Raw genomic sequence first — 115,343 nt, 5'->3', positions numbered from 1 at the left:
GAGACGAGGCTGTTGAAGAGGTAGCGGGAGAACGGCACGCCCGTCTGCGAGGCGACCGTGAAGAGGTTGGCGAAGTTGTCGAGCGTGAGCCGCGAGGCGAAGATCCGCGGCGGGTAGGCGTAGAGTTCGTCGAGCGGCTTGAAGGCGTGCGAGACGATGAAGATGAGCGGCAGGATCGTGACCGCGAGCATCGGCACCAGGATCAGGAGGAACTTGATCTGGCTCTTGTGGAAGCGGGTCGGGTTGATCATCGTGCCAAGGAAGCGGGCGCGGCGGTTCTTCTTCATCCGCTTGAAGCGGCGGATCGCCTTCTCGGTCCTGGTGAGGGGCTTCTTCTCCTTCACGGTCAGTCCCTCCTCTCGCCGAACAGCCTCGTGGCCACGCGGTTGAAGACGAGCACGACCAGGAGGAGGACGACCGAGATCGCCGAGGCGTAGCCCATCTCGAAGCGGGCGAAGCCGTAGTCGTTCATGTGGTCGACGATCAGCCAGCCGGCGTACTGCGGCGGCGGCGTCGACCCCGACAGCGCCGAGGCGAGGCCCGAGGCGTTGAACGTGCCGACGAGCGCCATCACCGCGCCGAAGAGCATCTGCGGCTTCATCGACGGGATCGTGATGTAGAAGACCTCCTGCCAGCGCGACTTCATGCCGTCGACGTAGGCGGCCTCGTAGAGCTCGCGGTTGACGTTCAGGATGCCGGAGAGCATCGCCAGGAAGCCGACCGACATCGACGACCAGATGCCGACGAAGAGCATGATCCCGAAGATGAACGAGGAGTCCTGGAGCCACTGCATCGGTTCGTTGATGAAGCCGAGCGAGAGCAGCCAGTAGTTCAGGTAGCCGCGCGCGTCGCCGGAGAACACGACCTTCCAGATCACCGACATGAGGATGCCGTTGGTGAGCGACGGCGAATACAGGATGATCGCGATCACGGTGCGCACCCTGTGGGTGAGCTGCGCGAGCACCCATGCCATGAAGAACGAGAGCGCATAGCCGCCGGGACCGATGACGAGGGCGTACTTGATCGTCGTCGGGAAGGCGTACTGCATGAAGTCGGCGTCCTGCGTGAACAGCGTCACGTAGTTCTGGAGCCCGACCCACGAGGGGAAGTTGATGGTGTCGTAGTAGGTGAGGGAGAGGGCCGCGGAGATCGCGATCAGGACCACCACGAAGGTGAAGAAGACCGCATAGTACGGCGCGACGAAGAGATAGGCGGTGTTGAACCGCTTCTTCTTTTTCAGGGCGAGTTCAGCGCTCATCGCCAAGATACCCCCCTTCGATCCAGCGCGCGATGTTCGATTCCATCGCGACCAGGTACTCCCTGCCGTCCGGGTTGGTCGAGGTCCGGTACCCGAACTCCTCGAACTTGCGGTTCAGCTCGCGCGTGATCCGCGGGATCGAGGCGTTGATCGCGACCGAGACGTTCTCGAGGTCGATCACGATCTTGTTCCAGATCGAGGAGAGCTCGCGCTCGACGACGTACGATCCGGGGGTGATCGCGGGAATCCGCGACCACTGCGCCTGCCGGATCATCGGCCCCTTGACGTCCTCGTCCCACACCGACGCTTCGAGCGCCGGCATGTTCGCGGACATCTGGAGGAACTTCTCCCCGAGTCCGGTCTTGATCTTCTGCATGAAGTCGATCTGGGTCGCGGTCGAATTCCACCAGCGGATCAGTTCCCAGCCTTCGTCCTTCATCGGCGAGTTGGAGAACAGGATCGAGGCCTTTCCGTAGGTCGTGCCGTAGCGTTCGACGCTGCCGTCGCCATCCGCGTCCATGCCCGGCATCACCGTCACGCCCCACTGCCCGGAGAGCTCCGGGGCGGCGTACTTGAGCGAGAGGTACATGTCGGCGCCGGCGATCCCGATCGGCATGTCGCCGGATCGGAAGTGCTCGAAGAACGAGGACACCTGCAGGGGCATGTCGTAGATCGTGAAGAGATCGGTCATGAAGCGGATCGCCTCGACCGTAGTCGGGTCCTTGAGGGTCGTCTCGATCCCGTCTTCGGTGAAGATCTCGCCGCCCATCTGGTAGATGATCGGCGTCGTGTAGCCGTAGCCCTTGAATGCGTCCGCGCCGCCGAGGGGATGGAAGAAGTTCATCCGGTGGCTCTGCAGGATCGGCAGGATGTCGAGGACGTCCTGCCACGTGTCGGGCACCTCGAGGTCGAGGTAGTCGAGGATGTCGGCGCGGTAATAGAGGAGAAACACCGACTGCGTCTCCGGGATCCCGTAGACGCCGTCCTCGAAGATCATCGGCGTGAAGTTGTTCCTGACGTAGGCCGCGGCCGTCTCGTCGAACCCGGGATACGTCGAAAGGTCCTCGATCATTCCCCGGAGCGCGTACGAGTACGGCGTCCAGTCGTCGATCGAGAGGACGACGTCGGGATTGTCGTTCGTGGCGTTGGAGAGGACGATCTTCGATCCGCTCGCGAGCACCGAGCACTTGACCTCGATGCCGGTGTCGGCGGAAAACTGGGTGTCGATCATCGACTGGATGATGTCGAGGTAGAGCGTCGACTGCCCGACCCACACCTCGAGCGTCCCTTCCGGGGCGCCCGTGTCGTTGTAGCGCGCATCGAAGAACGAATAGACGAACGAGAGGATCCCGTGCCAGAGCCGCGTGAAGAACGATCCGGTCGGCTTCGGGAGGTCGGCCCCGTCGAAGAGATAGAGGCGGTCGACCGAAAGCGGCTGCGAAAGCAGGGCCGCGACGGCGGCGCCGACCAGCTGGTAGGCGGAGCCGCTGCCCTCGCTGAACTGGGCGAGCTTCGAGCCGATCTTGTTGGGCGTCCGCGCCACCCGCCGGAGCTGCTTGGCGGCGACGTTCAAGGTCGAGATTTCGGGCGCCGACCGCATCGCGTCGAAGGCGTCGAGTTCGTCGTAGAGGGCTTCGAGCTCGTCCGCCTGCGACAGGAGGGTCGCCTCGAGGTCGGGGATGTACTTGAGGATGTTCCAGTCGACCGCGTCGTCGGGATTCCCGCCCGTGATCGTCTGGACCGTGAGGCTGATCGCGGAGATCGAGTCCATGATCGCGGTCAGCCGGTCGATCGCGTCCGCGTAGGCCGAGGCGGTCGATTCGAGCGTGAGGGTGTGTTCGCCCGCGGTCAGGTAGAGTTCGTAGGGATCGTCGCCCCCGAGGACGACGTTCTCCCACCGGCGCGTCGTGTCGAAGGCGACCATGGAGAACTCCCGAAACGGCACCGCGCCGTCGAGGTAGATCGTCTTGACGGCGGCGACGCCGGCGTTGTCGCGCTTGTAGGCCTTGAGGCCGAGGGCGTAGAACCCCGGCTTGTCGACCGTGAAGCGGTAGGTGACCTTGGTGCCGCCGCGCGCCATCGAGCCGCCGTCGAGCTGGTTCAGGACGGTCGTCATGTAGGCGTACGGGGTCATCGCCGATTCCTTGTAGTAGCTCGGCTTGATCTCGAGGTCGTTCTTCAGCGCGAAGCCTTCGCCCTCGATCGTGATCATCGCCCCGTCGGATTCGTCCGGAAGGGCCGCCGCGGCGGCGCGGTAGTCGGCGTAGGAAACGGCGGCGGAGCGCCCGCGGATGCGGATTCCGCCGATCCGGACGGGAAGGTTCCCGGCCGTCACGGCGATCTCGTTGTCGCCTTCCACGAGGAGGAAGAGGCAGGGCCCGGCGGAGAGCCCGGCCGCATCGTCGATCCAGTAGGTCGACCAGCCGAGGACCCCCTCCGCGTCGGGAAGGAGCTCGTTGCCGTAGCGGTTGTACCGCACGTCTTCGGAAAGCGGGACGACCGTCCACGCGACGTCGAGTTCGAGCGAGTCGGCCTCGCTGTAGGGGCTGGAGCCGTTCACCGCCAGGGCGACCGTCGGGATCGTGTAGAACGCGTCGGTCATGGCGAAGTCGAGGGCGAGTTCATAGAGCCCCTCGGCCGGAACCGTCACCGTGACGGCGACGGTCTCGCCGGCCGCGAGGGATGCGACCTGTCCGCCGAATCCGTCGTCCGGGACGAAGGTTACACCCGGATTGTCCGCGACGGCGTCTTCCGCCGTCCACCGCGTCTCGGCGAAGGCCGGGGCGTCGTACTCCGACAGCCAGGCGCGGACCGTGCGGTAGTACGTCTCGTCGCGGAAGCTCGGAATCTCGAGGACGGCGTCGTCGGTCATGTCGGCGGCGGCCCCGTAGGCCGCCTCCAACGCCGAAACGCGGACCGTCGAGACGGTCGCGAGGCAGAGGAGGAAGGTCGTGATGAGGAGGAATCGTTTCATGGAATCACCCCGTGCGCGGCGCCGTGGCGGCGCCGGAATTCATGCTAGTTCCGGTATTCTGCGATGAGCGCGTCGAGCGCGGCGCGGGCGGCGTTCATCGCCTGCATCGCCTCGGTCTGGAAGGTTTCCTGGATCGCGGCGAAGGTCGTCTCGCCGGCCATCACCTGGTAGATGTAGGCGTAGCCGATCGCGTCCGCCTCGTCCCAGCCGATCGTTTCCTTGTTGACCCAGTAGGCGCCGTTGCGGAGCGCCTCCATGAATTCGGGGCTTTCGAAGCCGGGGGCGGTGATCCCGTAGGGGATCGCCTCCCAGACCTGGTTGACGCCGTAGCCGTCGATGCCGTAGTCGACGACCGGGTAGCCGTAGTTGTTGGCCGAGATCGTGACCTGTTCGGAATAGTCCTCGAACAGCTGGAAGCGCGTGAGCAGGCCTTCTTCGGAGTAGGACATCCACTTCAGGAGCTGGTAGGCCGCGGCCGGATGATCGCACGTCGTCGAGATCCCGGCGATGTCGGTGTTGCCGCCCATGGTGCCGTCCGGTCCGGGATAGACGTCCCAGTCGAAGAGCATCTCGGCGAAATGGTTCTTGACGCTCCAGGTCGCTTCTCGCCAGAGCGCGACCTTGCCGTTGTACTGCGGCGTGTAGGCCGGGTCGAGGTACCAGGCCTCGAGCGTCTCTGCGTCGAGCGACTGCGTGCACCAGCCGCCGGTGAGGGCGTCGGTGAGCTTCGTCATCGCCGAGAGGAAGACCGGGTCGTCGAAGTGGAAGCCGCTTCCGTCGTAGGTGTAGGCGTACCAGGACCGGGCGGCGGCGAGTTCGCCCTCGTTCGTCGCGGCCTCGACCTTGAGGATCTTCGGCAGTTCGCGGGTGTAGAACTCGCAGCCGTACATGCCGATCACGTGGGTGTTCTCGTTCGTGGTCGCGGCGGCGATCGCCTCGGCCTGCTCGTAGGTCCAGTCGTAGCCGGGGAAGGCGACGCCGGCGGCGTCGAGGATGTCCTTGTTGACGATCCAGACCTGCGGATAGATGAAGGTCGGGACGGCGTAGCGGACGCCCTTGTAGGTACCGAGGTCGGCGACCGACGGGAAGATGAAGTCGGTGTCCGGGTCGTTCTCGTAGTAGTCGGTGATGTCGGCGACGATGTTGTAGGGCAGCGAGTTCTTCAGCCGGTTGATCAGGAACACGTCCGGCAGCGTGCCCGATTCGGAGGCGATCATCATGTTCGCGTCCCACTCCTCGCCGGAGCCGATGATCTGCATCTCGACGGTGATGTTCGGGTACTTCTCGGTGAACGCCTGCACCATCAGCGACTCGATCGTGACGACGTCGAGCGAGGTGTGCTGCCAGGAGGCGTACTTGAGGGTGATCGTCTCCTCCTGCCAGTCGGGGATGCCGTTGGCGTCCTCGTCCCAGAACGAGTCGATCGTGGTGGTCGCGGTGCGACGCGTGGTGGTCGTCCCCGTCGACGTCTGCGTCGAGGGGGCGGTCGTGGCGGTGGTGGTCTGGTCGCAGGCGACGGCGGCGAACGCGACGCCGAGGGCGATGAGCGAGAGCAAAAGCTTCTTCATGGGAATCTCCTTATGTCAGTGTCATTCCGCCCGGCTCGCGATGAACGCGAGGTCCTGGGCGACGGTTCCGAGATTGAGGACGACGGTGCCGTCGGATGAGACGTCTTCCGTCGAGAGGATCGCGCCCGTGAGGGCGTCGACGAGTTCGATCCGCCAGGTCCCGGCGGCGAGGGAGAGCGCGACCTCGACGCCTTCGACGGCGGCGGGATCGGGATTCCAGGAACTCCAGGCGTCGTTGTAGACGTAGCCGTACACGGCGTCTTCGGTGCGGATTCCGAAGAGCTTCGCGCCGACGGTCGGAACGGTCGCCGAGCCGTCCTCCGCGAGGAGGGTGAAGGCGCGTCCGGAGAGGTCCATCCGCGCGGCGAAGGCGCCCGCGCCGGCGAAGCGGTCCCAGAGGTCGTAGCGCTGGATCCAGGAGTCCCACCACCAGTGCATCGCCGTGCCCGAGCCGCCGCCGAGCAGCCCGCCCCAGGCGGCCTGCCGGATCGTCGTCCCGTAGGGATCGAGTTCGTACGTGCCCGCCCCGGAGCGGTAGTCGATGCCGATCTCCCCGAAGAAGACCGGCTTGTGGTAGCGTCCCCAGAGGGTCGCCTGCTCGTCCTGGAGCTTGTCGTAGAAGTCGACGCCGCCATAGGCGTAGCTGTGGACGGCGACGAAGTCGATCGACGAAAGCGCGTAGGCCGGGGTGCCGAAGGTGTACTTGTAGCTGGTGGTGACGAGGTGGCCGTGGGCGTCGTTTTCGTGGATGAACTTCGCCATCTCGTCATGCCATGCGGTGACGGCGAAATCGGAATACCCGTCGATCCAGTCGACCTCGTTCATGAGTTCCCACGCGAACACGCTTTCGCTGTATCCGTAGCGGGCGAGGATGTAGAGGAGTTCGTTCTTGTAGGCGGCCTTCGCTTCCTTCTTGATGAAGAACTCGATCGGCAGGTCGCACATCCCGCCGTTGGCCGCGTTGTAGGCGTTCGCGCCCCATTCCGGGTTCACGGTGGAGGAGAACTGGCCGTGGTTGAGGAGCGTCCACATCACGCCGACGCCGGCCTCCTCCGCGAATTCGACCAGATGGTCGAGGCGGATCGCGACCGACTGGCGCGTGTCGAAGTCGTCGTAGGCGTCCTTGTGGAGCGAGAACGACCAGTTGGCGAGCCAGACGCGGGCGTAGTTCCCGCCGACCGCGGACAGCGACCTGAACCAGTTCCAGAAGTCGTGGGTGCCGAGGGCGCTGTTCCACCAGGCGAGGTTGGCGCCGACGGGAAGGTAGGTCCCGCCATCGGCGTAGACGAAGGAGCGGCCGTTCGTCGGGTCGATCCCGATGATGCCGCGGACCGGGGTCGCCGCTTCCGCGACCGTAAAGCCGGTCGCCAGCGTCTGGACGGTTTCGCCGCCGAGACGGACGGCGATTTCGCACGTCCATTCCCCCGCTTCGTCGGGATTGATGCGGATGCGGTAATGGCTGATTCCGCCGTCCTTCCAGCGGACCGTCTCCTGACCGGCGGTGAGGAAGCCTTCGGCGTCGTAGACGGCGCCGATCAGGCGCAGTTCGTCGTATTCCCGGTACCAGAAGGCAACTTGGCGGACGGTGTCCCCGGAAGGCTTCGCGAAGGTGGCCGTGACGGCGATCTCCTCGTAGTCGTAGGGGTTGTAGGCGTCGCGGATCGAAAGCGTCCCCTCGGGTTCGTAGAGGCCGAACTCGAGAAGCGATCCGACGGATGGGGTGGGGGTGATGAGGTCGATCCGGCCGATCAGGTCGGCCGGCGCGGTCGTCGCGGTCGTCATCGTCTTCTCCGTGGAGGCCGTCGTCGCGGTCGTCGCCGTCGTGGTGGAACCGCACGCAAAGAGCGTTGCGACCAGAAACGACGTCATTGCCGCAAGGAACCGCCGGCAGGCGGGGGATCGTCCCATGCGCCTACCGGCCGAGGTCGGCGTCGCGGCCGACGGACTCGTGATGGGCGATGACGTAGTCGACGACCAGGTCGACGGTCGTGAAGGCGAGCGCGACGTAGGAGTCGGCGGCGCCGTAGTAGATCGCGATCCGGCCCGTGTCGGGATCCTGCAGGGTCGCGCAGGGGAAGACGACGTTCGGGACGAAGCCGGTCTCCTCGTAGGGCATCTCCGGCGTCAGGAGGTAGTTCTTGCAGCGGTACTTTACCTTCGAGGGTTCCTCGAGGTCGAGGATCGCGGCGCCCATCGAGTACACGTAGCCGTTGCAGGTGTTGCAGACGCCGTGGTAGAATACGAGCCATCCCTCCGAAGTCTCGATCGGTGCGGGACCGCCGCCGATCTTGAGGCCCTGCCACCAGCCGTTGCCGCCGCGCTCCATCACGTGGCGGTGCTTCCCCCAGAAGACGAGGTCGGGACTCTCCGAGACGAAGATGTCGCCGAACGGGGTGTGGCCGTTGTCCGAGGCGCGCGAGAGGATCCGGTAGTTTCCGCCGATCTTGCGCGGGAACAGGACGCCGTTCCGGTTGAACGGGATGAACGGATTCTCGAGGCGGACGAACCGGACGAAGTCGCGCGTCTTCGCGAGTCCGATCGCCGGTCCGTAGGCCTCGGTGCACCAGATCACGAAGTAGTCCTCGCCGACCTTGACGACGCGCGGGTCGTAGGCGTAGTAGGGATTCCACGGTTTGCCGGTCTCGTCGACCATCTCGAGCTGGCGGTTCTCGAAGGTCCACGCGAAACCGTCGGCGCTCCGGCCGACGCGCAGGTGCGGCAGGGTCGCGACCGTCTCGGCGCGGAAGACGCCGATGAAGCCGCCGTTCTTCCACGGGACGATGGCGCTGTTGAAGATGCGGGCGATCCCCTCGACGGGGTTGCGCCGCACGATCGGGTTCTTGTCGTACCGCCAGACCGGGGCGTCGCACCCGGCCGGGCGGTCCTGCCAGGGGAGGTTCTTGATCGGGTCGCAGATCATTCGGTATTTCATTTCTTCTTCGCTCCTTCGAGGATCTTTTCGTTATGGTCCGCCAGATCGGCGCGCTGATGGGCGCAATCGAGCGAGCGGAAGCGTTCGGACGGGTTTTCGAACACGTAGTCGGCGAGGCGCGCGATCGTCGTTCCCGCGACATGCAGGCGCGTGTCCGAGGAGGCGTAGTAGAGATAGACGTCCGTTCCGTCGACGATCGCGCCGTTCGCGAAGAGGACGTTTGAGACGTCGCCGACGCGCTCCGCGCCGCGCGGCGCGAGCAGATATCCGGACGGCTTGGCGACCACGCGGGTCGGGTCGTCGAGCGCGGTCGCGAAGGCGTACAGGACGTAGCGGAGCCCGGCGGCGGTGTTCCGGACGCCGTGGGCGACGTGGATCCACCCCCGTTCCGTTTTGATCGGCGCCGGTCCGGCGCCGTTCTTGAGTTCATAGACGGTGTGGTACCGCTTCGCGTCGAGGATTTTCTCCTCGGCGACGACGGGACGGGTCATGTCGTCGACGAAGCCGAAGGCGATTCCGCCGCCGGCACCGGTCTCGATGAAGCCGTCCTGGGGGCGCGTGTAGAGGAGGTACTTCCCATGGACGAACTCCGGATGGAGGACGACGTTCCGCTGCTGCGGCGAGGGGGTCTCGAGATCGGGAAGCCGTTCGAAGTCGACCATGTTCCGGGTCCGGAAGAGTCCCGCCCGGGCGATCGCCGCCGAGGTGTCCCCGGCCGGCGCCGCCGGATCCTTTCGTTCGGCGCAGTAGATCCCGTAGATCCAGCCGTCCGCGTGCCGCACGAGGCGGACGTCGTAGACGTTGGTCTCCTCCGGATAGCGGTCCTCCCAGAGGACGGGGCGGCCGACGAAACGGAAGCCCGAGACCGGATCGAGGCTCTTCGCGAGTGCGAAGAACGACTTGCGGTCCTTGCCTTCGACGCGCGCCATCAGCCAGTACGCGCCGTCGAATGCGATCGCGCCGGCGTTGAACACGGCGTTCACGCCGAGCCGTTCGATGAAGTGCGGATTCGTTTCCCGGTCGAGGTCGTAGCGCCATTCGACGGGAACGTGGTCGGCCGTCAGGACGGGATCGACGTAGCGGTCGAAGACGCCGTCGTAGTAGGCCCGGTCGATCCGGTTCTTCCGCGCGACAAGGCGGTTCTCGGCATGTTTCAGTTTGGCGTAGCGGGGATGGATCATTTCACCTTGTCCAGCCTTTCCATGATTTCGACGAGCGCCCGGACGAGATGGTAGGGCGTCTTCCAGGGCTCGGCGATGCCGCGGTCGCGGTTCGGCCGGCCCTCGCGGTCGACGGACCAGAACCATTCGGCGCCCGGCCGCCGGTCATGCAAGTTCGCCAGGCAGAAGGAAAGCGTCGCTTCCGCGGCCGCGTGCGCCGCGGGGACGTGCGCCTTTTCGTCGAGGTCGAGGAATCCGACCATCGCTTCGGCCTGGACCCACCAGACCGCGGTCGGATCGATTCCGTCGTGGACCGGTCCGTAGGCGACGCGGCCGTCCGGCAGGATCGCTTCCGCGAGCACCCGTCCGGCGATCCCGAGGGTCGCCGCGGCGATCGTCGGGTCGTTCGCGTCGATCGTCTGGGCCGCCTCGGTGATCAGCCACGCGGCCTCGATCTCATGGCCGAACGAGCGTGGCGAGGCGATCGGGGAGAAGCGTTCGTCGAAGTACATCGAGAGCGTGCCGTCGGGTTGCAGGATCCGCTCGAGGAAGAGCCGGATCAGGGTGCGGACGCTCGCCACGACGTCCGGATGGGGGGCGGCCGCGGCGAGGTTGGCGTAGGCTTCGAGGAGATGCAGGAGGGTATTGGTCGAGTAGCGGGCGCCCTCGACGTCGTCCGTGAGGAGGTGCGGGACGAGCGGATGCCAGCGTTCGTCGAACTCCTCGACGTACCCGCCGGAGGGGGTCGTGGCGCGCCGCTCGATCAGCCGGAAGAGATCGGTGGCGCGGGCAAGCGCCTCCGGGGAGCGCGTCGCCTTGTAGTATTCGGCGAAGGCGTAGAGCGCGAACCCCTGGCCGTAGGTGACCTTGCGGGGATCGCGGACGGCGCCGTCGGCGGCGCTCATCCAGACGTAGCCGCCCTGGATCGGATCGCGCATGCGCTCGACGAGGAAGCGGTATCCCGCTTCGGCGTAGGGGAGGAAGCGTCCGTCCCGGTAATGGTTCTCGAGACGGGAGAATGCGTAGAGGTGGCGGGCCTGCTGCACGAGGCCCCTGTCGGCGTTTTTGTGGACGATCAGGTCGTAGTCGACGCGGCCGTAGAAACCGCCGCGCTCGCGATCGACGAGGCGCGTCCAGAACGGGACGACGACGTCGAGGAGATGCCGTTCGACGAGCGTTCTCACGATGTCACCCCGCGATCCGTTCGACGGCCACGGCGATGTCGGCCGCAAACGCCGGGAGGGTCGTCGCGAGCGTTCCGCCCGCGCCGACCTGAAGGGTCGCGGAGAGCATGATCGCGCCGGTTTCGGCGTCGTAGGCGCGGATCGCGTAGGAACCCGCGTCGAGGCCGGGGATGGTGAGGACGACGCCGTTCTTGTTCGCGACGACGGGGGTCGCGAGGTCGTAGGATCGGTCGTAGACGTAGGCGTAGGCGCGGTCCCCGAGATGATAGCCGAGGATGGCGCAGGCGGCGGAGGAGACCGACGCGCCGGCGGCGTCGAGGAACCCGTAGCGCGAACCGGCGAGGTCCATGTCGGCCGCAAATGCGGCCGCGCCGGCGAAGACGGGATAGGCGTCCGACGGATGGATCCAGGACTCCCACCACCAGTTCATGCCGGTGCCGGCGCCCCCGCCCATCATCCCGCCCCAGAGTTCCTGATGGAGGGTGACGTTCCCGGGATCGGCGGCCATCTGGGCGGCGCCGCCGTTTCCGGAATAGCCGACCTCGTCGTACAGGATCGGCTTCCCGAAGACGAGGAAGGCGTTCTTCTGCCGCACCGGGAGGGTCTCGACGTGGTCGTAGATGCCGTAGCTGTGCACGTTCACGTAGTCGATCGAGGCGAGCTTGAAGACGTTGAAGGTCGAGGACAGGAACGACTCGCCCTTGAGCGAGGTGGTGACGAGATGCCCGTACGGGTCGATCGCCTTGAGATGGTCCGCCATCTCGCCGTGCCAGGCGTTGCCGGCGACGGCGGAATACTGTTCGATCCAGTCGACCTCGTTGAAGAGCTCCCAGGCCATGATGTGGTCGCTGTAGCCCCAGCGGGCGACGATGTAGGCGAGCTGGTTCCTGAAGGTCGAGCGGCCGAGTTCCGACGTGAAGAACTCGCCGGGTTCGTCGAGGTATTCGGCGTACGGGTTGGCGCCGTACTTGTCGGTGTACCAGGAGTTCTCGTCGTTGGGCCACATCGGATTGACCGTCTCCGAGAACATCCCGTGGTGGAGGATGCAGAGCTGGACGTAGATGCCGTTCTCGGCGGCGAGGTCGAGGGTGGCGTCGAGGCTCTTCATCGCCGACTGGCGCGGTCCGTAGTCGTAGACGTCGCCCCAGTAGATCGAGAAGCCCCAGGCCGCCATCCAGACGCGGGCGTAGTTCATCCCGACGTCGCCCATCTTCCCGAACCAGCCGGCGTAGTCGTAGTAGCGGCGGTCCTTCGAGGTGTACCAGGCGACGTTCTGGCCGACGGGAACGTACGTTCCGCCTTCCGAGAAGGCGAAATGGCGTCCGTTCCCCTCGTCCACGATGATCGTGCCGCGGTAGTCCGAGGCGGGGTCGGCGGAAACGTCGAAGGTCTTCTCGAAGGTCTGGACGACGGCGCCGTCGACCTTGACGTAGACCTCGGCGGAAAACGCGCCGGTCTCGCCCGTGAGGTAGCGCAGGCGGTACTGGGGATCGTTCTCGGCGACGAAGCCGAGGACGATCGCGACGTCGTCGGGAAGCACCGTGACGGTGCCCTCGAGGTTGTTGTTGCGGTTGACGATCGTGCCGAGGGTGACCTCGCGGTAGTCCTGGAACCAGAACGCGGACACCTTCTTCACGTCCCCGCTCGGCGCCTCGACGTAGGCGTAGAGGTCGATCTCGGCGTAGTCGTAGACGTTGTCGACGGCGGAAAGGAGGGCGTCGACGTCCGCCTTCGTGAAGGCGAACTCGATCCGTTCTCCGGAGGTCGGTGCCTCGGTGAGGAGGATGAAGTCGTCGAAGCGGCATTCAGCCTGCTTCGCGGAGAGGACGAGGACGGGAAAGCCGATCTCGATGCCGGCGTAAGAAAGGACCACGATCTGTTCGCCGGCGGCGTCGGCGTCCCACGCGACGATCATCTCGGGATCGAGCAAAACGGTCTCGATCAGGGTTCCGTGGGCGTCGTAGACGGCGATCGAACCGCCGCGGAGCGAGAGTTCGTCGCCGAGCGAATAGATCGACTTCTTCGGCGCGGTGAGGACGTACGACCCGATCACGACGACCTCGCAGGTGTCGCTCGCGTCGCCGGAACGGACGGTGATGGTCGCCGATCCCGGCGCGACGCCGGTCACGAGCCCTTCGGCGGTGACGGCGGCGACGGTCTCGTCGGAGGAGACGAAGGTCACGGCCGCGGTCGCCGGTGCGACCGTCCAGCCGAGGCGGACGGCGCCGCCGCGCGCCAAGGTGACGGAATTGACGTCGAGGACGACCTCCGCCGGAACGGCTGCGGTCGTCTGGGTCGTCGTCGTTCCGCAGGCGGCGGCCGCAAACAGGATCATGATCGTCGCCGCGAGGGCCGCGATGCGTCTGGCAGTCATGGGTGCACCTTCGTTCCTGGTCATGGATTGGTTGAGACGACCGCCTGCGCGGAACGGCGGTCGATGATCGTGCCGGAGACCATCACGCGTCCGTAGACGCGTTCGGGGTCGCCGATCTTCTTGGTGATGATTCGCGCGCAGGTGCGCACCATCTCCTCGACGTTGTTGTCGACGGTGGTGATCTGCGGATCGGCGATCGTGGAGAAGATCGAGTTGTCGAAGCCGACGACGGACACGCGGCCGGGAACGTCGATGCCGACGGCCTTCAGCTGGTTGATGAGGGCGTGGGCGACGCGGTCGCAGTTGCAGACGAACGCCGAGGGCAGCGGATCGGGAAGCGCGAGCGGGATGAAGCGTCCCTGGTCGTCGCGGTCCTCGATCACATGCGCGGGAGGAAGCGCGATCTCGTTCTCGATGAGCGACTTGTAACAGCCGAGGAAGCGGTCCTGGATCGAGGAGGTCGAGCGGATCGAGCCGACGTAGGCGATCGACCGGTGCCCGAGCGCGACCAGGCGGTTGGTGAGCTGGTAGGCCGAGAAGAAGTTGTCGGAGACGACGCAGTCGGTCTTCGAGTGGTTCACGTAGAAGTCGAAGAACACGAGCGGAACGTCGACCGTCTCGATCTTCCGAAGGTAGTCGCCGTGCATCTGGCCGAGGACGATGATGCCGTCGACCTTGTTCTCGTTGTAGAGGCGGGGCAGCGCGCAGGCGTCCTCGCTCTGATAGGTGACGATCTCCATGATCCCCGAATACCCGAGTTCGTCGAGCCGGCGGATCATCTCGCCGCAGACGGTGAAGTAGTAGGCTTCCTTGTCGAGGATGAACTTCTCCGAGATCAGGATCCCGACGTTGAACTGACGGTCCGTGCGCAGGCTTCTGGCCGAATTGTTCAGCCGGTAACCCATCGCCTCGGCGGTCTCCTTGACCTTCGTGCGGAGCTCGTCGGAGACGCCCTCCTTGCCGTTCAGGGCCTTGGAGACGGAAACCTTCGAGATGCCGAGGGCGCGGGCGATGTCCTCCATGTTGATCTTGTCGTTCATCGGGATCGCTTCCTTTCTCAGTACGTGTCGTGAAGCGAGCGGACCCTGAGCTTCATCCGGAAGTCGGCGGGATCGCCGGCAGCCGGACAGCTCACGGTCTTCTTCTCGCCCGCAAGCAGGCAGAAATAGTTGTCGGAGAAGACGGGATCGGCGTCGGGAAGCGAGAGTTCGACGAACTTCGCGAACGCGGATGCCGTCAGGGTGACTTCGAACCGGTCGCGCTTCGCCCGGACGACGACGCGGATCGCCGGTTCCGTCAGGTTCAGATGCTTGTCGGGCGCGAACGAGACGAGGTTCTCGGCGACGATCGCGCCATCCTCGGAAAACGCAGCCGAAAGGACCGTCGCGAACCGCTCCTCCTTGGAGAGGTCGAAGGAAAGCCGGCCGACCTCGACCGCCGCCTGCGCCGGCGCCGCCGCGTCCCACGCGCCGTCCTCGAGGACGGTACCGTCGAAGCGGGAAAGCTTCCAGCGGACGGTTCCGCGGATCGGGGCGAGCCCGTCGTTGGTGAGGTGGACCGAGACGTTCGTCCCCTCCTCGCAGAGCGAGAGGAGGACCGGTGCGAAGAACTTCTTCGCGTGGTAGTGGAGCGCCTTCCAGCGGCTGAAATAGTCGATGCCGGACCAGCTGGCGACCGGCCAGCAGTCATTCAGCTGCCAGTAGAGCGCGCCCATGCAGCGGCCGTAGTTGCGCCGCCAGTGCTCGACGCCGTAGCGCACCCCTTCCGCCTGGATCAGCTGCGAGACGTAGAGGAGGCTCTCGAAGTCCTTCGGGTAGCGGAACATCTTGCCGACGTACGAGAGGATCTTGTCGTTGGCGGTCTTGTTCTTCTGGTGCTGCTCCATGACGTACGAGAAGATGTTCATGTCCTGCTCGCGGGCGAAGGTCGCGACCGTCTTGAGGGCGGGGAACGACTGGATCCCGAACTCGCTCATGAAGCGTGGATGGTATTTCCGGTACGAGGTGATCGGCTCGTTGCTGTGCCAGACGCCCCAGTAGTGCATGTCGCCCCGGCCGTCGGCGTTCGAACCGTCGAAGGGTTCGCCGCCCGAGGAGGGCGACGACGGCCACCAGGGGACGTCGGGAACCGTCTTCGCGACGATCGGCGCGATCGTCTCGAGATACTGCTTCACATAGTGCTTCTTCGACAGTTCGCGGCTCGGGACGTTCCAGTGCTCGATCGCGGTCTCGTTCTCGTTGTTGCCGCAGATCAGGGACAGCGAGGCGTGGTGGCGGATGCGGGCGAGGTTGTCCTCGATCTCCGCCACCATCGTCTGCACCCACGGCGCGTCGTCCATGTCGTAGACGGCGCAGGCGAACATCAGGTCCTGCCAGACGAGCAGGCCGAGCCGGTCGCAGCCGTCGAAGAACGAATCAGCCGGATAGATCCCGCCGCCCCAGACGCGGACCATGTTGTGGTTCGCGGCCTTCGCGGCGGACAAGAGCGCAAACGACCGCTCCGGGTTCATGCGGCCGAGGAGGTTGTCCTCGGGAATGTAGTCGGCGCCTTTCGCGAAGATCCGGACGCCGTTCACGGCGAAGGTGAAGGACTGTCCGAACGCATCGTCCTCGCGGATCACCGCGACGGTGCGCAGACCGACCGACAGGGTGCGCGAGTCCTCGATCGCATCGCCATGGCGGAGGAAGACGATCGCGGTGTAGAGCGGCTGTCCGCCATACCCGGCGGGCTGCCACTTGCGGGCGTTCTCGACGACCGTCGCGAAGGCGGCGGAACCATGCTCGAGAACCGCCTCTTCGACGCCGATGACGGCGTCGTCGGGATCCTTCAGGACGAATTCGACGGCGAGCTCGGGGGACGCCGCGAAGACTTCGGCGGAAACGTCGACGGTCAGTCCGACCGATCCGTCGGGACGATGGTCCTGACGGACGACGACGTCCGCAAGCCGCGCCGACGCGTACGACTCGATCCGGATGTCGCGCCAGATGCCGGCGTCCGGCAGCTGCGGACCCCAGTCCCAGCCGAACATCGAACTGCCCTTGCGCAGGTGGATGAAGCCCTTGACGGCGTCGCCCGCCTGATAGAAGTCGTGCGGACACGCCGCGTGCCGCTCGCGGATGTAGCGGAGGGACGAGCGCAGCGTGACCTCGATATGGTTCTTGCCGGCGGCGAGGACGCCGCGGAGCGGAAAGCGCCAGCGCCGATGCATGTTGTCGGTCGTGCCGACGAGGATGCCGTTCACGCGCAGCTCGCCGAGGGTGTCGATGCCGTCGCAGACGAGGAAGCTGAAGCGCGGAAGCAGGGCGGCGGGGATGTCGAAGTCCCGTTCGTAGACGTAGTCGTGGACCATCAGCTCGCGGGCTTCGTACTCGTTGTCCTGATCGAAGGGATCCTTCATCAGGCCCGCCGCGAGCAGGTCGCCGTAGACGGAACCCGGGACGGTTCCGCGGACATGGTCGGCCGGACCCCCGGACAGGATCCAGGTGCCGTTCAGATCGATCCTCATGGAGGAGTTCCTCGCCCGCTCAGTAGACGATGTCCTCGCGGACCACTTCGCGGCCCGTCAGGGCGGAGATGTGGTCGGCGAGCTGGCCGGCGGCCTTGATGTAGGTGTCGACGTTCGGATGCCAGTTGGCGCCGAGCGGCGCGCCGTCGGAACCGGCGCCGGCGACTTTCAATGACGAGATCCGGTCGAACTCGAGCGCGGCCCTCGCGGCGGCGTCGATCGAGACGTTCTGGACGTACTGCGCCTCGGACATGAGACCGTAGACGAGGACGATGTAGGTGTCGGGGTGATAGGCGCGGAGGGTCGTGACGAAGGCGACGAGCGCATCCGTCACGGCTTCGCGGAAGAGCGCCTGCTGGTCGGCGGAGAGGCTCGCGTAGTTCGAACTGGAGAAGTCGTTGCCGCCGAGGGCGATCACGATCACGTCAGGATCGTAGTCGCTGTGGTCCCACTGGCCGGCAGCCGTGAAGACGACGTTCTGCGAATTGGTGGCGAAATATTCGTAGGCCGCCGGGATCGTCTGCGTCGCGGACGCCTGTCCGCCGGTGTTCCAGCCGCGGGTCAGGCCCCAGCCGGAGGAGGCGAAGATCGACGTCTCGGCGTCGAGCAGGTAGGAGGTGAGGTAGGTGAAGCAGAGCAGGCCGTCGGAGTTTTCCGTATTCTTGACGGCCGACGACGGACCGAGGTCGCCGTAGCCGACCGAGGTCGAGGCGCCGATGTACTGGATCTTGAAGTCCTTGACCGGATCGGGGGTCGCGAACGACCCGTCGGTGACGACGCGGACGACGGCGGTGTCGGAATCCTGCGCCTCGCTCCGCTTCAGGACCTTGACGGTATGGAGACCGTCCTCGAGTCCCTCGGCGAGGACGCATTCCGTCTGCATCTGATCGAGGACGATGGTCGTGCCCTTGGTCGGGTCCTCCTCGCCGTCGAGGAGGACGACGAGATGGGCGCGGCGGGAGACGACGCCCGAATCGGAGGCGAGGAACGTGGCCTTCAGTTCGGTGCCGCGGAAAGTGACGGTAAAGCCGCTCGCGGTATTCCAGAAATAGCGGCGGCTTGTGAGCGCGTCGTACCAGGTCCGGCCGATCCAGCGGATCATCGTGAAGTCGTTCAAGGTCTCCCCCTCCAGGACGTCGGTCGCGTTCGGATCGACGAGTTCGACGGCGATCTTCTCGCCAAAGGGCGAATCGGCGAAGCCGGTGCCGGCGACCGCCTTGATCTGCAGGTCGTAGGCGCCGTAGTCCGCCAGAAGCGACAGGTCGAAGCCGCTCGCGACGAACCATTCGCCGACGATCGTTTCGCCCTGCGACAGCCGGATCCGGTAGCGGCTCGCGCCGTCGACGGGATCGAAGGTGACCGCATTGTCGGACACCGCCAGGTTGGCGGGGACGGACAGCGCCTCGAGGGTCGTGGTCGTCGCGGCCGTCGTCGGGACGGTGGTGGCGGTGGTGGCCGCCGTGGTCGTGACGCCGCAGGACGCGAACGCGAGCGTGGTCAGGAGGATGGTGAGTGTCGCAAGGAATCGTCTCATGGGGAACCTCTTCTATGGTTGTAACTTAACCGATAACTTAATTATATTCCGAAGGAAGGCCGCTGTCAAGTAAGCGTTTTCCGGTTTTCACCTCGAAAACGCATGAAAAAAGGATCGGCTCGAACGAGTCGATCCCGCCTGAAGACGATCGCGGCGCGGGCGTCGGTCGCGAGGACCGAAAGCCCGAAGCGTCTCCCCAGAAGCGCGAGCGCGACGGGGGTGTAGAAGCAGAGATGGGTTTCGTCGCGTCGATACCACCAGCGCTCGAAGTCGGCCGGAACCATCCGCGTCGAGACGGCGAGCACGCCGCCCGGGGCGGGCAGCGACGCCATCTTCTCCCATTCGGCGAACGGGTCGCGGAAATGCTCGACCACCTCGGTCGCGGTCACAAGGCCGTACCGCCGCAGAAGCGGCGCCGGATCGGGAAAGAACAGCGGATCGTAGCCGACGGCCTCGTATCCCCGCTTCTCGAGCAGGCCGAGCAGCGCCCCGGTGCGGCCGCAGCCGTAGTCGAGGGCGGTCCCGGGTTTCACGTACGGGTCGACGTTTTCGGCGAGGAAGCCTTCGAGGATCCGGAGGAACCCCTCGTCCGCGACCGGACTGTGCATCTCGTGGCGGCGACGCTCGGCGGCGGCATCGGGATGGATCGAGGGATCCTTGACGATCATCCCGCAGCCGGGACAGACGCGGAAGCATCCGCCGTCGAGCCGAAGGAGGGTCCGCGGCGCGCCGCACGCCGGACATTCAGTCGATGAACTCGAACTCATACTCGCTGATCCGGACCGTGTCGCCCGTCTTCACCCCACGCTTGCGGAGGGCGTCGTCGACGCCTGCGCGGCGCAGCCGCCGCGCGAGCAGCTTGACGGATTCCTCGATCGCGAAGTTGGTGCGGGGAATCAGTCGTCCGACCAGCGGACCGACGACCTCCCAGACCTTATCGGACGGGCGTGCGATCTCGAAGTCGGGACCCGGCGCGACGTTTCCGGCGACGATGTCGAGGTCGTCGTAGACGTCGAAGAAGGGGGTCCGATCGAGCAGTTCGGCAATCTTCAGGAGGAGGTCCCTGACGCCGTCGCGGGTCAGGGCAGAGATCGGCACGATCTCGACGCCGGGGCCGACCTGGGTGCGGAACCGTTCCAGGTGCTCTACCGCCTCCGGCAGATCCATCTTGTTGGCGACGAGGATCTGCGGACGTTCGGAGAGCTTGAACTTGTAGGCGGCGAGCTCGCGGTTGATGACGAGCCAGTCCTGGTAGGGATCGCGCCCGTGGGACGCCGACATGTCGACGATGTGGACGATGACGCGGGTGCGCTCGATGTGCTTCAGGAACTGGAGTCCGAGGCCGACGCCCTGGGCGGCGCCCTCGATGATCCCGGGCATGTCCGCCATCACGAAGCTCTTGACGCCTTCGACGTTCACGACGCCGAGGTTGGGGACGAGGGTCGTGAACGGATAGTCGGCGATCTTCGGCTTCGATTCCGAAACGACGCTGATCAGCGTCGACTTGCCGACGGACGGAAAGCCGACGAGACCGACGTCGGCGAGCAGCTTGAGCTCGACGCGGAGGTCGAGGGTGAGACCGGGAGTGCCGTTCTCCTGGAATTCCGGCGCCTGGTTCTTCGGGGTCGCGAAGCGGGCGTTGCCGCGTCCGCCGCGTCCGCCGGGGGCGACCACGGCCCTCTCGCCGTGGGTCGTCAGGTCGCAGAGGACCCGGTTCGTCGGTTCCTCGTAGACGATCGTCCCGACCGGGACGGTCACGACGATGTCCTCGGCGTCGGCCCCATGGCAGTTCTTGGTCTTGCCGTTCTCGCCGTCGTCGGCCTTGATCACTTTCTTGTAGCGCAGGTCGAGGAGCGTCGAAAGGCCTTCGTCGGCCTGGAAGACGACGCTTCCGCCCCGGCCGCCGTCGCCGCCCGCGGGCCCGCCGTACTGGATGTATTTTTCCCGGCGCCAGGAGACGATCCCGTCGCCGCCCTTACCCGATTTGATCTTGATTCTCGCTTCGTCGATGAACATTCCGAACCACATCCCATCCGTTCCAATTATACCATATCGTCCCGTCCCGCCCAAGCAAAAGTCGGGCCGAAACCCGACTTTCGATCAGCGCAGGACGCGTTCGTATCCTTCCCGGTAGATCAGCGGCAGATGGCCGCGGTGGACGAAGCCGAACCGGAGGATCATCCGCTTCATCCGCGCATTGTCCGGATGCGTGTCGACCTTGACCGCATCCGCCCCCTCGCGCATCGCCTTCGCGATCGCGAAGGTGAAGAGCGCCGCCCCGATCCCGTGCCGGCGGGCGTCCGGATCGACCATCACGCGATGGAGCACGAGCGCGTTCCGGCCTTCCCAGCGGACGGCCGCGTAGGCGGGATCGTTCTCGGGAAGGATCGAGATCGAGCCGACGATCCGGCCCTCCTCCTCGGCGACGAAGAGCGCACCCTTCGCGGCGTCCGCGGTGAATTCGCGGATTCCGGGATAGACGGCGCTCCACTGGTCGACGCCGCTGGCGTGGAGCTCGTCGGCGACGCGCCGGGCGATGTCGTTCAGGATGACGGCGTCTTCGGCCTTACCCGTTCTGATCATCGGGAACCCCCCTGAGGCTGACGTCCGTGCCGTCGGTCTCGAGGGACCAGTCCGCATGGACGTAGTCCTTGTCGCCGTTGGAATAGAGAAGCGAGCCCCCGGAAAGACGGATCGCGACGATCGGCGCGTACAGTTCGCGCAGTTCGACGTCGGCACCCGCGCCCTCGACGTCGAGGCGCGCCGCCGCGGTCGAATACGCGAGCAGGCTCGTTCCCGCCTGAAGGTCGGCCTGCAGGGTTCCCTGGACCGTCCCCGCGGTGACGGTCGCCTGCGCTCCGTCCGAAAGGGTAAGCGAAAGCGAGTCGCAGCCGTCGGCCTTGACGGCGATCTCGCCGCCGCGGGAGACGAGCGTGACGTCGCCGACCGACACGTCGGCCGCGGTCAGGCCGATCCGGCCTGCGGCGACGTCGGCGGAAAGCGATTCGAAGCCGAGGTACTCGATCGTGAGGTTGCCGTAGGCGGCGAGGTTCACCGTCACGTCGGCGATCGGAAGCGTCTTCGGGACGTAGATCTCGACCGCGCCCGGAAGCGGGTCGGCGTAGCGGACGTAACCCGTTTCGCCATGCGCGAAGGCGACGTCGATCCGGTTCGACGCGGGGTCGACGGACCAGACGAGCGTGTCCTTCTGCGCGGCGGTGTCGTAGAGGAAATAGACCTTGATCTCGGTGGTGTCGGAGACGGCGTAGAGGTGGACGTTGCCGACGCCGGCGGTCACGACGACGTCGTAGGCGTCGCCGTTCGCGATGTCGTCCGTCACGTCGACGACGAGCTCGTCGCTTTCGAGGTTTTCGACGACGATCGAACGGTAGACGAGCGAATCGTTCCCCTCGAGGACCTTCTTCGCCACCCAGCCGGAGCCGAGGACGACGACGATCAGGGCGACGTAGGCGACGATCGACTTGGTCGGGGTGTTGATCCCGAGGGCGCGGATCGGGGTCGCGAGCGAGAGCTTCCGGACCGCGGCGACCAGCGGCGCCGGGTCGTTGCCGCGGACCGCGGCCACGCCGCGGACGATCAGCGTCCCGATCAGCCGGACGAGGAACAGCGACAGTTCGAGGAACAAGAGTCCGAGGACGAGCAGGTAGCCGGCGTCCGCGGCGAGGTAGATCCAGACCCAGAACTTCTCCCAGCCGTGGGCGAAGGCGACGATCGGCAGGATCGAGAAGCGTTCGGCGTTCACCTGGAAGAAGCTGACCGCGAACAGGACGATGAGACCGAGGAGGAGTGCGAGGACGACGGCGATCAGGAGGTTGCGGATCATCACGAGGGTGGTCTTGTTCATCGCGTCACCCGATCCGGCGGACGCCGTCGGACGGCTCCGCGACGTAAATTTCGGCCATCAGGCCGTAAGCCTTGTAGTAGCCTTCCGCGACTTCGTCGGAGAACGCCGGAATCGCGCCCTTCGGGACGATGTTCACGGTGCAGCCGCCGAAGCCGGCGCCGGTCATGCGGGCGCCGAGGGCGCCGTTCTTCCCGGCGAGATCGACGAGCAGGTCGAGTTCGGGGATCGAGACCTCGTAGTCGTCCCTGAGCGAGGCGTGCGAGGCGTCCATCGCCCGGCCGAAGCCGGCGACGTCGCCGCGTCGCAGCTGTTCGAGGGCGCCCCTGGTGCGGGCGTTCTCGGTCACGGCGTGCTTCGCGCGGCGGTAGAGGACGCCGTCCCCGAGGGCGGAAGCGTGTTTCCGGAAGGTCTTCTCGTCGAGGTCGCAGAGATGGTCGACGGCGACGCTTTCCTTCAGAATCGAAAGCGCCCGGTCGCATTCGCGCCGCCGCTCGTTGTACTTCGAGTCGACGAGGCCGCGCTTCACCTTCGAGTTCACGATCACGATCGAACATTCGCCGAGCGCGAGCGGAACGGGGGTGTACGCGAGCGTCGCGCAGTCGAGGAGCAGAGCGCAGTCCTTCCTGCCGTTCGCGATCACGAACTGGTCCATGATCCCGCAGTGGACGCCGATGTACTCGTTTTCGACCTTCCTGCAGAGGACGGCGAGGTCGGGACGGGTGTATCCGAGCCCGAAGGCGTCGTTCAGAAAGCAGGCGAAGAGCAGCTCGATCGAGGCCGACGAAGAGAGTCCGCTCGCCTGCGGCAGGTCGCCGTGGACGGCGGCGTCGAAGCCGCGGTCGATCGTCCCGCCGCGCATGGCCATTTCGCGTACGACGCCCTTGGCGTAGTTCGCCCAGGAGTCCTCGCGGCGGTAGGCGAGGTGGTCGAGGGTCGTCGCGACGATCCCGGCGCCCGCGAAGTTCTCGGAATAGAGGCGGATCGTGCGGTCGTCCCGCAGGCGGAACGCTCCTTCGTTGCCGAGCGACAGCGCCGTCGGGAGGACGAAGCCGCCGTTATAGTCGATGTGTTCGCCGATCAGGTTGACCCGGCCGGGCGAAAAGTAGACGAGGACGTCGTCGGACGGACCGAACTGGAGGTCGAAGAGCGCGCGGATGTCATGGATCATGGTGGTCACCCCTTCGTGAAGATTATACACTGACGGACCCCGATGCACAAGGCGATTCGGGAATGAAGAAGGGACGCGCGGGGCGTCCCTTCGGCGGTGGTTCAGGAGAGCGTGACGACGATCTCGTCGTACGCGCCGTCGCGGACCTGGAGGGCGTCCTCGCCCTCGAGGCGGCGGCCGACGATCGTCTTCACGGCGATGCCGTCGCGGCGCAGCTCGTAGCGCACCGGCTCGGTCTTCCAGCCGTCCTTGCCGGCGGGATTCAGGTAGACGACGTTCTGGCCGATGAAACGGGCCTCGATCCGTCCCTCGCGGAAGTATCCGGACGGGACGAGCGGCCGAAGCGCGAGCGTGAGCCGCCCGTTCTCGGCCTTGAACAGCTCCTTGCCGTGCATCGCGATCGACCAGATCGAAAGCATCTCGGCGGTCGATCCGGAGAGGCGGGAGACGAATCCCTGGCCGCGGACGGCCGGGTTCGGATTGTTCGAGGTGGCGACGAACGAGGAGTTCTCGGTGGTCGGTCGGCCGTAGGTCTCGGGATCCATGAAGCAGACGAGGTTCTTCTCCGCTTCGGCGAAGAAGCGTTCGTAGAGTCCCGCCTTGAGGATTCCGAGGAGATACTTGTAGGTCATGTGGAGGAAGTTGGACTCGCGTTCGAGCCAGCCCTTCGTGAAGGCGCGGATGCGGCCGATCTCGTGACCGCAGGCGTCGAGGTCGGAGGAGGTGCGGTACGTTCCGAGGGCCTCGTCGTAGAGGTCGGTGGACTTGATCCTGACCGCCATCGCGGCGGCCGCGTCCTTGTCCCTGGTCGTCTTGAGCCAGCGTGCCGGCGCCTCGAGGAAGTCCGGGAGGCGGTGTCTTTCAAACGCGGTCACCCGCGTCAGGGGCAGTCCGTAGGAACCGACGACGGGTTTTCCGGCACCGTCGACGACCGGCTCGTGGGCGGTCGCCTCGTAGTAGAAATAGGTCGGGATGATGCCCTCGCCGATCGCGATCGCGCGTTCGATCGCGCCCTCGCAGCCGGCGACGACGCGACCGACGAGGCCCGCGAAGGCGGCCGCGTCGACCTCTTCCGTCCGCGCCGATCCGAAGCGGATGCGCTCGCGGTATTCCTCGCGCAGGGTCGAGACCTCGTCCCAGCGGGCGAAGCCGGGGGCGGTTTCGACCGCCTCGAGGCGTTTCGCGAAGGCGAGAAACTCGACCGGCAGGACGACCTTGCCGGCGGGGGCGGCCTTCAGGAAGCGGGCCAGGCGCAACAGCTCGACGGTCTCGCTCATGCCGGATCCGAAGATGCCGGGGAGGCCGTTCATCGCGTCGTTCCAGCCGGGGCGGTTGGCCTCCATCTCGACGCCGAGGCCTTCGGGGTCGAGGGTGGCGAACTTGATCGCCGCCAGCATCAGGAGTTTCGCGTAGAGGCAGGTCGAGAACGTCCCGCCTTCGGCCTTGAACCAGTTGGTGCCGTGCTCGGCGAGGCCGAGACGCCGGATCTTCTCGCCGTCGGGGTGGCGGAGGGAGCCGTACTGGCGGACGTGACCGTCCTTGTCGACGCAGGTCTTCTCCGCGCGCGGTCGGACCGAGACGGGACTGTCGAAGGTCGTGTAGGAGCGGTCACCGAAGAGGAGCGTCTCGCGCCGGTCGGGGAAGATCTCGAGGTAGCGCTCGACGAGGTCGAGGATGTAGGTCCAGTGGTCGGTCCAGTAACCCTCGTTCCACGACGCCTCGACGTCCTGGCGGGCATGGGCGAAGATCGCGGCGAAGAGGGCGTCGTCGGACAGCGGCGTCGCGATCCCCTTCTGTTCCATGCCGTTCACGATCGAGCCGGGGGTGAACTTGCCGGATAGGAGCGGGACCATCGCCGCCGCCCCGTCGCCGAAACAGCGCGCCGCAAGATCCGGGATGACGGACTTGTCGTCGATCGCGAAGGTCGCGCCGTTGATCCCGAGCGGGTTGTAGCCGTCGGCCTGGACGAGCGAGGCGAACACCTTGATCGAGTAGTCGCCGGTCTCCGGATGGAAGAACACGTCGTTGCGCCGGTTCTGGCAGACGTCGCGGAAATTGCCGTTGCCCTGGGAGTAGAATTCCGGCGCGATCGAGAAGAAGTTGTAGTCGCGCTCGAGGTCGCCGTGCTTGCGGCTGTAGAGGTAGTAGACGAACTTCCGGTCGCCGGCGTCGATCGTCATCGGATATCCGCCGCGGAGGAGGTTGTCGAGGTAGTTCTGGCGGATCATCTCGTCGAAGACCGGATAGGCCGTCTTCGTCGTCACGTCCTCGAGGAGGGCGTCGACGACCGTCGCCGCGGCGCGCCTCTTTTCCTCGAACCAGGCGTGGCCGCGCCGTGCGAGGTCGAGCCGCTTGGCGGCGACGGCCTGGACGTCGTGGGTGTAGCCGACGAGGGTGTCGACCGTGACCGTCTCGCCCGGCCGGATCGTCGTCGCGAAGCCGGTGAAGCCGCAGGGGACCTTGTTCGCGGTCGCTTGGAAGGAATTCTTGAGTTCGAGCATCGTGTGCTTCGCGAAATGCGCCGGATGGTTCATCGCCGTGTCGTATCCGTAGACGAGATCCATGTCGGCGAACGGCGTGACCGGTTCGCCGTCGAGGAACGAGAGATAGAAGTTGCCGTCCTTGACGAGCGCCGTCTCGGAGGTGTCGCCGGTCGCGGAGCGAAGCCTGTAGAAGGCGAACCCCTCGTCGAGGCAGTCGACGTCCATCCAGCTGCGGAGGAGGTTGGACATCGCCTTGTAGCCGCCGTGGTCGATGCCGGCGGGGAGAATCTGGGAGATGCCGTCGAGGACCTCGACCGAAGTCGCGACATTCGTCGTGTTCGTGATCGAGACCATCCGGACGAGGGCCGCGAGCGGGTCCTCGGGCAGGCCGAAATAGGTGACGCGGACGGCGAGGCCGAGCCGTCGGTTCTCCTCGACGATCGTAAACGACGCCGGCTGGATCTCCATCCGCCGCTTCGGCTTCTCGTCCTCGGGCTTGAAGATCTCGTGCACGGTCCCGTCGACCTTGACGAAGGTGCGGAAGCCGATCTTCGAGGTGTACAGGTAGGCCAGGTTGCCGGGATGGAATTCGAGCATCTGGCCGTTCTTGTCGCGGAGGCCGAACGAGCAGATCCCCTGCCCGCGGTTCACGTAGAAGGCCCAGAGCGGAATGCCGCGCTTGCCGGCGAGACCGGGCAGGAAGCTCGCGAAGGTCTTCCGACGGTCGTAGTCGTCGATGATGAAGCTGTTGCGTTCGAAGCGATAGCTCTTCTCCATGGGGATGGCACCGTCCTGTCATATGTAACCTATTACACAATTGTATTATACCGCACGCGGCGCGGATTGGCAAGACGAATCAAAAGCCGCCCCCGACGATGGCGGGAACGGCTTCAGGCGGTGATTGCGAGGGCGTAGAGGATGAACGAGAAGGAGAGCGAGAGCAGCCGGACGAAGACGTCGACGACCGCCTTCCCGCGGTACGGACGGATCGCGCGGACGGCGATCAGTCCGATCCGGAGCACCGTCGCGAGGAAGAGCAGGTAGAACTCGACGGAGGCCCCCCCGCCGAAGGCGCCGCGGCCGTAGACGATCGCCAGCGTTCCGAGGACATCGGCGAAGAGCGCCGAGACGAGGGGAAGGACGCGCATCGCGCGGTCGCCGAACGGAATGCCTTCGCGGGCGGCGCGGACCTCCAGAAACGGCGAGGCGAGCGCCCAAAGGGCGGGAAGCGCGACCAGCAGGATCAGAAAGGCGACGTCGTCGCGAAACGAGAGGAAGTTCGCGATGACGAGGATCGGGAGCGTCGGCGCGATCCACCACTCGGCGAACAGCCAGGGGTTCTTCTTCCGGGCGGCGGAAAGCCATTCCGGCAGTGCCCGGATCCAGAGGTACAGGCGCGTGAACAAGGCGATCGCCTCCCTTCGCGAACCATTATACTACGGAACGCGAAAAAAAGGCAGGGGATCGTTCCCCTGCCGGTCATTCCTGCGGATAGACGGACGCCTGCTTGCGGTCCTTGCCGAGACGTTCGAACTTGACGATGCCGTCGACCATCGCGAACAGCGTGTCGTCCTTGCCCATGCCGACGTTCGTGCCGGGATGGATCTTCGAACCCCTTTGACGGTAGATGATCGATCCCGCGGTGCAGAACTGGCCGTCGGAGAGCTTCGCCCCGAGCCGTCTGCCGGCGGAATCGCGACCGTTCTTGGTCGAGCTGACTCCCTTTTTGGAAGCCATGAATTCCGATATGTTCAGATTCAAGATCATTGGTTACACCTCCAGTGTGATGTTGCTGCGCGTTACAGGGTGATTTCGGAAATCGTCAGCTTGGTATACGGTTGACGATGGCCGTTCTTCTTGTGGTAGTGTTTCTTGGGCTCGTATTTGAAAATGACGACTTTCGGGCCCTTGCCCTGCTTGTTGACGACGGCCTTGACCGCGGCGCCCTTGACATAGGGCTTGCCGATCTTGATCTTGTCGCCGCCGACGAGCAGCACCTTGTCGAACGTATAGACGGAATCGACTTCCGCCTCGAGTTTTTCAACCCAGATTTCCTGTCCGACTTCCACGCGCACTTGCTTTCCACCGGTTTCGATGACTGCGTACATTCCTGCACCTCCTCAAATTGGTAAGACGCGCCGTGATGGTCACGCCGAAGCGTGTTCAACCATTTCCGAGCGGTATGCATTTGACATACGGTGATATTATACTAAAACGACCCGGGCGAGTCAAGGAAAATCGTCTAGCGTTCGCCGGGATAGCGGAAATTCCACGAAGCCCGGATCGCATCCGTCTGACGAAGGATCTCGAGGGTCGCCTCGTGCGGGCAGACGGGGCTTTCGACGTCCTTCCGGCGGATGCAGCGGATCGCTTCGAAGATCTCGTATTCGAGGCCGTTGACGAGGTGCTTGACGGCGATCTCGCGGACGATCTTGTGGTCCTTGTTGTACACCGTGGCCACTTCCGTCGACCAGAAGGAGGGCAGGTGCACGTACCCCTTCGTGCCGTAGATGTAGGCTTCGCGACCGAGGTCGGAGACGATCGAGGCGTTCAGAACGGCGGTCGCGTGCGGATAGAAATAGGTGATCTTCTCGGCGACGTCGACGCCGGTCGGTCCCATCGTGACCTCCGCGTCGAAGCTGTCGGGGACGCCGAGGAAGAGGTTGGCGAGCGTGATCGGATAGATTCCCACGTCGAGGAGGGCGCCGCCGCCGAGCGCGGGATCGAAGAGCCGGTCCTCGGCGCCCGCGCCGCTTTCGAAGCAGAAATCGGCGTCGATCTCGATCACTTCGCCGATCTCGCCCTGGTCGACGAGCTTCTTCACTTCCTGGATCGCCGGCAGGAAGCGGGTCCACATGGCTTCCATCAGGAAGAGCCCCCTGGATCGGGCGAGGGAAACGAGCTCCTGCGCCTGACCGGCGTTCAGCGTGAACGCCTTCTCGCAGAGGACGTGCTTGCCGGCTTCGAGGCACATGCGGACGTGGTCGAAATGCAAACCGTGCGGCGTCGCCACATAGACGCAGCGGACCTCGGGGTCGGCGATGAGTTCCTCGTACGTGCCGTAGGCCTTCTGGAAGCCGTAGTTCGCGACGAATCGCGCCGCGCGCTCGAGGTCGCGCGATGCGACCGCGTAAAGCGTCTCGCCGATGCCGTTCATCGCCTGACAGAAACGGTGCGCGATCTTGCCGGCACCGAGAACACCGAACTTGACCATGATATCACCCGTCTTCCATTATACGCCTAAATCGTAAACGCGCCAACGAGAACGTGCGCCCGCGCGTTGGTAAAGGCGTTACATCTTTCGAATCGGGAGGGGGGATGCGGTTTCGCGCCGGGAGGATGGCGGAAACGCCGGGTCCGTGGTACAATGGATGCGGACGGTGATCATCATGCCCTGGTGGACGGTTCCATCGATCGTGCTGGCCGCGCTCGGCCTCTATCTGTTTCTCTCCCATCTCGTCTATCGCCGCTTCATCCGCGTCGGTTCGGCGAACGGAGGCGGTCTGGTCGACCAGACCGATCCGTTCTTCCGATCGTCCTGGGAGTGGTTCAAGACGGTCGCCCGCGACACCGTCGCGATCCGCGCGTTCGACGGCACCCGATTGTCGGCGGCCTACGTCGCTCCCGCCGTCGGTGATCCCGGCCGGACCGCGATCCTGGTCCACGGCTACCGTTCCGTCGGATCCGACCTCGCGATCCTCGCCCGCCTTTACAGCGACATGGGTTTCCGCGTCCTCGTCCCCGACCTGCGGGCGCACGGCCTTTCCGGCGGGAACTACACCTCGTTCGGTCATTTCGAACGGTACGACCTGCGGCGCTGGATCGACTTCGTCCTCCGTACCTACGGGGCGAACGAGAAGATCCTCGTCCACGGCGTCTCGCTCGGGGCGTCGACCGCTTTCCTCTACGCCGCCGGCGACGTCTCGCCGAACCTCCGTCTGATCGTCGCCGATTCGCCCTTCGCCTCCGTCTGGGGCGTCTTCGCGCGCACAGTGAGGCCCCGGGCGCTCGTCCTCTTCCTCCCCGGGATCGAGTTCTGGTGCCGCTACCTGCATCGCTTCCTGCTCTTCCGGATCGACGTCCCCAAGGCCGTGAAGGCGACCAGGACGCCCTTCCTGATCATCCACTCGGTCGGCGACCGGGTCACCCCGTACGCCGCCTCCGAACGGATGTCCGCGCTCTCCGAAGCCCCGCATGAGGTCCACGCCGTCCATTCCGACGTCCACGCCGAGGGGTACCGGACGGACAAGGCGGGAATCGACGCGAAGATCGCCGCATTCGTCGCCAAAACCTTCGAAGACAAGAAAAAATGACTTCCGCGGAAGTCATTTTTTTTATTTTCCCTCTTTCAGGAGGTCCTGCAGGAGCGCCTCGAAGTCGCAGGTCGCGACGCAGACGAACCGGTCGGCGGCGCCGTAGTAGACATAGAGGACGCCGTCCTTCACGACGTTGCCCGTCGGGAAGACGCAGCCGTTGTAGACGCCGGAGGTCTCGTAGTCGAATTCCGGCTCCATGATCGGCTCCTTCGTCCGCGCGAGGATCCGGGTCGGGTCGTCGAGGTCGAGCAAGACCGCGCCGACGCGGTAGGCATCGTCCTTCCTGGCGACGCCGTGGTAGATGACGAACCAGCCGTACGGGGTGCGGATCGGCGGACAGGAGCCGCCGATCTTCTTCGACTCCCACCAGGTCTCGCCCTGCATGAGGATGGTCGGCGCCGGCCATTCGAGCAGATCGTCGGAGAAGGAGATCCAGATCGCCGGATTTTCGTTTGGATATCCCGCGCCGCACTTGAACATCGGCCGCGACAGGCGGACGAACTTCCCGCCGACGCGTTCCGGGAAGACGTAGACGTCGCGGTCGTCTTCGCGCGAATCGGTCATGCGGCCGAGCTTCTTGTAGGTGCGGAAGTCCTGCGTGATCGCGAGGTAGGTCACGGAATTGTTCCAGGAGAGGAACGTCGGGCCGTCCTTGGGCGGGTTGAACCAGGGTTTGGGGGCGTTCAGCCAGTAGCGTCCCGGGGCGTACGGGCGGGCGGCGTAGGTGAGGAAGTACCAGTCGCCCATCTTCACCAGGCGCGGATCCTCGACGCAGCCGCCGTCGGCGCCGAAGTAATCGGGAGAAAGCACGGGCGCATCGCTCTCGCGGACGAAGTCGATTCCGTTCTCGGAGGTCGCGAGGCCGAGGTGGATGTAATGTTCGACGGTGTCGCCGGCGGCGCGGTAGAGCATCGTGAAGCGCTTCGTCGACTCGTCGTAAACGACGGCCGGGTTCAGCACGACGAGGTTCTCCCACTCGTGGGCGGGGACGGGACGGAGGATCGGGTTCTTCGGGGATTTGGTCAGTTTCATCATGTCGGACTCCTCTTCAGGTAGACTCTTGCCTCGAACGGTTCCAGGACGCCGTCCGCCGGCGCCTTGACGTTGCCGAGGATGAGCTCGTAGCCGTACAGGTTGATCCCGACCCGGAAGGGGACGGGCTTTCCGACGGCGTTGCAGACGACGACGAGCGAATCGCCGTCCAGGCGGCGCTCGTAGGCGTACAGGCGGGGATTGCGGAACGCGAGGTCTCGATAGTCGCCGTATACAATGATATCATACTTTTTCCGGAGGGAAAGGATTTTCTGATAGTACCGGAAGATCGAATCGGGATCGTTCTTCTCGGTCTCCGCGTTCACCGTCGCGTGGTTCGGGTTGACGCCGATCCACGGCGTCCCGGCGGTGAATCCGGCATGTTCCGAGGCGTCCCACTGCATTGGCGTGCGGGCGTTGTCGCGCGAGGAATGCGCGAGCATCCGCATCGCCTTCCTGTGCGAATAGAGGAACATCCGCCGCGCCATGCGGTAGATGTTCTTGCTCTCGACGTCGCGGTACTGGTCGAGTTCGGTGAAGCCGGCGTTCGTCATCCCGAGCTCCTGGCCCTGGTAGACGAAGGGCGTCCCCTGCTGGAAGTAGAGCATCGTCGCAAGCATCGTGGCCGACGCGTAACGCCGCTCCGGATCGGCGAAGCGGTCGATGCTCCGGGCCTGGTCGTGATTCTCGAGATAGAGCGTGTTCCAGCCCTTTCCGGAGAGTCCCCGCTGCCATTTCGAGAGCGGTTTCTTGAGGTTCGTCGGACGGAAGCGCTTGACGAACCACTTGATCCCGCCGTAGGAATCGGCACCCATGTGTTCGAACTGGAAGAGCATGTCGAGTTCGCGCCGGTCCTCGGCGACGTAGGAGAGCGCCGTCTTCGGATCGACGAACGCGGTCTCGCCGACGGTGAAGCAGTCGTGCTTCGAGAAGACCTCGTCGCGCAGCCAGCCGAGGTACTCGTGGATCTTCGGGCCGTTCATGTAATGTTCGCGGCCGCGCAGGATCAGCGCCGGCTTCCCGTTCGGCAGCCCCGGCGCCTTCGAAATCAGGTTGATGACGTCGCAGCGGAAGCCGTCGACGCCCTTGGCGAGCCAGAACTCGAGGATCCCCTTCACCTCCTCGCGGACGCGTGGGTTCTCCCAGTTGAGGTCCGGCTGCTTCTTCGTGAACAGATGCAGGTACCACTCCTTGCGTTCCTCGTGGTAGGTCCACGCCGGACCGCCGAAGAACGAGGTCCAGTTCTTCCGTTCCGGCGACCAGTGGTAGAAATCCTCCCATCCCGGTTCCTTTCGGACCGATCTTTGGAACCACGGGTGCTCGTCGGAGGTGTGGTTGACGACGAGGTCCATCACCAGGCGGATGCCGCGGGCGTGCAGCCTGGCGATCAGTTCGTCCATGTCGGCCATCGTTCCGAACTCGGGGTTGATCGCCCGGTAGTCGGAGATGTCGTAGCCGTTGTCGTCGTTGGGGGTGGCGTACACCGGCGAGAGCCAGACGATGTCGCAGCCGAGTTCGGCGATGTGCGGGATCTTCTCGACGATGCCCTTCAGGTCGCCGACGCCGTCGCCGTCCGCGTCCTTGAAGGAACGCGGATAGACCTGGTAGACGGCGCCCTCGCGATACCACGCGCGCTTCATCTCAGTCCCTCCCGAACAGACGCGAGACCGCTCTATCCGGACGCAGGTTCATGAGGTCGACGAGCGCGAGCGCGGTCCGCATCGGAAGCATCCCGCCGCTCATCACGGACATGCTGCGGAGCGGCGTCTCCATGAGCGAGCGCGTCACCATCCGCCGGTACGATTCGGTCTCGTGCGCGACGGCCTTGGTCACCGCGCCGCGGGCGAAGCGAACCAGCAGCTTCCCGAGGAGCGTACGGCTGACGTCCTCGAGCGTGTCGTCCATCGTGTAGGGACGGCGGCGCCGGACGGCGGTGGGTTCGAGTCTGCGGCCGATCAGGATCGCGAAGTCCTCGTCGGTCATGATCAGTCCCCTGGCGACGTCGTAGCTGGTCGCCCCGAGGATCGCGGGATCGGGTTCGGGGCAATCCGGGACGACGACCTCGAGCGGTATCGAAAGGATCGTCTCGGCGGCGTGTCTCATGATCGCGATCCGATAGGTTCCCGGGCGCGCGACGAACCGGTCGGCGCGCGGGTCGAAATAGGCGAAATCCGCTTCCCCGAGGCTGAACGAGACCGTCTTCCGCTCTCCCGGCGCAAGGCCGATCTTGGCGAAACGGCGCAATTCCCGGCGCGGCCGGAAGACCGGCCCGGGGGCGTTCTCGACATAGAGCTGGACGACCTCGCGGCCGAAGACGGAGCCGATGTTCTCGACCTCGACGGCCACTTCGACGTCGCCGGGGATCGTGATCGACGGCCGCGAAGTCCGCAGGTCGGAATAGGCGAAGGACGCGTACGAGAGGCCGTAACCGAACGGGAAGAGGACGGGGACGTTCTTCGTCTGGTAGTAACGGTAGCCGACGTAGACGCTCTCCTGGTAGTAGGCCTTGGCGTTGCCCGCGGCGTAGCGCGACGCGCAGGGGACGTCCTCGGCGCGGAGCGGCCACGTCTCGGGAAGTCTGCCGGACGGATTGACGGCTCCGTAGAGGACGTCGACGACCGCGCCGGCGCCCGCTTCTCCCGGCAGATAGGCGTTCACGACGCTCTGGACGTTCTTGATCCACGGCATCGCCACCGGCGATCCCGCGGTGAGGACGACGATCACCTTGTCGGCGATCTCGGCGACCTGGCGGATCAGTTCCTCGTGGCCGAACGGCAGGCCGAGGTCCGTGCGGTCGTAACCTTCCGACTCGTATTCGTCGGTCAAACCGGCGAAGATGACCACCTTGTCCTTTCCGCGACAGGCTTCCTTCGCGACGTCGAGCAGACCCTGGCTGTAGCCGTCGCCCGAAAGGGCATAGCCGGCGGCGTATTCGTACGACGCCCCCTGCGGCATCGTCTCGAGGATCGAATCCACCTTGTGGGGATTGACGTGCGAGGAACCGCCGCCCTGGATGCGCACCCGCTCGGCAAGGGCGCCGAGGACGGCGACGCGATCGGTCGTCTTCAGCGGGAGGACGTCACCGTCGTTCTTGAGCAGCACGACCGCGGCCGCGGCCGCCTGTCGCGCGAGTTCGTGGTTCCCGTCGAGGTCGACGTCGCGGACGGGAAGGTCCGCATGCGCGTCGACGAAACGGAGCACGCGTTCGACGCAGGCGTCGAGTTCGGCGTCCGTGACCCGTCCCTTGCGATAATCCTTGATCAGCTTGCGGACGGCGTAGGCATGTCCCGGCATTTCGAGGTCGAGGGTGGCGCGGACGGAGCGGGTCCGGTCCGAGACGGCCCCCCAGTCGGAGACGAGAAGCCCGTCGAAGCCGAAACGGCGCCGAAGCGTGGCGTCGAGCAGATGCGCGTTCTCGGCGGCGTAGACGCCGTCGACGCGATTGTACGAGCACATCACCATCGCCGGCCGTTCGCGGACGACGCGTTCGAAGGCGCGGGCGTAGATCTCGCGGAAGGCGCGCGGATCGGCGACGGAATCCGATGTCATCCGCCACGACTCCTGCGAATTGAGCGCATAGTGCTTGACGCATGCGCCGACGCCTTCCGACTGGACGCCGCGGACGAAGGCCGCTCCCAGTTCACCCGAGACGAGCGGATCCTCCGAATAGTATTCGAAATTGCGCCCGCAGAGCGGGCTGCGCTTGATGTTCACCCCCGGCGCGAGGATCGCCTGGACGTCCTTGGCGCGGCATTCCGAGGCGATCGCGCGTCCGACCCTCTCGGCGACGTCGACATCGAAGCTCGCGGCGACCGTCGCCGCGGGCGGGTAACAGACCGCATGGTAGGTCTCCGCCTCCTGGACGCCGGTGCGCGAGTCGAGCTGCTTCCGGAGTCCGGTGGGCCCGTCCGCCATCATCACGGACGGGATCTTGAGGCGCGGGATCGCGCGGGTGTGCCACATGTCGGCACCGACCAGAAGTCCGCATTTCTCCTCGAGGGTGAGTTCCTTAAGCAGTTTCGCGATGTCCATGGGCTGCCTCCGCGGCGCCGTAAACGGCGACCTTCTCGATTTGATTATATCATCGTTGACGGCTCCGCGCCACATGCGATCGCGCGAAACGAAAAAAACCGCCCCCCGAAGGGGACGGCGTGGTGTCCATGGCGACTCGAACAGGATTCGAACCTGCGACCGTTGGATCCGGAATCCAAACGGTCGTTTTTTTTATTTGATTCACACGCACATGTGCGAAAACGTGAATAGATGAGGAGTTTCAATACAAGTGAGAAAACTTCTGAAGAAGATTCAATGGGTGTTTTTCCGGAAAAGCTACTATCGCTCCCTTTCGAGCAGTCGCATGTTTCTTAAAACATCCAGGTGAAGGTCATGGCACATCAGTTCAGATCATATTCACCGGCTGAGAAGTTGCATTATTATGCCGGCAAGTTGAAATCGAAGGACCCGGGCGAACGGATCCTGGCTGAGATGCGAGTCGAAACTCTATCCAGGCAAGTGAAGCCGTTAGATTGGCAGAACTACCTGATCGGACATCCTGAAGCTCGAACGTTGAAGGGCCTGAAGGTGGGATCCTAATGGCCAAGAAGTCGAAATACGCCTGGAGATCTCGATCCGATGTCGCCGATCAATACGAATTCGCGAAGATCTCGGCAGAGATTTGCGAGCTGAAGCGTATGAAGGAGACATCGCCGATCGAGAAGATCGAACTGGCCGTCAAGGAAGAATATCATCGCGCACGCATGTCGAAGTTATCCGGGAACCCGGATTATCGATCCGTCTCCAACAAGCAACTATATCAAGTTGCGAACAACGTGGTCCGGAGGAATCCGAATCTGTATCTCTGAATATGGATCTGAGTTATCGAATCAAATGAGAATTGAACGAAGATCTTCGTTTAATTTATTACTTCAGAAAGGAGGATCACACCATGGCGAAGGGCAAGCGCATGACTCCGAACGAGTCCTACATGTATCACTCCCAGAAGTCGGCTTCGATCGCTCAGCAGCTGAAGTCGTTCGATGTGAAGGCCGAAAAGGACTTCGCGGAGCTTCAGCAGAAGAAACGATACCATGACCTGAAGGCCGCCAACGTTGCCGGCAAGCTCAACAAGAAGCTGCCGACATCGGCGATCGTCAAGGCCTCGAAGAACTACAAACCTTCGAAGCTCCTCGAAGCGCGGATCATCGATCTCAAGAACTAGATCCTCGCCGTTTTGCCTGGGCCTGATCCAACATGATCGGATCGGACCCAGTAAAAACTGCAAGGCATGACAGGAGGTGAGAGTGTGACGAAGAAGGACAAGACATTATACAGATCTCAGCAAGCTCATCTTGCGCTTGCGAACAAGGCTGAAGCCTCTGGCGATCTGAAGAAGGCCTACTATCATACGCTTTGTTACAATACCCAGGCGATAGATGGATCCATTCAGTCAAAGGAAGTCCGGAAAGCCAACTGGCGCTTCGCTCTGGACATGAAGACATTCGACAGAACGGATTTCAACAAGGCGGCGAAATGGAACTCGCCTTGGTGAATGCTAGACGCAAGGATATCCTTGCTTCTTCCAGGGTTCCTGATCTCACCCCCCGGAGATCCGGAATCCTGGAAGCCGCAAGGCTTAATAAAAGTCCCTAATGGGCATGTAACAAATGAAAGGTCAAAAAACAAATGGAAAGACCGTTCAAGAACACCCCAGACTTCACCGAAGCCGACTGGGAAGCGCTGAAGAAGGTCAAGGTTACCCTCGAAAAGCGCGTCAATCCGGAATCCGGATATGTCACCTGCTACGCGACGATCCATCTTCATCAGCTGCTTCAGCCGAAGATGAAACTGACTGAAGATCGTCTCAACCTGATCCGGATGCGGACAAACCGTCAAATCTTCGACAAGAACGGCTACGAGATCCTCAAGCACACCTTCATGGCTCCCTACCGCATGGTCACCGGCACGATCAAGGGAACTGACCGAAAATACAAGTCGGTCCAGGTGATCTTCGGGCAGCAGCTCACCGAAGTCCACTTCTTCAACGACTTCAATCAGTCCGCATGTCTCGCCGAACTGGAAAAGAATGTCGGGATCCAGGGCAAGGAGAAACTCGCTCTGGACATCGAATGGGAGACCGCTCCGGATCCCATCGACTCCGACAAGAACTTCAGCTTCGAAGCGGAATGATCGACCGCTGAATCGAGAAGTGCAGCCGGCTGTGGTTGCGAAGGCCATAGCCGGCAAGTCTTCGAATGAAAGGAGGAGATCACATGACACTTGAACAACTGCTGAAGAAGTTCCCTGGAGATCAGGTCGTCAACGTTCGGACGAAGAACGGTGAACTCTTCAAGGGCACAATCAACGACTTCTGGAAATCTTCGTCCATTTCCAGATCCGCGATTCTTCCGATTTCCGATCTCGATACCGACTTCACGGAGCTGACAGTGGATCGAAAGAAGGAAATCTTCCCCATGTTGGTGGTAGTCCTAGACTACGAAATCAACTTCTCCGCACCGGTTCAACCGGTGAAGGCGTGAGTCATGCTCTTCCAGGCATTTCTCATGTGGATCCTCCAAGGCTTGCTTCTCCTGGCCGGCGTTCTCAAGTGGATTTTCTGGACCGCCCCGCTCGGGTTGATCAAGAAGATTTTCAAATAAGAAAGAAAGGAGAAACGACATGCCCAAACTCATGAATCTCCCGGGCCTGGCCTCCGGCGTTCGCTTCGGCGCAACGTGGTCCGGCTTCTGGGAAAATCTGACCAACCACTGGTCGGAACTCTCCGGCCTCGCCCAGACGACCGTCAAGACGATCGCCGCTTGCGTCGGAGTCGGGTTGGTCTTCCTCATCGGCATCCTCGTCGCCGCCAAGGCGAAAAGAAGCCGTCGCGGCTTCCTGAAGTAACACGCATCATCACTGAGCCTTGCATCCAACCTGCAAGGCTTTATGATTACCCTTCGAGCATCAGCTCGTTCACATACAAAATCATATGCGCTCAGCGCAAAGGAGAAAGAATGAAGAAAATTATCTATGGATTTGTCCTTGTCATGTCGTTCTTCGCTGCCCTGGTCGGGCTGCAGCATCTGCCGGTAGTCAGTGCGGATCCGGTGGATCTGTTGGATCCTGCGAAGGTGGGACTCATGAAGAGCGGATCCAACACGCTCGGCATCCAGTATCACGACGATATCCTGATCGATGGCCGCTATCGCCTCGAGTTCGACGGAACCATGCCGCAAGAACCCTCCTTCCAGTATTCCATGTATGACACGAATGCGATCATGGAAGGCGGCTTCTCCTGGAACGTGATGGCCGCCGACGAACTGTTCGGATGGCCCTTCATCGCGAACCCTGTGTTCAGCGGAGGAACATCGGACTTCACGATCGATATCGTCGTCGCCCAGGGTTATTTCTACATCACCTTCATGAATCAATACGATGAGGTCATGTGGCCGATGATCGAACCGAGCATTTCCGGTATGCATCTGTATCTCCTGGATGTTCCGGACACCGTGGATCCGATGTTCACCTACGGATCCGCGACGATCGAAACCTCCTACGCTGATCCGATATCGGTCAATGAGGTGAAGGCGCTTCTGACGGTCACCGACAACATCGATGGCGATCTGACCTCGAGCATCGTCGTCGAAGCCGACGAATACACCTCGGTGTCTCCGAAAGTCGTCGGAACCTCGTATTCCATCCTGTTTTCGGCCGAGGATGCCGCCAGCAACAAGGCCTATCTCGAGATCCAGGTTGAGATCATCGACGATGTGAAGCCTTATTGGGAATACATGGGACAGATATATGAAGATGGGGAACATCTTTATATCGATTTCATGCTGTCCGATGTCATGGCCAATTGGGGAACCAATTCATACGCGCTATATGACTATCTCGAGTCATATTTGCATTATCTCGACGCGGTCCCTGAAACGGCCGTCAATGTGATTGGTGGATTTCCGCCTTTCGCAGATGATGAGTCGTTCGCGAATATTTATGCTGATTTCAATCAGTCATATACTTCGATCGGTTTCACTCTTACTGCATTTGATGAATACAATAATGAAGCCGATCTCCATGTCACGATCGAGATCATTGACGACATCGCGCCGGTGATGGAAGGACCTCAGATCTGCCACAAGGCAACGACGGCCACATTCCCTCTGAACGATGTGATCCAGGATTACATCGTGGGCAATGTGACTGACATCTACGTTCATGAGTTCGCTCCGGCGTATACCTCGGAACACACCTACACGGTGGTGAGCGATGGATACACCGGAAACGAATCGATTCCTGGAACGTATCCGATCGTCTTCAAGATCGAGGACGGCGAAGGCAACTTCTCATATACCATGATCGCTGTCAAGGTCATTGATTTGACGGTCCCGGTGTTCGTCTATGCCGATCCGGTGCTGACGGTCTCTGCTGCAGCTCCGATCAACAACGAGGATCTCCAGACGATGCTCGAATCCTTCGGACTCGAACAGCTCGCCGAGGATCTCGGGCCTCATGAGATCATCGAGATCATGCAGTTCGACGAATACGTGGCGAATTCGGATGTCCCCGGAGATTACGAGGTCCTGGTTCATGTGGTGTATGAGGACGGCAACGACGCTCATGTCCCGATCACGATCCGGGTCTCGAATGAGCTTTCCGAAGTCGAGACCCCGGATCCGATCTGGAACTTCTCGAGCTTTCTCTCGGTCACCGCATCTGCAGCGGTCGCCGGCTTCATCGTCTATCTGATCATCCGCAAGAAGAAACACTGAATCGAAAAGGGTGCAGCCGCCGCATGAGCGACGGCTTTGGCATCCGGAAGGAGAAAACATGAAGAAAATCATCCTCGTTATCCTTTCCTCCATTTTCGCGCTTCTGGCTGTCGGATCTGTCGAAGCAGCGGAATACACGATCGTCGAAGAAATCTATGAGTATCAGCCTGCAGATGAATCGTTCACGATCAACGGATCCAATCCGGATGCCGTGAACTACAGCTCTGTCGGGTATGTCTCCCTGCTCATGGGATATGGCAACAGCTTCACCTTCGAAATCGCAAGCCGACTCCAGGAACTGGAATACTTCCAGGATAACCTGGAGAACGTTTCGTCGATCTACCTCCAGATTCAAGTGGGAACCTACTACACTTCTGCCGCGAATGGTTACTGGAATACGTCGTCCACCGCGATCGACATCGATGGCGGCATCATCACCCACGCGATCGATCCTGAATACATCCCTCAGTCCGTTTCCTTCGTGATCTGGTGGGCGAACGAAGGCTACTCTGGCGGTGCGCCGTATTCTGATACCGGTGGTCTGCGCTACTATGAAGCGAACCTCGTCGTCGAGTATGAAACTCCGGTCGATACGATCATCGATGTCGATTCGGATTACACGCTTCTTCCGGATTGCTTCAGCATCGGATTGAACGGTCTGGCTGTCACCAGGTTTCATCAGATCGAATCCCTTCAGCTGTATGATGCGGCATCCAGATCCTACCATCTTTCGTTCTCGACGGTCAACCAGGAAGGTGAAGCAGAATCCTATCGCTTCGATGTCGCGTTCCCTGTAGATCTGGATCTCTCGGAAGTGATCATCGACGACTGGAACGTGAACATGTCCTATTCAACCTCTCCGGATGGCGATCGAATCCTCTACGTTCAACCGGACCCTGAGAAGCTGCCCTATCCGGATGTCTATGCCGCATCATCGGACTCGTATGAGGAATACAACATCGGCTTCACCGTGATCAATCTCACCCAGGGCGAGTATTCCAGGATCGAACCGCTGAGCCTCCAGGGGGTAGTGAACAAGGAATCCTCGAATCATGCATTCCTCTACTGCTTCTTCCCCCTGGTCATTGAGAACCTTCTGAAGATCACGGTTCGATATGACTACAACTATCAGTTTCTCTTCTTCAAGGGTGAAACCAGGACGGCGGTATCCACGTTCGCCCATGGGGATTCCTACGAAGCGGATGCTCCCGGATGGCTCTGGTGGATCCCGGTCGTCGGATGGGGTGTCGTGGCCGGATCTGCGATCAGGGGAAACGACATCTATGACATCGAGGACGTCGTCGAGCCGATCGAAGCCGAAGATGTTCCGGATACCGTCGCCGGCGACTTCATGGTGTCCCAGGAGTTGACCAACCTCAACCTTCAATCATATGAGCTTTACAAGGTTCACCTGGGACAGTTCCAGGAAGGCCTGAACACCTCATACGACATCCAACGCCTGGTGATCATCTACATCATGTATGAATACCAGGGCGTGATCTACGAAGCTGCATCCGAAGCGATCGAATCCGAGGTCGCAACTCCGGATCCGGAAGTCGGATGGACGATTCCGGAGATCCTCGATGGTCTTGATGATGCTCTTGAGTCCGGAAGAAGCTTCCTGATCGTCGTCTGCGTGAGCGGTGCCGTCGGTCTGTCGGCGGTTCTTGGAATCAAGCTTGTCAATCGCATCAAACGAAGCGGAAGAAAAAGAAAATTCTACAAGTGATTCGATTCTTCAAAAAATACTGGTGGATCCTCCTCGCATTCTTGATCGCCGCCGTTCTCTTCAATCTTGATGAATTCCTGGACCCGATCCTTTCGATCCCCGATCGATTTGAGGGCGGATCCTGGTTCCACCGCTTCTCATCCAATAATTCTCCGGCATACGATCAGATCGAGGATACCGTAGTCGATACGGTTGTCGATGCGATCGATAAGATCTCCCATTTCGACTTCACATCATTCATGATGGATCTGATCATCTGGATCATGAAGTCGATCAACTACTTCATCAGCTACGGATTCAACCTTTTGGTGGCAGTCCTGATCTGGATCACCGGATTCATCAGTAATGAGGTCTACAAGGTCCGAACGACGAAAGCTGCAGCTTGGTTCATACGTCTCCAGAACCGGCTGCAGCGCATCAGGAATCGCCTCAAGGCGCTTCTGTCGTGGGTGTGGCGCATGCGCGGTCGCATCCTCATCTTCTTCGCTGTGGTCGCCCTTTCCAGGGGCTTGTTGATCTCGATTCTCAGCGAGGTTCTGATCTCCGTCATTCACTACTTCATATCGGCTTTTTCTACAGAAACTCACATCTACTTGTTTGAAGTCTTCAAATCGGCGATCCTGGTTGTCGCGCTGTATGTTCCGCTGCCGGTCACGATCATGGGGATCGCTTGGTTCTTCATCACTGAGTCAATCAATCTGGCTACGAAGAAACTGGAGAAGAACTTGTATGACTTCCGAGCGTTTGTCAAGTTCGAAACTCACCAGTTCTGCATTATCGTCGGTCCTCCCTCTGTTGGAAAGACTCGACTCAATGTGCAGCTCTGTCTTGCGGCTGAAGAAAATTACATTGTCGAGCTAGAAGAGATCCTTCATGACATCGAAATGCAGGAACCGGAGATCAACTGGGGTGAGATCGAAAGATCGCCATACCAACACATGGAGCAGTTCCCGGAGCATTACTATTACATGTGCTTGATCCTCGATGGCGTATCGATGATCGCTTCAGCTCCGTTCGCGATCCTGGATCCATACGCGGATGGCTTCTCCATCATGCTGAAGAGCTGCTATCTGAAGCCGTTGGATCCTAAGTTTCAAGCCGCTCTCGAGGAATACAAGGTCTTCTCCTGGTCGGAGATCGACAAGGAGTATAACTCGCACTACACGAAGGAAGCTGTGGGTGAGGATGGCATGTATATCACCTTCGGAACCTTCTCTCATTGGACCAAACGCCATTCGAAGTTCTTCCTGGATTATCAGCAGGCAACCCAGGTTCCTCTGAATCTCCGGGGGTGCGCCGACAAGTTCCTGAAGGTCCGGGAATATACATACCGGTATCCCTTCCCATTGTCATTGGTCAAAGCTCCATTCGATTGGATCTTCAACCTGGTCGATCGATTGATCGTCAAGTATGAATCGGTCAAGAGCAGGATCTCAAAGAACACTCGCCGCCGTGGAGCTGCCGAACGGAAGAGATTCGATTATACGTTGATCTATTCCGTTCTGCGATATTGGCGCTGCAGCTTGGCGAAGATCCTTCTGTGGTTCTCGAAGTTCGACTATATCAAATTCAAGATCGACCTCCAGGACAAGGAAGATGTCAAGGTCGGTTCCGTCGCGCTAAGAGTCAACTGCCAGGACGAATCATGGCGCGGAAGCCGACTCTACGAATCGGTATTCCTCTCCGAAGGATACGAGGCAAAGAAACCTCAGGAACTCCGGTGGGAGACTCTGCAGCGTTATTCCTCGCTGAAGCCGACTCCGGAGGAACTGAAAGAACTCGATTTCAACTTCATCAACCAAAGCTTTTTCGAAGAACAACAACAAACCAATGTGTCAACGCCGGTTGGATCGTCGCCGGTTCCCGGAGACGATGCCGGCGCTGAGGAACCGCCGCTGCAGTTTCGATGATGAATGTAGCACTCCATTTCAACGATAGCTCGCGGCCTCCCAGGCGCATGCCGAGGCCGCGTGCTTGAAAGGACATACATGAATACAAAATGTAAGCGGGGGGGTAATAGCATCCCCGTAAGTGTCGGAAATGAGCAGAAACAACCAGGGGGAATCATTTCAGAGATCAAGCTTGACAAGCGGATCCTCTGGGACTGGGTTTCGTATACATTCGACACCCTGGAGTATCACGAGTCGTTCATTGCATCGGTTGGTAAGAAGTTCGTAACAATCGCGAAAACCGAAACGAACGACGAGATCCTGAACACGCTTCTGTTCGTCCTGGGGGTTCCGCCGCCTGTTGACTGGAGTTCGATCGAGCAGGACGAATACGCGATCAACAATTTCAAATTCAGCATCACCATCGGCGAATTCATCGAGATCAATTTCGCCGGGCCGCGATCGGCGAATGATCGCATGACGACTCAGATCCTGCTCCGTGGTCAAGCATGCCGGGAACTGGTCGAGTTCCGTCGAAGGGATTCGAAGTATCCGTTCGTCGAGCTGTTCGCGTTCTGTCGCGCCCTTGGCGGTCATTTCAAGAGAGCCGACCTTGCGATCGACGATTTCACCGGAAAAGAGATCGATATCTACGACCTGGAGGAGTTCGTAGACAACAAGTGGTTCACCGCAACCTATCAAGGCTGCATGAAGATCAAGGATCTGGACTATCGTGGCGGCATCTTCAGCAAAGGCTTTTCGCTGACCTTTGGATCCCCGAAATCGAATCAGCTTCAGATCTACGATAAGAACCTGGAGCGCAAGTCCCAGAATTTCGAAACGTTCGGAACCAATGTCTGGTATCGATATGAAATGCGCTTCGTGGACGACAAGGCGGATCAGATCGTCGAGGAATACATGAAGGTCATGACATCCGGTGACGAGGATCCTTTTCGGGTATCCAGGTTCGCGATGGAAGCACTGAACGGTTGCATCACCTTCAAGGATCCTGAGCAGTGTTCGAAGTTCAGAAAGAAGAATCCGAAATGGACGACCATCAAGGACAAGATCTCAGATGCGGTTCCTCTGCCGGAGTGGCTTGCTTTCACGGAAACGGTCAAGAAGACGGATCTGAGATCCCATGGGAAGGTCGAGAAGTCCATCGATCGCACTGAAAAGTGGATGAACAAGTCGCTCCTGCTGATCTTCGCAGAACTCTTCCTGACCTACCAGGAAGACTATCTATCAAAGCACCTTCTGGCTGCCCTGGTGGGACTGGAACGCATGGACGATCCCTCCCTGGAGGCCGTGAACAAGAAGCGCGAATCCCTGGGCAAGAAACGCATCACGATGCAGGATGTCCAGGAGAAGCACGACGAACTCATTGGAAAGATCACCAGGGGGAACATCCGGGTTGTCCTGGATGATTTGCCCTTCTAGCTTCAGAACAAACATATCAATAGACAAGGAGAAAATGATATGGCAAGTTTTGCGATTCACAAGGTCATTGTCCCGGAACTGATCAGCTGCATCAGGCTGCTCGAACAGGAAGGGATCGATTCGAAGAAAACCGTTCATGACAAGCTGATCGAGCTTGTCTCGGAGTATGAACCGGAGGCGATCATCGATGCGTGTATCGGCCAATGACATCGAGAAGATCCTCCGGAGGATCTACAGGATGAATTTCTCGACCTATCGTGAGATGTATGGCAAGAACGCCGGCCTCGAGTTCGTCGCCTTCAGGCATCATGATCTGGAGCTTGAGATCATGGTGAAGGACTACAATGTGATCGTCAAGGCGATCATCAATCCGGAATCGAGTTTTCCGAAATGCAAGGACTATCCGTTCGAAGAGATCCTCTACATGATCATGTTCATCGATCAGATCTTCAGGGAACTCAAGATTTATGATCCGGATCATCCGGTCAACAGGTGAGAGGGCATGCCGATCAAGCTGAAGAGGGGATACTTCGTCACGAATCGGGATCATATCCTTTGGATCGACTCCTGGATGCCTTGGGGTGTGGGCAAGCAGTATCTTCTTCCGGATAAGGAAACATGTTCGATCTACTATTCGGATGATATGAAGTCCGGACCATATAAGACGATCCGGGAAGCTTTTCAAGCCGAACGCTGCTGCATGTGTCCGCTTGATTCGGTGGATCCCGGGGGAGTCTGTCCCGGCATTGCAGGTACTGCACATCTCGTGTCTAGCCCATGTCGATTCAGGGTGATAGACCGTCATGCCTAAAAGACCAGGACGATGCTATGTGCCTGTGGATCGGAAGAACTTCAGGCTAGTCATAACTGGGTTCACATTAGGAGGAATGTCCGGTTTCGATTCTTATCACAACTACTACCTTACCGAGGATCCAGGGTTGCATTTTCGGTGGCATCATAGTCAATACAAGAAATCATATGCATTCGACTCGAAATGGATCCTGGATCATCTTTCGACGAATTATGAACGTGCAGCGCGTTTTTCTCGAGGACAGATCGGTCGGGTGAAGACATGTTGTCGCATGATGCTTGATGATCTCGGAATGGAGAAATCGAGCTTTGGTTATGATAAGCGAATTAGCATGGAAGAGATCGTCGAGCAGCAGCTTCATTTCTAGTCGGCCATTACATGCAAATGCTTCTGCAGGAGAATATCATGCGTTCGGCGATCGCCGGGAATTGCATGGTATGGCCATATCGTGCAAAACTCAGGAACAAAAACATCATGACGAGGTGGGAAAATGGCGTTCGATCCAAAGGAAAAGCAATACACGATAGGTGAGAAGATCAAGTTCTACCAAGCGAAGCTCATCCAGGCGAGGCAATATGGATCTGTTGCCGGCGAATTGTCGGCCAAGGCGAAACTGGCTGATCTGTATTCCCGGAGAAAACCGGATTCGGTGATCTATTTTACCGACAAGCCGAACATGCTTCCGAACTCGAACGCCCATGGGCATTGCTACCTGGTGACTGATCTCCTGGATAACAAGCTCGGAGTCAATCGGATCTCACACACCAAGAAGCATCAGAATGTGATGCCGCTCTACGGATATAACATGGCTGATTATGGTGTTTCGCTGCTGCAGCTTGAGACTGAGTATTTCGATCGGAAGGGGAATCCGATCGACTTCCGCGAAGGATATGTTCCTCTCGGCGGTGTCGATCTGATGCCGAAGATCCTGATTTCCCAGGCGAAGCCGAAGATCAAGCAGCTTGAGATCAACAAGCGGAGTCATGCGGAATGGCTCCGGAAAATAAAAAAATGAGCCGCTCAAGGCGACTCTGAACCCTCAGCTGGGCTCTGAACTTATTCTACATCATTGTTTCGAAGAAAGCAACATCAAATAGAAATTCAAAGGGGGCTTTGTTGTGGCAAGAGATGTTCGCATTGTTTCAGTTTTGGAATTGCAGGAAATCGAAAGACGCATTCAGCAAAGAGACTATCTACCTGAGTGGCAAGGAATGAATAAGTCCGTTGTCACCAGGGTGATTCAAGTTCATCAGAACATTGGAGAAAACGATAAATTTCAACTTCTCAAAGAATATTCAATTGAAATTCATATCGTCCCAAATACCGATATTCGATATGTTGCGAGTTTGTAGTAAATAAAAGAGGGCTGTACAGCCCTCTTTTCTAAGTGTCTATTGATTTATAGTATTATGCATTTACTGATTCATCGTCCGTTAATGATGTTAGATTGTTATGACCATTGATGACATATGATTTGATCTTTTTTTTGTCGTATAATCTCGAGTGAACACTAATGGAATCGTATAATTTGAAAAATACGTTTTCTTTAATGTGGAGATAATATTTCTTTAGTGTTCCGTTGATCACGTATCCTACAAACAACTTCTTATTTTTCTTTGTATTTACAATAAAATAATCTTTGATGAAAATCGGAGTATCTGATTTTTCGCCAATATCAAGTACGAATTCACCGTACTGCGTATCAAAATGAGTGTTCATGTGTTCGTTTATTTTAATCGTGTGAATCAATTTTTTTATATTTTCTTGGAATTGATTGGTATAAAAATGATTATTGATTATAATTCCTATTTTTTCAATGCTTAATTGCATTTCGCCAACATTATATAATGAGATGTTGAAAAACCCTTTTTGGTTAATCGAATTTATCGCAGAACTTGATATTTGGCATGTATAGTTCGCTTTGCGCTTTCTTAATGCTATATACAACGAAACAATTATAGCGAGAAGCGTTAAAAGTGAACTTAAACCGTTAAAAAATATTTCCCATCCAGACCAAGTGAGTATCATAGTGTATCATCCTCATTGTGTTATAGGTGTTTATTATGAACAACTATTTTCTCAATGCGTTCTAGTTTATCACTTAAGATCAACAGCCTTTCGAAGGCTTTGTCTATGCGAGTGTTCAAATCTTGATTGTTTTTTCTTGTTTCATGTTTTATGATTTCTAGATTTGCATTTACTTCTTCGAGTGAATTGGTTAATTCTATTATTGTGTAGTGGTCTTCTGTAGTATAGTCTTTGCGAAACGAATATTTTTTCTTGTTCATTTATCTATATTAGCTTTTTTTGTGATGCCATCTGCAATTCTATCAATTGAGTCGAGAAACGCAGCGATTATTAAAAAACCAAAACCTGTATTAAAAATCCATTCTACTGGTGGTGTGTTGCCAATTTCTATCAATACTTCGAAGAAATCATTGTTTGGATCCACCTTAATTACAAGGCCGCCGATGATTGCAACTAATAAAAACGACAATAGCACACTTCCGATAATTAGTAATGCTAACGAGATTCTTTTAGAAATCATAATATCTCCACCCCCTAATATATTATTATACATAAATTTATGGAATTCGAGTATAATTTTTATTGGAAATCCGGATTCCAAAAGGAGAGAGATGAGATTTGCAGATTGTTTTTTTCGATATTTGGATTATATCCGGATTTCGAAGTCCTTAGGAACATATCGATTTACTGCTGCGCATGGTGTTTTGATCTTGCGCGAATTTGGGATCCATTGTATTAGTTCGATTAGAAGCTTGAATGACTCATCAATTAAAAAAGTATATAGATCGTGGGAAAAATCGCTGTCAAGATCTACGATCGAAAAGAGATTGGGCATCATCAAGCGTGTTTTGAAATACAGTAATCTTGTGATAAAGGGAGTCACTGATTTCCCGGTTGTTAAATTCAAACAAAAAGGCTTCGAAGTTGTTCCTCGATGTGACCTCGTCAAACTCATGGCATATTTTAATGAAATGAATCTGACACCTAATGATTTGACTAGGTATCTGGTTTTCATGATACTGTTTTATACGGGTGTAAGATCCGGCGAGTTGTGTGCTATAAAAATTGCAAATATTGACCTCTATTCATGCTCCGTCATGTTGGATCACACGAAGAACGGCCGTCCTCGAGTAGTATTCTTTGACCGGGCGATTCTTGATCGGCTTCAGCTGTATATCGCTGTAGATCCTCACCGGAAATTCCTCTTTAAGGATTTTCGATATAATCATGAATTCTGTCCGGATATGGTGATGGCGATTCTTAGATATGCGACGAAGAAGCTGAAGATCGGACCGATTCATCCGCATATGCTACGGCATACGTTTGCGACAATGCTTGTTGAGAACGGATGTCCTCTAGTTCCGCTTCAGTATGTCCTGGGACATTCTGATCCGAAAACAACTGAGATTTATATGCATATGTCCACTGGGTATCTGAAGAAAAATTACGACATGTATTCACCGAAATTGTAAAAAATAAGGCCGGGGTTAGTCCCTGGCCTTTGATTTTCTAGTCCTCGGAGGCTTTGCAGTCGCAAGAGCTTCTTCCATCAATTGAGAAGCTTGTTCTGCAGAAAGACTAAGTGCAGTGATCAATTTTGCGTATTGCGTAAGTGATAGTTCACAAACGCCTGATTCAATTCGACCAATCTGTGCATTTGAAACGCCGATGATCTCTCCAAGTTCTCTTTGAGTTAAATTTTTTTCTTTTCTGATCGAAAGCAAGTCTTTCATCTCCTTCCCTCCTTCATAATATCATTTTTTATCGAAACTCAGTTGACTAATAACTAATTTGTTATAAAATGGATGTAGATTAACTAATTTGTTATCGGAATAGAATATGAAAAGCCGGGATGAACCGGCTATGGATTTCAATGGCGACTCGAACAGGATTCGAACCTGCGACCGTTGGATCCGGAATCCAATGCTCTATCCAGCTGAGCTATCGAGCCAGGCGAGTAATATTATATCACGCGAACCGTGCCATTACAACGGTTTTTCCCCGTCCCGCCAATGAAAAAAGCCGTTCCGGAGAACGGCTGGACGATCCTGGCGACCCGAACAGGATTCGAACCTGCGACCGACGGCTTAGGAAGCCGCTGCTCTGTCCAGCTGAGCTATCGGGCCAGCGATACCATTATATCACCGTTCCGATCCGTGAAAAACCCCCAATCGTCGAAATCAGAGGTCGACGGTCTCGCGCGTGCCCGTAAGAGAGCGTTCGTGGGTCAGGTCCTGGACGATCTCGATCGTGCCGCGGTAGGCGCCGCTGGCGTCGCGCAGCGCGCGATAGACGATGTGGACGAAGCGCCCCTTCAGCTCGATCCAGAGTTCGGCGGCGTCGCGCCGCCCCTCCTTGAACGATTGCAGCATCCCCCGCACGACGGGCACGCTCTTCTCCGGGTGGCAGTTGTACACCGGCCGGCCGAGGATCTGCGGCGTGCGCATGAAGATCTTCGTCTTCCCGCCGTTATAGTAGCGGGTGACGTCGTGTTCGTCGATGAAGGTGATCTCGAGCGGGAGCGCGTCGAGGACGAGCGCGAGCTGATCGAAGCCGAGCGTGCCGGTGCGGACCGAGAAGACGCCCGCCGGGATCGCGCCCGCGGTCGTCTCGACGACGGCCGGGTCCGCCCCGAAGGCAAAGCCGAAGCCGGCCGCTTCTTTCCCAATCCCGTACCATTCCGCAGGCGAAAGGAGCGTCGCGGCCGCCGGGTAGAGGATCAGTTCCTCCTTTTCCGTCAGGCCGACGACGTCGTAGTGGAACCTTCCGGCGAGCAGGGATAGGTTGGCCGGGTCCGGATCCGGAGCCGAAAGCGCGCTCGCAAGTTCCGCCCGAGCCGCGCGGATCTCGTCGTGCAGCATCCACATCACCTTGAGCGGCACCGGCGAGGGCAGATGGGCGTCGAGTGCCGGATGGAGGAGGAGTTCCGCCTTCCGGAACTTGCGTTCGAGTTCTTCGAAACGTCCGATCCACTCCGCGAGCGTCCGTCGCGACGCGGGATCGTCGAGTGCGGAGAACAATTGCGAAAGCGTGCGGATCGCCGCGAGGACGTCGTCGTTCTCCTGGCGGAGGGCGACGAGCGCAGGATGGACCTCGCGGTTCCACGGGTAGACCGAGAGGCCGTTCCTGAAGAGGTGGATCAGCTTGCCGGCCTCGCCGAGGATCGCCTCCGCGCCGCCGGATCCGACCGACGCGAAGCGGGTCATGCCGAGGACATCGAACGGCGTCGCGGCGTCGAACGCGGTACGGTGGCGGCGGGCGGCCGCGCTCTTGTCGGCGCCGGGATCGTCGAGGACGTCTGCGACCGCGCGGTCGAGGACGGCGCTGCGCCTGGGATCGAACAGGGGCGATGGGGTCATGGGGAACACCTCCGGGATGGGTCGACTCCATTATACCATTGAAAATGAAAACCGTCCCGGAGGACGGTCATTCGCGTTCGGAATCCCGGGGACGCTCGGAGAGCATCCGGTTGAGGGCGTCGGTCTCCTTCTTCGCCCGCGCCGAGACGACGAGGACGGCGGCGGCGTACGCGACCGCGGCGATCGCGAGAACGAGGTAGAGGACGAACGAGAAGCGGAACACGGCGAGCGAGAAGATCGGACGCAGGACCAGGACCCCGGGCAGGACGACGAGCAGGCCGAGGATCGCGTTTGCGACCGGGTTGCCCTTCCGCGCAAGCAGAATCCGGACGCCGAGGGCGACGAAGAGCGAGAACAGGATCGCGCCGATCTCGAAGGCCGCGTATCCGTAGGTGATGTTGAGCTTCGCCTTCACCGCCACGGCGACCAGCAGGAAGCCGAGGTTGGCGAAGAAGAACGTCTTCAAGTAGGTGCCGAGAAATCTTCTCATCGCCTGGTCCCTCCCAGCATCGCCTTGATGGCGCCGACATACGCCCGCGAAATCTCGACGGTCTCGCCGTTCTGAAGTCGTGCCTCCATCCGTCCGTTGAGCGCGGACTTGAAGCTCGCGATCTTCGCGGCGTCGACGATCGTGTTGCGGCCGACGCGTACGAAGGTCGAGCCGCGCAGCGTCGATTCAACCTCGTGGAGCCGCATCGCGGTCTCGAGGACCTCCTTCCGGAGGTTGACGAAGGTGCGGTCGTCGACGTTCTCGAAATAGAACACGTCCGCAAGCGGGACGCGGTAACTCCGGCCGTCCTTCTTCGCGACGACCGCCTCGTCGAGGAAGCCGAGCGCGTCGACGACGCGTTCGACCTCCCCGTCGCGGGCGCGGCAGCGGACCACGACTTCGGTCCCTTCGAGATCCGCGATCTCTTCGACGCGGACCTTCATCTCATTCCTCCGGAAGCGCGACCATCGCGGTCAGTTCCGCGAAGATCTCCTGGACGCGGGTCAGTCCCGCCAGTCTTCCGTCGAGGATTTCGAGCACGTCCTGATGGGCGGCGAGGATCTCGTCGAGGTGCGTGCGGTCGTACCGGCCGCGGAGCGCGTGCATCCGTTCGTAGCAGGAGCCGATCGAGTCGCGGAGCGCGGCCGTGATCGTCTTCAGTTCCTCCGTGCGGGCGGCGACGATCGCGCGCTCCTCCTCGGAAAGCGAACCGTCGGACGCGCGGAACGCGGCGACGTCGTCCCGAAGCGTCTGGAAGGCGGCGCGGACCGTCGCGCGGATCGTCACGATCGAGGCGTGGGCGAGCCGGATCTCGGCGCGGAGGCGGCGGATCTCGGCGACCTTCTCGGCGGGCGTCAGGGCGAGTTCGAGGGCGAGCGTTTCGAGCTCTGCGTCGACTTCGACGGACAGTTCGTCGAGCGCGGCGTCGGTGAGGTCGGCCTCGTCGACGTCGTCGAGCGACGCGGCGGTCTCGACGCCCCGCGACGCCGTAAGCAGAAACTGCGACAGGCCGTCGGCCGAACAGCCGACGAGGGCGACGCCGAGCGAGGCGAGCACGATGAGCGAGAGGATGGGGCGAAGGATGGTCTTCATGGGTGTGTCCTTTCCGCCCGGATCGTTTCGTCCGGACTTGACGGTTCCATTCTAGGCGAGACCGCGCGATCATGCAAGCGGACGGGGTTCGGAATGCACGATCGGGGGCCCGGAATGCAATGGCGATGAAAATGCAAAGCCCCCGGAAACGGGGGCGGAGGCGCGGATGGCGACCCGGAGGAGATTCGAACTCCTGACCGACGGCTTAGAAGGCCGTTGCTCTATCCAGCTGAGCTACCAGGTCGTGGCGCGATGCATCCATCATTATAATACGGATGCCCTCCTTTGTAAAGCGGAAACGGCCGCGGGAGCCTTCACGCGGCGGTGCCTACTTCTTGAAGCCGACGCGCGCCATCGCGCCCCAGCTGGCGTTGTCGCGGAACGCGGCGAAGAAACCGCGCACGCGGTACAGGCTCCAGAACTGGCGGCGTCCGAAGTTCTCGGCGACCGCGAGTCCGATCAGCCGCCACGTGTCCTTCGCGGAGAGGTAGACGAGGTGCTTCTCGGCGACGAGGAGCGCCGTCATCGAAAGGAACATCCCAAGCACGATCGTGACCGTGAACATGAGGAGCGCGATCTCGACTGCGAGGATTCCGAAGGCGAATCCGAAGACGAGCGCGAGGTACGTCTGGATCTCGAGGAGCGGCCCGATCGTCTCGAAGAAGAGGAAATAGGGCATCGCGGCCGTCCCTGCGGTCCGGTAGCGCGGATTCAGGATCATCCGGCGGTGGTAGCTCAGGATGTCGAGCAGGCCGCGCTGCCAGCGGTTGCGCTGCCGTAGAAGCGGCCCCATCCGTTCCGGCACCTCGGTGAAGCAGTCGGCGTTGTGCACGAAGCCGATGCGGTACGGAAGCTTCCGTTCGATCGCCCGGCGCGTGATGCGGACGACCAGCTCCATGTCCTCGCCGACGGTGTCCTTCCGGAAGGTCGCGACCGTCAGGTACCCGCCGACCTCCGTGAGGATGCGCCGTTCGAAGAGACCGAAGGCGCCGGAGATGATCAGAAGGCCGTTCAGTTCTCCCCAGCCGATGCGGCCGAGGGTGAAGGCGCGCAGGTACTCGATCGTCTGCGCGAGCGGGAGCCACTTCTTCGACAGCCCGGTCTTTTCGACGATCCCGCGGTCGACCTCGCAGCCGTTCGACGGGAAGATGTTCCCGCCGAGCGCGAAGGTGACCTCGTCGTGGTCGAGCGTCGTCGACATCACCTTGAGGAGCGCATCGGGTTCGAGGAGGCTGTCGGCGTCGATCCCGCAGACGTACTCGCGGGTCGCGAAGTTGATCCCGACGTTGAGCGCGTCGGCCTTCCCGCCGTTGGCCTTGTCGACGACGAGCAGGTTCGGGATCGAGCGGTTGGCGTAGACCGCGCGGATCGGACGGGTGGCGAGCGCCTCGCCGACGGGGACGTTCTTCCGTTCGAGCCGGAAGTATTCGATCAGACGCTCGAGCGTCCCGTCCTTGGACCCGTCGTTCACGACGACGACCTCGTAGTCGGGGTACTTGAGGTTGAGCAGGCTGTTGACCGACTCGACGATCGTGACCTCCTCGTTGTAGGCGGGGGCGATCACCGAGATCGAGGAGAGCATGCCGCGCTCGTAGAGCATCGCCTTGGGTTTGATGTCCCAGAGACGACGCTGCTTACTCGCGCCGGCGATCGACAATGCGGCGAGCGCGAGATAGACGAGGTTGGCCGTCAGGTAGTAGACGACGCTCGCCTTGTTCACGAACACGTCGTAGCGGACGGCGAGGGCGGCGATGCCGCCCGCGGTCAGGGCCTCGGGATCGAACAATAGAAACAAAAGCGGGAAGAACAGGATCGCGACCGCAAGGACCGCAAGAAGCCATCGTTTCTTCGCCGGATCCGGCTTCGCCGAGTCCTTGGCGGGGGCCTTTGTCTTCTGCCGCCGCAATCCGATCTTCCTGAGCAGCGGTTCGTCAAGGAATTCGGTCACGTCCGCGAGAAAACGGCCGGACGCGTCGCATTCGCGCTTCACGAGCGGAAGCAAGGCGGCTTCGACGGCGGCGTCGCGGTTCAGGTTGAGAAAACGGATCACGCTTGCGTCCAGACCGCATGCGGCGATCGTGCGCACGACGAGCGCAAGTTCCTCGGGGGCGTTCTTGGTGCGAAGCACGAAATAGTCGAACTTGTTGGCCAGAATGCGGGCGAGCACGCGGCGCGCATCCGCTTCGGAACGCTTCGTCACGAGTTCGACGAAGCGTTTCAGGTGCGTCGGGTCGGCATCGACGATCTTCCGGATCGCGGCGGCCAAGACGTCTTCGGGAATGCGGCCGTCGGCGAGGTCGAGGAGTCGTTCGATGCGTTCGAAGGTCGGCGTCGACGAAAGCGAAGCGACGGCGATCCTGACGATCTCGGGATCGGGATCGCGCAGGTACGAGGGCGTATCGAACTCGCGGCCGTAGAGGACGAGCGCGGCCAGCACGCGCCGGCGGATCCGGGAGAGCCGCGGCGGTGTCATCGACCGGTATGCGGGCGTGTCCACGCCCTCCTTCTGCCGTTCGATGGCGGCCAGTTCGGCCTCGAGCGCGGCCAGGAAATCCGGACGGCGAAGTCCTTCGGCGACTTCGACGAACAGTTCCTTGATCTCCGGGCTGTCGCTGTTGAAGAGGTCGGGGAGGCGCGTGCGGGAGGAGAGGATGTAGTTCTTGATGACCTGCGCCGCACGCGTCTGGTAGAAGCGCTTGGATCCGACGACGCTGCGGATGATGATCTCGAGGGTGAGCTGGTCCATCTGTCCCTTGAGCGCGTTGATCAGGTAGATCCGGACGTGGGCCAGGGGCTCGACGCGAAGGCGGTTGACGAGCGCGAACTTGGTCGGTGCGGCGGGAAACAGGCCGAGACGGGCGGCGGCCTCCTTGCGCCGGTTCGGAAACGGGCAGGATAGCCGCCGGATCCAGCGGGCGATCAGGCCGGAATCGGTGAAATCGCGAAACGCCCGCTCCAGGGAGGTGGCGGGCAGGACGATTTCGTTCAGGATCATCGCGTAGGCGCGGATCAGGGTCTCCGGGGGGAACTCCTTCGGCGCGGCGACGTCGCGCAGGTAACGGTCGAGCAGATATTCGCGGGCGCGGTCCGTCTCGAGTGCGCGGACTCTTGCCGCATGCTTGTTCCGGAAGACCTCGGCGACGATGACGACGCTCGCGAGGACGATCCCGAACATCACCCAGAGGATCAGCGCAACGGAAGCGGGAAGCGAAGTCATCGGCAGGGACCCGCCTTCCGGATGTTGCGGCGGATGAGGCCGGCGAGTTCCTCATAGACGATCGGCTTCTCGAGCACGAAGTCGATCTCCGAGAGGTTGGCGCGGATGACGGTTTCACGCGTCTTGGCGTAGGTCATGAGGAGGAACATCCGCGGTCCCGGCCCCGGTCCCGCATAGACCTCGTGGCGCAGGGCGAAACCGTCCAGCTTCGGGACGTTGCGCTCGCAGACAACGAAGTCGAAACCCTTCGTGTTCCAGGCGACGAGGCCGGCGGCGCCGTCGGCGGCGACGACGACCTCGTAGTTGTCCGCCCGGAGCAGTCCGGACAGAAGCGCAAGCGCCGTCGGATCGTCGTCGACGATGAGGATCCGGGCGGTCTTGCCGGATTCGAAGCGGACGTTTTCGTCGATGGTGGCGGACGGACCGCCGTCGAGGGCGAAGCGGATGCGCTCGTCGCCGACCGCAAGCAGCTTCTCGGCGAGGCGTTCGGCCGTGAGGTCGCGCGGCGTCTCCGTGAGCCGGACGAAGGCGGCGGAGACCGTCAGAGGTTCAATGAACGCCTCGGCGTCGCGCGTCCCCTCCCGGATCTTGCCCAGCGTTTCCTGGGCGGCGGGGATGCCGCCGCGTTCGATCGCGACGACGTAGACCGGTCCGCCGCGGCGGAAATGGAGGTCCTCCGGCAAGCGGATGCGGTCGATCAGGTAGCCAAGGTTCTTGATCGCCTCGTCGCCCGCATCCTTGGAGTAGCGGAGATTGAGACGGGCGACGTCGTCGAGGGCGACGTAGAGCAGGACCGGGTCGAAGTCCGCCTCGCGCCGTTCCGAGAATCCGGCCACGTACTGCCGGAGGAAGAGTTCGTTGTAGGCGCCGGATAGCGGGTCTCGTGTCAGCCGGTCGAGCGTCTCCGAAAGACGCGTCTCGAGCTGCCTGACGCGCTCCTCGAGTTCCTGCCGTTCGCGGTCGATCTGGGTGGCCTTGAGTTCGGTCGCCATCACGGCAGAGCCGTAGACCGACGGACGGGTGACGCCGTATAGCGTCACGAGCTTATCGACGAGCGGTTCGGCGACACCGAGCCAGGCCGGTCCGCGCTTTGCGTAGACGATGTCGAAGAGTCTTTGCCAGATGCGGTAGTCGTCCTCGCCCGATATCACGAAGGTCTTCTCCGCGATGCCGATCCCGCCCTCGGCGAAGGTCTCGAGGACGGCGTCGTCGCCATAGACGGAGGCGAGCTTGAAGAGCACCTGCGTGGCGAGCGTCTTATGCGAGAAGGCACGGCCGTCGCTCGGCTTGCCGGCGGCGCGGTGGGCGTGGAAGAATTCGGCCGTCGAAAGTCGCGCGACCAGCTGTCGGATCTCGTCGTGGCGGAAGACCATGCCCGTGCGGGTGACCGCGACGGCGACGTCGAGCTTGTCGACGGCGGCCAGGACGGGGCGGAGGAATTCGCTCGAGGGCGCATACATGCGGTGGTAGTCGAGCATCGCCGGAAGCGCTTCCTCGACCGACGACGGGATCGGACGATCCCAGCCGATCTCGAAGAGGCGGTTGGTAAAGAGGGTATGTGAGACGGCGTCGTACGCCATCAGTGCGGAAGGGGAGAAGACGAACGGACTCGGAACGAATCCGATCGGGCGGCCGGAGGGCATCGCGACGGTGTCCTGGGCGCTTGCGATCGAGAAGATCCGTTGCGGAATGTCGGCGAAGATCGCTTCGGCGACGCGGCGGTCGCCGACCACGACCGCTTCCGGCGCGACCGCGGCGTAGGCGTTCAGGACGTCGACGAGACGATCGTCCCATTCGAGGATCACGATCCGGCGCAGCACGGCCCCGGGCACGGCGATGCGGATCGTCTCGAGGACGACCGTCGGTTCGACGGGGGGAATCCCGATGACGGCGACGTCGGCGCCGTCGGCGATGAACGCAAGCGCGGAGGGACGACCGGCCTGTCGATCCCGGGTCGTGGACACGTAGGCGCCGCCGCCGAGCGGAACGGGCGCGAGGAATCGGGTTGGGTTGCTGGCACTGTACATGGAAATCACCGCCTGACGAACCCATTATATCGCAATGATCCGCGTTTTCCTATCGCCCGGGCGGAAATCGCGCGGCATTTCATCGACGCCATGTCGAAATTTCCGTGATATAATGGGAACATGCCATCCGAGGAGGGTCTCCATGTCCAAGTCCAAAACCGTCGGGGAGCTGTTCCTGACGTTCATGAAGATCGGTGCCTTCACCTTCGGCGGCGGCTACGCGATGATCCCGATCATGCAGCGCGAGGTCGTCGACGTCAAGCACTGGGTCACCGACGACGACGTCGTGAAGCTGCTCGTCATCTCCGAATCGACCCCCGGCGTCATCGCCGTCAACGCCGCCACCTACGTCGGCTACCACATCGCCGGCTTCTGGGGATCGCTCGCCGCGACCGTCGGCGTCGTCCTGCCGTCGTTCGCCGTGATCACCCTGATCACCTTCTTCTATGCCGAATTCAAGGCCCTCCTCTGGGTCGAATACGCCTTCCGCGGCCTCCGGGCGGCGGTCGCCGTGATCATCCTGAACGCCGTCTTCAAACTCTCGAAGAAATCCGACCGTAGCGTCTTCGCGGGTCTCGTCCTCGTCGGCGCGTTCGCGTTCTCGGTCTTCATGGACGTCTCCGCGATCTGGATCATCCTCCTGGCGGCGTCCGCCGGGATCCTCTACGGCGCCGCGCTGGCGCGCAAGACGGCGAAGGGAGGCGGACCCCGTGCCTGATCTCGGAACGCTCCTCTCGCTCTTCTGGATCTTCTTCAAGATCGGCCTCTTCACCTTCGGCGGCGGCTACGCGATGATCCCCCTGATCCGCAGCGAACTGGTCGGCGGCGGCTTCATCACCGAGGAGGCGCTCATCGACTTCATCGCCGTGAGCGAATCCACCCCCGGTCCGTTCGCCGTCAACGTCGCCACCTTCATCGGCACCGAGGCCGGGGGGATCGTCGGTGCCGTCGTCACGACCCTCGGCGTCGTCCTGCCGTCGTTCCTCGTCCTCCTCCTGATCGCCCGGTTCAGTTCCCGGGTGCTCGAGACGAAGACGTTCAAGGCCGCGTTCCTCGGCCTTCGTCCGGCCGTCGTCGGCCTCGTCTTCGGCGTCGCCTTCACGCTCGCCTTCGAACGTGTCTTCCCGTCCCTCCACATCCGCGACGCCGTCTTCGACTTCTCCGCCTTCGACGCCTACGCGCTCGTCATCATGACGGTCATCTTCGTGCTTTCGCGGAAGTTCCGGAAAGTCTCGCCGATCCTGCTTCTGCTGCTTGCCGCCGTCCTCGGCGTGGTCCTCTACGGCATCTTCTAGAAAGGAACGAATCCATCGTGAGAACGATCCGTCTTTCCATCCTTCTGATCCTGTCCTTCTTCCTGATCGCCTGCACCCCGGGCGAACGCATCATTCCCGAGTCCGCACCCGATGCGACCGGATGGGTCGAGATCGACGCCGACGCGCTGTCCGCCAAGATCGCGGCGGCGGACGACTTCATCCTCGTCGTCTCCTCGGAGACGTGTCTCTCCTGCGAGGCGTTCCGGCCGATCCTCGAGGACATGGTCTCGACCTACGGGATCGTCGTCTACAAGATCGAGGCGGGCGCCGCCTTCCCGGCCGACAATTCCGCGTTCGCCTATCGCTTCACGCCGACGGTCGCGGTCTTCCGCGACGGTGCGGCCGTCGCCCAGGTCGATCCCGACCGGCTGGAACGTCCCTTCGAGTCGGTCGAACGTCTCGTCGACTGGCTCGACGCGTATGTCGTCTTCCCCGTCCTCGACTGACCAGATGCCAAAAAACGACGCTCTGCGAAGAGCGCCGTTTTATTTTTTCTTCGATTCAAAGGGAGGACTGTCCGAGTTTCTTCCGGATCGCCTCGACGACCGCCTTCGGAACGAATGGCGAGACGTCGCCGTCGAAGGCCGCGAGTTCGCGCACCGAGGAGGATGAAAGGAAGGAATGCTGCCCCTCCGTCATCAGGAAGACGGTGTCGATTTCGTTGTCGAGCCGGCGGTTGAAGTTGGTGAGCTGGAACTCGTAGTCGTAGTCGGTGACGGCGCGCAGGCCGCGGAGGATGTGCGTGGCGCCGAGCTGCTTGCAGTGGCGGACGGTAAGGACGTCGGACTTGACGACCTCGACGTTCGGGAAATCCTTGACGGCGTCCTTGACGAGCGCGAGCCGCTCGTCGGCGGTAAACATCGTCTTCTTGTTCGGATTGTGCGAGATCGCCACGTAGAGCTTGTCGAAAAGCTTCGCGCCGCGATCGATGATGTCGAGGTGGCCGAAGGTGATCGGATCGAAGCTGCCGGGATAGAAGCCGATTTTCATGGACGTGCCTCCCAATGATAGAATGCGAATTTGGAATTGCCGGCCGGAATTTCGCGATAGAGCGCGATTCCGGCGATGTTTGCCGGATTCTCGAACGTCCGGTCCGTCTCGGCCACGAGAATTCCCTCGGGTCGAAGCATCTTCGCTTCCGCGATCGCCCGGATCGCCTCGGGGACGGCGCCCTGGGCGTACGGCGGATCGAGGAAGACGAGGTCGAAGCGCGTCTTTCCGTGGTCGCGGAGCCAGACGTCCGCGTCGGCGCGGACGGTAGTGCCGCGCTCTCGAGAGATCGTGAGCGTCCGCAGGTTGTCGTCGATCGTGCGGATCGCGACCGGGTCGCGATCGACGAAGACGCAGGTGGAGACGCCGCGCGAGAGCGCCTCGATCCCCATCGCGCCGGTTCCGGCGTAGAGGTCGAGCGCGGCGCCGCCGTCGAAATATTGGCCGAGGACGTTGAAGACCATCTCGCGGTTCTTGTCGGTGGTCGGGCGGGTGGTCGCGCCGTCGGCTTCCTTCAGAAGGCGGCGGCGGTACTCGCCGGCGATGACCCGCATGGCCTTCAGCGGTAGGTGATCTCGTCGACCGTCTTGCGGTCGAGGCGCTTCACCATCTCGACGACGAGCTTCACGGCGTTCTCGTAGTCGTCCGCATGGATGATCGAGGTGTGCGAGTGGATGTAGCGGCTGGCGAGACAGATCGCGATCGACGGACAGCCGACCTTCGAGACGTGCATCTTGCCGGCGTCGGTGCCGCCCTGGCGGAGGTAGGAGAGCTGGTAGGGGATGCCGAGTTCCTCGCAGATCGCGAGGGCGAACTGCCGGAGGTCGACGTGTCCGACCATCGAGGAGTCGTAGATCATCAGGCAAGGTCCCTTGCCGAGTTCGGTCTCCCGTGATCCGCCCGGATAGTCGTGGGCGATCGTGACGTCGAGGGCGATGCCGATGTCGGGTCCGATCCGGTAGCTCGCGGTGCCGGCGCCACGGGTGCCGACCTCTTCCTGGACGGTGCCGACGCCGTAGTAGACGTTCGGATGCGGAATGTCCTGGAGACGTTCGAGGACTTCGATCGCGAGCGCGATGCCGATGCGGTTGTCGAGCGCCTTGGCGAGGATGTATTTCGGATCGGCGAGGTCGCGCGATTCGATCGACGGAGTGATCATGTCGCCAATCCTGATGCCGAGCGCGAGCACGGCCTCCTTCGAGGCGACGCCGAGGTCGAGGTACACGTCCTTGAGGTCGACGACCTTGGTCTTCTCCTCGTCCTTCAGGATGTGCGGGGGCTTCGAACCGGTGACGCCGTGGATCGTCCTGTCGTCGGCGGTCGTGATCGTGAACAGCTGGCCGAGGACGACGTGCCCCCACCAGCCGCCCGCGGGGATGAACTTGACGTAGCCTTCCTTGGTGATCTCGGAGACGATGAAGCCGATTTCGTCCATGTGGCCGGCGACCATGATCCGCGGACCGTCGGCGATGCCGACCTTGGTCGCGATCACCGAGCCGAGGTTGTCGAACGAGACTTCCGCCTTTCCGCGGACCGCTTCTTCGAAGTACTTGCGGACACGGCGCTCGTTCGCCGGGATTCCGTTCAGCATCGTGAGTTCGTAGAGCAGTTTCTTCATCATGGTCCTCCTCGGGCGCCGGAGCGCGCCGTTCCGTCTGCATTCATTATACCATGTCCGCCCCGCGGCGACAACCGCGTAAAAAAATTAGGTAAGTGAAGTCAAGTCCTTGCTCTGTTTTTTTGACTCTGTCTTTTTTGTATGACAAAAACACTGAAGTGTATTCAGTTGAATTTCAAAATATGGTATACTACAATCGGTTAACGGAATTGAGTTCCCGTTACGCACACCCCATGAATGATTCGCAGTAATTTATGGGCGCAGGCAACGGACGCGGCTTTGGCACACAACGGGTGTGCCTGCCGCGTCTTTTTGTTGTAGAAATCCCTGATAACGTTCGTTGTCCGTTGTGCCAGGCCGCAACGGGCAGCCAGGTAGACGAGACAACGCAGACGCTTGTTCCCTTTCTTCGAAATACGGAGATGAAGTCCGTCCATTTGTCCGGACTGGTACACGATCGGATCGAGTCCCGCATAGGCGGCCAGTTGCTTGCTTCTGGCGAACCGTTTGATGTCCCCGACCTCCGCCATGATCCTGGCCGCAAGGTTCTCGCCGATGCCCGGGACGCTTGTCAGGAGACGGAACTCCGGAAGCGTCTTCGCTTGCTCGACGATCTGTTTCAGGACCTCGGCGATGCGTTTTTGATATGCTTCGACTTGCTCGAGTTCTCCCAGCAGAATATCGACATTGACGTCCGTCGCTTTGCACCCGGAGACGCACGACTGCGCATGCCGAATCGCTTGCTCCGCCTTTTCGAAGCACCACACCACACCGTGATCGCCCTGCTTTTCGAGGATCCGCGCGACCGTCTCCGGCTTTCTTCGTTCTAGCGTGGATGGATGCGGATATACCTTCAGAAGTGCGAACGAAGTCGCTGTGTACGGGTCATCGAATATGTCTCGATAGCCGGGATGCACCACGTCGAGCGCCTCCGTGAATCCGACCTTGCACTTTCGCAGATGATTGAGGAGATCCTCGTAATAACGGCTCAGTTGCCGCATCCGATAGTAGTTTTCATCCGCCGTCGTCGTGACCCTGAGTTCGGTCGTATAGTACACTTTGGCGAGGTTCTTGCAGTCGCGGACATCCGTCTTCTTCGTCCGCAACTCTTGTTTGCGACATTTCGCCGCTAGGAGCGGATTGACGATGTAATACGTCATCTTGATGCTTTCTAGATGACTTTGCAGTCCGCGATGGTAGATTCCCGTCGCCTCGAACACCGCTGCCGGCGGTCTTCCCACCCTCATGGTTAATTCCTTGCCTAATTCCTCCAGTCTTGTGAATCCCTCCTTGTCATGACCGATCGAGGCTGCGTCCCCGATCGGTTCTCCCAGGGTCATGTACCCCTGGATATGGCTTTCATCCTTCGACACGTCGATTGCGATGCACGGTCCTTCCATTCTTGTTTCTCCTTTCTTGTGACCTTTGTTCCCTTCCGCTTCCCTCTTCGCTTCTTTTCGTCCTTGATTCGGGATCTTCGTCCCCATTAGGCTTGATCAAGTTTTCGAGAGTGAGCGGAAGTCCGGCGTTTTTTTTGACGGGATCATGGTCCCAAAAAGCACCGCGCCCTTTCTTCCCCACCGTCTCCTTACTGCCGACCGGAGACGTAAAAGCCGGAAGCTTTGTCTGCTCCCGGCTAGGTGGTCTGTTTGGAAGGGATGAATCTCCGAAGGCGCTTGATGTGCGCAGAGATTTTTGCGAGGTCGAGCCTCAAGGTTTAAAACATCCCTTCAGCCCCATGATATCCACTCATCCCAAAAAAACAATAAAGCCAGAAGTTTTTGTCAATCACTTCTGACTTTAGTATACGAAAAGCACCCGGGCGGGTGGAAATCACTCGAGCAGACAAACATCCACCCTTCAAGTGGGCGCCTCTTGCGCTGCCTTCAGGATTCCCAACCGAATGGGCTTTCAACACCGGCAGAACCTTGGCTCCCCGAACAAACTTTAGTGCTTCGCAGTTGAGTGATTTCCACCTGCCCGGGTACGCCATCATTATAAATGATGGGACGAAGCGCTGTCAAGGGGGTCGGCGGATTCGGTCCAACAATGAAAACTAGATAAAGGAAGTCAAGCGTTTTTTGAAATCTTTCTTTGTCGCTTTGTTTGTATTCTTAAAAAACGGTAGACCAACCGGTGGAAACACAGTATGTTGCAATTGGGATGACGACACGAATCGTTTCCCACTCCTGTGCATCGAGAACAGCGTTCTGAGTAGCTTGTTCGCACATGCAATGACGGCGGCGCGATAGGCCATGGGACAGGCTTGCTGCCGTTTTTTGTTGTAGAAATCCAGGATCGGGTTCGCTTTCCCGTTCCGGATGTTCGATGTCACCGCCAGGTAGAGAAGCGTGCGGAGCGTTTTATTGCCTTTCTTCGTGATCGGTCCCGACTTATGCAGTAAAATAAGAAAAAAAACCGACATAATGGCTAATTGTAGCCATCATATCGGTTGTTGTATTGTTGTATTAAGAATTTCTTTTGATACGATTGAGTTGAGACCGAAGATATTCCAGTTTCATTCTCTTGTAATTGAGTTTCGCTTGATGCTTTTCCGCCAGTTCGTTGACGATCAGAAGCGGATCGGGAATCAAGTAGATGCTTCTGTCGAGAAGGACCGCTTCTGCACTGTTGAGCGCTTCTTTCAATTGATGGATCGGATACCGGTTGTCGAGTTTTATTTGAAGAAGACGGTAAAGAACCAGAGCGAGGTAGCACGTAAGAAAATGACCTTCGATGCGATCGCGCGTCCAGACATACACCGGCATTCCTTCCAGATCGCTCTTCGTCACCTTGAACGATTCTTCGATTTTCGATAATTGATGATAATGTTGAATGATCTCAAGCGGCGCAAGCGTCAGATCGTTCGTCACGATGCAGTAATAGCCATCGAGCGCGAGATCGCGTTCATACTTCGCCTGGTTGAAAACATATTGTTCCTTCGCTTTGAGAATCTCGCCGGTTTCTTGGTCTACGAGAACCTTTTTGAAATACTTTTTGATGCCGAAAGCGTTGCTGGCGTTGAGAAGGCTCGGGTTCTCGATGAATTCCGCGATCTTCTCGTCGAGAAATCCGCATTTCGCTCTTTGATAGTCCTGTTCGTTTCGAGACCAGAAACACAAGAGGTGTTCCGTGATCGTTCGGGTCGACAAATCACTACGCTTCACTACACGCTCTCTCTCGATCGATTTCGACTTGAACGTTCCGTCTTGGTTCCAGACATAGCCGTCTTCGTCCAGCACGACCGAGATGAGATCCTTCCCGGCCCCGCGGATCTTCTGACTGATGATGTAATGATCGTCCTCCCCGTCGATGTACGCGAGGTTCTCGCCGGTATTGTTTCCCTTGTCCGCGACGATCGTGATCTTTCCAAGGCCATATTCCTTCTTGCTTTTTTGAAGAATCGGTCTCATGGTCGCCATGTCGTTCGTGTTTTCCCGAAACAGCTCGTACGTGATCGGTATCCCGTCGTTGTCGATGAAGAGTCCCAGCTGCACGATGTCCGTCTCCTGGTTTTCCTTTGATACGCCCGTTTGCCTCAGCCCTTCTCCCCGCTCCGTCGTGAAATAGTAGTTCGTCACGTCGTAGAAGACCAAGGAACAGTCTCTTCCCCGCATCTCGGTGATCCGCCGATGCAGATGGAGCGTCAGTTTTTCTTTCATCGCCGCCAGATGCGACAGGCTGTGGTAGACGTCATCCAGCGTGAAGTCCGGCAGTTCGAAGAAATAATTCCCCTTTCCTTCGTACGTTCTCTTCTTCGAGCCCGGATTCAGGCACCTCGAGTAGACCAGCAGTTGAAGGATGTCGTCGAGCGGATAGGCGATCTGCGTCTTCGACAGGTATCCCGCGATGAACTCCGGAATCTTCAACGCCTGATAGATCGCCGCCAGAAACACATACCCGATGTTCACAAGCTGCTGCGTCCCGTCGTGCTCTTCGCCCAGATGGAAAAACACCATTTCATGTTTGCCTTGCTCACCTTTCGCCGTCTCTGCCCGCGCCCATGATCGCAATCTCTCAACCCCATCCGGATCGCCTGCCAGAAGTTCGCTCAATCGCCCATAGGCGTGCAGCGTTCGATGCTTCACAAGCCCATTTCGATCACGGTATCCTTCCACTAGGTACACCAGATGCTCTTCTTGCTTCGGGACTTTGACCAACTTGATGAACATCGTTACCACCGCCAAGTACATTATATATAGCATAATACAACTTAATACAACACAATTCGGCACTCTCTTTTGCGTCTGATCTGTATTATACTTCCGCTAATGAAAAGTCGGCTTCTGCCCCAGCTCTGGAGACGAAACCGACACGATCTTTTATAGTAAACTTGGCTTGTCTATCGTATTTCACTTCCCAAAACTGCAAAATTCAGGAGAAAGGAGCTGTATCGATTCGGATCATTTCAGATCCATTTCTTTATAGCCCCTATTGATATATGTATATTTACTGATATAACTAAACGCGACTTTGAATATTGGATCTAGTACTTTTATCGATCTATTCACTTCTAATTGTGGTCCTAAACAGACACATATGCGACGGTTTGTTTTTTTATTGCATACAATTTCGCGGTTCAACTCGTATGCTAGCGGATGCAAAATTCGATATGTTAACCTCTTTGTTCTTTTAACGTGTTTGAAATTTGGTGGAGAATTGCATACATAAGCATTTGGTTCGATGGGAATGTACCAATAATCGAACCAATATCTTGAACGTGATCCACAGCGTATCCAAAAATGATTAAGTCTGAATCAACATCTGCGGGATTAATAAAATCCTCCAATTGCTCGCTGTTTGAACTAGCATAGTTTACAATCATCAGGGTTACGCCCCTTACTTCATATAGTTGACGTATTTCCTCTTCCGACGCGAATTCAGATAGTACATATTTATTCATATCTATTACGAGGACATTCATCAACGAAAAATTGAGTATATCTAAATCCGACATGCTACTGATCCGTTTAAACAAAATATCATCATTAAAGTCAATTACGTCGCTATATACGAACAGATTTACGTCATACTTTTCGACCAAGTCTATTCGATCATAATAATCATTCGGGACTCCTTCGGGAACAGGGCGAAAATCAATTAACGAAATGACAAAGACAATGAGGGCAATAAGCGGGATTAGGAATAAATAATATCTGCTTTTATTGTCTTTCATACGTTGTTCACTTAATAATAGACAGTGACTGTGTTCAATGTTGTGATAATATATGTGGTCCCATAAATACCTCCATAGTTGGCCATAAACCTGGTATTTAAGGAGGTGGTGTTAACAAAAACACCGCAATTAGAAGAATTCGGGGTTGACATGTCAACGAGGAATGTGCCCTTATTATAGGTTAATGCATTCATGTAACTTACGTCAAAGAAATTAGGGCTATATACAAATTTCGCATGGAAAATATTGCTTGAGGACGAGTGATAAAACTCAAGATAAAGTTCATTATCCTCAAACACTACAGAGCCTGATGCCTTAACTTCTTCACCCACTTCAATCGATGCGGTGTATTCTACGGTGTCAGGTTCATCGCGAGGAGAGGGTTGTTCCATCAAGTAGTTCGTCGAAATAATGTATGCACCTGGATAGAAAGTTTTTGAAGATCCATCGATATTTGAATATATATCTTGATAAACTGTAGACGAGTTATATGGGCGCATGATATTGAAGATTCCGGTCGGAATATCAGTATCAAGAGGTTCGGCTGTGCTTTGAAGTATGACAAGGGCCCAATCGTCATCGGTAAGGTCTTGATATGCTGCAGACTTAATTTTTGAGTAGCCAATTGGGTAATTAACGCCATTTTTTACGACATACGTATACGCTCCTTGAAATGCGTAACATTCCTTTATGCCATATTGCTCTTCATCCACGGCGAACCCCATGCCAATTGCTGTCGAATCTGCGTTGATAATTCCCACACAACAGAACAGAATCAGATTGAGTAAAGCGATTATGATCCCCTTCTTCACAACACGACACCTCCTAATATTCGTTTTTTAATATAGTATAGATACGCAAAAAAAGAATGTCAATATGGTTTCTAGTATTTTTGCCAATATGAATTATGATCGTACGATAGTGACAAAAAAGGCCGATCGGGCGATCGGCCTTGTGAAAGCAATGGTGATCAGTTGCGCGGGTTCTTGATGTTCGCGTGGGCGGCCGCGAGCCGTGCGAGCGGAACGCGGAACGGCGAGCAGGACACATAGGTGAGGCCGATGCTGTGGCAGAATTCGACCGAGATCGGGTCGCCGCCGTGTTCGCCGCAGATGCCGAGCTTGAGTTCGGGACGGACCGACCGGCCGAGTTCGGCGGCCATCTTCATGAGTTTCCCGACGCCCTTGGTGTCGATGTGGGCGAACGGGTCGGACTCGAAGATCTTCTTCGCGTAGTAGTCGCCGAGGAACTTGCCGGCGTCGTCGCGGCTGAATCCGTAGGTCATCTGGGTGAGGTCGTTGGTACCGAAGCTGAAGAACTCGGCTTCCTTGGCGATCTCGTCGGCGAGGAGCGCGGCGCGCGGGATCTCGATCATCGTGCCGACATAGTAGTGCAGGTCGACGCCGGCCTTGGCGATGATCTCGTCGGCGGTCTTGACGACGATGTCCTTGACGTACTTGAGTTCCTTGGTGTCGCAGGTGATCGGGATCATGATCTCAGGGACGACCTTGCCGCCGCGGGCGTTGACGTCGATCGCGGCCTCGATGACGGCACGGGTCTGCATCACGGCGATCTCCGGGTAGGAGACGGCGAGACGGAGGCCGCGGTGACCCATCATCGGGTTGGTCTCGTGGAGGCCCTTGACGGTGTTGTTGAGCTGCTCGTAGGTGATGCCCATGGTCTTGGCGAGCTCTTCGATGTCTTCCTTCTCGGTCGGGAGGAACTCATGGAGCGGCGGATCGAGGTAACGGATCGTGACGGGGAAGCCGTGCATCTCCTCGTAGAGCCCGATGAAGTCCTTCTTCTGCATCGGCAGAAGCTTGGCAAGGGCGCGTTCGCGCTCCTCGACGGTGCTCGAGATGATCATCTCGCGGACGGCGGGGATGCGGTCCGGTTCGAAGAACATGTGTTCGGTGCGGCAGAGGCCGATGCCTTCGGCGCCGAACCGGTAGGCGACGCGGGCGTCGCGCGGATTGTCGGCGTTGGTGCGGACCTTGAGTGCTCTGTACTTGTCGGCCCAGGCCATCAGCGTGGCGAAGTCGCCCGAGACGGTGGCGTCGATGGTGGCGATCTTCTCGCCGTAGATCTTGCCGGTGGAACCGTCGAGCGAGATCCAGTCCCCTTCGACGTAGCGTTTTCCGCCGACCTCGAAGTACCGTTCCTCGACGTTGACCTTGACTTCGCCGGCGCCGGCGACGCAGCAGGTGCCCATGCCGCGGGCGACGACGGCCGCGTGCGAGGTCATGCCGCCGCGGGACGTGAGGACGCCCTTGGAGATGACCATGCCCTCGATGTCCTCGGGGGAGGTTTCCTGGCGGACCAGGATCAGCGGCCGGTTGTCGAGCTTCTTGAGCTCGGCGGCGCGCTCGGCGGTGAAGGCGATGCGGCCGGTCGCGGCGCCCGGGGAGGCGTTCAGACCAGTGGCGATGACCTGCGCCTTCTTGAGGGCGGCGGGGTCGAACTGCGGGTGCAGGAGGCTGTCGAGCTGGCTCGGTTCGACCTTGAGGAGGGCCTGCTTCTCGTCGAGCATCCCTTCCTTGACGAGGTCGATCGCGATCTTGAGGGCGGCCTGCGCGGTGCGCTTGCCGTTTCTCGTCTGGAGCATGAAGAGCTTGCCCCGCTCGATCGTGAACTCCATGTCCTGCATGTCCTTGTAGTGGTTCTCGAGTTTCTTCGCGATCGCGAAGAACTCGTCGTAGAGGCGCGGATTGTCCTTCTTCAGCTCGGAGATCGGCTTCGGGGTGCGGATGCCCGCGACCACGTCTTCGCCCTGGGCGTTGAAGAGGTATTCGCCGTAGAGGACGTTCTCGCCGTTCGCCGGGTTGCGGCTGAAGGCGACGCCGGTGCCGGAGTCGTCGCCCATGTTGCCGAAGACCATCGACTGGACGTTGACGGCGGTGCCCCACTCGTACGGGATGTTGTTGAGGCGGCGGTAGGTATTGGCGCGCGGGTTGTCCCACGAGCGGAACACGGCCTTGACGGCCTCGATCAGCTGGACCTTCGGATCCTGCGGGAAGGGTTCGCCCTTGATCGCGAGGTACTTCGCCTTATAGGCCTTGACGATCGCCTTGAGGTCCTCGGCGGTGAGCTCGGTGTCCTGCTTGACGTTCATCTCGTGTTTCTTCGCTTCGAGGATCGCGTCGAAGTGATGCTTCTCGACCTCCATGACGACGTCGGAGAACATCTGGATGAAGCGGCGGTAGGAGTCGTAGGCGAACCGCGGGTTGCCGGTCTGCTTGGCGAGGCCTTCGACGGCGACGTCGTTCAGACCGAGGTTGAGGATGGTGTCCATCATGCCGGGCATCGAGGCGCGGGCGCCCGAACGGACGGAGACGAGGAACGGGTTGGCGTTGTCGCCGAAGGTCTTGCCCGCCATCTTCTCGATCTTGTGGAGGTTGTCGTTGATTTCCTGCTCGATCTCCGGAACGATCGCGCGGCCATCCTGGTAGTACCGCGTGCAGGCTTCGGTCGTGACGGTGAAGCCGTACGGCACGGGCATGCCGAGGTTCGTCATTTCGGCGAGGTTCGCGCCCTTGCCGCCGAGAAGGTTGCGCATCGATGCCTGGCCTTCCTGGAACAAATAAACGTATTTTGTCATTGTCTATCCTTTCTTTAATCGATTTTTTCCATGGTGAATTATATCATTTTCTCGATGCAAACACAAATCATTCGGCGCATTTTGAAAAGGTTTCATCACGCGCTCACGCGTTGTAGCGAATGAAAAGGTTTTCCGCCAGGCGGAGCGCCCGCAGTCGGAGCGCATAGCCGATGCCGGCCGCGAGCAGGGCGACGACGACGACGGCGGCCTGCCACGGCATCACCCTGCCGAGACCGTAGATCGCGAAGCCAGCGGCGATCGCGACGCCGAAGCCGCCGAAGACGCCGATCAGTGCGCCGAGGCTCTGCTTGACGACCTCGACCTCGTGGTGGAACTGGAATTTCGGGAACCGCAGGTTGACGATCGACCCGATCGCGGAGGTGAGGAACGAGAACGCGAGGACGCCCGCGGCCATCGCTGCCGCATCGAGCGGCGGAATCGCGAAGGAGATCGCGAACAGGACGAGCGCGAAGACGCCGGGGATCGACCCGAGGAGGACGTTGAACCAGAGTTTCGCGTCGATGACAGTCGACGGCGAGACCGGCAGGCTCTTGACGATCCAGAGCCGCTTCCCCTCGATCGAGAGCGACACGGCCGAGGTGTACACCATCCCGACCGCGAATGCGATGAACCCGAAGATCATGAAGTTGGTCGGGATCACCGCGCCTTCGGTCATGTCGGTCAGAAACGCCATCACCTTGTCGGCGAAGAACAGCGAGGCGACGGAGGCGACGACGAGGATGACGGGACCGAAGCCGGCGTTGAAGACGTACATCTGGATGCCGACGAACGTCCGCCATTCCTTCGCGAGCATCGCCTTGAAGGCAGAACCGGAACGATACTCGAGGGCTTTCCGGCGCCGCGTCCCGAGGTCGTTCCGGGAACGGGCGTTGGTTTTCAGGATCGATCGGGAGAGCAGGACGACGAAGCCCGCGAAGGGGACCGCCCCGGTCGCGAACAGCAGCGCGAAGCCGGCGAGGCTGCCTTCGTGGACGGCGGCCGCGAACCATCCCATCGGCCAGAACCTGGCCCCCATCGCGGCGATCACCGCGCTCTGCGCGAGCAGCGGATTCTCCTCGCCCGCACCGGTGAAGGAGAACGACGACATCATGATGCCGAGGAAGAATGCGAACATCAGGATCGTGTTCAGGGTGCGGCTCTTGGGCAGCCGGTCGGTGACGGCGTGGATCCCGAGCGCGAGCAGCGCGGCCGCAACCGCGGGGAGGAGCGGCGCCGCGAGGAAGGACGGGAGGAAGAGGAGGATGCCCGCGATCCCCGGCGCGGCGAACGCGAAATAGCCGAAGGCGATCGGCGCCGTCGCGAGCAGGGCCGTCACGTAGACGTTCGCCATGATCACGGTCGTCTTCGCCGCCACGAGCGTCCGCGCCTTGATCGGCAGCGGTCCGAGGATCGAGAAGTCGGCGAAGCGGAACAGCATCGCGTCGGCGCGGAAGAAGACGATCATCACCGTCGTGCCGATTGCGTAGATGTAGACGTAGAACAAAAGGCTCTCGATCATCCCCGGAATGCCCGAAAGCGTCCGCGCAAGGTCGTAGAACAGGTAACCGAAGCCGCCCCAGTACGCGACGACGACGTACAGGATCGCGACGGCGATCAGGATCCGCTTTCCCTTCGAATCGGAATAGCTCGTGCCGAGGATCCGGCGCGGACTGAAGTTGATCCGAAAGAGCGTCTTCGTCAGGGTGCCGTACACGCTCATTTTTCGATCAGCTCCAGGAAGACTTCCTCGAGCGAACCGTCCTTCGTGATCTCCTGCGTCGGGCCGGAAGCGACGATCTGACCGCGGCGGATGATCGCGATCTTCGTGCACAGCTTCTCCGCGACTTCGAGGATGTGGGTCGAGAAGAAGATCAGGGCACCCTTCGCGCAGAGGTCGCGGAAGATCTCCTTGAGCTGGAAGGCGGCCTTCGGGTCGAGACCGACGAACGGTTCGTCGAGGATGAACACCTTCGGTTCGTGGACGAGTGCGGAGATGATCACGAGTTTCTGCTTCATCCCGTGCGAATAGGTCGCGATCGGGTCGTTCAGGACGCCGAGAATCTCGAACATCGCGGCATACCGCTCGATCCGCGGCTTGCGGTCGGCGGCGGGGATGCCGAAGATGTCGGATACGAAGTTCAGGTACTGCATGCCGGTGAGCGGCTCGTAGACGTCCGGATTGTCGGGGATGTACGCCAGCACGCGCTTGGCCGCAAGCGGGTCCTTTTTGATCGAGTGGCCGTCGACTTCGATCTCGCCGTCCTCGAAATCGAGGATGCCGGCGATCGACTTGAGGAGCGTCGTCTTGCCGGCGCCGTTGTGGCCGATGAAACCGTAGATTTCACCCGCCTCGATCGTGAGCGACACGTCGTCGCAGGCTTTCTTCTTGCCGTCGTAGCTTTTCGAGAAATGGCTGATCTTCAACATGGTTTTCTTCCTCCGATGTGCGTTATCGTCCCCATTGTACCACGTTCCCGCCGTTTGGGCATCCCCCGTTTCGCCTTCGCGCCGCCCCGTTCGGGGGAAAAGTTCTTTCGCGGTGGAAAACTGTTGCATTTTGACGGAACGTTCGATATAATAGAAAAGGCAAACGCTCCTATAGTTTAATGGCAAAACGCAGCCATGGTAAGGCTGAGATTCTAGTTCGATTCTAGGTAGGAGCACCATTTGGATATCACGGACCCGGCATTCGCGCCGGGTCCGTTTTTTCATGAAAAAACCGCCCGGAGGCGGTTGTCATTTCAAGGTGGATCCGGAGGGGACGATGCCGTCCTCCTGCTTCGTCAGGTCGGCGGAGGCGAAGATGCGGCAGTTGCGCCCGATCACCATGTTCTTCGGGACATGCAGGCGCTTCCCGAGGACGGTGATGCCGGAGGAAAGCAGCGCCGGGTTGTCCCGGTTCGGCGTCAGGTCGGTACCGAACCCGACCATCGCGTTCTCGCCGATGACCGTCTTCTTGTCGACGATGCAGTTCTCGACGATCGCGCCGGGCTTTACCTCGACGTTGTTGAGGAGGACCGAGTTCGTCACCTTGGCGAGCGGATGGACGATCACGCCCGGCGACAGGACGCTGCGCTCGACCGTGCCGGCGACGATCGCGCCGTTGGAGAGGAGCGCCTGGCGGATGACGGCCTTCGACCCGACCTTCACGGCCGGCAGGTCCTCCGACTTGGTGTAGATCTTCCAGTTCGGATCGTACATGTCGAGCGGGATCTTGTCGACGGTCTCAATCAGTTCGAGGTTCGCCTGCAGGTAGGAGTCGTAGGTTCCGACGTCCTTCCAGTAGTCGTAGTACTTGAAGGCGAAGACCTTGTCCCGGCCGATCATCGACGGGATGATGTGGGCGCCGAAGTCGAGGTCGGGGATGGTGCTCTCCTTGATCTTCTTCACGAGCACGTCGGTGTTGAAGACGTAGATGCCCATCGAGGCGAGGTCGGACTTCGGCTGCTTCGGCTTCTCGACGAAGGCGACGATCTCGTTCTTCGCGTCGGCCTCGAGGATCCCGAAGCGCGACGCCTCGCGGATGTCGACGACCTTGGCGGCGATCGTCAGGTCGGCCCCGGTTTCCTCGTGCTGGCGGATCAGCTTGCGGTAGTCCATCTTGTAGATGTGGTCTCCGGAGAGAATCAGGACGTACTTGGAGCCGCTCTTCTCGACATACTGGAGATTCTTCCGGACAGCGTCGGCGGTGCCGGCGTACCAGTCGCTATGCGGCTGCAAAAGCGTCACCTTCGAATCGCGGCGGTCGAGGTCCCAGGGCTTGCCGGAACCGATGTGGTCGTTCAGCGACAGCGGCAGGTACTGGGTCAGGATGGCGATGTTGTAGATGCCGGAGTTCGAACAGTTGGAGAGCGTGAAGTCGATGATGCGGAACTTGCCTGCAAACGGGACCGACGGCTTCACGCGGTCTTCCGAGAGGATGTCGAGCCGGGAACCGCGTCCGCCGGCGAGGATCAATGCCAATGTTTCCATCATTTCGCTCCTTTGTCCTTCATCAGTTCCCTGTAAAGTTGCTTGTAGGCGCGGGCGGATGCCTCCCAGCTGAAGTCGGCCGCCATCGCGCGTCTCACCATCGCGTTCCAGGCGCCGCGTTGTTCGCGGCGCACGCGGAAGGCGTAGCGCAGGACATGCATCATGTCGTGGGCGTTGTAGTGGGTGAACGAGAAGCCCGTTCCCGTCCCCTCGTATTCGTTGTAGGGTCTGACCGAGTCCACGAGCCCGCCGGTCTCGCGCACCAGCGGCAGGGTCCCGTAGCGCATCGCGATCAGCTGTCCGAGACCGCAGGGCTCGAACTTCGACGGCATCAGAAACAGGTCGGCGGCGGCGTAGATGCGGCGCGCGAGGGCGTCGTCGTAGCCGATCGTGACGCGCACCTTGTCGGGATGATCGGCGGCGACGCGGCGGAAGAACTCGTTGTACTTCTTCTCGCCGTCGCCGAGGACGACGAGGCGGAAGTCGTCGGTCGCAAGCATCTCCTCGAGGACGCGCTCGATGAGGTCGAACCCCTTCTGCGAAACGAGCCGCGAGACGATCCCGACGAGCGGTGCGTCGACGTCGAAGCCGGCGTCGAGACGGGCGTAGAGGTCCTTCTTGCAGGCTTGCTTGCCGGCGGGGAAGTCGTCCGGCCCGAAATGGACGGAAAGGGCCGGATCGGTCGACGGGTCGAAGTCGGCGGTCGCGATTCCGTTCATGATGCCGAGGAGCGTGTCCTGGCGCCAGGTAAGCAGTTTCTGCATCCCGTAGCCGTAGTAGTCGGTGAGGATCTCCTTCGCGTAGGTCGGCGAGACCGTCGTCACGCGGTCGGCCGCGACGATCCCGCACTTCAGGAAGTTGAGGTAGCCCTCGAACTCGAAGCGGTTGTCGTACTCGAGGTTGAAGAGGGTGTAGTCCTGGAGCGGGAAAATCCCCTGGTAGGCGAGGTTGTGGATCGTGAGGACGGTCCGAACGTTCGGGAAGGCGGCGGCGTAGGTCGTCCGGAGGAGCAGCGGCACCATCGCCGCGTGCCAGTCGTGGACATGGACGACGTCGGGGACGAAGTCCATGTACCGGACCGCTTCGAGGGCCGCTTTCTGGAAGAAGGCGAAGCGTTCCGACTCGTCGCCGTAGTCGTAGACCTTGTCGCGGAAGAACGAGAACTCGTTGTCGATGAAATAGTAGCGGACGGCGCCGAGCCGGAGGGTCTGGAGGCCGACGTAGACGCTCTTCTTCGTGCCGAGGCGGACCGAGAACGTCGCAAGCGACTCCATCTTCTTCCGGTATTGTTCGGGGATCGTCTTGTATTTCGGCAGGATGACGCGGACGTCGCAGTCGCGGAGTTTCTTGAGCGCCTGCGGCAGCGAACCGACGACATCCGCCAGTCCGCCGATCTTGACGAACGGCGTACATTCGGCGGCGATGAACAGGACCTTCACTTGCATCACTCCCGTCACGTGGATTGCCCCTATTATATCACGCGCCGCGCTTCGAAAAAAGCGCGGCGCGGATTCTTTTTCTGCGAAATATCAATGAGCGAAGACGCTTTTGCCGATGAACTCCCGAAGCAGCGAGTTGCATGGCACGACATAGTCGTCGATGCCCTTGAAGTACTTGAGGAACTTGATCAGGCGGTTGGCGGCGACGAAGTGCTCGGAATCGTTCGGAATCCGGAGGAGGGCCGCCATCGCGTAACGCTTCAGGACGGCCAGTTCGTAGGTCAGTTCCGAGTTGTAGATGTAGTTGGCGCTCTCGATGAACGGGTAGATCCACTTGTATTCGCCGCGGCGGACCGACGGCCACATCGACAGCGTCTTTTCCGGCGAGGTGTTGCGGAACTGCAGGTCGCGGACGATCCGGCGGAGCAGGCGGAGGTCGGTGAGGTTGATCGGATTGTTGTTGTCGATGTTGATCTGGGCGAACGGCGAGATGTAGATCTTGAACTTCTGGTCGGAGGGGATAAAGCGCGTCAGAAGGTCGTTGAGCGCGTGGATGCCCTCGATGATGATCGGTTCGTGCGGCTTGACCGTGACCGGCGGCAGGAGGATCCGTTCGTGCGTCTTGAAGTCGAAGACGGGCAGCCGGACCGGCTGACCGGCGACGAGGTCGGCGACGTTCTGGTTGAAGAGCTTCAGGTCGAGCGCGTCGACGTGCTCGAAGTCGGGTTCCCCGAATTCATCGATCGGCGCCTGTTCGGGCGGCAGGTAGTAGTTGTCGATCGAGATCGGCAGCGGCTTGATGCCGTGCGTGAGCAACTCGATCTCGAGGCGTCGGGCGAACGTCGTCTTGCCCGACGACGAGGGTCCGGCGATCGCGATCAGCCGGATGCTCTCGATGTCGCGGGCGATCAGCTGACCGAGCTCGCAGAGCTGGTTGTTGTGCTTCGTCTCGCACATGTTCACGTATTCGACGGTCTTCCCCGCCTCGATCTTCTGGTTCATCTTGTAGATCATGTCGGCGTCGCAGCGGATCGCCCACTGCTCGGCCTTGTTGAGGACGCGGAGGAACTGCGGCGAATCGGCGAACTCGGGGATCTGGCCGTTCGCTTCGATCCGCGGAACCCGCGCCAGGAAACCCGGGCTGTAGTAGAACAGTTCGAACTCCTGCAGGTAGCCGGTCGAGGGCACCATGTATCCGTACATGTAGTTGAGGTAGCCGTCGCACTCGTAGACGTTGACGACCTCCTTGCGGTACTTGAGGGTCTCGACCTTGTCGACGTAGCCGAGCGCCTGGTAGTGGCGCCGCATCGAGGAGATCGACCGCTGGCTCCGGACGATCGGCAGGTCGAGGGCGATCAGTCGCTTCATCTCGGAGACCACCTTCGCGATCAGCGCGGGCGAAAGTTCGCCGTTCACGGCGCGGCCGTAGACGCCCATCGCGATCGAGTTGGAGAACTTGATCTGCAGCCGGGGATCGACCTTGAAGAAGGCGAGGCAGATGAGATAGCGCATGCTGGTCGCGTAGATGCGGTTGGAATCGATGTTGTCGTAGCCGAGGAACTCGACGTCGGCGTCGTGGTCGACGACGTAGGCGAGTTCGCGCAGGCGATTGCCGACCTTCGCGGCGTAGACCGGCCGCCGGGTCGTTTTCCGGGCGAGATCCTCGAGTCTCACCGGGGAGTCGAAGGGGTGGGCGACTCCTCCCGTCATGATCGTGAACATGCTTCATACCTCCGGGCGTTTTGCGAGATGTACATTCTATTTTACAGCATTTCGCGAAGAATGCAAGCGCTGACATCGAGATTTCGCGCGCCCGTTCGCAACCCGTCGAAGACAATCGGTGCGCGATGGTGTATAATCATGGCTAAGAATGATTCCCGGAGGGATAGCGTGTTTCTGGACGGATTCTTTTCGAGCGAGGGGATGGACCTCGATCCCGACCTGTACCTCTTCAAGCTTCCCCATTTCCTCTACATCGGCTTCTGCGCCGTTCTCTTCGTCGTGCTGATGAAGGTCCTTTCCGGCCGCGGGCCGAAGTTTCGAAGAGCCGCCGTCCTCGCGATGACGGCGCTCATGCTCGTCCTCAAGTACGCCGGGGAGGTCATCTTCGTCTACGAGTACTACGCCTTCCCCGAACCGGTGAGCGCGAACACCCACGCCCTTCTCGACTGGCGCACCCTGATCTCGTTTCAGATCTGCGGCATCAACAACATCCTGCTTCCGCTCGTCACCTGGTTCGACTGGAAGAAGGCCAAGGACTTCGTCTACGGCTCCTCGATCCTCGGCGGCCTCGCCGTCATCCTCTATCCTTCCGGAGTGCTCTACGGCGATCCGCTCCTGCTCACCTTCCCGATGGTCCGCACGCTCCTCGTGCACTTCTTCCTCTTCTTCCTCCCGTGCTACCTGATCCGCGAGGGGGAGTTCCGCTTCGACCCGAAACGCTGGATCCGCCTTGCCGTCGGCACCGCCCTGGCGATGGCCTGGGCGATGTACGGCAACCTCTTCGTCGATCCCGCGGCCAACAACATGTACATCATGCACAATCCGTTCTACGGCGGTCCCGTGCCGATCCTGAACGCGATCCCCGACGGTGCGCACATCCCCGTCGTCCTCGCCATCATCGCCCTCGGCTTCGTCGGGATGTACGCCGTCCAGAACCGGTGGGAACGGCATCGTGCGCGACTCCCCGTCCAACCGTGAAAAAAGGAATTCCGTCATGGAATTCCTTTTTTTTGGTTTCGTTCAGGGGAGCGCGTCGTAGCGGGCGACGAGCTCGTCGACGGATAAATGCGAGAGCGACTCCAGGTCGGCGGAGGTGCGGTAGGCGGGATCGCCGGCGAACACCGCGAGCGCGAGCCGGAGCTTTGCGACCGTGACGCCGAAGCTCGATGCGAGCGCGACGAGGTCGTCGTCGTCGAGCGTGAGCACCAGCGGTTCGACGTCTTCGACCGGTTCGACGTTCGAAGTTTCGGTCGATGCCGGGGCGGTCGTGGTCACGACACCGGTGATCATGGCGTCTCCCGCAGCGGCGAAGACGTCGTCCCAGAACGAGGAACGGTCGTCGATCGCTTCGTCCACCGATTCCTGGAATTCGGGGGTGGCCAGAAACGAGACGGACGCCTGCGCCGTGGCGTAGGAACTCATGAAGAGCGAGCGGACGTCCGGGAGGGCGGATGCGATCGCGGCTTCGTAACGGGCTCCTTCGGCGGCGTCGATGCCGGACAGGGCGAGGAGGAGGGTGCCGTCTTCGTCCATCCAGCCGCCGGCGACGAGCGCATCGCCGAGGTCGGCGACCACGGCTTCGGGAGTGCGGCCGAACCAGGCCACCTCGTCCACGACGGCTTCGGCGTCCTCGTTGAGGGCGTGCAACCCGACCACGCGGTCGAAGCGGTTGATCGCGATCGCCATCGAGGGATTCGCGTCGACCGTGAGCGCGGCGACGGGCGTGAGCGAGTAGAATCCGAAGACTAGCGCGGCGAACGCCGACGCGGCGGCGGCGATGGCGCGCGCGAACCGCCGGGCGGAGACGCTTTTCCGGAAAGGACCGGCTTCCGCCGGCGTTCCGACGACGCGGGCGACGAACGCCTCGTCGCGGGTGACCGGCAGCGAGGTCGAGGCGCGCAGGATGCGATTGAATTTTCCGAATCTCATGGTCTCAATCCTCCTTGACGGCGGCGCGGACCTTGCGGACGGCGCGGCTGTAGAGCCAGGTCACGGTGCCGATCGGCTTGCCGAGGACCAGCGCGATCTCGCGGTGGGGCAGGTCGGATACGTTGTGGAGCAGGAACACCGCCTTCTCGTCCTCGTCGAGAGCGGAGAGGGCCTTTCTGATGATCGCTTCGTTGCCGGCCCGAATCTCGAGGGGACTCTCGTAGGAGAAGGGCGCCAGATCGTCGATGTCGGCGTCGGTGTAGACCGTGCGGCGGCGACGGCGGTATTCGTTCAGGGCGAGGTTGCGGGCGATCGTGACGAGATAGGCGAGGAAGTTCTTCTCGGTGTAGTTGCCGATGCTGTCGAGCATCTTCATGTAGCAGTCCTGGACGATGTCGTCGGCCAGGGAGCGGTCGCGCAGAATCGGGAGGACGCTGTAGTAGACCGTCTTGCGGGTCCGTTCGTAGATCTCGTCGAAGACCGCGCGGTCGCCGTCCTTGAGGCGTCGGACGAGCCGTTCGATGTACTCCGCCATGGCGGGTCCCCCCTTTCCTTCCTCTATTGTAACATCGGAACCGGGGTTTTGCCATAGCGAGGACACAGGCCTTCACTCATATAAACAACCTACGGGGCGCTTTTGTTGCGGAGAAACGAAAAAAGGCCTTTCGGCCCTTCCTCATTTGCCCGGCGTTTTCCGGATCGATCCGTCCTTCTTGTGGACGATCAGTTCCACGTCCTGCGTCAGCGCCTTGATCGTCGCCCAGTGCACCGCCTCGGTCTGCGTTTCGAGCGTGCGCTGGATCCGATCGGATCCGTCGCGACGGACGAGCCACTTGTCGTCCTCCGGGCGATAAACGACGCGGTAGGCGCCGAGGACCGGCTTCGGTGCCTTCGGCTTGACGACGACCGGGGTCTTCCCTTCGGGTTCCGCGACGGGATCCGCGGGGGATGCCGCTTCGGATACGGACGCGGGTTCGGCGTCCGGAACAGTCGGCTCCGGGACGGGCGTCTGCGCGGGTTCTATCGTGACCGGGGTCGGCTCCGGATCGATCGACGCGGCTGACGCAAGAGGTCGTTCGGTCGCGGTCGGTTCGACTGCGTCCGCCGGTGTCGGTTCAAGCGGTGCCGCTTCGCGAACCTCCGCTTCCGAAGCCGGGATCGGCTGGGGGTCGGTCGGGGCGTCGGTGACGGCCGCGGTGGCGGCGTCCGCTTCGGAATCCGCGGGCGGGGTCGCCTCCGCGGGCTTCTCGGAATCCGCGTCGGAAATCGCGGCAGCGGCCTTTCTGACCGATCGGACGGTCTTCCGGCCGGTACGGCCGATGATGGCGGAGACGATCACGAGAAACGCGATCGCGCCGCCGACGATGGCGAAATAGATCCACCATTCTTCGAGAAAACGCATGATGTCCTGCATGGGTGCCTCCTGATACGGGTTCTAGAATAGTTTGAGCTGCACGTTCGATGCCGGCCGGATGAGCCGGACGATGTCGTTCATGCCGTATTTGAGCCGAAGCTTGCGGCATTCGAAGACGAACGCCTTCTTCAGCGCCGGCGCGGCCTTCGACTGGCACGACCGGCGTTCACCGAAATGGTCCATGTAGACGTTGCGGAGCCGGGGGAATTCGCGGTCGATGAGATCGAGGAAGCGGTCGCGGCCGCGACCCGCGAGATTCATTCCGAACGTCGGATAGGCGAACTTGCAGCCGGCGTCCTTCGCCTTGCGGACGATCTGGACGACGTTTTCCTCGGTGTCGTTCACGAACGGGACGATCGGCTGCATGAGGACGCCCGTGAGGATGCCTTCCTGCGCGAGACGGGAGAGTGCGCGAAACCGTTCCGCGGTTGTCGGGCATCCCGCCTCGAGCTTTCGCGCGACGTCCTCGTTCATGGTCGTGATCGACAGGACGACGACCGCCGGGGCGCGTTTCGCGATCTCCTTCAGGATGTCGGCGTCATCGGTGACGAGCGGGCTCTTCGTGACGATCACGACCCCGGCGCCGGCGTCGCGGATCGCTTCCAGGATCCGGCGGGTGACGCGTTCCTTCTCCTCAAGCGGCGGATACGGCTCGAACAGGCGGCCGAGGCCGACGATCGTCCCCGGTTCCCTGTGGCCGATTTCGGAAGAAAACGTCGCGACCAGGTCGGCGCGCGACGACACGTCGGAGAGCGCCTCGTCGACGCCGATCGCGTCGATGGAGTCGCAGTACAGGCAGCCGAACGGACATCCCCGCCACGGTTCGACGTCGAAGGCGACACCGAAACGCCGGCCGGGATCCTTGGCCGGAATCATCGTCGGATGGGCGACAGGGGGGACGGACGGGTTCATGGGACTCCTCCTTTACAGGTATCGCCAGACGAAGGCGAGGAACGCGAGCACCAAAAGCGATGCGGGATACAGGCGTCGGAACTCGAGCCCGAGCGCCGGACGGAGGCCTTTGTCGAACTCCTTCTCGAAACGGCGGATGAGTTTCGGCGCGACCCCTTCGAAGCGGATCAGCCAGGGAAGGCGGAGGTCGAACCGGATTGCCGACGGGACGATCCCGAACTGGCCGCCGATCTCCTTTACGAGCGCCTGGATCCGGTCGCGGTTGCGGCGGCCGCATCCGAAGACGACGAGGGCGGTTTTGTGCGTCGACAGGGCGACGAGCCGAACCGCGAGCGCGGCGGCGACGGCGCCGGCGACGACGAACCAGAAGACGGCCCCGGGGTCGGTGCCGATCGCGAAGAGGGTATAGACGAAGATCAGGAGCGCGGCGCCCAGATCGCCGGGGCGCGCGACGTTGTGATGGCGGAACCATGGGTTCGCCGCCGCGTACAGGGCGGCGATCGAGACGATGCCCTTCAGATACAGGTCGTTCATCGGAATACCTCCGGAGACGGGCCGAGCTGTGCGCCGACGAGAGCGACGAGGTCCTCGAGCGGCTGGGGGCGTTCGATGCGGATCACCGGACAGGAAAGCCGGGTGAGCCACCGTTCGTGCTGCGCGCGGCTGCGGCGCGTCGGGTCGTCGGAGTCGTAGGAGCGCGCCCATTCGATGAAGTCGAGGTGCTGTTGGTACAGATCGCCGCCCGGTTCGACGCGGGCACCGAAACGGGACCGTTCGCGGGCGTTGATGCGGTCGATGCGGATGTCGACCGGCAGATGCATGTACACCGCCAGGTCGATCGCGGGGATGAAGGCGTCGCCCCATCCGACGATCGCGCCGGAGAGGACCGAGCGCTCGGCGAGCTTGAGTTCGCGCTCGATCCGGGAACGGATCTCGGCATCGGGACGACGGACGGTGAAGGGCGGGTCGGTCGGTTCCCACATCGCATCGTCGACGTCGACGAAACGGTAGCCGTAGCGGGTGGCGACGGCGCGCGCGAGCGTCGTCGCGCCGGAGCCCGAAGCTCCGAAGATGTGGATGACGCGGATCGGTTTCACGGGATCCCCCTCACTTCGCGAACATGACGCGTTCGCTGTCGAACATGCGGTTGAGGATAAAGACGAAGACGGCGGTGAAGACCAGGTTGGAAAGGACGGTCACGAGCAGCCACAGCGGCGCGGCGGGATCGAACGTGAGGATCGCCGTGAGTGTCTGGACGGTGTTGTAGATCGGGATCAGATAGATCCACCATGACTGCGCGGCGCCGTCGGAGAACATCGTCGAGACGCCGATGACGATCGTGATGAGGTAGATCGGGGTGATCAGCGTCCCCGCTTCCTTCATGTTCCGGGCATACGCCGAGACGATCGCGATGATCCCGACGATGACGAAGACGGTAGAGAAGAGCAGAGCCAGGATCAGGAGGTAGTCGGACACTCCGTAGACGTTCATGTCGACGCCCTCGGTCGCGAACAGGTTGGGCAGCGACGAGATGATCCCGATGAACGAAGAAACGGCCGATATGAGCGACAGGACGCCGAGGGACAGGACCTTTCCGAGGGCGATCTCGCGGCGCTTCACCGGCGTCACGAGCAAGGTCGCGATGGTGCCGCGTTCCTTCTCGCCCGCGATCGACTCGGGACCGATGGCCATCGCTCCGGAGAACAAGAACATCACCACGAGCATCGGCAGAAGCGTCGACATCAGGGTGCCGACCATCTGCGCCTCGTCGACTTCGGTGGAAGCCCAGGAGACGGCGAAGGCTTCGGTGTCGCCGTAGAGTTCGGTCGAGAGCGCTTCCTGGTACTGGACGAGATAGCCGGCGAAGCGTTCGAAGACGAGGGTCGAGTCGGTCTCGTTGGGATTGTAGTAGACCACGATTTCGGGCTTGTCGACGCCCAGGTCGTCCTCGAAGTTCTCGGGGAAGACGATCACGAGCTGCCAGTCGGCGGCGTCGACGCGGTCGCGGTATGTCTCGAAATCATCCGGTTCGATGGTCGCAAGGGTGACGGGTTGGTCCGCTTCGGCGGCGTTCCACAGGGTCGTGAACGCCGTCGGGGCGTTGGCGATCGCGACCAGTTCCTCGTCGGGCGTGATGAAGTTCGACATGCCCTGGCCGATGAAGGTGTAGAGGATGAAGATCATCAGACCCGGGAGGACCATGACCGACAGGATCAGCCGGCGATCCTTGAACACGCGGTCCCATTCCTTCTTGAAGATCGTCAGGACGTTACGCATCGGCACGTTCCCCGCTTTCCGCCGCCACGAGCTGGAAGAACAGTTCCTCAAGGCCGATCTCGTCGGTCGCGGTCTCGGCGAAGTCGCGCTCGTGCACGAGCCGACCGTCGACGATGATCCCGACGCGGTCGCAGATCCGTTCGACGAGACTGAAGATGTGGGTGGAGACGATGATCGTCTTGCCGGCGTCGCGCAGTTCCTTCAGATAGTCGGTCACGACGCGGGCGGTGAGGATGTCGAGGCCGTTGGTGGGTTCGTCGAAGACGATGACGTCGGGATCGTGCACCAGCGCGATCGCGATCTGCACTTTCTGGCGCATGCCGGTCGACAGTTCGCCGACCTTGACCTCGGCGAACTTGGCGATGCCGAACTGCTCGAAGAAGATGCGCTTGCGCTCCGCGGCCTTTTCCGCGGGAACGCCGTGCAGCCTGGCGAAGTAGTCGTACAGGTAGTCGGGAGTGAAGAAATCCTCGAGCTTGAGGTCGGAGGTGAGGAAACCGATCCGGCCGCGGACCCGTTCAGGATCGTTCTTGACGGAATGGCCGGCGACGATGACGTCGCCCTCGTCGGGCCGGATCAACGTCGAGATGCAGCGGAGGGCGGTGGTCTTGCCGGCACCGTTCGGGCCGAGCAGGCCGTAGATCTCTCCCTTGTTGGCCGTGAACGACAGATGCTTCACGGCGACTTTGATCGGATCCTTCGTATGTTCGATCCGTTGCTGCTTCTTCGACATTCGGAACGTCTTCGTGATGTCGGCGCAGACGACGACGGGTTCGCGCATGGCGATCCCCCCTTCCCTATCATTATTATGATACCATAAAACGCCATCGATGACGCATCAAATTTCGGCGGATCGGACGAGACTTCCCGCCACCGTCCGGAAGGTGAAAAAAAAGCCCATCGCTGGGCTTTCTTCGGGATTTACTTGGCGAGGGCCTTCTTGGCCTGGTCGCAGAGCGACGCGAACCCCTTCGGGTCGTTGACGGCGAGGTCGGCGAGGATCTTGCGGTTGACTTCGATCTTGGCGACGTTGAGGCCGTTCACGAGCCGCGAATAGCTGAGTTCGTTCAGCCGGGCGGCGGCGTTGATGCGGGTGATCCAGAGCTTGCGGAAGTCTCTCTTCTTGCGGCGACGGTCGCGGTACGCGTACGCCATCGAGTTCATGACCTGTTCCTTGGCGGTCTTGAACAGGATGTGCTTCGCTCCGAAGTAGCCCTTCGCGAGCTTCAGGAGTCTGTTTCTTCTTCTTCTGGTGGCATAGCCACCCTTCACTCTCGGCATGGTTCAGTTCCTGCTCTTTCTCAAAGGTACGGAACCTGCTGACGGATCCGCTTGAGGTCGGAGTTGGTCACGGTTTCCTTGTGGCGGTGCTGGCGGTTCTGCTTCGTGCTCTTGTGCGTCATCAGATGTCCGCCGAACGTGCTGGCGCGCAGCAGCTTGCCGCTGCCCGTCTTCTTCAGTCTCTTCTTGGTCCCGGAATGGGATTTGAACTTCGGCATGTCATTCGCTCCTCTGTGCCTGTGGTTTTTTCTTCGGGGTGAGATGGATGGTCAGATACCGTCCCTCGTGGACGATGTCCTTCTCGATGTCGCCGACTTCCTTGCATAGCGCGGCGAACTTGTTCAGGACGTCCTTGCCCTGGACGACCAGCGGGGCCGGCGCGCGGTTGGGCAGACGGACGGAAATCTTCAGCTTGTCGCCATGGTCGAGGAACTTGACGCCGTTCCTGACCTTGGTCTCGAAATCGTGGGTGTCGATGACCGCAGTGAGCCGGATCTCCTTGAGTTCGACGATCTTCTGGTTCTTCTTGGCTTCGCGGGCCTTGCGCTGCTGTTCGTAGCGGTACTTGCTGTAGTCGAGCAGCTTGCAGACGGGAGGTACGGCTCCCGGTGCGACGCACACGAGGTCGAGGCCTTCCTTCGACGCGATGAAGAGAGCCTCGCGGATCGGCTTGACGCCGAACTGCTGGCCTTCCGAACCGATCACGAGCACTTCGCGGAAGCGGATCTGCTCGTTGACCAAGGTGTCGTCCTTCTTGACCGGTTTACTGTTGTTGTAAATTGCGAACCCCCCCTTACGGAAATGAAAAGCGGATACAGAATGTACCCGCCCAAGTCGCACAGATGACTGCGTAGCCAGGACCCATCGCTTCGGCGATCGGGTGAGAAGCGGGTGCTTCTTCTTTCTACTTTTTCAACCTGTTACATTATAATACGGATCGCTTCCGGTGTCAACGGAAATCGACCGTCATTCGGACTTTTTCTCGCCGGACATGCGGTCCTGCAGGGTCCGTACATAGTCTTCCTTGTTCACCTGGTAGGCGCGGGCGATCGCCAGGGCGCCCTTGGGCACGTTCATGTTGAGAGTCGAGCCGGCGGCGATGAAGGCCTTGTCCTCGACCCGGATCGGCGCGATCAGGTTGACGTTGCAGCCGATGAAGACGTCGTCGCCGATGACCGTCTGGTACTTGTGGACGCCGTCGTAGTTGACCGTGACCGAACCGCAGCCGAAATTCACCCGCGAACCGCAGGTGGTGTCGCCGATATAGGCGAGGTGCGAGGCCTTGGTGTGTTCCCCGGTGGACGACTTCTTCACCTCGACGAAGTTGCCGATGCGGTTGTTCGGGCCGATGTCGGCACCGTCGCGCAGGTGGGCGAACGGACCGACGGTGGTGTTCTCATGGACGACCGAGTTGAAGACGATCGAATGCCGGCACGTCACGTTTTCGCCGATCGTGCTCTCGTGGATCTCGGTGTTCGGGCCGATCACCGCCCCCTTGCGGATCACCGAATTGCCGGTGATGAAGGAGTTCGGGTTGATCATGACGTTTTCCTCGATCACGACGTTGTGACCGATCGTAATCGTCTCGGGGTTGATCATCGCGACCCCGTTCAGCATGTGTCCGCGGTTGATCTTGAGGCGGAGCTTCGCTTCGGCGATCGACAGCGCGTAGAGGTCGTTCACGCCCATCGCCTTGGTCGAATCCTTCAGGAAGTAGGTGCCGAGGACGAACTCGTCGGCCTTCGCCACCTTGACGATGTCGGTCAGGTAGTACTCGCGCTTCTTGTTGTCGTTGTTGATCTTCTTGAGCGAATCGAACAGCACGTTCGTCCGGACCACGTAGATGCCGGTGTTGATCTCGTCGATCGCGCGCTGCGCCTGGGTGGCCTCGTGCTCCTCGATGATCGATTCGAGATAGCCGGACTCGTTCCGGATGATGCGGCCGTAGCCGAACGGATCGTCCACGCGCGTGGTCACGATCGTCAGGTCGTGACGCCGGTCGTGGTGCTCCTGAAGGGCCTTCTCGCAGACGGCGGAATCGATCAAGGGCATGTCGCCCGGCAGGATCATCACGTCGCCTTCGCGATCCGCGACGAGTTCCTCCGCGGCCATGACCGCATGCCCGGTGCCGAGCTGCTCGGCTTGGACCGCATAGCGGACGGAGTCCCCGAGGATGTCCTGGATGATCTCGCGCTTGTGCCCGACCACGACGACGATCTCGTCGAACATGCGCGTGTTGCGGACGTTCTCGACGATGTAGGCGATCATCGGCTTGCGGATCAGCGGATAGGCGCACTTCGGCAGTTCGGTCTTCATGCGGGTGCCTTTGCCCGCGGCTAGAATGACGGCGTATCTTTTCATGTGGATCCCCCTGTATGTGGACGGTAGCTAACGGCTGTTGCGGAGCGTTTCGATGACGGCGACGATGGCGGCGATGCCTTCGTCGACTTCTTCCGGCGTCGGGGCGGAGACCGAGACGCGGATCAGCGGTTCGGTGCCGGAGGCGCGGACCAGGACCTTCCCGTCGGTGCCGAGACGGGCCGCGACGGAAGCCGCGGCCGCCTTGACGGCGGGATCGTCGGCGAGGGCCTTGTCGACGTTTCTCACGTTCACGAGACGGTCGGGATAGAGCCGTACGTCGGCCGTGAGCGCCGCGAGGGACGATTTCGTCCGCTCCATGATCGACAGAAGGTGGAGGGCGTTCAGGACGCCGTCGCCGGTGTTGAGCAGGTGGCGGTCGATGATGTGACCCGAGTTTTCGCCGCCGACGGTGTAGTCGGCCGCCTCCATCGCCTCGAGCACGTGCTTGTCGCCGACATCGGTCGTGACGACGTCGATGCCCCGGCGGGCGAGCGCCTTGACGAGGCCGAGGTTGCTCATCTTCGTCAGGGCGACGCGGTCGTGGTTGAGGAGGCCCCTCGTCTTGAGGTCGACCGCGATCACGTAGACGAGCATGTCGCCGTCGTAGACCGCGCCGGTTCCGTCGACCGCGATCAGCCGGTCGCCGTCGCCGTCGAAGGCGAAGCCGACGTCGCATCCCTCCGCATGGGCGAAGGAGCGCAGATGATCGATGTGGGTCGAGCCGACGCCGAGGTTGATGTTCTTGCCGTCGGGTTCGACGCCCGTCAGGCGGAGGTCGCAGCCGGTCATGCGGAAGAAACGCGGGGCGATCGCCCAGGTCGAACCGTTGGCGCAGTCGAGCGCGACCCTGAGGGCGCTCGGGCACAACACCCGGCGGAGCAGATCGCCGTACAGGCCGACGGCGTCGATTCCGGGGAGAAGCTTTCCGGGACGGTCCGGCGGGGTCTGTTCATGCAGGCCGGCGATGTCGTCCTCGAGGGCTCCCTCTTCGCGTTCGAATAGCTTCCTGCCTTTTCCGAACACCTTCAGGCCGTTGTCCTGATAGGGGTTGTGGCTCGCGGTGATCATCACGCCGACCGCTTCGAGACGGCCCGAGAGATAGGAGAGCGCGGGCGTCGAGACGACGCCGAGGTCGATCGCGTCGATGCCGGCGGACGTCGCGCCGCGGATGACGGAAGCGGCCAGGACCGGTCCCGAAGCGCGCGTATCGCGGCCGACGACGACGACGGGGACACCGAGTGTTCGCAGGCTCCTGCCCAGACGGAAGGCGACGTCCTCGGTCAGAAAGACGCCGTATTCACCGCGGATGCCATCGGTTCCGAAATAGCGGCCCATGTCATTCCACCGTGACGGATTTCGCGAGGTTGCGCGGTTTGTCGATGTCGCGTCCGAGATCGAGCGCGGCGTAGAAGGAGATCAGCTGGGTGGGGATGATGGTGAGGAGCGGGGTCAGTGCCTCGTGGACGTCCATGAGCACGATCTCGTCCGTCGGATCGGCGACGGAATTGAGGGAGATCACGAGTTTCTCGGCGCCGCGGGCGCAGACTTCGCGGATGTTCGAGCGGGTCAGTTTCGCGATCGCCTTCTGCGAGATGATCGCGATCACCGGCACGCCGTTCTCGATCAGGGCGATCGTACCGTGCTTCAGTTCGCCGGCGGCGAAGCCTTCGGTCTGAATGTAGGAGATCTCCTTCAGCTTCAGCGCCGCCTCCAGGCACGCGAAGTAGTCGAGGCCGCGGCCGATGTAGAAGCAGTTGCGTTTGGCGATCTTGTTTCGGACGAGTCCGTGGATGAATTCGCGCTTGTCGATGATCGCATCCATCGCGACGGCGACCCGGGCGAGTTCGTGGCGCAGGTCGAACGCCGGATTGGGGCAGAGGGCGACGGCGATGACGGCGAGGATCACGATCTGGCCGACGTAGGCTTTCGTCGAAGCGACGGCGATCTCCGGACCGGCGTGGATCTCGAGGAACTTGTCGGATTCGCGCGCCAGCGTCGAGGTCGCGACGTTGGTGATCGTCACGGTCCTGTAGCCGCGTCGCTTGACGTCGAGCAGACAGGCGCGCAGGTCGGCGGTTTCGCCCGACTGCGAGATGAAGACGAACAGCGGATTCTTCACGAGCAGCGGCGGATTGTACGCGAACTCGCTGGCGATGAAGACCTCGACGGGAATGCCGGCAAGGTTCTCGAGCAGGTACTTGCCGACGAAACCGGCGTGCATGCTGGTGCCGGCGGCGATCACGTAGACGCGCTCCGCATCCGAAAACCAGGACTTCAACTCCGGATCGAGGAGGATCCGGCCGTCATCGGCGATGTACTTCGAGGCGATCTTGCGGACGACTGACGGCTGTTCGCAGATCTCCTTGAGCATGTAGTGGCTGTATCCGCCCTTGCCGATCTCGTCGAGGACGAGGTCGATCGTCATAAACTGGCTTTCGACCGGGCGGCCGATGATGTCGTAGAGGGCGAAGCAGGCGATGCCGTCCTTCTCGCCGACGACGGTGAAGGTCTTGTCCTCGATCGGGAAGTACTGGTCGGCATAGCCGACGAGCGCCATCACGTCCGAAGCGAGCGTCACGCCGCGCTTGCCGACGCCGAGCAGGAGGGGCGACTTGTTCTTCGCCGCATAGAGTTTGTGGGGATCCGACGTATCGACGACGAGGAGCGCGTAGGACCCTTCGAGGACCGACAGGGTCTTTCGGATCGCATCTTCGACGGGCATGCTCTCCGCGAACCGCGCGATCAGGTTGGCGATCACCTCGGTGTCCGTCTCGCTCACGAAACGCACGCCCTCGAGATACCGGTCGGTCAGTTCCTTGTAGTTCTCGATGACGCCGTTGTGGACCACGGCGAAACGGTCCCCCGTCGAGTAGTGGGGGTGGGAGTTGATCTGGTTCGGGACACCGTGGGTCGCCCAGCGCGTATGGCCGATGCCGAGGCCGTTGCACATGTCGTAGTTGAAGTCGAGCTTGAGATGGGCGACGCGTCCCTTGTCCTTGTACATGACGAAACGGCGGGCGTCTTCGTCGTAGAAACAGATGCCGCAGGAATCATAGCCGCGGTATTCCAGTTTTTCCAGTCCCGCGATGATGATGTCGGACGCCTTGTCGCGTCCGAGATACCCGACGATTCCGCACATGATGGACTTCCTCCGACCGCACCGTTGGCACGGATAGTATCACAATTATAGCATCGAAATCCTGAACTTTCAATCGCCGCGGGATGAAAACCGCGGTTCGCGGCGGTCAACCGCGGGCGAGAGTGGGAATGACCGAATAGGCGGCCGACACCGAGGGCACGAAATGGCGGATGCCGGCGCGGACGCAGCCGCGGATCGCGGCTGCGTCGTCCGCCGCTCCGCCGCAGACCGAGACGCGGATCCCGAGCCGTTCCGCCTCGGCGACGACGCGGGCGACGGCCTCGAGGAAGAGCGGATCGAGAAAGAGGTTCGGATCGAATCCCTCCCGTTCTCTGAGTAGGGCGAAAAGGTCGGCGACGAGATCGTTCGACCCGATCGACACGAAACGCACGTCGGCGAAGGATGGAAAAGCCCGGATTGCGGCCGCGCTCTCGATCATCGCGCCGAGTCGGTAGTCGACGCCTTCGACGCCGCAAAGCTCGCGGACGCGTTCGGCGCAGATGCCGGCGCAGCGGTGGATGAAGTTCCAGTCGGCGGGATTCTCGACCATCGGCACCAGGATTTCGACCTCATGTCCGACGGCCGTCATCAGCAGCGCGGTCAGCTGGTCTTCGAGGATCGCGGGATGCTCCACGAGGTATCGGGCGCCGTAGATCCTTTTCTCGTTGTGGGCGACGGGTTTGTCGGGGGCGACGTCGAACAGTCGGAAGCAGACCGGCTTTCCGGGTATCGTGGTCGCGATCCGGCGATAGCTTTCGTACTGCTCCTCGAGCGTCGGGAAACGCCCCGAGGCGAGGGCGGCGAATTCGGTCCGGATCAACCCGATGCCGGCGAACGCCGCGAAACCCGGTCTGGACGTCTCGGCGAGCGCGTTGACGAGGGGTGCCACCTCGATCTCGATCCCGTCTGCGATGGTCGTCCGGGCGGCGGCTACGCCTTCGCCCGATGAGGCGCGCCGTACCTGCACGGCGATGATCTCGCCGTCGCGGGCGGCGGCGGCGAGGTAGGGGTCGATGACGACCGCGATGCCCTCCGATTGCAGGATGATGGCGGCGTGAGAGTTGAGGCCGCCGTCGGCGGCAAGGACGGCGACGACGTGTTCGATGTCGAAGTGCGTCAACGCGTCGAACGTGAGTCGATCGCAGACGACGACGGTCGGTTCGTGGAACCGGATCCTGTCGCCCTGGACATGGGTTCCGGACAGCTTGTCCATGACGCGGTCGCGAACCTCGCGGAAGTCTTCGGCGCGCGCGCCCAAATAGCCGCCCAGGCGGCCGACGCGACCGATCGCCTCTCCAAAGGAGCGCTCGAGCGCCGTCTCAGCCGGCAGACCGTCGTCGACGAAGCCGTACGCCGTTTCCTGAAGATCGGGATCGGCGACGATCGCCGCATGGAACCTGAGGGTATCTGCAAGCGATGGCCGATGCGTCGACGACAGCATCGTGCGATAGCGCTCCGCGGTTCGTTCGAAGGCGTCCGCGAGCCTGGCGCGTTCCCGCGCCGGCTCCGGAGGCATGCGAAGCATCCCCGCATCCGGCTCCGACAACGGCAAAAAATGGGCGCGGCCCACGAGCGGAGCGTGATCGTGTAAAGCGTTCGTCATGACGTCACCGCCTTCGGTTCGTGTCCATTATATCACGAATCGCGATTCAGTTCACGTCTTTACGGGCGAACAGCCAGGAGAGGATGGCATAGGCGAAGGCGACGACGCCGACGTGGACGAGGGGATCGCCGTAGGTGGCGGGACCTTCGGGTCCGATGCGGCCATGGCGGACCAGCGTCAGCGCCGCCTCGACCCAGGGGACGGTCGGATCGTGGGCGTTCGCCTCGAGGACCCAGAACAGCGCGCAAGCGGGCAACGCCGCAAACGCCGAATCCCACAGGGTCGTCACGATTCCCTGGAGGAAAAGCAGCAAAAAGCCTTCGCAAAGGGCGTCCGCAATCAGTCGGAGGTCCGTCGCCGTGAACGAGAAGTAGGGCGTTCCGAGGATTCCGACGGCGGAATACGCCAACCCGACGGCGAGCGTGAAACCGACCAGCGTCAGTCCCGCCGCGCCTCCCTTGGCGACGCCGAAGGCGAACAGCCCGTCGCGGGACGAGACGAAGAACGCCGCCGCCCGACGCTGGACGCGGGAATAGCCGTGAAGGCCGAGGAAGATCGACAGGACGCAGACGCCGAGACGGATCGCGAGCAGTCCCTGGGTTCGATAGGCGAACGCCCGTTCCGCGCGGTCGAGATCGAGCATGGCGCTCCCAAGCCAGAATTCCGAGGCTGCGGCAGTCGCCGCCGCGACGAAGACGGCAAGCAGGCCGATGAAGGCTGCCGCCGTCCCGTCGATCAGGTAATGCCCCTGGATCCTAAGCATCCCGCGCATCGACGATCCTCCCGTTCTCGATCCGGACGATCCGACGGTTGCGCGACCGGAAGCGCTCGGGGTAATGGGTCGAGACGATGACAAGACTCTCCTTCGAACGCTCCCGGATGATCGCGCATGCCTGATCGCGCGCCTGCTCGTCGAGACCGCGAAGCGGTTCGTCGAAGAGCAAAATCTTCGGATGGTTGAGCAGCGCCTGGATCAGGTTGGTCTTCTGCCGCATCCCCGTCGAAAGACCGAAAAAGGGCTTGTGCTCCGCCTCGCGCATCTCGAAATAGTCGAGCAGGGCGTCGATCCGGTCCGCCAGGACGGCGCGCTCTACATCACGCGCGCGACCGACCGATACGAGGAAATCCCGGACCGTCATGAACTGCGGCAGGATATAGTCCTCCGGGGCGTAGCCGATCGACCGCGGCGTCGCCTCGATCGTCCCGCGGTAGCGGACCAGACCGACGATGCAGCGCAGGATCGTCGACTTCCCCGACCCGTTCGGACCGACGAGGAGGTTGAGGCCGCGGTCGTCGAACGCGAGCGAGACGTCCTCGATCCCGCAGTCCCCCGGATAGCGTTTCGTCACGCCCGCGAGCCTAACGGAGATGTTCGTAGACATGGACGTCCTCGCCATAGGCGATCGGATCGGAAAACGCCGTCCGGAACGCGAAGTCGTCGATCAGAAGACGGTACTCGTTTTCTGCGTACGTGTAGCGGATGTCGATGAGGAAGCGCGTCGCCGGTCGGATCCTGTCGGCGTGCACGATCGGGATGAGCCAGGTTTCGTCGTAGACGTCGAAGGAACCCTCGCGCGGGATGCCGACGAGCGGTCGGGGATCGGGGTCGACGTCCATCCGATCCGGATCGAACGCGATCGCCTCGCCCGTCGAGGCCTCGATCCCGGGGCAATGGAGGCGGACGGAGGTGACCGTGATCGCCGTTCCGGTGAGTGACCGTAAGGCGATCGAGAGTCCGGAGATCCCTTCTAATCCGTCGTTCGAAGAAAACGTCGCCGACAGCCGCATGAAGTCCAGATGGCGCGGTTCTCCGGGTTCACCGAAGACGAGTTCGACATCCCCGATCCGGTAGTTTCCGCTGATTCCGCCGCGATACTCGAGGTGGAGCGTCGCCGGCGCGAAGACCAGTTCCGCCGCCTCGATCGCGATTCCGTCGGCGACGAAATCGAAGCGGAACTCATGATACCGGACGCCCTCGCGGACGCGTTCGCCGCCCGTCGCGGCGATGCCGGCGATCCCGAGGGCGAGTTCGTCCTCGCCGTCCGTCAGGGAGGCGGCGGCGACATTGTCGACGGCGGTGGGGAAGGCGTCGGGATCGTCGATCCAGAGCCAGACGGGAATCGTCTCTTCGGGATCGCACACAAGCAGCGACAGCGGTCTTTCCACCGCCATGATCCGGACCCGGTCCGCTTCCGGACGGTCCAGCAGGAGCAAGCCGACGACGATTGCGACGTACAGCGCCAGAATCACGAGGACGACCTTCTTCATCGGATCCGTTCCTTCACGATCTCGTAGTATTCGGTCGTCACGGTGAACGTCTCCCAGCCGCCCTCGTTCGTCTTCATCCAGAGGAAATAGTGGCGGGCGACCCCGTTGGAGACGACGCCGAGCCCCTTCATCACGATCGTCACGTAGGTGCCCGGATCGACGATGATCGAAAATTCGTACTGTTCCGTCGCCGTTTCCGTCTTCGAGTAGCCGATCTCGGTCTTGATCGAACTGTCGAGCGACCCCTTGAACTTCTCGACACTTCCCGAGACGGTGACTCCGATCGACCCCGTCGAGGAGATCTGGAACTTGGTCTCGATCTTCGAGGTCAGGGTGATCTCGTGCTTGATCGTGGAATAGCCGTTGTTGAAGATTTTGAGCTTCGTCTCGGAGAGAAACTCGACCTCCTGCTGCTTCGTCACGACGAGCATCTTCCAGCCGAGCATCTTCTTTCCCCCGAGGCGGGAAAGATAATCCGCCATGTCGGACTCGGCGAAGTCCTTGAGCAGCGCTTCGTCCTCCTCGACGAAGACGATCTCCTGGTACGTCTGGTAGTCGTCCGCGGTGACGAGCGGAACCAGCGTGACGAGCAGAAACGCGAGAAACGCGACGATGATTGCCTTCTTCATGAAAAAAAACCTCCCTTTCGGCGTCATCCGTGAAGATAATACGCCGGGGAGGTCGGTTTTTCGTTCAGATGTCGAAGGCTTGCTTGCGGAAGAGCGTCTCGGCGTCGTCATAGCCGATGCGATAGAGTTTCTGTGCCTTCGCGGGATCGAAGTTGAGCATCCAGCCGAGCGACACCGAAGGCCACACCTCGATCAGTCGGACGCCGGGGAATTGCGCGGCGTCGACCCGTTCGAGACCCCAGAGGTGAACCACGACGACGATGTCGCACCCCGATTCGACGAGCGGCTTCACCGGCACGTTGTCGTAGAGGCCGCCGTCGTAGAACTTGCGTTCGCCGTTCACGACCGCGGGGAACGCGACCGGGATCGAGCAGGAGGCGAGGATCGCCTCGACCGCATCGGAAAGGCACTGGCCGCGCAGGTCGCAGTAGACCACGTTCGTCTCCTTCTTCATGTAGTGGCGGTACACTGACTTCATCAGACCGACGATGTTCTCGCCGGCGGCGCCGCCGCGCGAGATCGTCACATAGACCTCGCGGGCGCCGAGGTCGACGCCCGACAGGTGGGTCCGCAGCCGCCGTTCGAGCGGGGAGATGTCGTAGATGCCCTTCTCGATCACCGCCGTGCGTTCCTTCATCAGGCGGCGGAACGTTCCTTCGGCGGCCTTGATCTCGTCGGGCGAGACGTCGAGCCAGAGGGCGAGCGCGGCTTCGGGAGCGGCGGTCGCGAGCAGAGTCGCGTTCACCGCGCCGATCGAGGTGCCGGAGAAGGAAGAGATGCGGTCGAGGATGCCGTGGTCCCGGAGGGAGGCGGCGACGCCGATCTGGTAGGCGCCGCGCGATCCGCCGCCGCCGAGGCAGAGTCCGATCTTGGCCATGGGGGCCCTCCTTCGCGTCAGTAGACGCGTTTCGTCCCGTCCTTGAAGACGGTCGCGATCACGCCGCCGCCGAGGCACTCCTCGCCGCGATAGAGCACGCACGCCTGTCCGGGGGTGACGGCGCGGACGTCGTGTCCGAAACGGACGCGCGCCCCGTCCTCGCCCTCGAAGGCGACCGTGACGGGCACGTCGGGCTGGCGGTAGCGGAACTTGGCGGTGCACGACAATGCCGACGGTCGTGATTCCGCCGGAATCCAGTTGAAGTCCTCGAGGACGCACGCATCCGACATCAGGGTCGGATGGTCGATTCCCTGACCGACGATGAGCCGGTTGGTCGGAAGGTCCTTCCCGACGACGAACCACGGGCGGTTTCCGAAGGTCCGCGATCCGCCGATCATGAGTCCTTTGCGCTGTCCGATGGTGTGGTTCATGAGGCCGTCGTGACGTCCCAGGACGATGCCGTCCTCGGTGACGATGTCGCCGGGCTTTGCGGGCAGATAGTTGGCGAGGAAGCGGCTGAAGCGACGTTCGCCGATGAAGCAGATGCCGGTGGAATCCTTCTTCGCCGCGGTCGGAAGTCCCGCCTCGCGGGCGATCCTGCGGACCTCGCTCTTCAGAAGTCCGCCGACCGGGAAGAGCACGTTGTCGAGCTGGGTCCTGGTCAGCTGGCAGAGGAAATACGACTGGTCCTTGTCGGGGTCGGCGCCGCGGAAGAGACGGGTTCCCGCCGCGCCGTGCTCGACGCGGGCGTAATGGCCCATCGCGATGAAGTCGGCGCCCAGCGCCGCGGCCGCGGCGCTGAAGCTTCTGAACTTGATGTGCTTGTTGCAGAGGACGTCGGGATTGGGCGTCCGTCCGCGTTCGTATTCGTGCAGGAAGGCGGTGAAGACGTCGTCCCAGTATTCCTGGATGAAATCGTGCCGATGGAGGACGATCCCGAGCCGGTCGGCGACCGCCAGCGCGTCCGCGTAATCCACTTCCTGCGGACAGACGGGGGCGTCGAGGTCGGGGTTGCCTTCGCGGTCGTTGTTCACGGCGGAGTCCCAGTTGCGCATGTACAGGCCTTCGACGTCGTAGCCTTCGCGAAGCAAAAGCAGCGCCGATACGCTCGAATCGACGCCGCCCGACATGCCTACGATGACTTTCTTCTTCATGATTCCACCGCCTAGCGGCCGACGTCCGACGGCATCCGGAAATCCGCGCGCGGCGAAAGCGCGCAGTCGAGGACTTTCGGCCCGTCGGGGCTTGCCTGACGCTTGAACTGCTGCGAATGGAAGCGGGCGAGGAAATTGTCGACGATCCCGGCTGCGACCTCCGCGGCGACGCCGAAGGCGCGCGTGAGGAGGAATACGATCCGGTCGCGGCCGTCGCCGCACTGGAGGAAGCGGTACAGCGCGAAGTCGTTGGTCTCGTACTTGCCGATGGTCGCCTCGGTCGTCTGGTTCTTCTTCAGCTCGGGTGAGATCGGCGTCGCGAGGATGTCGTTCAGGGTGTCACGGACGCCGTCGTCGAAGGTGCGGAACGCATATTGCGCGACGGTGAAGCGGACGAGCGTCTTGGGGAGGCCGGCGTTGACGTTGTACATGCTCATCTGGTCGCCGTTGTAGGTCGACCAGCCGAGGGCGATCTCGGAGAGGTCGCCGGTCCCGACGACGATTCCGCCGACCTTGTTCGCGAGGTCCATCAGGATCATCGTCCGCGCTCTCGCCTGGGCGTTCTCGTACGTCAGATCCTCGGTCGTGCCGTCGTGGCCGATCAGCCGGAGATGGTCGACGACATGGTCGGAGAGGGTGATCTCGCGGGCGTCGCAGCCGAGACCCTCCATCAGGTCGCGGGCGTTCTTGAGGGTGCGCGGCGTGGTTCCCATCGCCGGCATCGTGACGGCGACGACGCCTTTCCTATCGAGGCCGAGGCGGTCGAAGGCACGGCAGGAGACGATCAGCGCGAGCGCCGAATCGAGGCCGCCCGAGACGCCGACGACGACGCGCCGGATCCCAAGGTGGCGGAGGCGCTTGGCGAGGCCGAATTCCTGGATCTGGGAAATCTTCAGAAAAGCGTCTTCCTGATTCGTCTTCGGGACGAACGGGAGACGGTCGAGCTCGTCCTGAAAGCGGAAATCCCCGCTTTCAGGCAAGACGAAAGGGACGATATGATAATCGTGGGTATACTTCAGGATGGAATCGCGGTAGGACGAGTTGGTGCGGCGCTCGTTGGCGAGCCGGTCGAGGTCGAGGTCGGCGTAGGTCGTCTTCGTCTCGAGGCTCATGCCTTCCGCCTCGGCGACCATGACGCCGTTCACGGCGACCATGTTGTGCCCGGAGAAGACGGTCTCGGAAGTGGACTCCGAAGCGCCGGCTGACACGTACAGGTAGACTCCGCAGTTCTTGCGGGAGTGCTCGAGGACGGCGTTGCGCCGGATCGCGGCCTTGCCGAGGGTCTCGTTGGAGGCGGAGAGGTTGACGATCACGTTCGCGCCGTTCACCGAGAGGAGGTTGCCAGGCGAGATCGTCGCCCACATATCCTCGCAGATCTCGATGCCGAAACGGACTTTCGCCGCTTCGAAGATGATGTTCCCGAACGGCACCTTCTGACCGAGCAGGGTGATTTCGGCGAGATGGTCGGCGACGTCGAATCCGGACTTGAACCAGCGCTTCTCGTAGTATTCCCGGGTGTTCGGGAGATAGAACTTCGGAACCACGCCGAGGATCTTCTCGTTCTGGAGGACGACGGCGACGTTCAGGACCATCTCGTTCACCTCGAGCGGCATCCCGCAGACGACGACGCCGTCATAGGGGGAGGGCTTGAGGCCGGCGGCGAAGACGCGCAGGCCTTCGACGGCGTCGTCGAGCAGCGCCTTGCTGAAGAAGAGGTCGCCGCAGGAATAGCCGGTGATCCCGAGTTCGGGGAACACGGCGACGGAACTGTCGTTCTGGCGGAGCGCCGCGAGCATCGCCGCGACGTTCTCCTTCGGATTGCCGACGACGACCGCAGGCGAGATCAGACTGACCTTGAGGAATCCGTGATTGTACATGGGATCACCTGTAGAGTTGGTGCGTCTTGACGTATTCGTAGACCTCGGGGGTCACGAGCGCAGGATCGAAGGTGTCCCTGAACGACGTCGATGAGACCGGCGAGTCGAAGTCGGGAAGGACGATGAACGCGTCGCGGTGCGCGGCGAGAAACGGATCCGCGGCGATCGCCTCCTCGAGGTTCCGGCGATCGCGGTTGATGACGATGAACCGGAACTCGGTGACCAGCCCGGCGGCGTTGATCCATTTGTGCAGCTTGGGTAGGTTGTCGGCGCCGATCACGAAGGCGATTCTCCGTCCCTGATGGGATTCCTGAATGCGGACGAGCGACTGGTAGGTGCCGAGATAGTCCGGATCGTCGAGTTCCATCGGCGATACGCTCACGCCGTCCATGCCGGCGGTCATCGCCTTGAGCATCGCCAGCCGGTGGAAGTTGCTCGCGAGCGAGCGCTTCGTATACTGGCTGCTGACGGGCAGGAAGATGAACTCCCTGACCGGAAGGTGGTTCACGACGTGTTCACAGATCGCCTTGTGGGCGATCGTCGGGGGATTGAAGGCTCCGCCGAAGACTGCGATCATGACTATCACTCCTCTGATCCGTTGCCGGACGCGTTCTACCCCTCCATTTTAACACACGGAAACCGTGAATGAAAGAAGTTATCGCAAAGCCCGCGGCGTGATATAATAGTCGTCGGGTGATCCACATGAACGAAATATCCAAGACCGTCGACCAGATCGTCGATTTCGCCAGACAGCTCCTTTCCATCCCCTCGCCGTCGGGATATACCCGCGACGCGATCGACTTCGTCGAAGCCGAAGCGACACGCCTCGGCTACGCTTCCGAACGGACCAAGAAGGGCAACCTGATCGTCACCGTCCCGGGACGCACGGACGCCGTCCTCGGCCTCTCCGGGCACGTCGACACGCTCGGCGCGATGGTACGCTCGATCGCCGCCGACGGTACGCTCCGCTTCACGCCGATCGGCGGTCCGCAGTGGCCGACGCTCGACGGCGAGTACTGCACCGTGCGGACCCGCGACGGCCGGCTCGTGACCGGCACCTTCCTCTCGCTTTCGCCATCCTCCCACGTCTACAAGGACGCCAACACCGTCGAACGAACCCCCGACCGGATGATGATCCGCCTCGACGCGCTCGTGACGTCGAAGCAGGACGTCCTCGACCTCGGGATCGGCGTCGGCGACTTCGTCTTCATCGATCCGAAGACGGTCTACACCGACGCCGGGTTCCTGAAGAGCCGCTTCCTCGACGACAAGGCCTCGGTCGCGATCCTCTTCGGTTTCCTCCGCCACCTGCGCGAGTACGACATCACGCCTCGTCAGACCCTCAAGATCGTCGTCTCGACGTACGAGGAGGTCGGGCATGGCGCCGCCTGGATCCCGCCGGTCGACGAGTTCATCGCCGTCGACATGGGATGTATCGGCGAGGACCTCTCCTGCACCGAACGGATGGTCTCCGTCTGCTGCAAGGACTCCTCCGGTCCCTACGATTACCAGATCACCTCGCGGCTGATCGAACTCGCGAAGCAAAACGGCCTGTCCTTCGCCGCCGACATCTATCCGATGTACGGTTCCGACGTCTCCGCCGCCCTGCGCGGCGGCCAGGACGTGAAGGGCGGCCTCGTCGGTCCCGGCGTCCATGCGTCCCACGGGATGGAACGGACCCACCGCGATGCCCTCGAGAACACCCTGAGGCTTCTGCTCCTGTACACCGAATGAAACGAAGCGTTCCCAGAAGGGAACGCTTTTTTCGTTGAAAAGGGCGCTTAGGGCGCCGCGGCATAAAAAAAAGCGCCTGCACGTAGCAGGCGCCGTTTCAGCCGCGCAGGGCGGCGAGGGCGGAGGTCACGGTGGTTGCCTTGACCGTGAAATACCATTCCGAGTTACGGGGGTCGAAGAGCTGGTTGCCGAGGTGATCCTCGGCGATCAGAACGTCCTCGTAGAGCGCCTTCGCGACGGCGTACTCGGCGGCGTAGTTCTCGTAGCCGAAATAGAGGATCGCGTATTCCTCGAGGTAGTCGAGGTAGAGGTCGCGGTACACGGGGATCGAGAGTACGCGGTCGACGAGTCCGTTATTCGCGTCCGACGCGGGAAAGAGGTCGTAGTCGACGCCGTGGTTTCCCGTCGGGTCCTGGTGCTTCCCGACGCCGAGGGAACTGTCGAGGTCGAACGGGATCATCGTCGCCGGACCGTCGTAGACGTCGAAGTACAGGTAGTAGTTGTTGAAGTTGAAGCGGAAGTCGTCGGTGTTTCCGATCAGGAAGCCCATCGCCAGATAGCGGACGAACGCGTCGACGTCGAGGACGGAAGCGATGTCGCGCTCGAAGTCGTCCCCGTTCACGACGGCGACGAGCGAGGCGAGCGCCGGATGCGTCGAACGCATCCCGTCGTTCGTGTTGTTCTTGAGGGCGTACGAGAAGCGGATGTTGGCGGGGATGTCGTTCACGCCCGCCTTGGCGGCGAAGTCGAGCCCGAGGTCGGCGACGCCGGCGGTGTCGGTGCACTTGTAGAGGTCGCCGTACTCCCGGGCGATGTCGGCGTCGAAATGGCGCTTCAGGAAGTTCTGGTCGATCGGTTCGATGAAGGTGAAGAAGCCGTAGGGGATCGTCTCCTCGCCGACCTGCAGGTAGACCAGTCCGTAGGAGGCGTTGGCGACGTCGAGGCCGGCGCGGCGGTAGAGCTTGTAGGCGTAGGATTCCGAGATCATCGCCTCGTCCACTTCGCCGGCGACGGTCTTGCAGTACTCGAAGTTGAGCTGGTCGAGGTTGAAGACCTCGCGGGACGAGAGGACGGCGTACTCGTTGCTTCGCGCACCGTAGTCGAAGGTGGCGTCGAACTGGAGCTGGAAGGAGGTCTGGTGCCAGATCTCGCGGCCGCGCCAGTCGAGCGTCATCGGCAGGTTGCGCGAGGTGTTCGATTTCGTGCGGAAGCCGACCTCGCGCACGGTGAAGGTGTTCCCTTCGCCGTCGGCGTAGATCATGTCGACCTTGTGCATCGTGTTGTCCTGATAGGTCCCGTACTTCTCGAAGTAGGCCTTCATGTCGTCGAGGAGGGCGGTGAACTCCGTCTCCGTGAAGACGATCGTGATCGACTTGAAGAGGTCCTCGTCGAAAAGGCGGTCGTAGTCGGTCTTCTGCTTGCGGTTGTTGGCGAGGCGGACGATCGAATCGTAGCCGGACGCGGCGGTCGCGAGATTGTATTCGGCAAGGCCGAGGAGCGCGCCGGCCAGCACGGCGGCAATGAGGATGCGTTTGAGCCACAGGCGGAGCATGCTCCCCCTCCTTCCGGATCAGTGGGTGCGGTGGTATTCGACGCGCTCGCGGACGTAGGCTGCCTTCTGGGCGTAATAGTCCTCGGCCTCCATCCAGCGTTCCGTGAGCGAGAAGGTCGTGGCGCCGAGATGGTCTTCCTCGAGGAGTTCCGACCGATAGAGGCTGCGGGCGGTGAGGTACTCCGAGAGGAAGGCGTCGTAGTCGAAGATGCCGTCCTCGGAATCGGTGAATTCGTCGAGGTAGTCCTCGTAGATCGCCTGGTAATCGGAATACCGGAAGACGTTCTTGACGAGCACGAGGTCGTCGTAGGAGATCCACGACTGCGCCGTACGGTTGTAGTAGATGTCGAGGTTGACCGTATACGACAGGTTCCAGTCCTGGTCGCCGAAGGGATTCCATCCGAATCCGAGGCACTGGTCGTTGTCGTAGGGGATGTAGACGGCGACGCCCTCGTAGAAATAGATGTAGTAGTTGTTGGCGTCGTTGCGGTAGTCGTCGGGATTGCCGACGAGGAACGCGACCGCCAGGGTTTTGAGCCACGTGTGACGTCGAGCGCCTGGTTGAGGACGTTCTTGAAGTTGGTCACCGTGGGATCGTTGAGCCGTTCCATGAACGACAGCATCGACGAGAAGTCGGAAGTGTCCTTGTTGGTCTTGAGCTGGTAGTCCATGCGGTAGCCGGCGTTGTAGTCGGAGACGCCGAGACGGTCGTTGTCGAAACCGTCGTAGTCCCACGCGTTGAGGGTCTCGAGCGTCGCCGGGCCGCCGTTTTGCCAGACGCATTTCCAGAGGTCGCCGATCGAGCCGTCCTGGTTCTTTCCGAAATAGCGGCGGACGAACACGTCGTCGATCGGCTCGACCATCGTGAAGAGGCCGTAGGGGATCACATCGCCGTCGATGTCGAAGTAGACGACCGTGAGCGCCGTGTCGGGGGCGACGAGGCCGGCGGCGCGGTAGAGCTCGTAGGCCGCGATTTCGGTGACGATCGCGGTGTCGTCGGCGCGGACGTACTTGAAGTTGAGTTGTTCGAGGTCGAACAGGCGGCGCTCCTTGAGGGCCTTGTACTCCGTCGAATTCTCGGGGTAGTCGAAGGTGTCGTTGAACTCGAGCTGGAACGAGACCTGCTGGTAGCCGGCGATGTTACCGTGGTCGTCGAAGTAGACGGGCAGGCGGCGCGAGAAGATGTTTCCGCGGGTGCGGAAGCCGACTTCGAACTCCTCGATCACGTTGCCGTCGCCGTCCTCATAGAGGATGTCGACCTCCTGGATCGTGTTGTCGCGATAAGAGCCGAACTGGTCGTTGTAGTTCTGCATGTCGTCGATCAGCTTGTCGAAGTTCTCGCGTGAGAACGAAATCGTGATCTTGTGGTAGTTGGCGTTGTCGAAGAGTGCTGCGTAAAGCGGGTCGACGTCGTCGGCGGGGTTCGTGGTGACGTCGCCCGAAGCGGTCGTGGACGGCGTCGCGGTGGTCGAGGCGGTCGCCGCGGTCGTGCGGGTCAGGCCGCACGCGGACAGGAAAAAGGCGGACAGGATCGCCGCCAAAAGGAGGATGCGGCGCATGTCAGCCTCCGAACCTGGCCATGTAGGCCTTGAAGTCGGCGGGCATTTCCAGGGAAAACTCGAGGTCCTTGCCGGTGATCGGATGCTTGAACGCGAGCCGATCGCTCTGCAGCATCAGCCGTTCGCCCGCCTTGTACTTCGGATTGTAGAGCGGGTCGCCGACGACGGCGTGCCCGAAATGGGCGAAATGGACGCGGATCTGGTGCGTCTTGCCGGTCTCGAGCTTGACGCGGATGAGGCTCTTGAGACCGAATTCCTTGACGACGACGAAATCGGTCACGGCGTCCTCGCCGTCCATCAGGACCTCGCGCTTGGTCGAGGCCTCGTCGGCCTTGCCGATCGGCAGGTCGATGGTACCTTCCTTGGCGTCGAGGATGCCTTCGATGATCGCCTGGTACTGGCGGTCGATCTTGACCTTGAGGTCCTCGGAGAGGAGGAACTTGACGAAGCGGTTCTTGGCGACGATCATCAGGCCGACGGTCTCCTTGTCGAGGCGGTTGACGAGATGGATCTTGGCATTGATGCCGTGCGTCGCGTAGTAGTGGCACAGGGCGTTCGTGAGCGTTCCGGTGGGATGCGACTTGGTGATCATCACCGGCATGCCGAAGGCCTTGTTGAGCACGAGCAGGTATTCGTCCTCGTAGACGATGTCGAGGGGGATGTCCTCCTTGATGACCTCGGGATCGATCTCCTCGTCCGGGATCGTGAGCCGGAGAGTATCGCCCTTCTTGACCGAGTCGTTCCAGGTCCGTTCCTCGGAGTTGACGACGATCAGCTGCTTGCCGTCCTTCAGCACGAGCTTGTGGGGAACGTTGTTTTCATGCATGAAGTCCTTGATCGTCTGCGGCTTCTTGATCTTGTATGCGAGTTCCATGGGACCACGACCTTTCCTATCTCATCTATTTTACCACAGAACGCCGCCAATGTTCCATCTATTCCTGCGCGCGCTTCTCCGAAACGAAGAAAAAACGCCCCCATGAGGAGGCGTTTCGGGGAAGGCGTCAGGCGAGATGCTCGGGATTGAGTCCCTCGAGTTCGGGGACGACGAAGCGACCGTCCTTGCGGATCAACCGGCCGTCGAACCAGACTTCGCCGCCGCCGTATTCCGGGGTCATGATCAGGACCAGATCCCAGTGGATCGCGGAATCGTTGCCGTTCGGGGCCTCGGCGTAGCATCGCCCCGGGGTGAAGTGGATCGAGCCGGCGATCTTCTCGTCGTAGAGCGTGTCGCCGACCGGCTTCTTCACGAGCGGATTGACGCCGATCGCGAATTCGCCGACGTAACGGGCGCCCTCGTCGGTGTCGAACACCGACTGGAGGAGTTCCTGTTCCTGGTCGGCGGTCGCCTTCACGATCCGGCCGTCCTGGAACGTGAGCGAGACGTTCGTGAACACGGCCCCGCGCTGCGCCGACGGCGCGTTGTAGGTGATCGTTCCGTTCACCGAATCGCGTACCGGCGCGGTGAAGATCTCGCCGTCGGGAATGTTGTATTCGCCGGCGCAGGGGATCGCCTTCATCCCCCTGATCGAGAACGAGAGGTCCGTCCCCTTCGCCACCAGGCGCACCCGGTCGGTCCGCTCCATCAGTTCCTTGAGCGGCTTGAACGCCTCGTTCATCCTCGAATAGTCGACGGTCGAGACGCCGATGATGTAGTCGTAGTAGGCTTCGAGCGACATCCGGTTCTTGTGGGCGCCGCCTTCGGTCGGATAGTTGAGGAGGACCCACTTCTTCGACAGCCGCTTGGCGGTGATCGGGTTCATCTTCTTCGCGACCGCGGTCTTGATCTCCTGCGGCACGTCCGCCTGGACGTAGTCGGAGTCCGCCGCGCGGATCGCGACGTAGCAGTCGACGTCGTCGAGCTTCCAGTCCATCCAGCGGTACTGGCGGTCGAGGCTCTTGTCGTTGGTGGCGAGCATCGTCTCGCGGGTGATCTCGTCGTCCGCGAGTTCGACGATCGGATTGCCGCCGTGCGCGCGGATCACGCGGCAGAGCTCGAGGACGAGCGGCTTGGCCTTGATCGTGGTCGCGATCATGACGTTTTCGCCCGGCTGCATGTTCACGGAATAGAGCACCAGCGTTTCGGCGAGTTTCTTCAGTCTCGGGTCTTTCAGCATGTCTTCTATTTCTCCTCTCTGATGGAACGGTACTTGGCGTACCAGCCGGCGATCACATCCGGCCGGAAGGGCGGGTTCTTCTTCCGAATCTCGTCCTGCAGGGCGGTGAACTCGGATTCGAGGATCGCGCAAAGGTCGGCGGAATACCCCATCTGCTGGGCATGCCGGCGGTATTCGTTCTGGTCGAGGACCTGGAACGTGCCGTCGGATGCGACCTTGACGTCGAGGTCGTAGTCGATGTACTTGATCGCCTCGGTGTCGACGAGCGCCGGAGACGACAGGTTGCAGTAATAGGAGATCGCTTCTTCCTTGATGATGCCGATGACGTTGTACCAGCGGTCCTTGTAGAAATGGGTGACCGACGGTTCCTTCGTGAACCAGAAGCGACCGTTCGCCTCGACGACCTTGGTGCGTTCGTTGGCGACGATCGCGACGGTCTCGTCGTCGTAGAGGACGGTGGCCTGGGACCATACCCGATGCAGGGATCGGTCATGCTTGTAGCTTTGGACGGCGATCGTCCTTCCGACGTTCAGGTACATGGGTTCACCTCGCTTGGATGGGTGGTGCAGGGCGCGGCCCCGCGATGCGGGAGCCGCGGAATGTCAGTCTCTGTCGAGCCAGTCGGCGCCCCGGAGGGTCGCCGGTTCGGTGGCGGAAAGTCCAGGATAGCCCTGCTGGCGCAAGGCCTCGTACAGCCCGACGCAGACGGCGTTCGCCAGATTGAGACTGCGGACGGCGTCGGTCATCGGCAGGCGCACGCAGGATTCCCTGCGAGCGCGCAGAAGTTCTTTCGGAAGCCCCGTCGACTCGCTGCCGAAGACGAGGTAGTACTCGGCGTCGGTCCTGCCGAAATCGAAGCGGTCGGGACCGTGCGCGCCGTACCTCGTGAAGAACGCATAGATGCCGGGATGACCTTCTTCGAAGGAATCGAAATCGGGCCAGACGTCGTATTCGACGCCGTCGACGCAATGCGCGCCGTAGCGCTTGATCGCCTTCTCATCGAGACGGAAGCCGAGCGGCGCGACGAAATGCAGACGCGCGGCCGTCGCGGCGCAGGTGCGCATCACGTTGCCCGCGTTCTGCGGGATCTCCGGGTGGAAGAGGACGACGTGCAGCATCAGTCGCCGACTTCCTCCTGCGGCGTCTCTTTCTTGATCTTCGCCATCACGTCCGGATCAAACCGGCGCGACCGGAGCATTTCGATCTCGTAGCGGTAGGGCGGGTAGCCGAGCGCCGGATCGGCGTCGGACGGGACATAGGGGGTCTCGAGGATCTTCGGGACGTTCTCGAAGGCGGGATGGTGGACGATGCGGTCGAGGGCCGCGAAGCCGATGTGGCCGAAGCCGATGTTGGCGTGGCGATCCTTGTGCGCGCCGCGCTCGTTCTTCGAGTCGTTCACGTGGACCACGAGGATCCGGTCGACGCCGACGATCCGGTCGTACTCGCGGAGGGTGGCATCGAAGTCGTCGATCACGTCGTAGCCGGCGTCGTGGGTGTGGCAGGTGTCGAAGCAGACGCCGACGCGCGGCGAAGGTCCGATCAGCGCGAGCATCAGACCGAGCTCGTCGAACGAGCGACCGACCTCGGTGCCTTTGCCAGCCATGCCTTCGAGGGCGATCGCGACATCCGTCGATGCGGTGTTGGCGAGAATCCTGCGGACCCCGTCGGCGACGCGTTCGATGCCGGCTTCGGCGCCTTCCTTCATGTGCGCCCCGGGATGCAGGACGATCGTCCGCGCGCCCATCGCCTGGGTGCGCAGAATCTCTTCCGTCAGGAAGCCCACCGCGAAGGCGCGCTTTTCCGGGTCGGGGTTGGCTAGGTTGACGATGTAGGGGGCGTGGACCACGATGCGCGCGGGGTCGATCCCGTGTTCGACCATCGCCGCGACGGCTTCGGGCACCATCATGTCGCGGACCGGCTTGCGGAACGTGTTCTGCGGGGCGCCGGTGTAGACCATGAAGACGTTCGCGCCGTAGGAGACGGCCTCTTTCACGCTCGCGAGATACTGTTCCTTCCCGCCGAGTCCGACGTGGGATCCGATCAAGAGCATGTCAACGTCCTTTCCGCCGGCGAAGCGTCTTCTTCGCGGCCTCGATGTCTTCGCGCATCTTCTTCTTGTATCCGGGCTTGACCTTCTCGGGGGTCTTCACGATCCGGCGGGCGGCCGTCTCGGCCTGACCCGGCTTGTATTCGCGGCGGGAGCGTTCGCGACGTGCCTTGGCTTCGACGAAAACGCCGTCCTTCATGTCCTTGTATTCGGCGGCGATTCCCTTCGCCTCGAGCTTGTCCATGTAGGAGTCGTCGGCGAACTCGTAGAGCGAGACGACGATCCCGTCCTTGTCCATCCGGCCGGTGCGGCCGGCGCGGTGAATGTAGAACTCGGGGTCCGAGGGCAGCTCGTAGTTGACGATGTGGGTGATGCCGGCGATGTCGATCCCGCGGCTGACGATGTCGGTCGCGACGACGTACTGGTACTTGAGGGCGCGGATCTCGGTAACGATCTGACGGCGCTTGCGCGCCTCGAGCCCGCCGTGGATCAGCGTCGCGTTCAGTTTCCGTTCGGAGAGCAGGCGGTAGACCTCGTCGGCCGATTCCTTGGTATTGCAGAAGACGAGGCAGAGGAACGGATTGATGCACGCGAGGATCTCCGGCAAGAGCGTCGCCCGCGGTTTCTCGCGGGTTCGCACGAACCAGTGCCGGATGTCGAGGGAAGCGAGTCCGGCGGACTTGACGTCGATGAATTCGGGGTTCTTCAGGTACTTCCTCAAGAATGGCTGGATCCTCTCAGGAATCGTCGCCGAGAAGACGAGCGTCTGGAGTTTTTCGCCCATCGCGCCGGCGACCTGGTCGACGTCTTCGAGAAATCCCTCGTCCAGCGTCATGTCGGCCTCGTCGACGACGAAGGTGCGGACGAGGTGGACATCGAGGAGCAGTTCCTTCTTCACGAGGTCGCGGAGCTTCCCGGGGGTGCCGACGACGATCTGCGGCTGGGCCTTGCCGAGCCGGGCGAGTTCCTCGGCGCGATCGGTGCCGCCGGTGAAGAGGCGGACGTCGATCGGCGACGGCGACTTGTCGGCGATCTGGCGGGCGAAGTCGTAGATCTGCCGGGCGAGTTCGCGCGTCGGCGCGGAGACGAGCGTCTGGACGGAATGCACGGCGGGATCGATCGCTTCGAAGATCGGGATCAGGTAGCTATGGGTCTTGCCGGTTCCGGTCGCGGACTGGACGACGAGGTCGCGTCCGGCCAGCGCCTTCGGGATGACTTCCTTCTGAACCGGGGTCAATTCCTTGAAACCGAGCTCCACGAGCGCGGCGTTGACGAATGCTTTGTAGGGAAACATGTCGGGCACCAATCTTTCCATATCATAAGATATCGTTTTTATTATATAATAAAGTCGACCCAATGTAAAACGGAAGGGAGATTCCGCGATGCGAGTACTGCCGATCACCCCCCGCGGCTACTGCCACGGCGTCGTCAACGCGATCGCCGAAGTGAACCGCTGTCTCGCCGATCCGACGATTCCGCGTCCGATCCACATCCTCGGAATGATCGTCCACAACCGCCATGTCGTCGAACGCTTCGCCGCCCAGGGCGTCGTCGCCCTCGTCGGCGGCGGGAAGACGCGGCTCGAACTGCTCGACGGCGTCACGGCCGGGACCGTGGTGGTGACCGCCCACGGCGTCGGCGAGGACGTCTACGCCAGAATCCGAGAAAAAGGACTCCATCTCGTCGACGCCACCTGCGGTGACGTCCGCCGCAACCACGCCGAGATCACGGAGCGCGTCGCGACCGGACATCGCGTGCTCTTCGTCGGAAAGGCAGGACATCCGGAGACCGAGGGGGTTCTCTCGATCAAGGGCGTCACGCTCGTGGAGTCCGCCGCCCAGGCGGCCGTCGTCCCGCTCGGCGACGGACCGGTCTTCATCGCCAGCCAGACGACCTTCTCGACGCGCGACATCGTCCCGATCGTCGACGCGATCCGCGACCGACGTCCCGACGCCGTCGTCGGCGACGAGATCTGCGACGCCACCCGTCTCCGCCAGGAGGCCGTCGCCGCCGTTAGGGGGCAGGCCGATCTGATCATCGTCGTCGGCGACCCCCATTCGAACAATACCCACAATCTTGTGCGCATCGGGCGCGAGGTCGCCTTGATCCCGACCGAACGCGTCGAGTCCGTCGACGGCATCGATCCGGCGTGGCTCGTCGGCGTCCGGACCGTCGCTGTGACTGCGGGCGCCTCGACGCCGACCGACGTCACCGCCGCCGTCATCGCCTTTCTGCGCCATTACGACGAATGCGGCGTTCCCGATCCGCGGTAGATTTTCGTCGATGACGGACGTTTTCCGCTTTTCTTTTCCCTCGCCATATTGTATAATGATTAAAGCAGTCCATTTTTACGAGGTGAACCCTATGGCAACGTCCAAGAAGCGTCCGAAACCGACCCCCGTCGAGGTCGAGATCAAGGCCTTCAACCCGACCAAGAGCAAGGTTGGGAAAATCATCATCCTCATTCTCGCGATCGGCTTCGTCGCCTCCATCTTCATCGCCGCCGTGATGTTGATGGTCGATTACTTCAGCAGCCTCTGAGCGAATGTCGAAAAAAGTTCCCGGGAAACGATCCCGGGAACTTTTTTTGTCGTGATGCGGCGCTTCCGTCAAGGACGGGTTCACGCGCTGAGGAGGAGTTCCTTCGCCGAGGCGACGCCCGCGGCGCTGTCCTTCGTCCCCGAAAGCATCTCCGCGATCGCGGCGACGCGTTCTTCGAATGCGAGTTCGCGCGCTTCCGCGACGGTACGTCCCTTCGTCTCGCGCTTGACGACGTGGATCTGGCGGTCGCCGGCGGCGACGACCTGGGGGACGTGGCTGATCGCGATCACCTGACAGGTGGCGGAAACGGCTTTGATCTTGCGCGCGATCCTCATCGCGACGAGTCCGGAGATGCCGGTGTCGATCTCGTCGAAGACGATCGCCGAGAGCCCCTGGCTCTTGACGAAGATGGTCTTGAACGCCAGCATGATGCGGCTCGTCTCGCCGCCCGAGACGGTCTTCGAAAGTGGCTTGGGCGGTTCGCCGGCGTTCGTCGAAATCAGGAAATCGAGGCGGTCTACCCCGTTCTCCGCGAAGGCGTCGGACGCTTCCGGGTCCGTCGGCGCGGCCCCGGAGAAGGAAATCTCGAAGATCGTACCGGGCATGCAGAGGTCGTCGAAAACGGTCTTCAGTTCGGTCTCCACGCGTTTCGCGATCTCGCGGCGGACACTCGACAGTTCGGCGGCACGGGCGCATGCGATGCGATGGACGGACTCCATCTCGAGCCGCGCCTTCCGAAGGTATTCGTCGTAGTTGTCGTGCCGATCGATCGCCGCGGCGATCTCCGCACGGTAGTCGATCAGTTCGGGAATCGTCTTCCGATACTTCCGTTCGAGATCCTCGATCGCCGAAAGGCGGGTCTCGACGGCCGCGAAGCGGTCGGCGTCGAAATCGAGTTCCCTGAGCGCCTTGTCGATCTCGTCCTTGACGTCGTCGAGTTCGAAATAGGCGTCGCGGACGCGTTCCCGGCGACGCGCAAAGGCTTCGCCGTAGGGGGAGAGGCGTTCGAGTTCGGCGGCGGCGTCGTAGATCGCGCCGAGCGCGCCGGTCTCGTCGAACAGCCGTTTCGATTCGCGAAGCGAGGCGTCGATCTTGTCGAAGTTGGCGAGCACGGCGCGTTCCTCCGAAAGCGTCCGCGGTTCGTCCGGATCGAGCCCGAACCGATCGAGCTCATGGAGCTGATGCCGATAGAGGTCGAGGCGGTCGGCGAGTTCCGACTTGGCTTTCAACAGCGCGCGGAAAGCGCCGAGACTGGCGCGATACGGTACAAGCGCCTCCTGATAGGCGAGTCGATAGCGGGCGGTCGAATCCGGCTTGAAGCCGTCGATCAGGTCGATGTAGTTGGCGGGATCGAAGAGCCGCTGGCTGTCGAACTGGGTGTGGACGTCGACGAGCCGCGAGGCGATCTCGCGCAGCTGCGACAGCGTGACGGTGACGTCGTTCACCCGGATCGGGTTGTTGCCCTTCAGGGTGATTTCGCGGCGGATCCGGATCCGTCCGTCGGGTCGGTCGATGCGCATCCGGTCGAGGACGGCTTCGAGACGGTCGCCGCCGCCGGTGAAGACCGCCTCGATCTCGGCCTTGTCGGCACCCGATCGGATCATCTCGGCGCTGGCGCGTTCGCCTGCCGCAAGCGACACGGCGTCGATCAGGAGGCTTTTACCGGCGCCGGTTTCGCCGGTGAGGACGGTCATCCCGTCGGTGAAGGTGAGGTCGATGCGGTCGATGATCGCGAAATTGCGGACGGAGAGTTTTTCGAGCAAGGACGGATTCCCCTTTCGCAGGCTACGGCCGATTCGGCGTGATCATGGACAGGATGCGCTCGCGGATCGACGCGTCGTCAAGGGAGAGCGATCGACGCAGGTCGTCGCTTCGGCCGTGCTCGACGAAGCGGTCGGGAATCCCGAGGATCGTGAAACGATCGATCGATTGCGATTCCGCGAGCGCGGCCCGGACCATCATGGTTCCGAGACCGCCGGTCTCGACGACGTCCTCGAGGACGAGGGTCGGCAGTCCAGAGGTGAAGATCTCGCGCACGGCGTCCAGGTCGAGCGGTTTCAGGAAGCGGGCGTCGTAGAGGTTGACGGAAAGGCCGTCGGCGGCGATCAGGGCGGCCATGCGGCGGACGTTGTCGCCGTAGCAGACCAGATTGACCGCGCCTCCCTCGGAGAGTTTGCGCCACGAAGGGACCAAGACCGGCGCGCCGGTCGTCGTCTTCGGACGTTCGACGGACGCGTTCGAATAGCGCACCGCGACCGGTCCGGTCGCGACGTCGAAGGCGTAGTCGAGGAGCAGGCGCATCTCGTCGGCGTCGGCCGGCTGCAGGATCGCGACGTTGGGCAGATGGCCGAGATAGGCCACGTCGAAGACGCCCTGATGCGTGTCGCCGTCCTCGCCGACCAGTCCGGCGCGGTCGATTCCGAAGACGACGTGGAGGTTCTGCCGGGCGACGTCGTGGTTAACCTGGTCGTAGGCCCGCTGGAGGAACGACGAGTAGATCGGCGCGAAGACGGGAATGCCGTTCTGCGCGAGGGCGGCAGAAAAGCAGGCCGCGAACGATTCGCAGATGCCGACGTCGATCAGCTTGCCGGGGTGGCGTTCCTGGAATTCGAAGAGGTCGGAACCGGCCACCATCGCCGGCACGACGACGCGGAAGTCGTCGCCGGCGTCGGCGCGGTCGAGCAGCCAGCCGCTTACAATACTACTCCAGGAGCGGAGGTTTTCCGCTTTTTTCGATTTCGGAAGGCCGGTGTAGGGGTCGAACGGACGGACGCCATGCCACAGGCCGAGGCGATCTTCCTCCGCCGGCCGGTAGCCCCTGCCCTTCTTCGTGACGACGTGCAGAACGCACGCCGTGTTCAACCGCTTCACCATTTCGAGATGGCGGACCAGGCTCTTCAGGTCGTGGCCGTCGATCGGGCCGAAATACTTGAAGCCGAGGTCGTCGAAGATCGTCGTGTTCGACGCCAGCTGACGGAGCATCATCCCGAAGCGTTCCTTCCAGACGTGGAGGAAGCGCGGGAGCCTGCGGCTCTTGCGCACCGCGGTACGGTAGGAGCGCGAGGAACGCATGCTCGTGAGCAGTTTCGCGAAGGTGCCGACGTTCTTCGAGATCGACATCGCGTTGTCGTTCAGGACAATGATCGGGGCGAGGTCGTGGCGCTGGCCGAGGAAGTTGAGCGCCTCGAACGACAGCCCGCTGTTGAGCGAACCGTCGCCGACGAGGGCGACCGTCTTCCAGGTCTCCCCCCGGGAGACGCGCGCGGTCTCGAAGCCCGCGGCGGCCGCGAGCGCGGTCGAGGAGTGTCCGGCTTCCCAGACGTCGTGGATCGATTCGGAACGCTTGAGGAATCCCGACAGCCCGCCGAAACGCCGGAGCGTCGGGAACTGCGGCGCCCGGCCGGTCAGGATCTTGTGGACGTAGGCCTGGTGGCCGACGTCGAAGATGAGCTTGTCCTTCGGCGAGTCGAAGACGCGGTGGAGGGCGATGGTGAGTTCGACGACGCCGAGGTTCGAGGAAAGGTGTCCGCCCGTCTCGGCGACGTTCTCGATCAGAAAAACGCGAATGGCGGATGCCAGTTCGCGCAGTTCTCCGATGCTCGCCGTCTTCAGGAAGGCGGGATCCTTGATCCCCCGTACGTCGATCATGCGCTACTCCTGCTTCGGGAAATCGGTGAGGCCGGTGTCGGCGGCCGATTGGACGACGACCGTCTCGGCCACCTTGAGGAGGTCGTGGCAGCGTTTCGCGAGCGCCAGGCCTTCCTGGTACTTCGCCACCGACTGGTCCAGGGGCAGGTCGCCCTGTTCAAGTTCGCGGACGAGGGTCTCGAGCCGCTTCAAGGCTTCTTCGAAGGTGAGTTCCCGGTTCTGTTCCATCATTGGTCTCCTTTTCTGACCGCGATCACGCGGCAGTCGGCGCCGCCGTCCGCGAGGCGGACGTCGACGAGGTCGTTCGCACGAAGCGACGCGGCCGAGCGGACGATCGAACCGTCCTTGCGAAGGACGGCGTAACCCTTCGCCATGATCGCGAGCGGGTTGACG

The 115,343-nt window shown here is 61.2% G+C and carries 105 protein-coding genes, 4 tRNA genes and 1 other annotated feature (2 of these 110 cut by a window edge); of the genes, 24 read left to right on the top strand and 85 right to left on the bottom strand.

From position 1 onward, the window contains the following. The 22 genes from WC509_03535 to WC509_03430 all read right to left on the bottom strand — a co-directional run. On the bottom strand, window positions 1-344 hold the 5' portion of the coding sequence (locus tag WC509_03535) for a carbohydrate ABC transporter permease (protein ID MFA5006523.1). 601 nt of this gene lie to the left of the window's left edge; the window shows 344 of its 945 coding nt (coding positions 1-344); its start codon is at window positions 342-344; the stop codon falls past the left edge of the window. 2 nt (window positions 345-346) lie between these two features. Further along, the gene (locus WC509_03530) at window positions 347-1,258 is read right to left on the bottom strand and encodes a sugar ABC transporter permease (GenBank protein MFA5006522.1); all 912 of its coding nucleotides are present in this window, start codon (window positions 1,256-1,258) and stop codon (window positions 347-349) included. Further along, complete coding sequence (locus WC509_03525) at window positions 1,248-4,232, bottom strand: hypothetical protein (GenBank protein MFA5006521.1); 2,985 nt, start codon at window positions 4,230-4,232, stop codon at window positions 1,248-1,250. Before WC509_03525 ends, WC509_03530 begins: the two co-directional genes overlap by 11 nt. A 44-nt stretch (window positions 4,233-4,276) precedes the next feature. After that, window positions 4,277-5,800, bottom strand: coding sequence for an extracellular solute-binding protein (locus tag WC509_03520; GenBank protein ID MFA5006520.1), 1,524 nt, complete (start codon window positions 5,798-5,800; stop codon window positions 4,277-4,279). A 21-nt stretch (window positions 5,801-5,821) separates the two neighbouring features. Further along, on the bottom strand, window positions 5,822-7,708 hold the full coding sequence (locus tag WC509_03515; protein MFA5006519.1) for a hypothetical protein: 1,887 nt from the start codon (window positions 7,706-7,708) through the stop codon (window positions 5,822-5,824). A 4-nt stretch (window positions 7,709-7,712) separates the two neighbouring features. Continuing rightward, a complete protein-coding gene (locus WC509_03510; protein ID MFA5006518.1) occupies window positions 7,713-8,732 on the bottom strand; it encodes a glycoside hydrolase family 130 protein in 1,020 nt (339 codons plus the stop codon). Then, window positions 8,729-9,913 (bottom strand): glycosidase, encoded by a 1,185-nt coding sequence (locus WC509_03505; GenBank protein ID MFA5006517.1) that lies wholly within the window; start codon window positions 9,911-9,913, stop codon window positions 8,729-8,731. Before WC509_03505 ends, WC509_03510 begins: the two co-directional genes overlap by 4 nt. Continuing rightward, window positions 9,910-11,076 carry an AGE family epimerase/isomerase gene (locus WC509_03500; protein MFA5006516.1) on the bottom strand — a complete coding sequence of 389 codons (1,167 nt, stop codon included), beginning with the start codon at window positions 11,074-11,076 and terminating at the stop codon, window positions 9,910-9,912. The genes WC509_03505 and WC509_03500 overlap by 4 nt, the downstream gene beginning before the upstream one ends. A gap of 4 nt (window positions 11,077-11,080) precedes the next feature. Next, a complete protein-coding gene (locus WC509_03495; protein ID MFA5006515.1) occupies window positions 11,081-13,450 on the bottom strand; it encodes an Ig-like domain-containing protein in 2,370 nt (789 codons plus the stop codon). 20 nt (window positions 13,451-13,470) lie between these two features. Further along, window positions 13,471-14,490: a LacI family DNA-binding transcriptional regulator gene (locus WC509_03490; GenBank protein MFA5006514.1), complete on the bottom strand. Its 1,020-nt coding sequence runs from the start codon at window positions 14,488-14,490 to the stop codon at window positions 13,471-13,473. A 17-nt stretch (window positions 14,491-14,507) separates the two neighbouring features. Further along, window positions 14,508-16,955, bottom strand: a complete 2,448-nt coding sequence (locus tag WC509_03485; protein MFA5006513.1) for a glycoside hydrolase family 2 protein — start codon at window positions 16,953-16,955, stop codon at window positions 14,508-14,510. A 19-nt stretch (window positions 16,956-16,974) separates the two neighbouring features. After that, a complete protein-coding gene (locus WC509_03480) occupies window positions 16,975-18,489 on the bottom strand; it encodes an SGNH/GDSL hydrolase family protein (GenBank protein ID MFA5006512.1) in 1,515 nt (504 codons plus the stop codon). Between the two features lie 65 nt (window positions 18,490-18,554). After that, a complete protein-coding gene (locus WC509_03475) occupies window positions 18,555-19,256 on the bottom strand; it encodes a methyltransferase domain-containing protein (GenBank protein MFA5006511.1) in 702 nt (233 codons plus the stop codon). Continuing rightward, complete coding sequence (gene obgE / locus WC509_03470; GenBank protein MFA5006510.1) at window positions 19,234-20,505, bottom strand: GTPase ObgE; 1,272 nt, start codon at window positions 20,503-20,505, stop codon at window positions 19,234-19,236. The genes WC509_03475 and obgE overlap by 23 nt, the downstream gene beginning before the upstream one ends. Window positions 20,506-20,589: 84 nt before the next feature. After that, on the bottom strand, window positions 20,590-21,072 hold the full coding sequence (locus WC509_03465; GenBank protein MFA5006509.1) for a GNAT family N-acetyltransferase: 483 nt from the start codon (window positions 21,070-21,072) through the stop codon (window positions 20,590-20,592). Beyond that, window positions 21,056-22,354, bottom strand: a complete 1,299-nt coding sequence (locus tag WC509_03460; protein MFA5006508.1) for a hypothetical protein — start codon at window positions 22,352-22,354, stop codon at window positions 21,056-21,058. Before WC509_03460 ends, WC509_03465 begins: the two co-directional genes overlap by 17 nt. A 4-nt stretch (window positions 22,355-22,358) precedes the next feature. After that, window positions 22,359-23,522 carry a galactokinase gene (locus WC509_03455; GenBank protein MFA5006507.1) on the bottom strand — a complete coding sequence of 388 codons (1,164 nt, stop codon included), beginning with the start codon at window positions 23,520-23,522 and terminating at the stop codon, window positions 22,359-22,361. 101 nt (window positions 23,523-23,623) lie between these two features. After that, complete coding sequence (locus WC509_03450) at window positions 23,624-26,782, bottom strand: hypothetical protein (GenBank protein MFA5006506.1); 3,159 nt, start codon at window positions 26,780-26,782, stop codon at window positions 23,624-23,626. 113 nt (window positions 26,783-26,895) lie between these two features. Next, on the bottom strand, window positions 26,896-27,411 hold the full coding sequence (locus WC509_03445; GenBank protein MFA5006505.1) for a hypothetical protein: 516 nt from the start codon (window positions 27,409-27,411) through the stop codon (window positions 26,896-26,898). 73 nt (window positions 27,412-27,484) lie between these two features. Next, window positions 27,485-27,742, bottom strand: a complete 258-nt coding sequence (gene rpmA / locus WC509_03440; protein ID MFA5006504.1) for a 50S ribosomal protein L27 — start codon at window positions 27,740-27,742, stop codon at window positions 27,485-27,487. 62 nt (window positions 27,743-27,804) lie between these two features. After that, window positions 27,805-28,113 carry a 50S ribosomal protein L21 gene (rplU, locus tag WC509_03435; GenBank protein ID MFA5006503.1) on the bottom strand — a complete coding sequence of 103 codons (309 nt, stop codon included), beginning with the start codon at window positions 28,111-28,113 and terminating at the stop codon, window positions 27,805-27,807. Between the two features lie 134 nt (window positions 28,114-28,247). Then, a complete protein-coding gene (locus WC509_03430; protein ID MFA5006502.1) occupies window positions 28,248-29,219 on the bottom strand; it encodes a Gfo/Idh/MocA family oxidoreductase in 972 nt (323 codons plus the stop codon). A 175-nt stretch (window positions 29,220-29,394) separates the two neighbouring features. On the opposite strand from WC509_03430, the gene WC509_03425 reads away from it, so the two are divergent. After that, window positions 29,395-30,318, top strand: a complete 924-nt coding sequence (locus WC509_03425) for an alpha/beta fold hydrolase (protein ID MFA5006501.1) — start codon at window positions 29,395-29,397, stop codon at window positions 30,316-30,318. 21 nt (window positions 30,319-30,339) lie between these two features. Here WC509_03425 and WC509_03420 read toward each other — a convergent pair whose 3' ends face one another. From WC509_03420 to WC509_03410, 3 genes are read right to left on the bottom strand one after another with little or no spacing between them, the layout of a single operon-like run. Further along, the gene (locus tag WC509_03420; GenBank protein MFA5006500.1) at window positions 30,340-31,353 is read right to left on the bottom strand and encodes a hypothetical protein; all 1,014 of its coding nucleotides are present in this window, start codon (window positions 31,351-31,353) and stop codon (window positions 30,340-30,342) included. Further along, window positions 31,353-32,993: an alpha-glucosidase gene (locus WC509_03415; GenBank protein ID MFA5006499.1), complete on the bottom strand. Its 1,641-nt coding sequence runs from the start codon at window positions 32,991-32,993 to the stop codon at window positions 31,353-31,355. Before WC509_03415 ends, WC509_03420 begins: the two co-directional genes overlap by 1 nt. A 1-nt stretch (window position 32,994) precedes the next feature. Then, a complete protein-coding gene (locus WC509_03410) occupies window positions 32,995-35,385 on the bottom strand; it encodes a glycoside hydrolase family 3 C-terminal domain-containing protein (protein MFA5006498.1) in 2,391 nt (796 codons plus the stop codon). 560 nt (window positions 35,386-35,945) lie between these two features. Here WC509_03410 and WC509_03405 point away from each other — a divergent pair. The 14 genes from WC509_03405 (at window position 35,946) to WC509_03340 (ending at window position 47,342) form a co-directional block, all read left to right on the top strand. Beyond that, window positions 35,946-36,215, top strand: a complete 270-nt coding sequence (locus tag WC509_03405) for a hypothetical protein (protein MFA5006497.1) — start codon at window positions 35,946-35,948, stop codon at window positions 36,213-36,215. 83 nt (window positions 36,216-36,298) lie between these two features. Continuing rightward, complete coding sequence (locus tag WC509_03400) at window positions 36,299-36,571, top strand: hypothetical protein (protein ID MFA5006496.1); 273 nt, start codon at window positions 36,299-36,301, stop codon at window positions 36,569-36,571. An 84-nt stretch (window positions 36,572-36,655) separates the two neighbouring features. Continuing rightward, on the top strand, window positions 36,656-36,901 hold the full coding sequence (locus WC509_03395) for a hypothetical protein (protein ID MFA5006495.1): 246 nt from the start codon (window positions 36,656-36,658) through the stop codon (window positions 36,899-36,901). A gap of 134 nt (window positions 36,902-37,035) precedes the next feature. Continuing rightward, entirely contained in the window at window positions 37,036-37,539 is a 504-nt protein-coding gene (locus WC509_03390; protein ID MFA5006494.1) for a hypothetical protein, read from the top strand. 83 nt (window positions 37,540-37,622) lie between these two features. Next, complete coding sequence (locus WC509_03385; GenBank protein MFA5006493.1) at window positions 37,623-37,889, top strand: hypothetical protein; 267 nt, start codon at window positions 37,623-37,625, stop codon at window positions 37,887-37,889. 139 nt (window positions 37,890-38,028) lie between these two features. Further along, complete coding sequence (locus tag WC509_03380; protein ID MFA5006492.1) at window positions 38,029-38,253, top strand: hypothetical protein; 225 nt, start codon at window positions 38,029-38,031, stop codon at window positions 38,251-38,253. Between the two features lie 110 nt (window positions 38,254-38,363). Continuing rightward, a complete protein-coding gene (locus tag WC509_03375) occupies window positions 38,364-40,121 on the top strand; it encodes a hypothetical protein (protein MFA5006491.1) in 1,758 nt (585 codons plus the stop codon). Between the two features lie 58 nt (window positions 40,122-40,179). Beyond that, window positions 40,180-41,850, top strand: coding sequence for a hypothetical protein (locus tag WC509_03370; GenBank protein MFA5006490.1), 1,671 nt, complete (start codon window positions 40,180-40,182; stop codon window positions 41,848-41,850). Continuing rightward, window positions 41,847-43,760, top strand: a complete 1,914-nt coding sequence (locus WC509_03365; protein ID MFA5006489.1) for a hypothetical protein — start codon at window positions 41,847-41,849, stop codon at window positions 43,758-43,760. The genes WC509_03370 and WC509_03365 overlap by 4 nt, the downstream gene beginning before the upstream one ends. Window positions 43,761-43,820: 60 nt before the next feature. Continuing rightward, complete coding sequence (locus WC509_03360) at window positions 43,821-45,179, top strand: replication initiation factor domain-containing protein (GenBank protein ID MFA5006488.1); 1,359 nt, start codon at window positions 43,821-43,823, stop codon at window positions 45,177-45,179. A 39-nt stretch (window positions 45,180-45,218) separates the two neighbouring features. Continuing rightward, a complete protein-coding gene (locus WC509_03355; GenBank protein MFA5006487.1) occupies window positions 45,219-45,386 on the top strand; it encodes a hypothetical protein in 168 nt (55 codons plus the stop codon). Between the two features lie 31 nt (window positions 45,387-45,417). Further along, window positions 45,418-45,675 carry a hypothetical protein gene (locus WC509_03350; GenBank protein ID MFA5006486.1) on the top strand — a complete coding sequence of 86 codons (258 nt, stop codon included), beginning with the start codon at window positions 45,418-45,420 and terminating at the stop codon, window positions 45,673-45,675. 805 nt (window positions 45,676-46,480) lie between these two features. Continuing rightward, window positions 46,481-47,005, top strand: coding sequence for a hypothetical protein (locus WC509_03345; protein MFA5006485.1), 525 nt, complete (start codon window positions 46,481-46,483; stop codon window positions 47,003-47,005). A 103-nt stretch (window positions 47,006-47,108) separates the two neighbouring features. Then, the gene (locus WC509_03340) at window positions 47,109-47,342 is read left to right on the top strand and encodes a hypothetical protein (GenBank protein ID MFA5006484.1); all 234 of its coding nucleotides are present in this window, start codon (window positions 47,109-47,111) and stop codon (window positions 47,340-47,342) included. Window positions 47,343-47,397: 55 nt separating this feature from the next. On the opposite strand, the gene WC509_03335 is transcribed toward WC509_03340, so the two are convergent. The 12 genes from WC509_03335 to WC509_03280 all read right to left on the bottom strand — a co-directional run bounded on the left by WC509_03335 (window position 47,398) and on the right by WC509_03280 (window position 58,203). Next, window positions 47,398-48,018: a hypothetical protein gene (locus tag WC509_03335; GenBank protein ID MFA5006483.1), complete on the bottom strand. Its 621-nt coding sequence runs from the start codon at window positions 48,016-48,018 to the stop codon at window positions 47,398-47,400. Between the two features lie 256 nt (window positions 48,019-48,274). Beyond that, a complete protein-coding gene (locus WC509_03330) occupies window positions 48,275-48,538 on the bottom strand; it encodes a hypothetical protein (protein ID MFA5006482.1) in 264 nt (87 codons plus the stop codon). Window positions 48,539-49,505: 967 nt separating this feature from the next. Next, entirely contained in the window at window positions 49,506-49,751 is a 246-nt protein-coding gene (locus tag WC509_03325; GenBank protein MFA5006481.1) for a helix-turn-helix transcriptional regulator, read from the bottom strand. Between the two features lie 141 nt (window positions 49,752-49,892). Next, window positions 49,893-49,969 (bottom strand) — tRNA-Arg (locus WC509_03320). Window positions 49,970-50,067: 98 nt separating this feature from the next. Next, window positions 50,068-50,144, bottom strand: a tRNA-Arg gene (locus tag WC509_03315). A gap of 54 nt (window positions 50,145-50,198) precedes the next feature. Next, window positions 50,199-51,377 carry a PAS domain-containing protein gene (locus tag WC509_03310; GenBank protein MFA5006480.1) on the bottom strand — a complete coding sequence of 393 codons (1,179 nt, stop codon included), beginning with the start codon at window positions 51,375-51,377 and terminating at the stop codon, window positions 50,199-50,201. Between the two features lie 67 nt (window positions 51,378-51,444). Continuing rightward, window positions 51,445-51,867: a hypothetical protein gene (locus WC509_03305; GenBank protein ID MFA5006479.1), complete on the bottom strand. Its 423-nt coding sequence runs from the start codon at window positions 51,865-51,867 to the stop codon at window positions 51,445-51,447. Further along, window positions 51,864-52,310, bottom strand: coding sequence for a LytTR family DNA-binding domain-containing protein (locus WC509_03300; GenBank protein ID MFA5006478.1), 447 nt, complete (start codon window positions 52,308-52,310; stop codon window positions 51,864-51,866). Before WC509_03300 ends, WC509_03305 begins: the two co-directional genes overlap by 4 nt. A gap of 1 nt (window position 52,311) precedes the next feature. After that, window positions 52,312-52,959: a hypothetical protein gene (locus WC509_03295; GenBank protein ID MFA5006477.1), complete on the bottom strand. Its 648-nt coding sequence runs from the start codon at window positions 52,957-52,959 to the stop codon at window positions 52,312-52,314. Between the two features lie 167 nt (window positions 52,960-53,126). After that, window positions 53,127-53,203 (bottom strand) — tRNA-Arg (locus WC509_03290). An 84-nt stretch (window positions 53,204-53,287) separates the two neighbouring features. Further along, window positions 53,288-56,176, bottom strand: a complete 2,889-nt coding sequence (locus tag WC509_03285; GenBank protein ID MFA5006476.1) for a glycosyltransferase — start codon at window positions 56,174-56,176, stop codon at window positions 53,288-53,290. Beyond that, window positions 56,173-58,203, bottom strand: coding sequence for a response regulator (locus tag WC509_03280; GenBank protein MFA5006475.1), 2,031 nt, complete (start codon window positions 58,201-58,203; stop codon window positions 56,173-56,175). Before WC509_03280 ends, WC509_03285 begins: the two co-directional genes overlap by 4 nt. A gap of 142 nt (window positions 58,204-58,345) precedes the next feature. Here WC509_03280 and WC509_03275 point away from each other — a divergent pair, with 142 nt between their 5' ends. From WC509_03275 to WC509_03265, 3 genes are read left to right on the top strand one after another with little or no spacing between them, the layout of a single operon-like run. Continuing rightward, window positions 58,346-58,921 carry a chromate transporter gene (locus tag WC509_03275; GenBank protein MFA5006474.1) on the top strand — a complete coding sequence of 192 codons (576 nt, stop codon included), beginning with the start codon at window positions 58,346-58,348 and terminating at the stop codon, window positions 58,919-58,921. Then, on the top strand, window positions 58,914-59,498 hold the full coding sequence (locus WC509_03270; protein MFA5006473.1) for a chromate transporter: 585 nt from the start codon (window positions 58,914-58,916) through the stop codon (window positions 59,496-59,498). Before WC509_03275 ends, WC509_03270 begins: the two co-directional genes overlap by 8 nt. Window positions 59,499-59,515: 17 nt before the next feature. After that, the gene (locus WC509_03265; GenBank protein MFA5006472.1) at window positions 59,516-59,965 is read left to right on the top strand and encodes a hypothetical protein; all 450 of its coding nucleotides are present in this window, start codon (window positions 59,516-59,518) and stop codon (window positions 59,963-59,965) included. 55 nt (window positions 59,966-60,020) lie between these two features. Here WC509_03265 and coaD read toward each other — a convergent pair whose 3' ends face one another. From coaD to WC509_03215, 10 genes are all read right to left on the bottom strand, one after another. Continuing rightward, window positions 60,021-60,509, bottom strand: a complete 489-nt coding sequence (gene coaD, locus WC509_03260) for a pantetheine-phosphate adenylyltransferase (GenBank protein MFA5006471.1) — start codon at window positions 60,507-60,509, stop codon at window positions 60,021-60,023. Beyond that, window positions 60,506-61,063 (bottom strand): 16S rRNA (guanine(966)-N(2))-methyltransferase RsmD, encoded by a 558-nt coding sequence (gene rsmD / locus WC509_03255; GenBank protein MFA5006470.1) that lies wholly within the window; start codon window positions 61,061-61,063, stop codon window positions 60,506-60,508. Before rsmD ends, coaD begins: the two co-directional genes overlap by 4 nt. A gap of 5 nt (window positions 61,064-61,068) precedes the next feature. Next, complete coding sequence (locus WC509_03250; GenBank protein ID MFA5006469.1) at window positions 61,069-62,127, bottom strand: M42 family metallopeptidase; 1,059 nt, start codon at window positions 62,125-62,127, stop codon at window positions 61,069-61,071. Window positions 62,128-62,327: 200 nt separating this feature from the next. After that, entirely contained in the window at window positions 62,328-63,527 is a 1,200-nt protein-coding gene (locus tag WC509_03245; GenBank protein ID MFA5006468.1) for an IS110 family transposase, read from the bottom strand. A gap of 1,068 nt (window positions 63,528-64,595) precedes the next feature. Continuing rightward, complete coding sequence (locus WC509_03240; protein MFA5006467.1) at window positions 64,596-66,299, bottom strand: IS1634 family transposase; 1,704 nt, start codon at window positions 66,297-66,299, stop codon at window positions 64,596-64,598. A 443-nt stretch (window positions 66,300-66,742) separates the two neighbouring features. Continuing rightward, a complete protein-coding gene (locus WC509_03235; GenBank protein ID MFA5006466.1) occupies window positions 66,743-67,303 on the bottom strand; it encodes a hypothetical protein in 561 nt (186 codons plus the stop codon). A gap of 11 nt (window positions 67,304-67,314) precedes the next feature. Further along, a complete protein-coding gene (locus WC509_03230) occupies window positions 67,315-68,115 on the bottom strand; it encodes a hypothetical protein (protein ID MFA5006465.1) in 801 nt (266 codons plus the stop codon). A gap of 158 nt (window positions 68,116-68,273) precedes the next feature. Continuing rightward, window positions 68,274-70,901 carry a pyruvate, phosphate dikinase gene (ppdK, locus tag WC509_03225; GenBank protein ID MFA5006464.1) on the bottom strand — a complete coding sequence of 876 codons (2,628 nt, stop codon included), beginning with the start codon at window positions 70,899-70,901 and terminating at the stop codon, window positions 68,274-68,276. 103 nt (window positions 70,902-71,004) lie between these two features. Further along, window positions 71,005-72,621, bottom strand: a complete 1,617-nt coding sequence (locus tag WC509_03220) for a hypothetical protein (GenBank protein ID MFA5006463.1) — start codon at window positions 72,619-72,621, stop codon at window positions 71,005-71,007. Next, window positions 72,618-73,328, bottom strand: coding sequence for an ABC transporter ATP-binding protein (locus WC509_03215; protein ID MFA5006462.1), 711 nt, complete (start codon window positions 73,326-73,328; stop codon window positions 72,618-72,620). The genes WC509_03220 and WC509_03215 overlap by 4 nt, the downstream gene beginning before the upstream one ends. A 165-nt stretch (window positions 73,329-73,493) precedes the next feature. Here WC509_03215 and WC509_03210 point away from each other — a divergent pair. Beyond that, window positions 73,494-73,567: transfer RNA gene (locus WC509_03210), tRNA-Thr, on the top strand. 70 nt (window positions 73,568-73,637) lie between these two features. On the opposite strand, the gene WC509_03205 is transcribed toward WC509_03210, so the two are convergent. From WC509_03205 to WC509_03195, 3 genes are all read right to left on the bottom strand, one after another. Beyond that, window positions 73,638-74,873, bottom strand: a complete 1,236-nt coding sequence (locus tag WC509_03205; GenBank protein ID MFA5006461.1) for a glucose-1-phosphate adenylyltransferase family protein — start codon at window positions 74,871-74,873, stop codon at window positions 73,638-73,640. Beyond that, window positions 74,873-76,312 carry a glycogen synthase gene (locus WC509_03200; GenBank protein ID MFA5006460.1) on the bottom strand — a complete coding sequence of 480 codons (1,440 nt, stop codon included), beginning with the start codon at window positions 76,310-76,312 and terminating at the stop codon, window positions 74,873-74,875. Before WC509_03200 ends, WC509_03205 begins: the two co-directional genes overlap by 1 nt. A 90-nt stretch (window positions 76,313-76,402) precedes the next feature. Next, window positions 76,403-78,034: a hypothetical protein gene (locus WC509_03195; GenBank protein MFA5006459.1), complete on the bottom strand. Its 1,632-nt coding sequence runs from the start codon at window positions 78,032-78,034 to the stop codon at window positions 76,403-76,405. A gap of 168 nt (window positions 78,035-78,202) precedes the next feature. Between WC509_03195 and WC509_03190 the strand changes: the two genes are divergently transcribed. Next, window positions 78,203-79,012, top strand: a complete 810-nt coding sequence (locus WC509_03190) for a hypothetical protein (protein MFA5006458.1) — start codon at window positions 78,203-78,205, stop codon at window positions 79,010-79,012. A gap of 42 nt (window positions 79,013-79,054) precedes the next feature. Here the strand turns inward: WC509_03190 and WC509_03185 are convergent, their stop codons facing one another. The 23 genes from WC509_03185 to nadD form a co-directional block, all read right to left on the bottom strand. After that, window positions 79,055-79,963: a hypothetical protein gene (locus tag WC509_03185; protein ID MFA5006457.1), complete on the bottom strand. Its 909-nt coding sequence runs from the start codon at window positions 79,961-79,963 to the stop codon at window positions 79,055-79,057. Between the two features lie 4 nt (window positions 79,964-79,967). Further along, entirely contained in the window at window positions 79,968-80,498 is a 531-nt protein-coding gene (locus WC509_03180) for an RNA polymerase sigma factor (GenBank protein ID MFA5006456.1), read from the bottom strand. Between the two features lie 141 nt (window positions 80,499-80,639). Next, the gene (locus WC509_03175) at window positions 80,640-81,377 is read right to left on the bottom strand and encodes a DUF2188 domain-containing protein (protein MFA5006455.1); all 738 of its coding nucleotides are present in this window, start codon (window positions 81,375-81,377) and stop codon (window positions 80,640-80,642) included. A gap of 21 nt (window positions 81,378-81,398) precedes the next feature. Further along, complete coding sequence (locus WC509_03170) at window positions 81,399-82,289, bottom strand: radical SAM protein (protein MFA5006454.1); 891 nt, start codon at window positions 82,287-82,289, stop codon at window positions 81,399-81,401. 12 nt (window positions 82,290-82,301) lie between these two features. Then, entirely contained in the window at window positions 82,302-82,823 is a 522-nt protein-coding gene (locus tag WC509_03165) for a hypothetical protein (protein MFA5006453.1), read from the bottom strand. Next, the gene (locus WC509_03160; GenBank protein MFA5006452.1) at window positions 82,820-83,386 is read right to left on the bottom strand and encodes a hypothetical protein; all 567 of its coding nucleotides are present in this window, start codon (window positions 83,384-83,386) and stop codon (window positions 82,820-82,822) included. The genes WC509_03165 and WC509_03160 overlap by 4 nt, the downstream gene beginning before the upstream one ends. A gap of 10 nt (window positions 83,387-83,396) precedes the next feature. After that, complete coding sequence (locus WC509_03155; protein MFA5006451.1) at window positions 83,397-84,566, bottom strand: ABC transporter permease; 1,170 nt, start codon at window positions 84,564-84,566, stop codon at window positions 83,397-83,399. Then, entirely contained in the window at window positions 84,559-85,347 is a 789-nt protein-coding gene (locus tag WC509_03150; GenBank protein ID MFA5006450.1) for an ABC transporter ATP-binding protein, read from the bottom strand. The genes WC509_03155 and WC509_03150 overlap by 8 nt, the downstream gene beginning before the upstream one ends. 140 nt (window positions 85,348-85,487) lie before the next feature. After that, window positions 85,488-85,847, bottom strand: a complete 360-nt coding sequence (rplT, locus tag WC509_03145) for a 50S ribosomal protein L20 (protein MFA5006449.1) — start codon at window positions 85,845-85,847, stop codon at window positions 85,488-85,490. Window positions 85,848-85,867: 20 nt separating this feature from the next. Next, a complete protein-coding gene (gene rpmI / locus WC509_03140) occupies window positions 85,868-86,065 on the bottom strand; it encodes a 50S ribosomal protein L35 (protein ID MFA5006448.1) in 198 nt (65 codons plus the stop codon). Window position 86,066: 1 nt separating this feature from the next. Next, entirely contained in the window at window positions 86,067-86,588 is a 522-nt protein-coding gene (gene infC / locus WC509_03135; GenBank protein ID MFA5006447.1) for a translation initiation factor IF-3, read from the bottom strand. A gap of 53 nt (window positions 86,589-86,641) precedes the next feature. Then, window positions 86,642-86,756, bottom strand: a sequence feature (ribosomal protein L20 leader region). A gap of 57 nt (window positions 86,757-86,813) precedes the next feature. After that, on the bottom strand, window positions 86,814-88,208 hold the full coding sequence (gene glmU, locus WC509_03130) for a bifunctional UDP-N-acetylglucosamine diphosphorylase/glucosamine-1-phosphate N-acetyltransferase GlmU (protein ID MFA5006446.1): 1,395 nt from the start codon (window positions 88,206-88,208) through the stop codon (window positions 86,814-86,816). Between the two features lie 27 nt (window positions 88,209-88,235). Next, entirely contained in the window at window positions 88,236-89,543 is a 1,308-nt protein-coding gene (locus WC509_03125; protein MFA5006445.1) for a hypothetical protein, read from the bottom strand. Between the two features lies 1 nt (window position 89,544). Continuing rightward, complete coding sequence (gene glmS / locus WC509_03120) at window positions 89,545-91,347, bottom strand: glutamine--fructose-6-phosphate transaminase (isomerizing) (GenBank protein MFA5006444.1); 1,803 nt, start codon at window positions 91,345-91,347, stop codon at window positions 89,545-89,547. Window positions 91,348-91,453: 106 nt separating this feature from the next. Continuing rightward, complete coding sequence (locus WC509_03115) at window positions 91,454-92,863, bottom strand: putative PEP-binding protein (GenBank protein ID MFA5006443.1); 1,410 nt, start codon at window positions 92,861-92,863, stop codon at window positions 91,454-91,456. Window positions 92,864-92,996: 133 nt separating this feature from the next. Then, entirely contained in the window at window positions 92,997-93,722 is a 726-nt protein-coding gene (locus WC509_03110) for a hypothetical protein (protein ID MFA5006442.1), read from the bottom strand. After that, window positions 93,706-94,332 (bottom strand): ABC transporter ATP-binding protein, encoded by a 627-nt coding sequence (locus tag WC509_03105; GenBank protein MFA5006441.1) that lies wholly within the window; start codon window positions 94,330-94,332, stop codon window positions 93,706-93,708. Before WC509_03105 ends, WC509_03110 begins: the two co-directional genes overlap by 17 nt. Beyond that, complete coding sequence (locus tag WC509_03100; protein ID MFA5006440.1) at window positions 94,310-95,218, bottom strand: hypothetical protein; 909 nt, start codon at window positions 95,216-95,218, stop codon at window positions 94,310-94,312. Before WC509_03100 ends, WC509_03105 begins: the two co-directional genes overlap by 23 nt. Next, on the bottom strand, window positions 95,215-95,847 hold the full coding sequence (locus tag WC509_03095) for a hypothetical protein (GenBank protein MFA5006439.1): 633 nt from the start codon (window positions 95,845-95,847) through the stop codon (window positions 95,215-95,217). Before WC509_03095 ends, WC509_03100 begins: the two co-directional genes overlap by 4 nt. Before the next feature lie 64 nt (window positions 95,848-95,911). Next, a complete protein-coding gene (locus tag WC509_03090) occupies window positions 95,912-96,724 on the bottom strand; it encodes a patatin-like phospholipase family protein (protein ID MFA5006438.1) in 813 nt (270 codons plus the stop codon). Between the two features lie 17 nt (window positions 96,725-96,741). Further along, window positions 96,742-97,878 carry a tRNA 2-thiouridine(34) synthase MnmA gene (gene mnmA / locus WC509_03085; GenBank protein MFA5006437.1) on the bottom strand — a complete coding sequence of 379 codons (1,137 nt, stop codon included), beginning with the start codon at window positions 97,876-97,878 and terminating at the stop codon, window positions 96,742-96,744. An 11-nt stretch (window positions 97,879-97,889) separates the two neighbouring features. Then, window positions 97,890-99,755 carry an NAD(+) synthase gene (locus tag WC509_03080; GenBank protein MFA5006436.1) on the bottom strand — a complete coding sequence of 622 codons (1,866 nt, stop codon included), beginning with the start codon at window positions 99,753-99,755 and terminating at the stop codon, window positions 97,890-97,892. A 4-nt stretch (window positions 99,756-99,759) separates the two neighbouring features. Further along, window positions 99,760-100,332, bottom strand: coding sequence for a nicotinate (nicotinamide) nucleotide adenylyltransferase (gene nadD, locus WC509_03075; protein ID MFA5006435.1), 573 nt, complete (start codon window positions 100,330-100,332; stop codon window positions 99,760-99,762). 125 nt (window positions 100,333-100,457) lie between these two features. Between nadD and WC509_03070 the strand changes: the two genes are divergently transcribed. After that, a complete protein-coding gene (locus WC509_03070; GenBank protein ID MFA5006434.1) occupies window positions 100,458-101,489 on the top strand; it encodes a M42 family metallopeptidase in 1,032 nt (343 codons plus the stop codon). Between the two features lie 97 nt (window positions 101,490-101,586). On the opposite strand, the gene WC509_03065 is transcribed toward WC509_03070, so the two are convergent. Further along, window positions 101,587-103,041 carry a CotH kinase family protein gene (locus WC509_03065; GenBank protein ID MFA5006433.1) on the bottom strand — a complete coding sequence of 485 codons (1,455 nt, stop codon included), beginning with the start codon at window positions 103,039-103,041 and terminating at the stop codon, window positions 101,587-101,589. An 18-nt stretch (window positions 103,042-103,059) separates the two neighbouring features. Beyond that, window positions 103,060-103,776 (bottom strand): hypothetical protein, encoded by a 717-nt coding sequence (locus tag WC509_03060; GenBank protein MFA5006432.1) that lies wholly within the window; start codon window positions 103,774-103,776, stop codon window positions 103,060-103,062. A 35-nt stretch (window positions 103,777-103,811) separates the two neighbouring features. Between WC509_03060 and WC509_03055 the strand changes: the two genes are divergently transcribed. Then, complete coding sequence (locus WC509_03055) at window positions 103,812-104,387, top strand: hypothetical protein (GenBank protein ID MFA5006431.1); 576 nt, start codon at window positions 103,812-103,814, stop codon at window positions 104,385-104,387. A gap of 214 nt (window positions 104,388-104,601) precedes the next feature. Here WC509_03055 and WC509_03050 read toward each other — a convergent pair whose 3' ends face one another. The 6 genes from WC509_03050 to WC509_03025 form a co-directional block, all read right to left on the bottom strand. After that, a complete protein-coding gene (locus tag WC509_03050) occupies window positions 104,602-105,474 on the bottom strand; it encodes an RluA family pseudouridine synthase (GenBank protein ID MFA5006430.1) in 873 nt (290 codons plus the stop codon). 127 nt (window positions 105,475-105,601) lie between these two features. Next, complete coding sequence (locus WC509_03045) at window positions 105,602-106,714, bottom strand: aminopeptidase (GenBank protein MFA5006429.1); 1,113 nt, start codon at window positions 106,712-106,714, stop codon at window positions 105,602-105,604. Between the two features lie 5 nt (window positions 106,715-106,719). Further along, on the bottom strand, window positions 106,720-107,253 hold the full coding sequence (locus WC509_03040; protein ID MFA5006428.1) for a DUF402 domain-containing protein: 534 nt from the start codon (window positions 107,251-107,253) through the stop codon (window positions 106,720-106,722). 63 nt (window positions 107,254-107,316) lie between these two features. Then, on the bottom strand, window positions 107,317-107,832 hold the full coding sequence (locus WC509_03035) for a tRNA (cytidine(34)-2'-O)-methyltransferase (GenBank protein ID MFA5006427.1): 516 nt from the start codon (window positions 107,830-107,832) through the stop codon (window positions 107,317-107,319). Continuing rightward, on the bottom strand, window positions 107,832-108,764 hold the full coding sequence (locus WC509_03030) for a deoxyribonuclease IV (GenBank protein ID MFA5006426.1): 933 nt from the start codon (window positions 108,762-108,764) through the stop codon (window positions 107,832-107,834). The genes WC509_03035 and WC509_03030 overlap by 1 nt, the downstream gene beginning before the upstream one ends. Window position 108,765: 1 nt before the next feature. After that, the gene (locus tag WC509_03025) at window positions 108,766-110,055 is read right to left on the bottom strand and encodes a DEAD/DEAH box helicase (protein MFA5006425.1); all 1,290 of its coding nucleotides are present in this window, start codon (window positions 110,053-110,055) and stop codon (window positions 108,766-108,768) included. A gap of 88 nt (window positions 110,056-110,143) precedes the next feature. Here WC509_03025 and ispH point away from each other — a divergent pair, with 88 nt between their 5' ends. Both ispH and WC509_03015 read left to right on the top strand, forming a co-directional pair. After that, window positions 110,144-111,034, top strand: a complete 891-nt coding sequence (ispH, locus tag WC509_03020) for a 4-hydroxy-3-methylbut-2-enyl diphosphate reductase (GenBank protein MFA5006424.1) — start codon at window positions 110,144-110,146, stop codon at window positions 111,032-111,034. A gap of 91 nt (window positions 111,035-111,125) precedes the next feature. Continuing rightward, window positions 111,126-111,302, top strand: coding sequence for a hypothetical protein (locus WC509_03015; protein MFA5006423.1), 177 nt, complete (start codon window positions 111,126-111,128; stop codon window positions 111,300-111,302). A gap of 80 nt (window positions 111,303-111,382) precedes the next feature. On the opposite strand, the gene recN is transcribed toward WC509_03015, so the two are convergent. The 4 genes in view from recN to xseA are tightly spaced (at most 22 nt apart) and all read right to left on the bottom strand, a layout consistent with a single transcriptional unit that may run on beyond the window. Next, window positions 111,383-113,065: a DNA repair protein RecN gene (gene recN / locus WC509_03010; GenBank protein MFA5006422.1), complete on the bottom strand. Its 1,683-nt coding sequence runs from the start codon at window positions 113,063-113,065 to the stop codon at window positions 111,383-111,385. Window positions 113,066-113,087: 22 nt separating this feature from the next. Then, entirely contained in the window at window positions 113,088-114,950 is a 1,863-nt protein-coding gene (gene dxs / locus WC509_03005; protein MFA5006421.1) for a 1-deoxy-D-xylulose-5-phosphate synthase, read from the bottom strand. 3 nt (window positions 114,951-114,953) lie between these two features. Then, a complete protein-coding gene (gene xseB / locus WC509_03000; protein MFA5006420.1) occupies window positions 114,954-115,178 on the bottom strand; it encodes an exodeoxyribonuclease VII small subunit in 225 nt (74 codons plus the stop codon). Next, window positions 115,178-115,343: the end of an exodeoxyribonuclease VII large subunit gene (xseA, locus tag WC509_02995; GenBank protein MFA5006419.1), read on the bottom strand. The gene runs 1,112 nt beyond the window's last position; 166 of the gene's 1,278 nt are visible here — the last part of the coding sequence; the start codon falls outside the window, past its right edge; its stop codon occupies window positions 115,178-115,180. The genes xseB and xseA overlap by 1 nt, the downstream gene beginning before the upstream one ends.

Source organism: Candidatus Izemoplasmatales bacterium, from assembly GCA_041649275.1.
In the GTDB taxonomy this organism is placed as follows: Bacteria; Bacillota_I; Bacilli_A; order Izemoplasmatales; family Hujiaoplasmataceae; genus UBA12489.
The sequence above is the reverse complement of the archived record's forward strand: the minus strand, read 5'-3'. Positions and strand labels throughout refer to the sequence as shown.

Coding starts and splice junctions, on each gene's coding strand:
- WC509_03530 (MFA5006522.1), bottom strand. CDS start 1,258: ATGAGCGCTGAACTCGCCCTGAAAAAGAAGAAGCGGTTCAACACCGCC.
- WC509_03525 (MFA5006521.1), bottom strand. CDS start 4,232: ATGAAACGATTCCTCCTCATCACGACCTTCCTCCTCTGCCTCGCGACC.
- WC509_03520 (MFA5006520.1), bottom strand. CDS start 5,800: ATGAAGAAGCTTTTGCTCTCGCTCATCGCCCTCGGCGTCGCGTTCGCC.
- WC509_03515 (MFA5006519.1), bottom strand. CDS start 7,708: ATGGGACGATCCCCCGCCTGCCGGCGGTTCCTTGCGGCAATGACGTCG.
- WC509_03510 (MFA5006518.1), bottom strand. CDS start 8,732: ATGAAATACCGAATGATCTGCGACCCGATCAAGAACCTCCCCTGGCAG.
- WC509_03505 (MFA5006517.1), bottom strand. CDS start 9,913: ATGATCCATCCCCGCTACGCCAAACTGAAACATGCCGAGAACCGCCTT.
- WC509_03495 (MFA5006515.1), bottom strand. CDS start 13,450: ATGACTGCCAGACGCATCGCGGCCCTCGCGGCGACGATCATGATCCTG.
- WC509_03490 (MFA5006514.1), bottom strand. CDS start 14,490: ATGAACGACAAGATCAACATGGAGGACATCGCCCGCGCCCTCGGCATC.
- WC509_03485 (MFA5006513.1), bottom strand. CDS start 16,955: ATGAGGATCGATCTGAACGGCACCTGGATCCTGTCCGGGGGTCCGGCC.
- WC509_03480 (MFA5006512.1), bottom strand. CDS start 18,489: ATGAGACGATTCCTTGCGACACTCACCATCCTCCTGACCACGCTCGCG.
- WC509_03475 (MFA5006511.1), bottom strand. CDS start 19,256: ATGAGTTCGAGTTCATCGACTGAATGTCCGGCGTGCGGCGCGCCGCGG.
- obgE (MFA5006510.1), bottom strand. CDS start 20,505: ATGTTCATCGACGAAGCGAGAATCAAGATCAAATCGGGTAAGGGCGGC.
- WC509_03465 (MFA5006509.1), bottom strand. CDS start 21,072: ATGATCAGAACGGGTAAGGCCGAAGACGCCGTCATCCTGAACGACATC.
- WC509_03460 (MFA5006508.1), bottom strand. CDS start 22,354: ATGAACAAGACCACCCTCGTGATGATCCGCAACCTCCTGATCGCCGTC.
- WC509_03455 (MFA5006507.1), bottom strand. CDS start 23,522: ATGATCCATGACATCCGCGCGCTCTTCGACCTCCAGTTCGGTCCGTCC.
- WC509_03450 (MFA5006506.1), bottom strand. CDS start 26,782: ATGGAGAAGAGCTATCGCTTCGAACGCAACAGCTTCATCATCGACGAC.
- rpmA (MFA5006504.1), bottom strand. CDS start 27,742: ATGGCTTCCAAAAAGGGAGTCAGCTCGACCAAGAACGGTCGCGATTCC.
- rplU (MFA5006503.1), bottom strand. CDS start 28,113: ATGTACGCAGTCATCGAAACCGGTGGAAAGCAAGTGCGCGTGGAAGTC.
- WC509_03430 (MFA5006502.1), bottom strand. CDS start 29,219: ATGGTCAAGTTCGGTGTTCTCGGTGCCGGCAAGATCGCGCACCGTTTC.
- WC509_03425 (MFA5006501.1), top strand. CDS start 29,395: ATGCCCTGGTGGACGGTTCCATCGATCGTGCTGGCCGCGCTCGGCCTC.
- WC509_03420 (MFA5006500.1), bottom strand. CDS start 31,353: ATGAAACTGACCAAATCCCCGAAGAACCCGATCCTCCGTCCCGTCCCC.
- WC509_03415 (MFA5006499.1), bottom strand. CDS start 32,993: ATGAAGCGCGCGTGGTATCGCGAGGGCGCCGTCTACCAGGTCTATCCG.
- WC509_03410 (MFA5006498.1), bottom strand. CDS start 35,385: ATGGACATCGCGAAACTGCTTAAGGAACTCACCCTCGAGGAGAAATGC.
- WC509_03405 (MFA5006497.1), top strand. CDS start 35,946: ATGGCCAAGAAGTCGAAATACGCCTGGAGATCTCGATCCGATGTCGCC.
- WC509_03400 (MFA5006496.1), top strand. CDS start 36,299: ATGGCGAAGGGCAAGCGCATGACTCCGAACGAGTCCTACATGTATCAC.
- WC509_03390 (MFA5006494.1), top strand. CDS start 37,036: ATGGAAAGACCGTTCAAGAACACCCCAGACTTCACCGAAGCCGACTGG.
- WC509_03385 (MFA5006493.1), top strand. CDS start 37,623: ATGACACTTGAACAACTGCTGAAGAAGTTCCCTGGAGATCAGGTCGTC.
- WC509_03380 (MFA5006492.1), top strand. CDS start 38,029: ATGCCCAAACTCATGAATCTCCCGGGCCTGGCCTCCGGCGTTCGCTTC.
- WC509_03375 (MFA5006491.1), top strand. CDS start 38,364: ATGAAGAAAATTATCTATGGATTTGTCCTTGTCATGTCGTTCTTCGCT.
- WC509_03370 (MFA5006490.1), top strand. CDS start 40,180: ATGAAGAAAATCATCCTCGTTATCCTTTCCTCCATTTTCGCGCTTCTG.
- WC509_03355 (MFA5006487.1), top strand. CDS start 45,219: ATGGCAAGTTTTGCGATTCACAAGGTCATTGTCCCGGAACTGATCAGC.
- WC509_03350 (MFA5006486.1), top strand. CDS start 45,418: ATGAATTTCTCGACCTATCGTGAGATGTATGGCAAGAACGCCGGCCTC.
- WC509_03345 (MFA5006485.1), top strand. CDS start 46,481: ATGGCGTTCGATCCAAAGGAAAAGCAATACACGATAGGTGAGAAGATC.
- WC509_03335 (MFA5006483.1), bottom strand. CDS start 48,018: ATGATACTCACTTGGTCTGGATGGGAAATATTTTTTAACGGTTTAAGT.
- WC509_03330 (MFA5006482.1), bottom strand. CDS start 48,538: ATGATTTCTAAAAGAATCTCGTTAGCATTACTAATTATCGGAAGTGTG.
- WC509_03325 (MFA5006481.1), bottom strand. CDS start 49,751: ATGAAAGACTTGCTTTCGATCAGAAAAGAAAAAAATTTAACTCAAAGA.
- WC509_03310 (MFA5006480.1), bottom strand. CDS start 51,377: ATGACCCCATCGCCCCTGTTCGATCCCAGGCGCAGCGCCGTCCTCGAC.
- WC509_03305 (MFA5006479.1), bottom strand. CDS start 51,867: ATGAGAAGATTTCTCGGCACCTACTTGAAGACGTTCTTCTTCGCCAAC.
- WC509_03300 (MFA5006478.1), bottom strand. CDS start 52,310: ATGAAGGTCCGCGTCGAAGAGATCGCGGATCTCGAAGGGACCGAAGTC.
- WC509_03295 (MFA5006477.1), bottom strand. CDS start 52,959: ATGAAGACCATCCTTCGCCCCATCCTCTCGCTCATCGTGCTCGCCTCG.
- WC509_03285 (MFA5006476.1), bottom strand. CDS start 56,176: ATGACTTCGCTTCCCGCTTCCGTTGCGCTGATCCTCTGGGTGATGTTC.
- WC509_03280 (MFA5006475.1), bottom strand. CDS start 58,203: ATGTACAGTGCCAGCAACCCAACCCGATTCCTCGCGCCCGTTCCGCTC.
- WC509_03275 (MFA5006474.1), top strand. CDS start 58,346: ATGTCCAAGTCCAAAACCGTCGGGGAGCTGTTCCTGACGTTCATGAAG.
- coaD (MFA5006471.1), bottom strand. CDS start 60,509: ATGAAAATCGGCTTCTATCCCGGCAGCTTCGATCCGATCACCTTCGGC.
- rsmD (MFA5006470.1), bottom strand. CDS start 61,063: ATGCGGGTCATCGCCGGCGAGTACCGCCGCCGCCTTCTGAAGGAAGCC.
- WC509_03250 (MFA5006469.1), bottom strand. CDS start 62,127: ATGAAGAAACTGCTCTACGAACTCACGATGCTGAACGGAATCCCGGCG.
- WC509_03245 (MFA5006468.1), bottom strand. CDS start 63,527: ATGGAAGGACCGTGCATCGCAATCGACGTGTCGAAGGATGAAAGCCAT.
- WC509_03240 (MFA5006467.1), bottom strand. CDS start 66,299: ATGTTCATCAAGTTGGTCAAAGTCCCGAAGCAAGAAGAGCATCTGGTG.
- WC509_03235 (MFA5006466.1), bottom strand. CDS start 67,303: ATGAAAGACAATAAAAGCAGATATTATTTATTCCTAATCCCGCTTATT.
- ppdK (MFA5006464.1), bottom strand. CDS start 70,901: ATGACAAAATACGTTTATTTGTTCCAGGAAGGCCAGGCATCGATGCGC.
- WC509_03220 (MFA5006463.1), bottom strand. CDS start 72,621: ATGAGCGTGTACGGCACCCTGACGAAGACGCTCTTTCGGATCAACTTC.
- WC509_03215 (MFA5006462.1), bottom strand. CDS start 73,328: ATGTTGAAGATCAGCCATTTCTCGAAAAGCTACGACGGCAAGAAGAAA.
- WC509_03205 (MFA5006461.1), bottom strand. CDS start 74,873: ATGGAAACATTGGCATTGATCCTCGCCGGCGGACGCGGTTCCCGGCTC.
- WC509_03195 (MFA5006459.1), bottom strand. CDS start 78,034: ATGTTCACGATCATGACGGGAGGAGTCGCCCACCCCTTCGACTCCCCG.
- WC509_03185 (MFA5006457.1), bottom strand. CDS start 79,963: ATGAGATTCGGAAAATTCAATCGCATCCTGCGCGCCTCGACCTCGCTG.
- WC509_03180 (MFA5006456.1), bottom strand. CDS start 80,498: ATGGCGGAGTACATCGAACGGCTCGTCCGACGCCTCAAGGACGGCGAC.
- WC509_03175 (MFA5006455.1), bottom strand. CDS start 81,377: ATGCAGGACATCATGCGTTTTCTCGAAGAATGGTGGATCTATTTCGCC.
- WC509_03170 (MFA5006454.1), bottom strand. CDS start 82,289: ATGAACCCGTCCGTCCCCCCTGTCGCCCATCCGACGATGATTCCGGCC.
- WC509_03165 (MFA5006453.1), bottom strand. CDS start 82,823: ATGAACGACCTGTATCTGAAGGGCATCGTCTCGATCGCCGCCCTGTAC.
- WC509_03155 (MFA5006451.1), bottom strand. CDS start 84,566: ATGCGTAACGTCCTGACGATCTTCAAGAAGGAATGGGACCGCGTGTTC.
- WC509_03150 (MFA5006450.1), bottom strand. CDS start 85,347: ATGCGCGAACCCGTCGTCGTCTGCGCCGACATCACGAAGACGTTCCGA.
- rplT (MFA5006449.1), bottom strand. CDS start 85,847: ATGCCGAGAGTGAAGGGTGGCTATGCCACCAGAAGAAGAAGAAACAGA.
- rpmI (MFA5006448.1), bottom strand. CDS start 86,065: ATGCCGAAGTTCAAATCCCATTCCGGGACCAAGAAGAGACTGAAGAAG.
- glmU (MFA5006446.1), bottom strand. CDS start 88,208: ATGAAAAGATACGCCGTCATTCTAGCCGCGGGCAAAGGCACCCGCATG.
- WC509_03125 (MFA5006445.1), bottom strand. CDS start 89,543: ATGGGCCGCTATTTCGGAACCGATGGCATCCGCGGTGAATACGGCGTC.
- glmS (MFA5006444.1), bottom strand. CDS start 91,347: ATGTGCGGAATCGTCGGGTATCTCGGACGCGACAAGGCGTCCGACATC.
- WC509_03115 (MFA5006443.1), bottom strand. CDS start 92,863: ATGCCTCCGGAGCCGGCGCGGGAACGCGCCAGGCTCGCGGACGCCTTC.
- WC509_03110 (MFA5006442.1), bottom strand. CDS start 93,722: ATGCGCGGGATGCTTAGGATCCAGGGGCATTACCTGATCGACGGGACG.
- WC509_03105 (MFA5006441.1), bottom strand. CDS start 94,332: ATGTCTACGAACATCTCCGTTAGGCTCGCGGGCGTGACGAAACGCTAT.
- WC509_03100 (MFA5006440.1), bottom strand. CDS start 95,218: ATGAAGAAGGTCGTCCTCGTGATTCTGGCGCTGTACGTCGCAATCGTC.
- WC509_03095 (MFA5006439.1), bottom strand. CDS start 95,847: ATGAAGAAGGCAATCATCGTCGCGTTTCTCGCGTTTCTGCTCGTCACG.
- WC509_03090 (MFA5006438.1), bottom strand. CDS start 96,724: ATGGCCAAGATCGGACTCTGCCTCGGCGGCGGCGGATCGCGCGGCGCC.
- mnmA (MFA5006437.1), bottom strand. CDS start 97,878: ATGAAGAAGAAAGTCATCGTAGGCATGTCGGGCGGCGTCGATTCGAGC.
- WC509_03080 (MFA5006436.1), bottom strand. CDS start 99,755: ATGTACAATCACGGATTCCTCAAGGTCAGTCTGATCTCGCCTGCGGTC.
- nadD (MFA5006435.1), bottom strand. CDS start 100,332: ATGATCGCAGTCTTCGGCGGAGCCTTCAATCCCCCGACGATCGCCCAC.
- WC509_03070 (MFA5006434.1), top strand. CDS start 100,458: ATGAACGAAATATCCAAGACCGTCGACCAGATCGTCGATTTCGCCAGA.
- WC509_03065 (MFA5006433.1), bottom strand. CDS start 103,041: ATGCTCCGCCTGTGGCTCAAACGCATCCTCATTGCCGCCGTGCTGGCC.
- WC509_03050 (MFA5006430.1), bottom strand. CDS start 105,474: ATGGAACTCGCATACAAGATCAAGAAGCCGCAGACGATCAAGGACTTC.
- WC509_03045 (MFA5006429.1), bottom strand. CDS start 106,714: ATGCTGAAAGACCCGAGACTGAAGAAACTCGCCGAAACGCTGGTGCTC.
- WC509_03040 (MFA5006428.1), bottom strand. CDS start 107,253: ATGTACCTGAACGTCGGAAGGACGATCGCCGTCCAAAGCTACAAGCAT.
- WC509_03035 (MFA5006427.1), bottom strand. CDS start 107,832: ATGCTGCACGTCGTCCTCTTCCACCCGGAGATCCCGCAGAACGCGGGC.
- WC509_03030 (MFA5006426.1), bottom strand. CDS start 108,764: ATGCTCTTGATCGGATCCCACGTCGGACTCGGCGGGAAGGAACAGTAT.
- WC509_03025 (MFA5006425.1), bottom strand. CDS start 110,055: ATGTTTCCCTACAAAGCATTCGTCAACGCCGCGCTCGTGGAGCTCGGT.
- ispH (MFA5006424.1), top strand. CDS start 110,144: ATGCGAGTACTGCCGATCACCCCCCGCGGCTACTGCCACGGCGTCGTC.
- WC509_03015 (MFA5006423.1), top strand. CDS start 111,126: ATGGCAACGTCCAAGAAGCGTCCGAAACCGACCCCCGTCGAGGTCGAG.
- dxs (MFA5006421.1), bottom strand. CDS start 114,950: ATGATCGACGTACGGGGGATCAAGGATCCCGCCTTCCTGAAGACGGCG.
- xseB (MFA5006420.1), bottom strand. CDS start 115,178: ATGGAACAGAACCGGGAACTCACCTTCGAAGAAGCCTTGAAGCGGCTC.